The organism is Paenibacillus lautus, from assembly GCF_050482385.1.
In the GTDB taxonomy this organism is placed as follows: Bacteria; Bacillota; Bacilli; order Paenibacillales; family Paenibacillaceae; genus Paenibacillus_AQ; species Paenibacillus_AQ lautus_B.
The window spans coordinates 1-115,343 of record NZ_JBCNHV010000022.1; the positions used below are offsets into that span (position 1 = coordinate 1).

A 115,343-nucleotide genomic window follows, 5' to 3' on the forward strand; every position below is an offset into this window, starting at 1 on the left:
TGACGAAATCAGACTCCCCCATTTCTGAGCTCGCATCCGAATTCGCTTGAATATCAAGAAAGTTCCCCCGATCTTTAATGATCGAATAATGATGGGATCGGATAACTTTCCCCCATGAGAAATCAGGTACGCCAAAATAAACCCGAGGCGCATCCATGACGATATCAGGAAGGATGACCGTACCGATCCGCGATGCCAGCCTTTTTAAGAACTGCCAATTCGTCTCTTCATACTGAACAAGGAGCTGACCAATCGTCGCTTCAGGGGGTGTAGCTTCGTTCTGGGCATCCCCTCCGGGATACAGATTGGCAATCTGTCGAATCAAATCCGTATACGTCAGGGACTTGTTCTGAAAGGAACGACTCTCTAAATGACGATCCATTTCATAAGTCCTTGACAGGCCTTCTATGGTTACATGGGGAATACCATCTTCCATCTGAATATCGATATTGGAGATTCCACCTGCGAACAGGTACTCATTCCCCTGTTCAGTAGATTTACGAATAAGCAAGCTATCTCGGTATGTACCATTTCTTAAGCATATATCGGCTTGTTCCTCTGACATGGTCGTTGAAATATAACAACGGGTATGATCATTAAACTTGCGTACAATTCGAAAGCTACGAACGGCCGAAAGTTCATATGGCAATTCAATTTGAAAACCATCTATGTCACGCCATCTCTTCATCTTAACTGCCTCCTTCCTTTAAGATCGTTATCTTTCTAGAAATTCGGGAGGCGTTGGTTCCATTCCGTTAGTTAAGAGCTGAATCTTTCCCCCATACTTGCAAGTTAAGCATGATTTTGTGGTAAGAGCGGGGACTCCGTCGATCATGACATTTGAACTTCCGTTGTCCCACTCTACTCCATCCGATGGTTTAGCTAAACCCGCCATCATTGCTGCAAAATTAGGAACCCCGCTTATCGAAGTTAAGCTGCTATTATTCATGCCCATGGCATATCCCATTGGCGTTGGCTGTAAGTGAGGCATCAATTTAGGAACGCACGGGAAAATTTTATGTTCTTCGCCGTATGGCAGCACTTTGGTATCGGGATCATAATTGTATATATAACTTGGTCCCGAATCTCCTGTCGCCACATGAGCAATTTTCATAGGATTTAGCGCGCTCCGGCAAAAGCCAAAAGAATAAAAGTTTCCATTCATTTCACCCTTAAGTTCCTCAATCGGAAATCCCAAAAAGGTTTTTTCTTCCGAACTTGATGGCACACAGTCCTTCACGGTCATCATCTTATTGTCGTTAATATACACGCCGTTTGGTTCAAGCTGATTCAATACTTCTTCATGGGTTCCCATCGTACAATACATGTAGGCTCCCCGTGCAACATAGGTTTCCCGCTTGCTTTCCGTCCTCCATGGAGCATTCATTATTTCACTTATGGTGCTTTGTTTTAGAAAACTCGTATAAAGTTTATCCACTTCTCATTCACCTGCCATTAATAAGAATTCGTCTTACATTTAATCCGTACAGGCTAGTCCGCAGCATCCCTTCCGCCACATCAAGTCGTACAACCAAGTAGGATTTGCGGTAAACATTCAGCTTGAACATGCATAAACCCTCAATAAGCTTTTCATCTACCGAGTCTGCCGTTCTGCTTGGTCAAAAAACTGATTTACTGTTGTCATTACCTTTACATCTGTTCGTCCTGATTGTTTCACCTTGTCTGCTTGGTTTCTTAACTCTCTGGCTTGCTGGTAATGCTCAGCAATTTGTGCTCTAATCGCTTCATACTCTACTTGAGCCTGTGCAATTAATCCGGTCTCCTCTGCTGATGACTGTGCTTCTTTTGCCATTCGTTTCGTCCTCCTTTGATTCTGAACATGCAAAAAAGCTCATTCCTCCTCATAAAAAAAGTTGGAAAGAGCTTTTGAAAGTTTATCAAGTGTTTTTTTAGTTTTTTAGTGTTTGGTTTGTTGGTTGTATTGTACGATCTTGTTGGCGGAATTGTAAACCAGTAGTTGCTAGTCATGCTCTACCAATTAAATAGCCTTGAGTTCGATTTTTTCAATTAGACCCCAATCTATGCCTTCTTCAAGTTGGTAGTCTATCTCCTCTAACAGTCTAAATCCTTCTTGCTCAATCCCTTCATCATGTCCGTACACTTCAAAATACCGCTCTTTAAACTGCACAAACCAAAAGTACATACTGTAGTAATATGTGCTTTGCTTATCTAATGTGACTGACCCAGCGTTACTTTTAAAAAACGTATAATATGCTAACAACTCATTTAAACGATTGTCATCGATATTCGCATTGTAGAATTTCCGTAGTTCTTCATTGGTAATAAAATTCATCAACTCGTCTTCTTTTATAATTTTCATTTACAACACCTATCCTTTATTCTGGAAAGTATTTGACATCAATATCAATATTTTTTGATTTGAATAAATTTCCTCAATTGCTCTACAGCCTTCTTATGAGAAACTAGCCATAACACCTTATATCCAGCAGCTATAGCTGAATTGTTGTCTAATGCCTCTTGAATAACTTTGTTTTTAGCGAATTCCGGGAGTTCGTCCACATGATAAAATAATTTTGGCTTTATTATCAACTTGCCGTCTTGGAAAACGTATCTACTAAATTCTCAAACTGAACATATCCTCCCTTTGGATGAGGCAAATAGTAGCTTTCATTATTAGGATTAATTTTTAATTCAAATGCATCAACTCTTGGATTACTTTGAGGTATCCTCTCCCCGAAGAATCCATTACCATGTGGTCATGCATTAATATCATAAATGCCCATTTAATTTTTGGGTTGTAGTTAGGAGCTTTTGGCGTCCCCTAAATAGTAATATTAAACTCTACTAAAGGAAAGGTGATAACTGTTTTACCAATAACCACCATTATATCATCCGGCTTATAGTTCCGTTAGAGGACTCGCCACCCTGCATTCGGTTTTGTTCTTCATCATGCTATAGATGATGTTTACAAGCCTTCTCATGACGCATATCAGGGCTTGCTTCTTGGTCTTGCCTTCTGTAGCTTCCGTTGGTAGAACTCGTAGAAGACGGGATTCCGTTGCTTCTTGTTGTCACCTTTAGCCACTCGCCCTTACTATAGTTGTCGCTCTATCTATCTTGAAAGATGTGATTCATGTCTTTCTCACCCTCACTATCGCTGTAGGGTAATCTACAGTTGCGAATAAACTTTAAAAAACCACAAGAAACGAAGATAACAAAAAACAGGTCAATCATGGTGGTATCTGACCATAATCGACCTGTTATATGTAACGAACTAGCGTAATTTAGGTAATAAAATTAAAGTGTTGATGTGCGTACAACCTTATTGGCAAAATCTTTGTACGGGTACTGCATGGGTTAAATATGTTATTGGTTGAACGATGAGTTCATTCGGCAATGGGGAGGGGCTATTCATCAATCACGTGCTAACATGAACTAGAATAACCTTACTCTTTTAGCATTTCAAAAAATTCTGATATATTTAGGGCGACACTTTGTGTTACAGGAGAAAATTCCTCTGACTCTTCATGAAACCAAATAACTACAGTAGGCTCTTCTGTTTCTCTAAAATCCAAACAAATAAAATCTCCTGAAAAAAGCACCGCAATAGGAACTACATTCATCCCCACTAAATCTTCATTATCTGTTAATCTATCACCTATTTGTGTAATAATAACTTCAACATCATACCATCCATTGATAGGGTCTGACTCACTATCATTCAATATACAAAGAAATTTTTCAATTATATATTCATGCTGATTAAAATTAAACATATTTGTGATTGGTGCAGCTCCATTATTATCCTTAATAAAATTCCTATAAGTTTCAGGAAATGAAACTCTCAACCTTCGCTCAACTACATCTAATAATTCATCGGTTGGCAATGGAAAGACAATCGTATTAACATCCAATCTCATTTCTTTCACTCCCTATTCTTATCTTTTAGCATGAGCCCAACCACCTGGAGCTCTCCCACCCTGATGACTTTTGGAATTATGTATACCAAAAGGTACTAATTCCATTCTACTGTCAATTTCAGAATGATGCCATGTTGTGCCAGGTGGGCGTTTGCCACCTGGAAGTTGTGAATCAAGCCATTGGAACTGTCATCTTCTTTTTGGCAACTGTAAAATAACAGGTTTCCCATCAATCTTTATGATTAAATCAGCTTTCTCAAAATCAGGATGTTTTGTACCAGGCTTCATAGGAACATCTGGTATTTTCTCTAGTTCTTTCGCTCGTTCTCTGATCAACTTAATTTGCTTTTGTGTTAAAGTATCTCCCCCTGGTACATTTCTCCACTTCCAAGTAACTTTCTCTGCATACACTGTAGCATAATCATCTCTTCAAACTTCATTTTACCTAGAACAAAGTCATTAATATTATCTAAGAAGGCTTTCTCAGCATTACCCGTCCCCTATGTTGTAAAGCTAAACTATTGAAAAGTAACGGTGGTTGCTAGATGCTATACCTCCGGTTAGCTTGCTTGTTTTTCCGTTTGTTCTGGGAGACGGAAGGCCGTCTTGTGCTTCATCATGCCATAGATGATGTTGACTAACCGCCGCATCACACAGACCAAAGCTTGTGTTGGTGTTTTGCCTTCTTCTTTCTTGCGGTTGAAGTATTCGTAAAACAGCGGGTTGCGTGGCTTTTTGCTACCTTTTGAAACTTGTACCTGCTACACAGCCAGATTGTAAAATAGCCCATGCAGCATCCGATTCCCCTGTCTGCTTTTCAGGTTGACGTGCTTGCCGCCTGAACCGACTTTCACTGGCGCAATTCCAGCAAACCGAGCCAGCTTATCTGCGCTGACGAAGCGGTGTATGTCGCCTACTGAATCACATCGTACCCGGCATAAGCTTTCAAAACGCTTTTAACGAGTCTTGGTTTTGATTCAATGACAGCAACGTTCGCAATAAAAAAGCTTGTTTCTACCTCCTGAATTTAGGTAGAAACAAGCTTTTAGTAATTATAATTTTCTGGTCGCACTATGATATGAGACAATTTAACACCTAATATTCATTCCGTGTTGTATATACCTCTGTCATCATTAGTGCACCAAGCTGAAATCCATGAATAAAAGAAACTTCAGCATGCATTGAACCTGATTTACTACGTAAATCAAGTAATTCTTCAAGCTGACTGAATTCTGTTGCCGATAACTTTTTCTCCCATATTTTCATGACTTCGGATATTTTCCGGTTTAATGCATGGTATTCGGGGTCTGTCGGTACAATCGTTTCTTCAGGGCGAATGTCTCCACGATATAACACTTCTAAAATACCTCTCATTTTCCTCTTCCCTTCGACTGGATTACAGCCCTTGAAGGAAAGACTGACACATGATAAAGTAATTGTGCAGTCTGTCCATCAGGCAGCTGCGCAGTGGAAGTGGCGATTTCTTTTGCGAGAGTGCGCCACTTCCTTTGTTTATTCATCTTCATTCAGCCTCTCGATGCCTCGTCTTACAGCTTCGTTCTTTGTCACCTTATTTTTCTTAACGTAACGTTCAAGAATTTCATTATGCTTCTTATCTAGTCGTACTGTAAGTCGTATTTCTTTAGGGTTATCTGAGTATGGCCGACCAATCCTTTTGGTGATTCGTTTCACCTCCTAACTTAATTATTGGCTGACAATAATAACATATTAAATGTCTGCCATAAAGTCAAGTTTCTTTCCCAGGCTATGTTTCCCCTTCATTTCATAATCCTCATACACAGACCACTTTATTAATCGTTGTTGAATACTCTCTGACATACAATACGCCCCTTTTTTGAATTGTTTGTTAGCACTAGGAAGGCGGCTAGCACGAAACGTATCCTTACCTGTCATTATGTCAACTGGTCGTCACCAGGTTGTTCGTTCTCGATTACCATCACGGGAAGTAGCCCATTCGTTGCGGACAATTTGCAGATAAGTCCTGACAATATTAATGGTCGGGCTATCTATCTCAAAAGATGCTTTGCCTTTTCATCCTCCCTATCGAGGCGGTGTATTCTACAGTTGCGTATCACATTGAAAATCCTGTGAGAAAGCGAACATAACAAAAAACAGGTCAATCATGGTGGTATCTGACCATAATCAACCTGTTTGATGTAAAGGAATAACGATAAATAGGTTATAAAATTAACGCATTTGATTTGCGTACAACCGAAAACGGAGAAAAATTTATACAGTATTACATGGGTTATTTCTACTTGAAATCAACCACCCGACTCATCGGTACTGGGTGGAGTCTAACAGACTATCAAGCTAAAATGGCTGATTTCGTTATTACTAAGATTAGTATTAAGAGATTTTACTGTAACTCTGTAAATAACTCTCAACATGCTCATAACTATTGTAATCTTTACTTTCCTGCCTCTGTTTGTATCCATCTCCTAGCTTCTTCTTCACGTAGAATAACTGGAGTATCGAGAGTACCAATATTAATACTAGATATAATTGCTTCTTCTACCCCTCTTAATCCTGATAAATCAGCTCCATGTAGGACAACATTTTTAAATGAAGCAACACTGATATCCGCATTTTTTAATATGGCATTCTGAAAATTGGTGTCATAAAACAGACAAGCTACCAAGTTAGCATTTGTTAAATCAGTATCACGGAAAATTGCTTCATAGCAATCTGCCTTAGCTAGCTTTGTACTCTGCATATATGATTTTGAAAAATTAGTGTACGAAAGGTCTGCTTTATAAAAATTTGCCCCCTCTAAGTTGGCAGAGATAAACTTCGAAGAACATAATACTGAATTATGAAAATCACTATTCTGTAAATTCATAGAGTTAAATATACATTCCGTAAAATATGCTTGATCTAATGAATAATTTCTTAAATCAATGTTCCTTAGATCAATTTCATCTAACCCTAACTTCTTCCCTTGTTCTCCGACAGTATCCACCCATAATTTATGTTGCTGGAGTTGGTCAATAATGTTGTTAAAATCACTCTCCAAAATGATCATGCCTCCTCACGTAGGATACCAAATAATACGATCAGCAATTCCATCTTCCTCAATCGCCTTTCTTAATTGTTGAATATGTTCAGGAACTAACTCTCTCGTATCAATTATGACACTATTCCCTTTTTCAAACTCACCATAAATCTTATCCATTGCTCTTTTAACTGTAAACGCTCCTTTTTTAGGACTAGTATGACCATGGGGATACGATTCAAAACTCTTAACGTCCCACTTTATTCCTGTAGTGATATCAATAAGATCACTGCCTTTATCGGCTTGAGGATCACGAACAATGCGTCCTAAAACACCCTGCTCTTCTAAATCGAGTCCCACTTCTCTTTCTTTTATTCCTTGTTCTTCGATCCTACCAGCATGAGATGGGTCACGAGCTATGTCATCCAACTCTTCTTGAGTTCTTCCTCCAGTATATTTTCCGTTCTTATCATAAAGGTCAGATTTATTAACTTTTCCCGTCCCCCCAGGAACCTCCGGCCCCTTCCCTATCTTAACACCCATCTTATCAAGCAAGCCAGGCATGTCGTCAATCTTATTAATTACCTTGCCGTTTGCATTGATCAGCTCGTAGGTGCCGTCGCTCAGCTTCTTGATGATTACCGGATTGCCGGCCGCATCTACGATTCCGCCGATTTTATTGATCCCCTTCACCAAATCATCAAAATTGCTAGCTTGTTGGGCTAGTTCTAATACTTCATCGGAGTACTTCAGGTTTTTGAGTGCTCCAACAAGAGGAATCAGCGAGATGGAGTTCAGAAGCGTTTCCCCTCCATGCCCCCAGCTCCATTCCCAGTGCGTAAAGTTATGGTACAGGTCGCGAAGATCTGCTGGCAGGTCAAGTCCCGTTAATCCTAGAAGCACGTTCGCTCCAATGCCTAGCCCAGTAGCTTCCTCCGCATAGTTCCCTTTAATAACGAAATCTACGCTTTTTTTGTTATATTCCCGGTTCTTCTCCTGCTTGTCCATTCCATAGTTCGCTTGCCGCCATTTCTCATATTGCTTGTTGAGTTCTATGGCTTCTTTAGTGGTTAGGCTAACCGGCAAGTCTTGATCCATCACATACTTCATAAAATAATTCAGCAACAAATCCCTATCATCCGCCGTAATTCGGGTTCCATCCGACTTGAACACGGGTTGCGTACGCAGCCGCGATTCCTCGTATTCGGCAAGAAGGGCTGCCACGGCGTCCTGGGACATAACCTGGATATCCTTTGGATTTTCGGGGCTCTCCAGCGTGATCTTATCGGACACTACATCGATGCTTTGGTCCGCTTCGCTCATCATCAGGGTGCTGCCCTCACACAGGAGCGCCACTGTTTTGCCGGCCGATAAGTTCACATTCACCCCTTCGCTCGAAATCGTCTCCTCTGCCCCAACGAAATCCGGGTTGATTCGGATGTTCTTGGCCGTCAGATCCAAACTCCCCTTACCTGTGACCAAAATTCCGCTACCATCCAATAGCGTAATTTGCGCTGCGCCGCCGGTCGCATGCAGCTTCACCTGATGATCGTCCAGCAATAATGACTTGTTTCCCGGTGAAAACCACTGCTTGCTTCGAGTAATGGTTTCCTCCGTCATCGCCTTTCCAGGATTTCGTGTTTTGGTTGGTGCGGATGTCATATTCGTCATACCCGCATTTGCTTGAGCCTTTTTGCCTGGCTTGGGCGGTTCCGGATTCACCGCAGATAACTGGATGCGGCTGGAAATTGCGTCGTAATCGTTGCCGTCCGAACTGATCACGTAATTCGCTTCCTCATAATTCATCGGGAAATGCAGATAGAGTACTTCTCCTCTTTCGGGCATGGTTCCGTACCCTTTTCCCTCTCCTCCGGTAAAATACGTAGGTTGAGGAAACCACACCGCCGCAGCCGTATCCTGCTCCTTGTCGATATGCAAATGCAGCTTGGTGAAATGGCTTTTGACATCAATCACCGTTCCGGCTATCGAATTCCCCCTCAGTCTCTCATTAACCAGCTTTTCCTGCTGGCTTCCCCGGAGCGTCCTCAAGGTATAATGGTGCCGGAGAATCCCGTCCCGTTTGGATAAGTAACTGTATTTCTCCACTACGTACAATGTACGTTCCCGAAACCGCACCCGGGCGCCAAGCTCATAGTTGGCAAACAAATCCTTTAATTCATACTGCAGACTGTCCTGTTCGTCGATTTGAGCAATCGTGCAATTTCTCATTACTCTTTGCATCCTGGCTAAATCGCGGCTCACTCGATAGGCTGCTTTTGGAATTTCAATTTCCTCCTGCTCTTCGGGCAACCCAATGTAAAATTTGGCTCCCTCCTGCCGGACATCCGCTATCACCCCTTTATTGGCACGGGACACTACCCGTTTGATAAACTCCCAATCCGTCTCATCGTATTGGAGAATAAATCGCTTGATTGGCTCTTTCCTCAGTGTATCTGAACAAATAAAATCCGAATGCGCGTAACCCTGTAAAACCCGTTCAAATAGCTCTTTATAAGTCACATTCTCGTTTTGAAAAGAACGCTGTAGCCGCTCAATATCCAAGTTGTATGTATGTGATGTTCCTTCTATTTTTACAGTATAGACGCCATTAATCTGTTCAACTTCGCTATTTTTAATGATTCCATTAAATAAAACTCGGTGCTCGTGATGCCGATCTCTTAAAACAAACTTTCGATTGCATAAATTGGCGGTCAAGAAGCCTTGAACCTTGTCCTCGTCCATGACAACCGTCAAGTTCACCATTGCGTGATCATTCATTTTCTGATTAATCGTCAATTGTTCGATATATAAAGCTCCGTCGATGCCTTCCAATACCATATTGTCATATCCCCATGTTTCTGCCATGAATCCCTCCCCCCTTTACCTGCCTCTCTCTTCCGACAACCCTTGGCGAACCTTACCAAGAAAGGAAGTTGTCAGTTCGGAAGCATATTCTTCGTCAGTGCCATGCTGTAACCGTCCACTAATCATATCGTTTAATCGAATAAACTTCTTTTCTTCATCAGTAGCCTGCTCGTAAGCGACCAGATTTCCTAAATAAGGATCGTCAAGTAATGGTGTAACGTAGTCAACAAAGTCACGATATCTCTTCTGTGTTTTTCCGCTAGGTGTCCCGCTTAATCCATAGTAACCATCAATAATTTCTACCAATGACTTATCCTTGATGTCATCATAGTGCACTTGATTCAAATTGGCCGCATCAAGATAAGCATTGAGCACGCTCTCATTTTTCGTTATTTCCGGACTGATCGCTTCCAATGGGTCGGTATGATCCTTGTCGAATCCTTTCATCATTCCCATAAAATAAGTCAGGTCCACATCTTTGCCGGTCGCTGTATCTTGAATCGTAATATTTCTCTCAAAGAAGTTAAACAACGCCGGATTATCCTTCCTTAAATATTCTGAGAATCCTGTCGTATGTTCATCGCTTGTTCTTTCCCAGAAGGATTGGTCATAATCGTCCCAAAGCAGAATACTCTCCAGCAGCTTATCTTTATATTTTGATTTTATGCCGTGTTCCTTCATATAGGCTTCTACCGCTTGCTCCAGCTCTTTTAGCTTTTGCATAACCAACTGGTTATTGGTCTCTGCCGATTGCCCTGAGGCTATAACAGAAATGATGCCAAATCCCTTTTGGCAAACGGTCCAGCACCCCTCTATCAAGGCCTGGTAATGTCCTGCAAAAACATCCGGCTTAGGATTTTGCCAAGGAATAACTACTTGAGATATACAACTGCTGTCACCGAGAAACTTCCTTGCCTCTTGTACTGTGTCAATATCAAACAGTTCCATCGTTGGCACATCATAACTAACCAGGTAGGGACTGCTGCATGAACCAAAGCACTCGATACAGGAGGAATCAATGTCTGTAATATTGGATAACTTCTTTTCATCCGCATAAATATGTCTATGATCAGGGGTTTTTAGTTCAATAGGTGTGCTTCCGTACTCACAGGAGATCATCGCGCTTTCAACGACATACTCTTTGGCCAAAATCATCACCTCTTATCGGTTCTTAACTGATATAATTTCGAAGGCATGAATCCCTTCTCTGAACAATCTTTCCAGGACTTCGGTATCCACAATCAAATACTCCCCGCGCAAACAATCAATCTTAAAGATTTTATTGAAGCCGATCTTATTCTTGTTAAGTACAATCTCTTTCAGTGTGCCATCCGGATAAAACTCCGTGCTTTCATCCAAGCAATCCAGTATTCTAGGCTGTAGCAGCCAGTACACTTCGATTCTTTGCTGCTCTATACTTCCTATTGCACAAGGTTTGAACAGCATTTTACTCTGGTACATTTCAATGATGCCCTTTACTGCATCTGAAACCATCAACAACGGCTTCTCTACCAAAGGAAGAAAATCGAGAGGCGACTTTTCGTCTTTGGCCACAGCCCGAAAAAAAGCCGGTTTATCGGACTTCCAGATGCCGACGGGATCGGGAACTTGCGGTATGATTGCGTTATTTGACCGATCATCTTGCTTGATTTGAAAATAATCCACAAACATACCTCCATAGCGCGTCATTCCTGTCGTTTTTGATAAACAGAATATCCGTGGTACCTCTATACTCGCCAATCCTAAACTGGATTTCTTCTCCATATGGCAAACTTTGATATTCTTCCGTGTCCACCAGGGTTTCTATAGCTTCCTTGGCTAAAAATTTGATAACCTCTTCGTACTTTTTTAGTTCAATGAGGAAAATTCTCTCAACCTCGATCGGAGTGACTCTTAAAATATATTTTTTAGCCTCTCTCTGGATCTCCTCATAGAACGCATGGAGCGGCTCAAAAAGCCACGTGGGATTATAGTCAGCTTCGCTGATTACGTTGCCCAAATAATAATCCTCATCGAAGGCCTCTAACCGGTATGGTGCCTTCTTCAACAGTACATGGCTAAATAATAAGGAATATTGGATATAGGACACTTTGATGGCTGGGTTTAGACGTTGATTTTGCTTTATGTCCAAGCATAAATTCTGGAATGCCTCGACATACTCGTCAATAACTTGCTGTTTATTTTGGATTAAATGTTCCATCGCTCGTTTGTATTGTTCATCCGCCTTCTTTAATACCGTTTGCTGGAGAAAAGTATTAAAGTCCTGCGCTTTGCTCATCCTATCCACCTTCTCATTGCTTGCTTTTATAGTGCTCGCTAATCTGTGCCCTGATATTTTTCATATACAATTTATCGGTTATCTTTCTTTGAGTCAGCTTTGCGTTGTGGACGGTCAATCCGTTGACGAGTCCTCCGGAAATGCCGCCAACCGCCAATTTCAACAAAATATTTTGTATCTCATCCGCACGTTTGGCGCCTGTGACAAGCATTAGTTAACACCTTCTCATTTATTTAATTTGATATCCGTGCCTTTGATTTTTACTTCCTCCGGAGTCAACTCCAGTAAACTTTCACCACATTCGAAGGCAATACTTTCCTTGGCTTTCATATATATCATTTCTTCTGCAGAAAAGTTAATGTCGGCTTTGGATTCGAACGTGATATCTGATTCCGTAAAGATTGAAATGTCCCCGGAGTCGGCCAATCTAATATAGGTACTATCGTTACAAACAATAGAGACACTGGAACTGTTGTCATCCAAAATGATCATTTTTCCGCTTGGTGTAACGATCATTTTCACCTTTTCATTCTGGGATAAATTTTCAAAATCAAAGTTTTGCTTCTTCTGCGCCGTAGGTGTTTGGGCGTTTGGTATTGAAAGCCCTGCTTGACTACTTCCACCTCTCGAACTGCCAGCGGCCGTTGTGCTGTTTCCGTCGTTCGATTGTTTGAAGCTGCCGGATGACGCATGTTTAATAGAATTTATGACTATCGCATCGGATTCATCTTTGGTGGGAAAATGAACATTAACACGGTCACCTACCTCGGGCATGCAGTACCATGTGGAGTAAAATGTTGAATATTTCAGCCAATAAGCCTTCTCCGCCGACTGCTCCGGATCAATATCCAAACGCACCTTCAATAAATTTCTGGACACTTTTATGACGGTTCCCTGAATCGTTAACCCGGCTATCGTTTCGTTAAAAATAGGAGGAGTAAAGAACCCGTTTGACGCGGACAAGGTGTAGATATGCGAAAGGATATGGTGTTTAACCATAGCTTTGGCAGATACGATAAAAAAGGTTCTTCCTTTATAGAGAACTGAATCCCCGATCTCTAGGGATTTCGTGTCGTTCCCTTTTGTCGTAACCTCGTAAAACATATAATCCGATTCAGTTGAATGAATTCGGTAATTATGAACATTATTTCTGAAAGTATCCACATTTTTGACAACTTTATAATTTAAGTTTTCCAATTTAGTAACTGTTGACGCGGGCCTCACACCAACGGTAAACTTGGGCGAGTCCGACATATGGTTTGCAATAATGGGTGCATAGAATCTTGAGGCCATTCGTTTAATAAACTGCCAATCCGTCTCTTGATATTGCATGAGAATGCTATTTAAGGTTTCCTTTTCGGTTGCATAATCCAGACAATCCGAACCAGAATATTCCTTTATTACTGTCTTGATTAGATGATAATAGGTCATATTTACATCTTGAAAGGAACGCCTTTTATGCTGAATGTCCATTAAATAGGTGTAGGAGAGGGCTTCTATCTCCAAGTAGTAAATTGCATTTTGCTCAATACCTTCCGATTCGGATTCGATTTTGACGATAACGCCATTAAACAGTAGGATCTTATCTTCCCCAACTTGGTATTCTATGACAAGATTCGTTTCAGCGTTGGTAGTTAGAACGAACTGATCAAAGTTATCCTGTTTAACTCTTCCCTTTAATCTGGCTAAGGTATGTTCATTTAACTTTTTTTCAATTGTTAGTTGGACATTTTCGATGGCCAGCTCCTCGTCCTCATATTTGACAATAAGTTTGGTAACTAGCTGCTTTTCAGATGTCTTCTTCCCCAGTGCTGCTGTCGCATTTCTCATCAATTAATACCTCCTCACTTAATTAGATGCTATAGAAACTCACTGCAACTCTCTTCCCCTAATCCACAATCACCCGCTGGCCGCCGCCCGGGATCATGCCCATCTTACCGCCACCACCCCGGACACCGTCCAGGATACGGCTCAGATACTTGTGGATCTCCACGTTGGTGTACTCCCTGCTGCTTATGCCAAGACGGTTCGCCATATAGTGCAAAATGACGTCCCGAGCGAGGGTTCCCTCGTTCATGCATATCATCGTAAACATGAAATCCTGCGGATCGCCGCTTCCCTTACGCATCATTTCCTCTGCGAAGCAGCGCAGGATAACCGGGGACAAGGTGCTTTTGCCGTAAGCCGCATAGCGGACATGCAGAACATTCACGGTATTAAATTCAGTCGCCAGGTCCCGGAAGCCCTGGTAGTCCTGCCGCAGCCGGGCGCCTTCCTTCAGCTTGAAGCGGCACAGCTCGAGCTCGGAGGCACCCGCCTCCATCTGTTCGTCAATCACGATCTCACTGCGATATGTCCGCCAGTCGCTGTCTTCTTCGCCTGCATGGAAACGAATCTTCAACGCGGCCTCCCGCCCTGTAGCGCGGTACTTGGTGCTCACAGCATCTTTCAACAAATATAAACACCCTTGGTGCTTGACGATGCCGGGATGAACGGTCAAGGAATCCGCTCCGACCTCAACATGGGCACCTGTAATGATGCCGTCCGTATATTCCTGATAGTAGACATCCACATATTCGCGTGGGAAATCCCGCAGATTTTCCAGCATCGCCGTCTTTAGGATCCGGCCCTTCTCAAACTTCGGTGCGATATGGTTAAACATTGCCTTCCCCTCCTTCCGGCTGTGACGTTTACGACTCTTCCGGTTAAGTTCTGTATGATCGATAACCTACGAAGCTTGCTGCCCCTCATATGAACTCCGTGTAGGTGCAGGACAGAATGGAAGTAAAGATCATAGCGAGTGCAGCTAGAGCATAGCGCATAAAGACAGCATCCTGCGGACCTTCACAGGCTGCATTATGGTTAGCCTTGTTAAAAAGTTCACCGCTCTTCCCCTACTTCATCCCGTCAAAAAAGTCCAGGTCCGACCGCTCGTTCTCGAACGGGAACAGCTCCTTGCGGCCGAGCAGCAGCCCTTCGTCCTGGCGGGCGATCGGCAGCACGTGAAAGCCCCAGTGATTGTCATCCGCAAAGACGAAATACTTCGTCTCTCCGTTCACGATAGAGTCGGTATCGTCCTGCGGAATTTTATCCTGATAGACCGCTTGGATATCCTCGTATTTCACAGATTCATAGTCCTTGATCCGGTTATGGTACACATAGCTGTGCCGCAGCACGCCGTCCGATCCCCGCAGGAGGAACTCCACTTCCTGTGTGTGGTAAGGCCGGGAGATGAAACCCAGCACCCGGTTCGTCCGTTCCAGGCTGGAGATTAGCTCCAGCTCGCGGCGGTCATGGGTGTATGCGCTGACCGAATACGGGATGACGGCGGCATGATTCGTAATGCTCGTCTCAATGACGCCGGCCTTCCGGGCGTTCAGATAGCGGATTGCTCCGCGCAGGCAGGCCAGCTTCAGCTCGGGAACACGGCCTTCGACAGGTTTTTGCCGGAATTCGATGCTCCGTCCCGGGACAAACTCCTTCAGCGCCTCGCGAAACACCTCGATCCGGCAGGATTGCCCGGTCAGCTTAATAATCGAATACTCGCCCAGTACGCCGTCCTGGTAGAATCCATCCAGAAATTTGCGCAGCACCTCGTAGATATCCCCTTTGATCAGTTGGGTAATTTCCTTGATATTGAACACGACATTCGGAATTTCATATTCATCCTTCAATTCACCGCCCCGCAGCACCGACAGGAACCATCGCTCCATCGTGGTTATCTGCAAATCGTTATCCCGGCTGTCGTCCTCCTCTGCATCGAAGCGGTTCCTCAGGATTCCGGTCTTGCGGAAAAACTGTTCCTTCATGCCCTCGGCAATCTCCCACAAGAAATAAAAATTGCCGCGAACCCGGTAATACTCGTCCCGCGAGCGATTCTCGTACATTGCAAAGGCGGTCGGAATCATCGCCTCCGCCTCACGATAACGTCGCTCCAGTTCGGTATACACCGCGGCCACGCCGTTCTCATCCACTTCGCGGAACAAATCGTTTGCCGGAATATCGATCAAATCATCGATATCCGTCACTCTGCGCCGCCCGCTTGTGTAATAATCGGCGAATACGATTTTCATAAACTGCATAATGCGATATGTAATGTTGTTGCCGCCAAAATGCGTATCCCCGTTCTCATACGTCGCATCCATCACGATGCGGTAGGACATATGCCCGTCCTCGACGCGGAAGCGGCAGGAGGATAAATCCGTCGTTCCGCCCCCGCAGTCGATCACGAGTGCTTTATACTCCGTCCCCTCCATGAATATATTCCGTTCCAGGCCGTCCGCAATCGTGTTGTACAGTACGGCCATCCCCTCATCCAGCGCCTCCTGCTGCTCAATTCGGTAATCCGGCAAAATCTCGGCGAACATTTTAAGGAACGGGGCCTTCATCTTGACGGGACTCGAGAAATGCAGGTTCTTGAACTTGCATTTGAATTGATGCTCCGCCATCTGGATTACGTATTTCAAATACGCCTGGATGATATCCCGCCGCAATATGGAAGCCGTATTTCCTTCGCTGTCCATAATCTCGACGGGCTGGTTATAGCTGTTCACCCAGCGCTTAAGCCCCTGAAATACCGAGGCCCGGCTGCTGTAGCTGCTGCGGCGGATATTCAACAACGCCTCATGGCCGAACTGGTATTTTACCGCTGCCGGGTCTGAGCAATCGGCTACGCTAACTGCGGTAGGCAGCGCCTCGAGCCATTCCGTTCTTCGGTACGTCGGATCGGGAAACTTCACGAAATTCACTTCATTGGAGCGAATATGACCGTTTAACACATCAAGACTGCTCGGAGACTGCGCGTACCCGTGGTATAAAAAAGCGCCGGCCGTCGTATTGGAAGTACCGAAATCGATCGCCAGCACAGCATCCGTCTTTTGCAGCTCCCGTATGTCCAGCTCAGCCAGCGGAATTTTATAATATTGGATTTGAATGGGCGGCAGCGCCTGCGCCTGGTAATACGCCTTATACACGTACTCCGAATCACGCTTGCGGAGGAACAACAGGCTGTACTGGCGATTGGACGTGCGCTGCCATTCCATGCTGCTGTCCGCCGCCAAATAAAAGCTGCCCGCCTCGCCCTCCTCTTTGCGCAAATGAAGAATGCCGCAGAGCTCCATCCGGTCGTTGACGAGCAGTACATTGGACTCCGCAAATACCGCAGGGGCCTTCACCTTATAGCCGTCGCTTTTATCGATGGCGATGTTCGGATAAATGACGATGCGGGCTGGAACACGAATGCCCCCGTCCCCTTGAAGGGATGCCTGCATGTATTTGTGCATCACCGTCTTTACGCGCTCGAAGCCGCCTTCGCAGAAAGGGCCGATGAACATCTCTTCGTCCGCGCCCAAATACTTCAGGATGACGCGGATCATTTCTTCCCGGTCCAGCCGATGGCTAAGCCCCTCTACGAGCCGTTCCCGGTAGCAAATATTCCGCAGTTGGAAGGTGGTCATCTCCGTAAGCTCATCCTGCGTATATCGAACCTTCCCGCGCACCCGCTGTTGGCTGGTGGAATCCGTGTACAGTTTATAGCCCTTCATGCTTGATCAATTCCTCCTCCAAAATGGTTAGGGGCATCCTTAAAAATACCTGTTCAAAAAAGTCAAATTTTCAGCACCGAGAAGGTTGAGTGAAGTCAGGACTGAGGAACTACCTCTCTAATACATGGCGATGCGATCCTGAATCATTGTATCCGCGGCATCGATAATCCCCACATGGCAATCCCAATACACCTCGGTGCGGTAGCGAACCGGGAGGAACAGCTCCATCAGCAGCTCCAGCTTCCGGCCGGCAAGCTCCGTCTTCTTCTGACCGATGTAGAACAGCATCTCATCCTTCTCCTCGCTGTTTACATAAATCGTCGAGCGGCGAAACATTCGGCTTACCGTGCTTCGAAGCAGGTTCAGCGTCTCTCCGGTGTCATACATGCGGAGGATTGCGCAGGCAATCCACTCCCGTTCATCCCGCTCGAACAGACCGATCCGCTCCTTTACCCGCTCGCCGAACGCCCCGGCTTCCAAATCCCGCAGGACGAATCGTATGTGATATTCCCGCTTATTCATGCCCTGCATGAAGTCCAGCTCCGCCAGGAAATGAATCAGAATATCAAACAGCGTATGGCGGATCTCCTCATCTTCCGTCAAATTGATGTTCAGCAGATCGCGGAACACATCGGAGAATCGATAGAACGGGTTGACCTCAACCTCGACCTGCTCGCCCGCTGCGGCATTTAAATCCTCTAAGCTAAGCTCCATGTATGGCGAGTACACCTTGGCCGGAAGGAAAGTAACATCCCGCTTATGAATTCCAGATTCCTGCGCCTGAACGAGCAAATCCCAAATGTAATTCAAGCCCATTCTCCTTCACAGCGATATTCGGGGAATGACATCTGGACTTGGGACACCAAAAAGCTCATCATATCTTCGGCTAAATAACCCAACTCCTTGCCGGATTCCCGGTAGCTGAATTTCAGGCACATCCTCCACTTTCCGTTATCCACCCGAACTTCATCCGTAATGAACCGGTTCAACTCATAGGTCAGCGCGTTATTGGCGGAAGGGGTCCGAATCTCCACATCCACGAGCTCCAGCCATTCCGATACGGCAAAAGAATGGATAATCCGCACGATCTCGCCCTTGGAGCGAACGACCTGTCCTTGACTGCGACCATAATTGCTGATGAAATCGTCCCGCTGCCGGTTCGACATCAGTGCGTAACTCAGCTTGCCCATGCCTGTACTAACTGGCTCCACCACCATCAATACCTGCCAGGAATCGGATTTATCACGCGTCGATACAACGGTCAGTTCCTCCGGCGAACGCTTGATGTAACGAATGCTGTCGTCATTGGTGTCGACCAGATAGCCATGCTGCAGCCCGCTTTTGCGCAGAGGCAGCACGTGCTCGAAATTCACGCGATCAGCCGCCGGAACCGGGAAGCCTCCCGTCTTCAGTTCCAAGCGCTGAATGTTCCAGAGCGGAACTAGATCCGTTCTTTTATATGCTTCGTATTCCTCGAGATGAACGGTGATCTCCTGAACTTCCTCTTCTACCGCCAGCTGAACGTCCCCCCCAATCAATACAACGTTCACGAATTTGTAAGCGTAAGGATGATTGATCGTTTTCCAAGGCAGGCCATTGCTTAGAAAAACATGATACAGCTTCTCGATTTCTCGTATGTATGCGGTATCTCGCTCCAGCTTGACTTGAATGACATGACGGCCTATATTTGTAACCAGCTCTCCGCGAAATGTCCGGTCACTGTAGAGCAGCTCCTGGATCATTGGATATTTGCATTCCAGAAACAAGGAGAATAACGGCTGCTCCTCTCCTTCGTTTAGACGGGCAACCAAATGATGCAGATCAATCCTGCGCGGCTCCGTATCCTCTGGAATCATCGGGAACAAATACTCGTGCAGGGGATCCCATTCCTCGCGGCGGCACATCCCCACATACACATCGTATTTGCTGTCCTGATTGCCGACCTCCTCGAATACTCGCCGCTCAATCTGGCGATTCAGCTCCTCCTGGTATTCGACCAGGCCGAGGAACACGCCGCTCATCAGATTACGAAGCACCCGCCGCTGCTGCAAATCCTCCATTTTACTAAGCCGATCCATCACGATATCCTTCATGATCCCCCGCCTCCTTCCGGCGTAGCTGACCGCTCCTGCCTGTCGGTCGTAGAACTTGCTGGGCCTTCTCCTGTCTCCTCAGATCCAGCGGTTGTACCCTGATTCACCGAACTTGGCCCTGATGAAGTTGATCCATCAGGCGAAGAAGTGCCTCCTGAAGCTTGATCCTCGCTTCCTTCATGTCTAGTGGCTCCGTCAATGCTCGATCCTGAAGCACCGTTCCACTCGGAAGCCCCGCCGGATCCATTGCTCCCATTCGATCCGTTATTTCCACTTGAACCATTCTGTCCGTTCATTCCAATCGAACCGTTCATCCCGGATATGTCCGAAACGGGCAACCCTCCCGCCGAGAGCGAAGCCGAATCCGATTGTCCCGTCGCAGGCACGATGGGATTGCGCTTCTCGTCGGCTTTGGCAATTTTCCGCTCCATCGCCAGCACTCGCTCCAGCTTGTCGATCTCCTGGTAAATTTCCTGGGCCAGCGCATAAGCCTCGATAGCGGCGTTATAATCCAGTGCGGCTAGCGCGCGGTCACCTTTTTTCTCCAAATTGTCGGCCTTAAGCGTTTTGGTCTCCCGATAAATGGTATTGATTTTCCCCTCGGCCTCTTCCATCTTCGTCTCCAACTGCTTCTGACCGCTCGGATAATTCGCTTCAATCGCTGCCCTGTACGCCTTCTTGTATGTCTCCAGCGCACTGGTGTAATCCTGATTCTGGAAGTGGATATCGCCTTCCTTTATGACTTCCGTCAGCTTGGCGACCGCCTCGCTTCGCTCGATTCGCGCCTGAATATCCTCTACCTTGAACGGCTTGTACTTCTCCGCCTCACCCAGCGCTTTCGTATAGCTGTCCAGTGCCATGTCGAAGCTGCCGTCCTTCACGTATTCGTCGCCGTCCGTCAATGCTTGGGCCACGCGCTGCTTGTTGCGAAGCAGTTGAAAATGCAGCTTGTCTTTCAGCTTGCTGGCGGCGTTCTTCGCTTCACTGTATGCCTTAAGCGCCTTCGGGTAATCGCTGGCGGATGCGTATTCGTCACCCTCTTGCTCAAACTCGGTCATCTGCACAACCGTCTCGGCCAGTTTAGCCGCCTGCCTAGCCTTCGCATACCAGATGCCTCCCCCGGCGATCACCATGGTGAGCAGCAGTATTGCGATGCGTATGATCCATTTCTTCCGGTTTTTAGGTTTCTCGGTAAACGTCTTGTTAGCGTAAACAGCGGCTGCCGTATAATTGTTCACCGTCTGCTGCTGCTTGCTGAGGACAATGTCCTCCAGCGTATCCGTCAAGCTGTCGGGATCACTCGATTCCGCCAGTGCATCGAGCATTTCCGGCAGCTCGACCTCTTCCCAAATTCCCGGTGTGCACAAGAGAAGCACATCTCCATCCGAAAGCGGAGTTTTTTTTGAAATATAGGGTTCAAAACGATCTGGCCGCCCCATATAGCTCAACAAATTCCCTCGCTCCTCATGGCCGGAAAATCCTTCCTCGGACACCCTTCCGTCCTCCAGAAGCAACTGCGCCAGACTCTGATCTTTGGAACGCAAATTCAGCCGTCCGCCGCGAAAATGGTATAATCGCGCATGGCCACAGGTCGCCCACACCATCCGCGTATAATTCGTCACGACAACGAGCACGCTGGCTTTAAGCCGCACTCTGCGGCTTTCAAACTTCAACCACTCATGAGCTGTCTCCAAATCCTGCCGAATCTTTCTCCGTGACAAGGAAGGCTTCTCCATAAAATTCTCCAGGATGACACTGACTGCCATTTTCGCGCTATGTGCCTCTCGATCCGTATCGAGACCATCCGCAATAACGTAGCAAGCCATGTCCTCAAGCTCCACGAAGGCAAAATAATCTCTGTTGTCGATATACGAACCCGCTTCGGAGACAAATGCGGTCTTGAAATCGCTGTTCTCCTTTCTCATGTGTTCCTCCGTTTCCCCCGGCCTGCTGCGAGAATAATGATGTGTTAATCCATTTTCAAAATAATGACCGTAGCATTGTCCTGATGCTTGTAGCTCTTGCGCTCGATCAAGCTGATCATCTCTTCCGCGGCATCCTGCGGCGGCAAGCCCTGCATCAATATCTGCTCCATCTCTACCTCGGTCAGCGCATCATAAACCCCGTCACTGCACAGAATGATTGTGTCATTTGTTTGCAAGGATACCGGGTCGCCAACCTCCATGCTTTTAAAACCGCCATATCCCAAATAGTTAACCAACTGGTTGCGATTCGGATTCTCCTTGGCTTCCTCCTTGCTGATTTCGCCGGATAGATACTTTTCCTCCAGCACCGTCTCCAGGGTATGCTTGGAATTGATCGGAATAAATTCGCCATCCCTAAACAGAATAATCATGCTGTCCCCAACCGCACCCCAATGCAGTAATCCTCCGGACACAATGCTCACGACGAGCGTCGTTCCTCCGGTTGCCCCGCCAAGCTGCTCCAGAATTGCCCGGTTGCTGATCAGCGCCGCTTTGTGAAAATACTCGGGAATATCCGCCGGATCATCCACCTTCAGATACTCTCTCGAGAACACCGTAACGGCCAGCGTACTGGCCATTCGTCCATGCGACAACCCGCTAATGCCGTCGGCTATCACAGCCATCGTACCGATTTTCGTTGTCGAGCTTGAGAAGTAATCATCCTGCTCTTCCCGCTTGCCGATCGTCTGGGCATTCCCAATGTTGTTCGTTTCCATAATGTCTGGAATATACAGAAGTTCGCTATTCTCGGGCGTAGTTTCTACAGCGGGGCTCGTACGCAGCTTTTGCCGCATAACAAGCAATACGGCGACGGCGATCAGTGCAGCCGCAACGATTCCGTACGATTCGAAAAAACTCCAATCCTCCATCGTTACCATCCGTTCTTAACTGTTATCCCACTCAAAATGTGGTCCGCATAAAGGCACAAATACAAATTTACTGCGCCCGAGCTGGATTAAATCATAGGCGTTAAGCTCAGCCGGCGTGTATACTGCTTCGTTGTTGTGATAAGCAAGCCCTGAGGCATCGCCCGGCAGCAAATAAAAATTCCGCTTCTTCGGATCGTAGACAATCACGGCATGATTGCGTCTGGACACCGCGTTATCCCCGATAAGCCGAATCTGCATTTCCTCCGCGCGGCCGATGAAATTTTTCTCAGCCATAATACGGTAATCCTGTCCCATCTGCGGGCCCTCGACACATACCAACCAGCCGGTTACCGGCTGAATTCCCGTCGTCTCCCCCAGATATGGCATCGTCTTCTCTTCCATATCCTCCGCGACCTGGGGTCTGCGTGATTCGTTCCGCGAAGGCTGCTCTAGCGTCGTATTGCAATATGGACAAGTGTTGCCATGCTTTCTCGTACTGAACATGTGTCCATTCAGGCATCTCGTCAAGCTCATCTTCGATTCAATCCCCCATTTGTAGGTAAGTGTGTTCTCCGTTATTTCACTAACAACCGCGTATTAGCAATAAAGATCATATCCCCTGTACCAATCTCTACAGGCTCTTCGACAACAAGCCGATTCGCCTCGCTGCGTCCTGCTTTACGAATGCCTGTCCCGCTGTGGGAATCCGCATCTTCAATGAACCACTGATCGCCAACGCGATTCAGGACAGCATGCTCGGAGCTGACAAGCGACGCATACTCGCAGTCCGACAAATCTATGTCAACCTCGCCGCGCTGCGTGTTTTTTCCGATCAGGACTGAGGTTTCTCCCTTGACGTACCATTCCTTTACGCGCTCTCCGTCATCATCGAGCAGCACGATCTTCGCGACCGCTTCCCTCGCGACCTGTGGCTTATCATTGGAACGACCACTGGTCCAAATCAACACGCTGGCAATCACGGCCGATACCGCGACGATGGACATTTGCAATGTATAATGCAATGGACGGAGCAGGGCATACAGCACCATACCGGCTAATATTCCGTATATCAACAGATCAATTCGTGTAATCCATTTGTGGTTCTCCGGCTTCAAGTGGCTCCCCCCCGTCAATGTATGTAGGCAATATCAGTTATTTTTTATAGCCAAAAAATTGATTGAACATCGCTGAAGTATCCAGCGGATTTTTATCATTTGTTTCCTTATCTTGCGAATCTGACCGCCCCTTGGGCGACGCCATGCCAAAAAACTGCTCAAATTGCTTGTGTATCTTAGCCGGATCCAAGCCTTCCGACTCCACCTTCGCCGACGATGTGCCAGACGATTTCCGTCCGCCCTGTCCTGCCTGCGACCTGCCATTTTGCTGCCCTGAGGATGGATTAGCACTAGCCTGCCTCTCGTCGTAAGCTGCACGAAGCTGCTCATCACTTAAGGTCTCGTAAGCCTCGACAATCAGCTTGAACTTGGCTTCCGCTTCTGCATTCCCGGGATTGACGTCCGGATGATAACGCTTGGCCAGCCTGCGATAGGCTTGCCGAACCTCGGCTGTCGTGGACTGCCTAGAAACTCCGAGCTCTGTGTAGTAATCGGTACCATTCAACGCGTTTCCCCGCTTTCGCTTACAAGGTATAGTAAATCTCAAGGGGCCAGGCCCCTTGAGATTACTTGCTACCCTGGTACTATGAGTGCAATGAATTAATTGCTTGCGTCGTAACCGCCGTTAAGCTTAGCCAACTCGGTTTTGTCTTTCTTCTGCTTCACATACAGCTCGAAAGTACCTACACCTTCGGTGTCGCCGAATGTTTCTTTGTAATCCACCACAAAAGCGTTAGGGAATGTAATTTCCCGAACCACTTGATCCGCTGCAATCACTTCAAGCGTCAGCTTACGGTAGCAATCCGCCTTTTCTGCAGGAACCAAAGACCACAGCGCCAGCTTCAGCGTGTCATCCGCTTTGTCGCCGTCCGTAGCAGTGATGATTTTACCGCTGATTTTCAAAGTGGAACCAACATCAGTTGATCTAGCATTTGAATCATCCGGTGTATCCGTGTCATAAACCACTTTCTGAATGTTGTCCAATCCGAGCTCGATCGTTTCGGCTCCTTCTACCTTCAATCTAAATCCCATACGTAAATCCTCCTTAGCATAAGTAAAATATTTGTTCGGGCAGATGTACTTGCCCAAAATTTATGTAACGAGACGAACCGTTGAAGGATCGTCTCCCACATACAGATTAAGTTGGTGCTTCAGCACCGAGAAGATTGGATGAAGACGGAACTGAGGAGCGGTGTGTAGGCGAAACCTACATGAGTACCGGAAGGCCCGGGTGAATTCAAGATTCGACGCCGAGTATTCCCTCAGTTCCCGCTTCGTGATCAAACTCCCCTTTGAATTTCCTCTAGGCAACTTTTCAGCACCGAGAAGGTTGAATAAAGCTAGGGACTGAGGAGCGGAGCGTAGGCAAACCTACGTGAGCACCGGAAGGCCCGGCTAATTTCAAGATTCGATGCCGAGTATTCCCTCAGTTCCTGCTTCGTGATCAAAAGTTGTTTTTTGAATTTCCCCTCTTAGGCTTTGACTGGACTTGTGCCTTTGGTAATCATGACTTCCAAATTCTTCACATTGCCGTTATAGATCAGATCAATGTGACACAGGTTGTTCTTCTCGTCGATCACATAATTCATGTCATCGCCATCATGAATAATTGAATTTATGAAACCGCGCTTGGCCAGCCACATGCTCTTCTGGCTGCTCGGATTGTTACTGAAAAATTTAATGATGTTCTCATGCTTGAAGTCGGCCGTCTGAAAGCGAAGAATCCGCTCTATGTATGTGCTGACCAGTGTTTTGTAAATGGAGTCGAATCCATCCTCCGACGCAGCCAGGCTTCTCGCCTTGTACACCGTAATCCGGCGGATATCCTTGCCTTGCAGCTGAGCGTTCTCCGAGGAGAAAATAAAGCCGAAGTTCTTCCGGTTAATCGAATCCTTGATCGTATTCGTAAATCCGGTAATTTCCTTCGCCATCGTCGTGACCGCCCGCAAGCTGTTCTCGCCAGCTTCGATGTCAAAACGAACGCCAGGGAACTCTTTGCTCGTGTTCTTAAAGGATTCCTTCAAGTACTCCGGACATTGATAGGCTGAGACGATACCCGCAGCCACATACGAGGCCCCAACATAAACACCCTCGATCCATAGCTTGAGAATGTCTTCCTTTTCCTTGGAGAGCTGGGCTCCGTTCTCGGTCTGAACCATGCGGCTATCGATGATTACGCCCGACTTTTCCTTCGGAATGACCGTAAAGTTCGGAATACATGGAATTGCATATTCACTGTACTCTTTACGGAGGAGCGGCGTGCATTTATCGATGTATTTATCGATTCCTGCAGTAGCCATATTGTTGAACGTCGTCTCTTCTCCCGATTCGAAGCTGAAGAAGATTTGCACCTTGAAGTCTTTGACAACCTGCATGAGCATCGACAAGGATTCCATGGTGTTGCCATCCTGCTTGGCAATTTTCTCGTTGCCCTTGAAGCGCTCGCGGGTTACCTTCACCTTGCCCGCACTCTCCAGCTCTACGGAAGGGACGATGCCGAACCAGATCGTATCCGAGAAATCATTCTTGGAGTTGACCGTGTTCAAATAAGTCTCCAAACGAGGGATATTGGCGCTTTTCACGATCATATCCAGCTTCGTATTCGTCACGAGCAGCGAAGGTGCCATCCCTTTGTTCTTGACGGCATATTGATCAAAAAACATTTTGACGCCGAGAATTTTCTCCACCAGCGGCTTCACGGTTTTGACGAAATCATCCTTGGCCGTTTTGTAGAATTCCAAATACGTGTTGTAGTTCTGTACCTCTGTCTCAAGATTCACTTCCGTGCTTACCGCTGGCAGCGGACTAAAGGTTCGTACAACCAAATCCTTAACATAACCGGATGGAGTTTCCGTGATGGAGTTGTAATCGTCTTCGAAGACAACCGCCAAACCATTGGAGCTGCTCTCGTCCAGCAGCACGAGTTCCGTGCTGTCCCCCTTCGGAGCCTCGATGATTTTTAACTCCCCGCTCTCCCCGATCGTCAGCATACCGATTTGCACCGCTTCGGAATCGCTTTCTTCGTTGGAGCTGCCGAGCAGCAGACGCGTCTTAATATCCTCGATCGCCAGTGGAAGCATAGCCATCACGTTGTTGTAATTGGCACTCGCCTCTTCGAACATTGCGTTCAGTTTGTCGCCCATATCCAGCTTTTTCGGATCCTCGTCATCCAGCTTCTCGTATTGTCCGTACATGTAATGGATTTCCTTACGAACCTGGCGAATGTCATCCATGACCTTCTTCGGCGAAATCATGTCGAGCAAATGCTCAAACTTGAAATCGACGTTCGTCATTCCTTGGCTGCGTTTCGTGTCGATCAGTGTGAACAGCATTTTTAAGAAATCATTGTGTTGATCAATCCGGATTTCGGAAATCGCCTCCTCGGCGATTCCTTCGGGCTTCTTCAGCATGTAGACGACTTTTTGGTTAGCCGCATTGAAAAATGAGTACACCGTTGGCGAGAACTTGTCCAAAAATTCATCGAAGCTTCGCACTAAAAGCTGGCTATTGATCTCCTTGATTTTGTCGTCGCTCAGACTATCAATGCCTTTAACATCGCCCACAATGGTGATCAGGTCCAGCTTCTCGGGATTGATCTCTTCGAACAGCATCGTTCGATTGGTCTGATTGATAATATCCATTGTCGTTATTCCTCCTCCCGTTTCTAAAAAGCGCAGCCGGCCTGATGAAGACCCCGGATTCTTTCCCATGCCGGACGCTTGCACTACTTATTTTTTCGACAGTATCCGACTATTGTACGGGATACCTGGGTCGTATGACCGGGACGAGTTTCACTGTACCCGGGTCTCGAGGGTAATATTAAACATCGCTCATATCAATTGTCAATATCTTCAATTGATGATGAATATAGGGACTTAAGAACCTTTCATTCATTTATACGAGGTAAATATATCCAATCAAAGACCTATTTTCTGGAATAATATACAATAAACAAGGCCCGATTCCGATATTAGTTTAAATATACATATTTGAGCGACTATTTCCGCTCCATTCCAATACTATATAGTACATAAGGCGGGTATCAGTAAATGAGGAAAAAAAGGGAAAAACTGACTCCAGGCATTTTTTTGTTTACTAGGACTTTTATCCTGATTTTTGTTTTCGGGTTTTTTGCGACAAATTTTCACAATCCATTCCCTGTTTCTGCAAATTCCTTAGAAAAAAATCACACCGACGCTTTTGATGCGGTTTTTGTTCTGGATACAAGCTATTCTATGAATCATGCTGATCCCAACAAAATGGCGAACGAAGTGATTCATATGTTCATGGACATGAGCGAAGCGAGTCGTACGAGAATCGGCTTTGTAGCCTACAATCATCAAATTGTGGATTCCAAACCGCTGACCTCCATTTCCGTAGCGGCAAACAAGACAGAGCTCAAACAAAAAATAGCCGGACTCCGCAGAAGCGGATATACCGATTTGGGATTAGGACTAAACACAGGCGGGAACTTGATCTCATCCAAGTCGTCTGAAGGAGAGGGCAGCGGACGTAAGCCGTTCGTCATTCTTCTTTCTGACGGAGAAACAGATTTCGGGCCAGCTTCCCGGTCTCAACGAACGGCTGCCGATTCGGCTAAGGACGTAGACAAAGCTATATCAAAAGCGCAGAAGGATGGATACCCGATCTACACGATCGGACTGAACCACGATGGCACCGTCAATCCTGAGGAATTGGAGCGCATCGCGAATGAAACCGGCGGCGCCTCTTATATGACCAGCAGTGCTGACGATTTGCCAGAAATTTTCAACCGGATCTTCGCGGCGCAAATGAGATCCGTACTGCTTCCGGTAGCTGGCGTTACGGCGACGGGGCAGCTGCAAGAGGTACAAGTCGACATTCCCAATTCAAGTATGGGAGAAGCCAACATTATTTTGCTTTCTGAGCATCCACTCAAGGAGACGCAACTTTTCTACAGCTCGGAGAATATACGTATGTTCAAATCAGGGAGCTACACGCTGATCAAGGTATCTCAGCCCAAGAAAGGCACGGCCAAGCTTAAATTTAGGGGCACATCGGGGGATCTTGTAAAAATAAATCTGCTCGGAAGCTATGAGCTGGAAGCCAAAGCGGCAATCACGAGCAACGCCGCCATCAAGGGGCAGCCTACGGGTATCGAGGCTTATCTCATCCATCCGACTACAAATGAGCAATTAATGGAGCAGGAAGTGTATCAGTCTTTGCAAGGCCAGCTTGTCGTGACGAATCTGGAGACGAAGAAGGAAGTTCTGGTAGATATGAAGAACGAGGGCACACGCTTTTATGCCGAATACATCTTTTCCACCTCAGGTAAATACAAATGGCAGGTGAAGATGGACGGTCCGAACTTCTATCGGCACAGTATCGTCCAAGATCAGAATATTGTGAATATAGCGCCCTCCGTCCATGGCAGTGAACAACTTGAGGTCATCAAAGAAGAGGGTCAAGTCGTTCTGAACATGAACGATTTATTCCATGATGAGAATGGGGATGATTTAACTTACACCATGCACAGCGGCAACACCCCAAACAAAATGCTGACCCCTGAGCTTAAGAACGGGGAACTGTTTTTGTCTCCGCTTCAAACGGGGCAGTCCCAAATTACGGTAACTGCTGCCGATTCGGAAGGCGGCTCGGCTTCGGCGATATTAACCGTTAACATCAAATCGAAATACACCGTGCTTAAATGGTCTATCGCTGGAGGGATTGTTCTTCTTGCCATTGCCGTCGGCTTGTTCATGTGGCTGCGTCCGAAGCCGGGCTTTGCCGGCAAGCTGGAAGGATATTTTCTGGCAACGGCCAGCGGCAGTGAAGTGCCGGTCAAATCATGGCCGCTCACCTCTTTTGGGGGACGTAAGGTAAGTCTGCTGGAGCTGTTCGTGAGCCTTGATGTACATGAGCCGCTTCCTGAAGCGCAACACATTGTCTTCACCCCAGGCAAAGACGGCAAGCTGATCGTAAAGAACACATCACGTTGTTCACTCGTTCGTAACCGTACGCCGCTGCCGATGAATAAAAAAGAAACCCTCGAATATAATGACAAACTGTACATTACATTCGAGGACGGTATAACCGAAATCGAGCTGCGTTATAAGGCCATTAAACCGACTACAAATATTTTTATCCGGAACGACTCCTCCGGGCAGCAGACGGGCTAGTCATATATTCCATCGTGATCGCAGCCTTGAACCATTTAAGAGAAGAACAGCGCTTGTCCGGCGCAACGATCAAGCCGCGCCGGATGGCTCGGGACAGAAATGGCCAACGGCGCTTCAAACCCGTGCCTACCGGCTCCAACTGATCATCGAACAATCGCTTGCGAACATCTATAGGTGCCGTGCCGCGGCAGCAATAATACAACAATGCAGCCAAGCTGTATATATCGCTTACCGGCCCTTGACGAGATTGCTCGGAATAGAGCTCGAGTGGCGAATACCCGGCTGTTGTCAGAATCGGGTGGCCGCCGCTGGCGTCAAAACGTATGGCTGAACCGAAATCGAGCAGCTTCGCGCGCCTCTGATGATCAATGATAATATTGCCCGGCTTTAAATCACGATGAATGATTCCTTGCTTATGCAGATATTCCAGCGTCTCGATCAAGGGAAGCATCGTCTTGTACAGGAAGCCGGGCTCAACTCTATCTGGACGTCCCTCAATCATTTCTGCCAATGTAACCCCTTCTATAAACTCCATAACAATATAGACGGTCTCATTTTGTTCAAATTGACCCACAAAGCGGACAATACCGGGATGCTCACAGTCCTTCAAAAACTTTCCTTCATTAATAAATGCATTCCTTAAAGCTTCATACTTATCATCCGGCACTCCCGATAACCGGCGTACAGAGCTGCCATCTTTCCCTCTACGCACTAACGATTTAGGAAAAAACTCCTTGATCACAAACTTCATATCCATCTCTTCGCATCTGACCGCGTATACGATGGCCAGTTCGCTAGCAGAAATCTTACTGCGAACCCGGTAAGTCAGAGACGATCCTGACTCCCTGCTGTACAATCTCGAATTGCGGCGCAGTCCGTTCCCCTCGTTTTCCATCATTGCTTTACTCACTGTCAACCTCCACGAACGTTTTAAAGAATAACCTTGTTGTTATGTTTTTTGCGATTAAAATCAAAACAACCTATGTATGATATCCTCATCTTACCAATTTCTCAACAAATTGACCATGCATGATCTTGAGATATGTTCTCAAAAAATGCCCCTCACCGGCGAGTAAATATATTGAATTCTTCTTGCGCCCTCAAGGGTTTGAGTCAAAATTCTAGGTGCGAAAGTTGAGTAACCATATACTCATTATTTTTCCTCTTGTAAAACTTATAATTCCAAGTATAATACTTGGTATAAAGATGATTAGGAGTTTGCTAAGGGGGCTTTCAACTTGGATCCATGCGATAAAGAACCGACATCTCTGTCCCTCGATGATTATCTGGATCTTCTCAGTTTGGCTATGCGCTTAGAAGATCGGGAGTGGCAAGCAGACATTACTCGTATACTTCATCACATGCAGGAACCACAGGGCGAGAAACAAGTGAAGTTGGAGGAATGCACGGAACAAGAGCTGTGGCAATGCGTGAACCAAATCAATGACCGCATGTTTGCCCTGTACAATGAACTGAAAGCAACAGATGATAAAGATATGCAGCGGAAGCTGCTGGACCAGATGTGGGAACTTAAAATTGCCCGGGTTGAGGTTTTCCGCAAAATACGCTCGATATATCAATAACAAACAAAGACGATGACTCCTTCTGGAGTATCGTCTTTGTTTGTTATTGATGACCCTTCATTATGATAAATCCAAATAAAAATAAGCAAATTCTTCATCCTGCACATACCCTGCGGATGCATACAATTGCTGAGCAGCCACGTTATGAAGCTGCGTGGACAGGGTCAACCCCTTAGCTCCGGTCTGAAGGGCGTGCGCTTGGGCTTGATGGAGCAATTTCCTTCCGATACCAAGCCCGCGATACTCGGAGTCCACATATAGATCATTCAAGATCCACAACCTTGACATCGATAGCGATGAGAAGGATGGATATAACTGTAGAAAGCCAGCCGTGGCCAGGGTTCCCCCACTATTGTAATCCGCTAAATAGATAACAGAATCGCCTCGAGTCAGCCTCTCCTTGATATATTCCTCGGCTCCGTTTAAATCATCTTCACGCTTATAGAATTGACGATACTGATTAAACAGAGCGGCTGCCTTACCCACATCCTTCAGCTCCGCTTGATATATATGAATCTCGGCATTCAAATCACGCACATCCTTTACATCTGACGTTACCCCGAGTTTACTGGATGCCGGTCAGGGTTTGGAATGCAGAAATTCACATATGGTTTGCACGCAACTTCATTCTCAGGCAGCCAGGATGCTATTGCCCTTGGTAATACAGCGCCCTGTATTCCTCCTCCAGCATGCTCATCACTATGGAGTCATGGTAACGATGCTGGTAGTACAGTGCGTCTCGCTGAACCCCTTCGCGCTTGAAGCCCACCTTCTCATAAGCCTTGATGGCACGCTCGTTATAATCAAACACCTGCAGCTCGATCCGGTGAAGATGAAGGATTCCGTAGGCGTATTCGAGCAAGAGCTTGATGGCTTCCGGTCCGTACCCCTTGCCGAGATGCTCACCCTTATCAATGGCGATGCGAATATTCGCATTCCGGTTAACGTAATCGATATCCTGCAGCGCGATATCGCCAATCATCTGATCGCTATCCGATAAAGCGATCAGCAGCAGGATGGTGTCGTGATTACCGGATTTCTCCTCGATATACCGACGTACCACCTCCAGCGTAAAAGCCTGCTTCGTCCCGGTCAGCCGCCGCATTTCCGGATTAAACAGCATTTGAAAATACTCTGCGGTATCCTCTTCTCCAAAGGGACGCAAGTAGATCCGCTCGCCTTCAAGAAACCGTACCGGCTTCGTATTTGTTATCGATGAGTTCATATTGATTGTAACCTCCTGTTTCCTCTGGAACTAAAAATCCCTTATACTATATCAAGAAATTGACCATATCCAAATATGCAGATTCGAATATTTATAAAGGACAGATGATATGAAACAGGTTCCGGTAAATCAAACAGAAATCACATTATTACTGGATGATTCCAGTCATCCCCTGTATGTACAATTGTATCGATACATGAAACAACAGATATCCGCCGGGCATTGGCTTCATCCAAGCCGTCTCCCATCGGTTCGAAGGCTTGCCGAGCTGCTTGGCATTAGCACCACCCCCATTGAAACGGCTTATCAGCAGCTGCTTGCTGAAGGCTTCATTGCGAGCAAGCCACGGAGCGGATATTTTGTGCAATGGCTAGCCGATGTTCCTTTTGCGCTTCCCTTGGAACCAGCTTCTCCCAAGGGACCTATACTCAAACGACACCATTACTTTAAATATGACTTTCATATGTCCAAAAATGAATACAACTATTTCCCGATGACCGAGTGGAGAAAAGCCTATAACCGCTGCTTGCAGGAAAACAGCACGGCCGACATGCTGTTCTACGGGGATCCGCAGGGCGAAGAAGGGCTGCGCTGCCAGATTGCCAACTATGCCAAACATTTTCGCGGGGTAGCCTGTACGCCTGAACAGGTGATTATCGGCTCTGATCCTTTCCCTCTGCTTGATTTGATCAGCAGACTGCTTCTTCCTTACGGAAAGTCCATTGCTGTTGAGAACCCTTGTTATCCGCAGCAGCCGGAGGTTTTTCGGCAGAAGGGGTATGATGTCATTCCAATTCCCGTGCTGGAGGATGGGATCAGTCTGCTTGCATTGCAGAGCAGCGGGGCATCATTCGTAACCGTCTCGCCCTCCCACCAGTTCCCCACCGGTGTCATTATGCCCATCTCCCGCAGGTTGGCGCTGCTGCAATGGGCACAAGAAACTGGGGGGTTTATTATTGAAGATGATGCTGACGGTGAGTTCCGATACTATGGAAGACCGATTCCGAGCCTCCAAGGGCTAGTGCCCGACAGCCGTGTAATATATCTAGGCGGATTCTCGCAGGTACTGTCCCCGGCCCTTGGAGTCCAATATATGATATTGCCGAAAGTTCTGCTGCCGGATTATCACCGATTAAAGTTCCAGCTCTTTCTCGACTGCACGGCCTCTAAGCTGAATCAGATGACACTGGAGCGCTTTTTGCGGGACGGCTATGTTGAACGACATTTGCGAAAAATGAGGATGATCCTCCGCAGGAAGCATGATCGCCTGATCGGTTCTATTCAACGTCACTTTGGTGATCATGCTCAAATATCGGGTACAGGCTCCGGGTTTCACCTCATGCTTCGTCTTAACCATGCATTATCCGAAGAGGAATTGGAAACGTTAGCCGAAGCAAGGGGGATCCGCGTAATCTCCGCTGCCTATACGCGAATGCTTCCTGCCAATGAGCCCAACGAATCGGATCGTAGAGCATTCATTCTTGGTTTCGGCGGACTGAAGGAAGACGAGATTGAAGCAGGCATAAAACGGCTTGCTGACTGTTGGCTGGGAGCTGTCCCCCTCTAAATATCATAACAACATGAAAAAAGCTGTCCTCTCATTTACCAAAAGGGACAGCTTTTTGATATGTTAGTCTGTAAGCCCTTTATGGCAAACTATAAATCATCCATTAACGTATCGACACTCAAACTGCACGACCGACAATGACCAAATCCCGCTTGATGCCGTCAAGCTCCGCAACCCCGGGGAGAAGCCCCCATTGATCAAAGCCGAACTTCTTCAACAGCTTGAGGCTTGGTTCATTATGGCCGAATACAAATCCGACCAGATTACTAACGCGAAGGCGCGGGCACTCCTCGATTGCCTTCTGAATCAATATGCTGCCGGCACCAATGCCGCGATATTCCTCGTTTACGTAGATGCTGATCTCCGCTGTACCGTTATAAGCCGGACGACCATAAAAGGATTGAAAGCTCATCCATGCAACCATCCCGTCATCGGACCGCATGACCCACAGCGGACGAAAATCGTTGCTGTGCTCTTCAAACCAGCGTATACGGCTTTCCACCGTGACCGGCTCCAGATCGGCGGTTACTTTTCTGCCTGAGATGGTCGAATTGTAAATGTCCACAATAGCCGGCAAATCCTCTTTGACGGCATAATCGATACGGTATTGTTGCGTCACGATGTCCTACCTCCGAATAGATGCGTAATCTTTTTGTACGAGATCTATTGTACAAGAGGCAGCGGAAAAACGCTTCTTTTTTTTCATAGGAAGACCAGGCCCATAATAAGGAAAACTTTACTTACGCGATTGAACGCGATACCCTAGCATTAATGATATGACAACCGTCTTCGGATAAGAAAGGAATGAACAGGATGAACGAACGATTGCAAAGTTTGCAACAATCCATGAATACACAAGGCTGGGATCATGTCCTTGTGACAGATCCCAAGCATGTTTACTATTTGACCGGATTTGCGAGTGATCCCCATGAGCGTTTTCTGGGCCTGCTCCTCTCCTCAGCGAATGATCCGGTGCTGATTGTGCCCGCATTGGATGCAGACGCAGCCGCGGCCGCTTCAACGGTTAAGCATATTGTCACGCATCAGGATACCGATAATCCGTATCTCTTGCTGAAGCAGCAGTTTCTAGGCGCAGTCGGTACGCTGGCCGTTGAGAAGGATCAGCTCACCGTATCCCGTTATGAACAGCTGCAGCAGCATGTGAACGCGAACCGGATCGAGGATGTTGGCGCTGTGCTCCGGGAGCTCCGAATTCGAAAATCGGCCGATGAAGTGAAGATCATCAAGCATGCAGTAAAACTGGTTGAAGATGTGCTGACGCAAGGCCTGGCCCATGTAAAAATCGGCGTCACCGAGATTGAGGTTGTCGCAGAGCTGGAGTACTTAATGAAAAAACTAGGTGCGGATGCTCCGTCTTTCGCCACAATGGTATTATCCGGCCCCAATACCGCCTTGCCTCACGGTGTTCCCGGCACGCGCCGGATTGAAGCAGGAGATCTGCTCATGTTCGATTTGGGCGTGTATGCGGGTGGTTATGCGTCGGATATTACCCGTACCTTTGCCGTAGGGGAGCTGAAGCCTGAAGCCGTCAACATCTATGATACGGTTCTCGCAGCGAATCTGGCCGGTATTCAGGCCGTAAAACCCGGCACAACCTATGGCTCGATTGACCAAGCGGCTCGCCAAGTGATTGATGACGCAGGATACGGACATGCTTTTGTACATCGCTTGGGTCACGGGCTTGGCATGGATGTCCACGAATATCCATCCATCCACGGTTTGAACCAGGATATTTTGCAGCCTGGGGCGGTATTCACGATCGAGCCCGGCATTTATCTGCAAGGCGTAGGCGGCGTACGAATCGAGGACGATGTGATCGTAACCGAGGATGGCGTCGAGGTGCTCACCTCCTTCCCGAAAGAACTGACCATCATCGGATAAGCAATTTTCAGCATGAGAAAAAAGCCCGGATTACCGCTTCACTTACGGTATTCGGGCTTTCTCTATGTACCAGAAGAGCCATCCTCCGGCAGAAACAATGCCTTCAAGATGGCTCCCACAGATATGTTATGCTTGAACCATATCCAGTTCAATATTGTCGTCGTTGTACACGTCTTTGTCCACTTCATTCATGACTTTCCCTGTAATCACACCGGCTGTCATGGAGTCATTCACGTTCAGTGCCGTCCGTCCCATATCGATCAGCGGCTCAACGGAAATTAACAGACCCGCCAAGGCAACCGGGAGGTTCATCGTGGAGAGCACGATGAGCGATGCGAAGGTAGCTCCGCCTCCGACACCCGCCACGCCGAAGGAACTGATCATAACGACCACGATCAGGGTAAGGATGAACGACCATGAGGTCGGGTCCACGCCAGCTGTCGGGGCAATCATGACAGCCAGCATGGCAGGATAAATGCCCGCGCAGCCGTTCTGACCAATCGTGGCACCAAATGATGCCGAGAGGTTCGCGATGCCTTCCGAAACGCCCAGCTTTTTGTTCTGGGTCTGCACGTTAAGCGGGATCGTGGCCGCGCTGGAACGCGAGGTGAAGGCAAAGGTCAATGTCGGGAACACCTTTTTCACATATTTGAGTGGGTTAAACCCGAATATCGCCAGCAGCACCAGATGGATAATAAACATGACGATCAAAGCCACGTACGAAGCCAGGACGAAATCGATCAGATTCATGATCACCGCAAGATCGGTCGTGGCGATCGTTTTGGCCATGAGTGCCAGAATCCCGTAAGGGGTCAGACGAAGCACCAGCGTCACGATACGCATCACCACGCCATAAACCGCAGAGATCATGTTGCGGAACGTTTCCGCCTGCTCTTTGTTTTTTCGGTCCAACCCGAGAACGGCGATCCCGATGAATGCCGAGAAAATGACGACCGCAATCGTCGAAGTTCTTCGTGCCCCCGTCATGTCGGCAAACGGATTGCTCGGAATGAAATCCAGGATCTGCTGCGGCAGCGTACGGCCCTCAACATCGCCGAGCCGTTCTTGCAGCAGTGCACCCTGCTGCTCCTCCGCAGCACCGCCTTGGATATTGACGGCGGACAAATCGAACGCCAGCGCGGTCGTAATCCCGACGGCAGCGGCTACGGCTGTCGTCAGAAGCAGCACCGTAATGATAAGCCCGCTCATTTTGCCCAGATTCTTGCCGCCCTTCAGCTTCATGATGGCCGATATGATCGACACCATGATCAGCGGAATGACCATCATTTGCAGCAGCCTAACGTAGCCGTAGCCTATCAGATTAAACCAATCGGTGGATTTCACCACCACATCGGAGGTCGAAGTATAGATGAGCTGCAGTGCCACTCCGAACAACACACCCAGTCCAAGTCCAGCAAACACGCGTTTAGTAAACGAGATATGCTTTTTCTGCATCCAATATAAAATACCGACCAGCAGAATCAGAACAAGGATATTGATGATAACCCAAAGCGTTTCCATCCTAATGATTCCTCCCATTCTTTAGATAAGGATATAGGTGCTCCATCCTCATGTCATAAGTGCGCTAGTATGTATTCATATCCATTACTGCCCACTCTAAACATATCATTACCCGATTGAGAAAATTCCTGCCGAACAATCGTTGTGTTCTCATCGATGCGGATTATGTCGACTATGCTGATCGGATTACCACCGATATTGCTCTACTATCATATCATGTAAACTTCAAAAGGAGAACCACAAATATTAACACAACCGTTTCAATCAGTTCATTGAGCGCTCCGTAAGTATCCCCCGTCAGTCCTCCAAGTCTTCGGCTCATCCGTTCTGCCGTTAAACTGCCAGCCGCCCAGGCTATGAATGGGATGACAAGGATTCCTCCGACTCCAATCATCCCAAGATTAGTCTCGCCTGCCGTGATCCATAGCAAACCTACAATAACTAGCGTTAACAGGGCAGCCATTACGCCTGCCAGCGATCTCCTGCCGGCAGTCAATCCATGAAATAGAGCGGCAAGGCCCTCACTTCCCCGTGCCATCGGCCAACGATACATCGCATGGACCATAAACCAGCGGCTCCAAACCGGAGCAAGTACCAGCAGCCATGCCTCTTGTTTCCATACCCCAGCTGACAGATCCCATATAGACATGATCAAGGAAGCTTTCAGAAGGAGCAGCAGCATACACGCCGTGACCCCCATGGCACCTACACGGCTATCCTTCATGATTTCCAGCATCTTCTCACGCGACCGATGGCTAAGCAGCGCATCAGCACTATCCATCCAGCCATCGAGGTGCAGCCCTCCCGTCAGCGCAACCCATACAACCAGCAGGATGACGGCAGCAGGAAAGGAAGGCAGCACAAAGCTTACGCCCAGTCCCAATCCGGCAACGATTATACCAATAACCGCCCCCACCAATGGATAAAAAACGACGCTCCGTTGTTGCACTTCCGGCGTAAAAGGAATTTCCCTCCGCACCGGCAGCCTCGATAGAAATTGAAAAGCGGCCGCAGCCGCTTCGATCATCTTGCTCATATAAGATACTCCTTGCTCTTGATTTCCATCGGTATTCCCGCAGTCACCAAAAATACTTCATCACATATCTGAGCCAGTCTCTGATTCATGATCCCGGCCCAGTCCCGATATATTCGGCCTAACGGATATTCCGGAACGATCCCAGAACCCACTTCATTTGTTACCAGAATGACCATTCCCGGATAACCCTGTACCGCTCTTGCGAGCCTGCCGATTTGAAGTCCCAGCCGTTCTTCCATTGCAGCACTTCCTTCAGGCTCAGCTTGCAGCAGCACATTCGTAAGCCACAGCGTCAGGCAGTCCACTACCACCGCAGGTGCATTGGGTTGCGATTGGCCCAGCGTATCCAGCAGTTCCGGCAGGGCGACAGGCTCCTCGACCGTCTCCCAACCGTAGGCTGAATCATGCCGACGGTCTTGATGAATTCGGATCCGTTCCCTCATCTCATCGTCATAGGCTTGCGCAGTCGCCACATACGTTCCGGACTCCGAGCGCTTCATGCACAGCTTCTCCGCGAATGAGCTCTTTCCGCTTCTGGCCCCACCCGTGACCAACACGCTTCCACGATGACTCATACGGCCCCTCCGCTGATTCCGGCGCTCTCAAACGTCGCCATCTCATGCATGATCCGGCACGCCGCCTCGACCAGATGCAGGCACAGTACTCCGCCTGTACCCTCGCCAAGACGCATGTCCATTTGCAGCATCGGATGCAGCCCCAGCTCTTTCAACAGAAGAACATGAGCTTGTTCATGCGAAACATGAGAGGCAATCATATAGGAGAGAGCGTCCGGGCAGATGCATTTGGCAACCAGGGCAGCCGCACTGGATATGAAGCCGTCAATGATAACGGGACAACCGTGGGCAGCCGCACCCAAAATCAATCCAGCCAACCCACCGATTTCATATCCTCCGACTTTGGCGAGTACGTCAATGGGATCATCGGCATAAGGTCTATTCACTTGTATAGCCTGTTCCACAACTCGAATCTTATGTAGCAGCCGTTCATCGGTTACGCCCGTTCCCCTTCCCACGACTTCAGATGGCTGATTGCCGGACAGAACGGAGAAAATCGCCGCACTCGGTGTCGTGTTCCCAATGCCCATCTCCCCGGTCACGAACATTTGCGTTCCTTGCGATACCAACTCGGCAGCTACCTCTGCACCGGTTACAATGGACTGCAGTGCCGCTTCTTTTGTCATCGCTGGCCCTTTGGCCATATTGGCGGTTCCTCTGCCAACGTTTCGCGACATCAGCATCTCATGCTTCAGCTCGATGGCAACACCGATGTCCACACAATGAACGTCAGCCCCCGCCTGACGGGCCAGCACATTCACAGCCGCCCCTCCATTCAAGAAGTTCATGACCATCTGGGGCGTTACCTCAGCCGGAAAGGCGCTAACTCCTTCTTCACAGACTCCATGATCACCAGCCATGACAACGACGGATTTTTTGGTGAACGACGGCTTCATATTCCCTGTGATGCCCGCTAATTGGATCGCTAGCGCCTCCAGCTTACCCAGGCTGCCCGGAGGCTTCGTCAGCGTATCCAAATAAACAGCGGTTTCGTTCTGCACCTCGACATGCAGTGGTTTAATGTTAGCAATGATGTGATTTAAACGATTCACGATTGTATCCGTCAATGAAACACCCTCCCTTGTATCTTGTTCCTAAATCTTACATCCCAGCAGAACATGCGGCAACATCCGTCAGGACCACGTGCGATTTGCCGTTAACAGCACCTGCGGGGCACCATTCTCGGGATGGGCCACAATCGAGGGCTCCACCCGGAAAATTTGGCGTATATACGCCGCAGTCAAAACGTCCTCCGGTTTGCCAACCCCGGCGATCTTTCCCTGATCAAGCACCAGCAGCTTATCGCAAAATTGAGCCGCCAGATTCAGATCATGCAATACGCTGATCACCGTAATCCCGGAGGAGTTCCGCCACTCCGCCACCATATCCATGAACTGAAGCTGATAATGGATATCCAGATAGGTCGTCGGTTCATCCAGCATCAGCAGCGAAGGCTCCTGAACCATCACCTTGCCAAGCGCGACACGCTGGCGTTGACCGCCGCTTAATTCGGTAAGCCGCCGTTCTTCCAGACCATTCAAATCCAGCTTTCGGATAATGGCCTCGATGAGCGGGGCTGCATCCTTATCTTCACGGCCAAGCCAGTTCAGGAAAGGGAATCTTCCCATCTCCAACACTTCCCGGACGGTAAAATCAGTAGGATCAAGCCCTTCCTGCTGAAGCACCGCCACGATCCGGGCCAGCGCCTTGCGAGTATAGTGTCCAAGCGCCTTGCCCCGAAGCGTTACGCTTCCTTGCGTAGGACTCTCCACACCGGATAACAACTGCATAAGGGTGGATTTACCGCTTCCGTTCGGACCGATGATCCCCCACCATTCCCCTTCCGCAATGTGAAGGTCCACGCCTTCAAGAATCAGCACGTTGCCATATGCTTTGCCAAGTCCTTGAGCTGTAATCATGATAGACCCTCCCTGCGCCGTTTTTTGTTCCGGTATAACAAATACGCAAAGAATGGAGCGCCTATGAATGCCGTAACTACACCGAGCGGTATTTCCGTTGGTGCCAGCACGGACCGTGCCGCCGTATCGCACCAGACCATGAATATCGCGCCGCCCAGAGCCGACAGTGGAACAATGACGCGGTAATCGGAGCCGGTGATCATCCGGATCATATGCGGTACTACAAGTCCCACGAATCCAATCACGCCGGAGACCGACACGGCTGCGGCGGCGAGCAGGGTTGCAACGATGAGCACGCTGGTCTTCAGCCGATCCACATTCAAGCCCATATGGGCGGCCTGCCGTTCCCCCAGCGACAAAATATTAAGCGCCCGCGACCTGCTCCATAAGTATATAAAACCTGCGATAAAATACGGGAAAAGGATGGCCGTATACGACCATCCACGCATGCTCAGGCTCCCCATCGTCCAGTACAGGATCTGGTTTACCGTATCTTTGGACATAACCGTCAGAAAGGAAACGACGGCGCCCAGAAACGACTGCATCACCACGCCGGACAGAATGAGCCCGTGGATCGGCAGTTTTCCTTGATCCCTTGCCAGCAGCAGAACGACCCATAGAGTGCCTGCTCCGGTTAGAAACGCTACAAGCGGCAGCGTGTAACCTCCGGCAAAGGAATATTCCATCCCGAAAAAAATCAGGGATGCTGCGCCAAGCGCAGCACCCGAGGATACACCGAGCGTAAACGGATCCGCAAGCGGATTGCGCAACACGCCTTGAAAGGCGGCTCCGGCGACGGCCAGGGAGGCTCCTACGAGCATCCCCAGCAATATGCGCGGCAATCTCACCTTCATTAAAATTTGCTCGGATGAGGCTTCCCAGCCTGGAACGATGGAATCGCCGATTCCCGGCAGCCGGTGCAGCAGCATCGCCCCAATCTCTCTCACAGGCAGGTGCACGGAGCCGATTCCGAGACTGACAACCAAGGTTAACAGTAATAGGATGATGCCGACCACACCGAATCCTGCAAGCTTTTTACTCATCGGTTCATCAGTTCCGGATAAACGGCCTTCGCCACTTCAATTAACCCTTGCGTCACACGGGGACCGGGACGGCTCAACAGATTCGCATCCACGGATATGACCTGATCGTTCTTGATGGCTTCGATCTGATCCCAGCCGCCGCGCTCCTTAATTAGCTGATCCAATGTTTTCTTGGTTGCTTCATCAACGACATCGTCCGTGTACAGAATGACGTCAGGGTTCGCAGCGATAATATTTTCCTCACTGATTTCGAACCAGCCTTCCGCATCGCCAGCTGCGTTGATACCGCCAGCTAAGGCGATGATCTCATCCATAAACTCGCCCTTGCCGACGGTCCATCCCGGAGAGAATTCCACATACACTTTCTTCTTGTCTTCATCCTTCACGGCTTTCACGGCTTCCGTAACGGTAGCCAATTCCTGCTTCATCTGATCCACGACCGCTTTCGCCTCCGATTGACGGTCCGTAATTTGTCCGATCAGTTCGATGTTCTCCATCACGGCATCAATGGTTTTCGGATCATTAACGAACAGGGTAACGCCAAGCTCACGCAATTTCTCGGCATTCTGGGCATTCATCGAAGCGGTAAATACCACATCGGCATCGGCTGCAATAATAGCCTCTTCATTCACTTGGAACCCGCCCAATTTAGGCTTGGATTTGGCCGCTTCCGGATAATCGTCATTATCGGACACGCCAACGATTTCTTCATCCAGGCCTAAAGCGAACAATTTTTCCGTCTCGGACGGTGACAGGGATGCAATTTTGGCCGGAGCTTTCTCAAACGTCATTTCAACCCCGGTTGAATCCTTAATGGTCAGCGGATACGTCGTTTTAAGCTCTTCGCCGGAATCCGCAGGTGCTTCGTTATTCTGCTCTTCCTGCTGTACCGGCGGCGTTGCATCCTTCGGCGCCGCTTCTTTGTCTCCACAGCCAATCAAGGCCAGAGCCATCAGTATAGCTACGAGAAGTACGGACCATGTTTTGTTTAATGCTTTCATCTCTTGAAATCCCCCTATACATAATTGAGAACCTGGCGCTGCGAGTTTACATTCCTTCGACCGATCCTTACCGGGAGAAAAACATCCATCGTCATACTCCAAAGAAAGCAAAAATCCCTGACTCCTCGTAAACAAGGACTCAGGGATTACGTTTTAACATAAGGACATCTGGCTAACCGTTCACAGATAGCACCTTAAACTTCCGCCCACACATGCTGCATGGGTCCGGCAAACGTAATCCTCTCCTCGAAGGACCGTCATTCATTCGCCGAGGGCAGGTCTCCTGACTTGCAGGCTGTAACGACTTCTCCGCCTTCCCAAGCGCTATGGCTCAGTGGCATATGGAGAAGTCCCTGCTTCACAGTGGCGGGACCGTGCCGGACTTGCACCGGCTTCCCTATTAACCCGGCAGAAAACAATAACGCCTTCTGTCCGAGACCCTCGCAAATAATATGAATTTATGTATGATAGGCCAAGCATGGTTTCTCTGCCCAAAATTATAGGCGATAATCCTTCCTCTTACAACCGAAGGTTTCGGTCATTTCACATGCGTTATGATATGGATTTATCCCGTTATCGCCCGTTCCTCACCGATATCATACGATTTCATTATTCGCTTAACCGCACGCCTTGCCAGCGTTCTCCATCCCATGTCAATTGCAGCTTGATCTCCTCGCCTGGTGACACCTGCGTCTCCCAGAATTCCGTATCCGGAAGGGTTGCAGCTGCGATCTGCCGGATGACGCCCCCATGGGTGACCACAAGCACATCCAACTCGGCCCTCTGTGTCCCACAACCAAAGCCAACTTGCTTTGCTTCTGCGTGGTCCTCTGCCTCTGCCTGCACAAGGGTATCCGGATCTTCCTCCACATGCAACAGTTCCTCCAAATCCGAATACAATCCGGTCAAGAATGCCTGAATCCGGAAACGAAACGCTTCCCAGCTCTCCCCATTCGGCGGCGTAACTTCTGCGGGATTATCAATCCAGCACCGATAGGAGATATCCGACTTCAAGTCCTCGTAGGTGTTCCCTTCCCAATCCCCGAAATCGAGCTCGCGCAGCCGCGGATCATACTCGACACCTGGAATAAACCTGCCCGAATCTTCATCATCAGGAATAGCAGCCATTTTTGAATCCGGTAGGATAACATTCAGCGTCTGCCTGCATCGAAGGAGATCACTGCAATAGATCCGGATAAACTGCTGGGTACAAAACCTTTCCCGCAGCGGGAAGAGCTGCTGTCTTCCTTCCATCAGAATCCCCTGATCCTCGTGACCGAGATAACGACGCTCCTCGTTCCACAACGTGCGGCCATGACGGACCAGATGCAGGGCAATCCTCATATCCATAACCTTCCCCCTGCTGCGGCAACAACTCCAAGCACCACGGTACCCAGAATCGTAAATAAAAGTGATACGCCCAGCAGCAGACGGTTTGTCACCCGAATATCCTCCGCTTCAAGCGGGCGTTCCGGATCCCCCATGTAAGCCCGGAACGAGATCACGCCTTGATAGGAATTCTCGCCTCCCAGACGAATGCCAAGGGCACCGGCAACGGCCGATTCCGGGAAGCCGCTGTTCGGGCTGGGGTGCTTTCGCGCATCTCTTCTAACCATCTTGATCGCTTTTTTCCATTGCAGCGAAAACATGGCAGCCACCATGGTCAACAGTCCTGCCGTCAGGCGTGCCGGTATCCAATTGGCGATATCGTCCAGCCTTGCGGATGCCCAGCCAATATGCTGGTATTTGTCATTTTTATAGCCGACCATGGAGTCGAGCGTGTTCACGGCCCGGTAGGCCATCGCCAGCGGCGCTCCCCCGATCAGGGCAAAAAACAGCGGAGCGATGACCGCATCCACGATATTCTCTGCAACCGTCTCCACCGTTCCCCGCACGATCTCCGGCTCATTCAGATGGCCGGTGTCTCGCCCGACAACCATGCTGAGCGCGCGCCTGGCCTCCGCGATATGGCCGGAACGAAGATGGCCGTAGACTTCCAATCCTGCCTCACGCAGCCCCTTGATGGCAATTGTAGTCGCAATAAGCACGATCTCCACTCCCCACGCAAGCCAAGGATGAATCGCTGCGCACAACAACAGCAGCAGCCATGCGAGTACGAAGGAGCCGCCCGCCACGATCACCGGCAGCAGAATGCCGGCCCGCTTCAGGCTCTGAGCGGAAGTCGCCCGATGGCGTATCCAGCCTTCAACCCGGCGGATGGCTTTTCCCATGCCAATGACGGGATGGGGGAGCCATCTCGGATCTCCGATCAGCAGGTCCAGTATGACCGCTGCCCAAATGACCCACACGGCGGTCATATCCGGCCCTCCCTTTCGGAGACGATGCTTTCCGTAACACTCTCGTAGACAAGACGGCCGATCATGCCGCCCAGATCGGTTGCGGTTCCGGCATAATGGTGGTTCACACCATAGGCTGTATTGCCGCTGACCCCAAGGACCATCGCGTCCGTCGTCGTACCGGTCGCGACAGCTCCGGTTTCATGATCCTTCACGCCCAGATCATGCAGCGCCGCGGCTTTCGCTTCCGTCGCCGTCAGCATGGCGTTCACCATGCATGCCGGCGTCATCATCCCGTCGATCAGTAACATGATATTAATCGTGCCCGGCTGGTAAGCCGCAAAGGTCGTACGACTCGACCCAGCGCAGGCTGCATTGCCCACGCCGGCGGTAGTGCAGCACAGGATGGAGGCCTGTTCACTCCGCTCTTCCCGGATGGAAGCATATTTCAGTTTTACCGCCGTCATCAAACCAGCTGTGGATTCAGCCGGGTAATCGTGAACAGCCATAAAGTTAGACATATCGTTCACGGGGTCGCTGCAATCGTAATGCTTGTCCACATAACGGTTCACGATATGATCCAAGCTTACGAATCCGCCGCCGGATATAGCGCTGCTAATGGACGCAGCCTGCTCCGGAAGCGATATCCGGATATGCGGCTGTTTCAGCTCCGATTCGAGGGACACCACTACTCCCGGCCATGTATTCGAACGATATAGGTGATTGTTGCCTTTCAGAAAAGGTACTGCCATGTTTCTCTCTCCCTGCTCTCTATGATCTAAATCCGCCTGATCCCGAACATCATTGGTATGTGCCGTTTAATACCCTTAAGTTGGGTCTTCAGAAGAAATGCCAAGAACCTCCGCCATAATGGCAAGCAGCTTGTCGTTATCTGCGGCATGTTTAACGGCTAGCCGGATATGACGCTCACCAAGGCCCGGGTACATGGCGCAGCTGCGGACAAGCACGCCGCGTCTGCCCATCTCCGACTGAAACATATCGGCACGCCATGGCCGCGGAAGCTCCATGAGTAGAAAATTGGCCTCGCCCGGCGTAACGTCCAGCCCCAGCGCTCGTAAACCATGTATAAGCTTCCCGCGCTCTGCGCGAATCAATTGCAGCGTATTCTGCTCGTAGTCTCTGCCGCTGCCAAGACAAGCCTCGCCCGCAAGCAGCGCCAGTCCATTGACACTCCATGTGACCTGCTTGCCTGCCATCTTGCATATCACATCGGGGTGCGCGGCTGTATACCCGAGCCGCAGACCCGGAATCGCATAAAACTTGGTCATCGATCTGACAATCACGGTTCGAGGATAGTCATGAAGCTCTGGCATCAGGGTCTGTCTGTCTTCCAGCGGAATAAAGTCGATAAAGGCTTCATCCAGCACCAGCCAGGTCCCTTCTTGCTCTGCGCATGCCGCTATTTCGCGGATATCCTCAAGGCTGTACTGAACTCCGTTCGGATTGTTGGGCTGTCCCAAAAACACGAGATCCGTGCAAGCTATCAGCTCCATCACATCCGCCTTATCTGCACGCCAGTCCCTCTCCGGATGTCCGCACACGGATCGGATGTCCGAACCGAATTTTAAGGACAATTCCCGGTATTCAGAAAAACATGGGTCAACCACACCCACAGTCCCTGGCGATAGCCCCATTAACAACAGTGCCATGCACTCTGCCGCCCCATTGCCGACAAGGATTCCCCGCGGATCGGTGCCTAACTCCGCTGCGAGCAGCTCCTTGAACTTGCGGTGTCCCGGATCCGGATAACGAATGACCGCACTCATTCCCTCTTGTAAGGCCGTAATAACCCCTTGCGGCGGCCCGAGCGGGTTAATATTGGCGCTGTAATCCAGGAAAGCCGAGGCTTTCCTTCCGTATGCGGCAGCGGCCGTCTCCACGTCTCCTCCATGGCCGTACACTTCGATCAAGGGTTGTTTTTTGTCGTTCATAAGGGCTCCTCCTGTTCCATGCCCTGGACTCTTGCAAGTCCTGCCGTTATGTAATGCCATCATTATGTCGCTACCATCCCTGACTCGTCAACATGGAATGCTTTGTCTCTGTCTTAAAATTGGTTTACAATAGTCTGGAAGCACCACATTTTGAATTGTGACAACGGAGGATACTATGCTATTTATCGATAATCAGGGGATCCACGATCCATCCATTAATCTAGCGATTGAAGAATATGCCTTGAAGCACTTGTCCATGGACGAGAGCTACCTTCTCTTTTATATCAACAAGCCTTCCATTATTATCGGAAAGCATCAGAATACGATCGAAGAGATCAACCAGGAATACGTTCGTGACAACAACATTCAGGTTGTACGCCGGTTGTCCGGGGGCGGAGCCGTATACCATGATCTCGGGAACCTGAATTTCAGCTTCATTACGAAGGATGACGGCCAGTCCTTCCACAACTTCCTGAAGTTCACGCAGCCAGTCATCGACTTCCTGCAAAAGATGGGCGTACCCGCCGAGCTGAGCGGCCGGAATGACCTGCAGGTCGGCGAGAAGAAAATTTCGGGGAACGCACAGTTCTCGACGCGGGGACGCATGTTCAGCCACGGCACGCTCATGTTTGACCTAAACCTGGATGATGTACAAGCCTCGCTTAATGCCAATCCGGAAAAATTCAAATCCAAGAGCACCAAATCCGTCCGCAGCCGCGTGGCGAACATTAAGGAGCTGCTTGGTACGGATATGACGATTGAACAGTTCCGCGCCGAACTGCTTCGCTCGATTTTCGGTATGGAGCCGGATCAAGTACCGCAATATGTTCTTCAAGAGAAGGACTGGGAGATCATCAACCAGATTTCAAAGGAACGCTACCAGAATTGGGATTGGAACTATGGACTCTCCCCTGAAAGCAATGTAAAGCATGCCAAGAAATTCCCGGTGGGCATTATTGATATCCGTATGGACATCCGTGAAGGACATATCGGAGAGATCAAGATTTATGGCGACTTCTTCGGCGTCGGCGATGTCGCTGATATTGAGAACCTGCTTCGCGGCAAACGGTATGAAGAAACTGCGGTGCGCACGGCGCTATCCGGCATCAACGTCAAGCATTACTTCGGCAACCTTGAGCTCGACGATCTGATCGGCTTGATTTTTCTTGAGGAATAGAGCCGACTCGTATTAAATAAGCCTCCCGCCCGTATGCTGCATGCATAAGGGTGAGAGGCTTTTTCATTTCAAACAGGGTATACCTCGGATCAAGATGAGGCCATAAACACATACCAAACAAGGACCAGTGTTAACACAATGCATGCGTTCTCTACCGTGCGTCCCCATTTGCTTCCGGTACTCATGATTTTCAGTTTAATTCTCCATTTGAACGGAGGAAGCGGACGGATTCCGCGATTGGTCAATGCATCTGCAAGCAAATGGATGGAGTAGGATAAACCGCCGGCAAACCATAAGCTTTCCCCACCGATCTTGCCCTGCGATGCAAAATACAGCAGGCCCGTCCATCCGGCAGCGGCATAGACGGTATGGGTTAACCCCCGGTGGGTCACCAAGGAGCCTGCAATGAGCACGCTGCCTGCGATTGTGTTCCATGGGCTGAAGCCCTGCCCGAAGGAGATCAGTCCGAGACCGATCAGGAACATGACGATATGGCGCAGGGTCCGGCTTGGCAGGTACGAAACAACCCCGATCAGCCCGGCCAGGGCGATGTTCCATGGGGCATACTCCTTGCCGTAGAAGACAACGAAGATGGCTGCGCCGATCATCGCTAGCTGGAGGATTCGCAGCAGCCCGGAAGGAATGGCTTTGCGGACCAGCAAGGAGTTGGGCTCGTCGATGTCGGGAAGCAGTGCGCTAACCAAAGCCACTGCGGCAGCCGGCAATGTGACAGGCACTTCGCTCATACCCATGACGGATAACGTGACCCCTGTGCTAATAATCAAATGAGCTCTGCCCATCATGATGACAATCTTCCTTTCTAAGCTCAATGCTGACTATGGGATCGATGGAGTTGCCCGTCTTCACGTCCGATAGCCCAGGGTCATGAGAATATACGTTCGGTTCATTAGTATAGCAAAATCATCCTCTTTTTGTCTACCCCTTCCACTTTAGTTAGGCTTAAAAATGGTTGTCCGATTCTCTGATATGGGATACAATTTGATCACTTGCCTCAAGGTTACGACCGGGGACGAATGCACGGGAATCTCATCAGGATTTTCACATCTTCAAGAAAGGATGACTACCGAGTGAATCGCTCACGAATTGCCGATCTCAGCCTGCTTCTGGTGGCCATGATGTGGGGATCTACGTTCCTCATCGTTCAGCATGCGGTCCGCGTGCTCCCGCCGATGGCTTTCAATTCGGTCCGCTTTCTGGGAGCGGCCCTGCTCCTTGCATTGATCATTACCCTTTTTTACCGGAGCCAGTGGGAGCTAATATCCGGCAAAATGCTGCTGCATGCTTGCCTGCTAGGTCTTTTTTTATTTATAGGGTATGCCTTTCAAACCGCGGGTCTTCTGTACACAACCACATCCAATACAGGCTTCATTACCGGCTTATCCGTCGTGCTGGTCCCTTTCATATCCTATGCCCTGTTAAAGCACTCCATCTCCAGATTCACCTGGATCAGTGCCTTGCTTGCGGTGGCGGGTCTGTATCTGCTTACCTTTACCGGGTCCGGCATGAGCCTGAATCAAGGGGATTTGCTTGTGCTCGTGTGCGCCATCGGTTTTGCGCTCCATATCGGTTATACGGGCGTTTATGCCGGTCGATACCCTGCTTTGCTGCTAGCGGCGCTCCAGATGGCTGTCGTGGGGATATTGAGCTTAGCGGCATCTGCACTGACCGAGCATGTCGGCAATGTGTCCGACCTGATGGAGAAGCTGACCCAGCCGAACGTGCTGTGGGCGCTGGCTATATCCATCGGACCTACCAGTGCATTCGCCTTCTGGATCCAAACCGTCTGTCAAAAATATACGACGCCATCCAGGGTGGCCATCATCTATGCAACGGAGCCGGTATTCGCCGCGCTGACCGGAATCCTGTTTGCGGGAGAGCGGCTTACGCTCATCGGAGGCTTTGGTTGTTTATGTATTTTGGCAGGAATGGTGATTGCGGAATTGAAGTCTGCGCCACAGAAGGTACAATAGAGTTAAAGACAGAGACAGAAACAAAAGGAGAGATACCCATGACAACTTACAAATTGATGGCGATCGACATTGACGACACCCTGATCAATGACGATAAAGAAGTAACCCCCGGCGTCCAGCAGGCGCTTGAGCAAGCCGTAGCGCACGGTGTCGTTGTGACCCTGGCAACCGGACGTGCCTATGCGTCCGCTCAGGCTATTGCGCGTCAAACCGGACTCAATGTTCCCATTATTACCTACCAAGGTGCTTTGATTAAAAATCTGCTCGACGAGAAGGTTCTCTACGAACGCTTTGTACCGGTTGACGCAGCCGTGAAGCTGTTTGAATACTGCGTAGAGCACAATCTCCATCTGCAAACCTACATCGATGACAAGCTGTATGCCCGTGAAGAGAATCAGAAGCTGATCGATTACTGCGCTCTGAACCGGACGCCCTATTATATCGAGCCTGATTTTATGAAGATGGTTAAGAAACTAACCCCGAAAATGCTCATTATTGACGATCCCGACTATCTGGATGAGCTGATCCCTGTATTCCGTGAGCTGCTGGGCGATGACATGCATATTACCAAATCCAAACCGCATTTTCTGGAGTTCATGCATAAGGAAGGCACGAAGGGACATGCCCTCACCTTCCTTGCCGATCATTTCGGCTGCGATCTCAAGGAAACCATCGCTGTCGGGGATTCCTGGAACGATCACGAGATGCTGGAAGCCGCCGGTCTTGGCGTCGCCATGGGCAATGCGATCGAGCCGCTTAAAGCGATTGCCGATTACGTTACGCTCGGGAATAACGAGGACGGCGTGAAACATGTCATTGATAAATTCGTGCTCAACCAAGATTAATATACGTGAAAAATAGATCTGCACAAACAAGCCTCCATGATATCCATGGGGGCTTGTTCATGTCCATAAATTGGGCACATGCTGCTCCTTAACAGGTAATTGCGCAGATTAAAGCCGTCTTGTTCTATGCCATCATTCCCGGTCCGGGTTAAATGTTAGAATCGGCTTCAGAAGTGCTGCATCGTTGAATTCCAGCAGGCCAACCTCCATGCACAGCTCCATCAATTTATGAATGCCGTTGAATTGCTGCAGATTCCGCTGATGAATGACGGATAACGCTTCGCGAACCATTTTTTGGGCCTGCTCAATGCTCTGATGCTCCACGGCCTGAATAATCTCCTTGATGCTCTCCAAGTAATATACAGTCCGCCTTAGCGAGCGAATCAGCAAAATCTGCCTGACTTGCGACGGGGTGTACAGCCGATATCCATTCTCGGGGTTTCGGTCTGGAGTGATCAAACCTTCCTTCTCCCAGTGACGGATGGCGGACGACTCCACGTTGGTCAGCTCGGCGACCTCGCCGATCGTCATATGGGCTTTGAGCTTTTTGTCCTTGATGATATTAAGTTCGGGATTCTCAAGCAAGGCAAGCGTTTCATCCGCAATGTTTTTTTCCTGCAACAGTTTGACCTGCTCCCCATTCACGACCCAGAGGGCTTCATCCATCTCCCTCTTCTGAATGTGGCGAATCACATCATAAGTCACCGCGTAACCAAAGCCCGGAAACATGGCGCGCAGACAACGGAAGTAGGCCATATGCATTTGCGTGTATAAACGGTAGCCTTTCTCGCTCCGGGCAGGAGGGGGTACCACTCCCCAAGATTCATAATGCCTTAAAGCACTTGTGCTGATGTGCAGCTCTTTGGCGATATCTTTCGGCTTGTAGTAATGCATGCCGTTCCCTCCCCAATCACGATTGAGAACCTACTTTACCAGAATCGCAAGCCATTGGCAAACCTTAAATTAAAACATTAAAGTGCTATGAGAAGGTCTGTGGGATAACAACCTTGACTTGGTTAGATTCGCTACAAGAGATCTTCTCACTTGCATCAATGTTGTATATTGAGTGGTGTAGAGGCAAGTTGAACTTATCTTAACAGCGGAAGGGTGATTATGATGAACGTGCACATAACCGAGGATGTTCCACAGAATCAAGAATACATGGATCTAAGATTAGATGCAGGACTGCCTGAGGTTGAGATTTCGGCCATAGAAACGGCGCTAAACCACAGCTTGCTGTCCCTTCTGGCCAGAGATGGCAATGACCGGCTAATCGGGATGGGAAGGGTCGTTGGTGACGGCGCTTTCTATTTTCAACTGGTAGATATTATGGTTGCGGCCTCTCACCTTGATCAGGGGTTTGAAGAGACAATCGTGTCCGAGCTGCTCTCCCGCCTGGAAAAAATAGCGCCAAGCGGAGCCGAGGTCACCGTCATCACGGACGTGCCCGGAATCAAGTTGTACCAACATGCCGGCTTCAAGCTGCTGTATCCTGATCGATACGGCATGGCCAGGTCTGTGTAAGAGAGCGGGGCCTTCAAACCTGTGTATGGCATCTCACTGTGCTGCGAATTCGTTTCCGCAACATTTTCACGCTCCTAGTCACAAGAACTCATAATTTTCTTCACTTGCTCAGCTTTACTGTCATCCCCGCCATCGCCACACGGACTCCCTCTGGAAGAGGCAGCTCATTCCGAACGTCGACGTCGTGCGACATATGGGTATACACCGTTTGGCGAGGCTTCACCTCGGCGAGCAGCTCTGCCGCTTCTTTCATGTCATAAACGGAGCGCGTCTCGAATTTGGCGGTTTCATGAACAAAGCTCGTTCCCAGCACCAGGAGATCCACGTCCTTCAGCGGTTCCTTTTCCGCAGAACTCAGATTAATCGAGTCTGAATTGTACACCCATGTGTACCCTTCCTTCAGGAACCGGTATGCGTAGGAGTACCCGTTCTGTCCATGGTTTACTTTCCAGCAGGAAATCTCCCAGCCGCCAAGCGTCATCCCATCGTCCACGGCCGTCATCTCCATCTGACGTGGAAGCCATGGATACTGGCGTACAATCTGCTCCAGCACCTCGGCAGGGGCGTATAACCGACCTTTTTCCCTCTGCCATCTGCAGGCATCGCTCCATTCCGGAAGGCCGCCGATATGATCAAAATGGGCATGCGTGATCAACATCTCCCTCATCATCCGCTTCCCCAGCCCCTCCATCATAGAGCGCCAATCCGGGCCGCAGTCGATCATGAAGGACGTTTCTTCGCTTTCCACCATTACGGAAGAGCGCAAACGCCGATTGATTCCCGTATTCCGGGCTTCCGTGCATACCTCGCAATCGCAATATACCCGCGGAACGCCCATGGCATCTCCCGTTCCCAAAAAAGTCAATGTATCCCCGCTCACATGACATCCCCCATTTGTGTTTATCGATTCGTTCTTGGTTACGCAAACCTTGTCCCTATATTGTATAAGCGCACGAAGAAAAAACAAAGACCGCCCGGATCATCCCGAACGGTCTTTTGTCATTCCTGCCTAAAGATACGGTATCATAGCCATTCACTAAGCAAAAGAGGGCTTATTATCGTCAACAGCTCCGCTGATGACCTTGACGTATTTCTTATCTACACCTTCCACGGAAGGACCAACATATACACTATTCTTGCTTGGGCGTCTAACCGAGCGCTTCCGGGATTTCAGCGTACTCATCATCGGTACGGGTCCCCGAACCACCCAGCTGCTATTGGCGGACCCCTGCGGATGACCTGACGTTCTCTTCTTCTCATTCCTGCTCACGACGAATCCCCTCCAACTAAATGCCTGATGGTACGAAGCAGCTCACGATTCTGTTCTACAACCTCCGCGAGATCTTCATCCGTAAGAATCTCATGTCCCGTAAAATGCACGGACAATACATGATTTACTCCTAAAGGATAGCAGAACACATACACCTGCGCAACTTCCTCTTCGTGATAAAATGCCCATTTTCCACTATTATAGACATCTATCACGTAAATCGACTGGTTACTTGGCGAATGTTCCGTATTCCCATCGAACGGGAAATACCGTCCTCTACCTACATTACCCCCAATTTGGGCAATGCCTTCATCTCTTCGGCCCCAGAAGGCGGCGCCGGTCACCCTGAAATCCCCTGCAGCCGGTGGGAGCAAGGAGTTTCGGACAGCTTCACTCAGTGCATGATATTTTTCCTCTTCATCACTCACATGCACGTTACGGTTATATTCCCAGAAAAAATGCAGCACACTTTGCTTACGCCTCAGCTCCGCATCCTTCTGCTCAATCACGGTGCTCGGGTTGTTGTAGAACCCTTCGGTTTCGATCGCACTCAGAATATGCCCGCAAGCGACATCGACCGCTGATTTGTAATCATCATCGCTTCGCAGTTCGTATTCGAGCAGCGTTAAGCCCTGCAGGTCGGAGAGTAGATGGTAATCCTTAACGATAACGTCTTGAACGGAACTGCTGTCTGCCTCCACTTGATCCGGGATGATGCAGTACACCCTTCGCCGCCCGAGTTTTCCCCAATACAGCCCCATCTCGAACAACGTGTTATCGCGGGTAACAAATACATGTTTGCCTCGAATGAGTGCAACATCATCCGGAGAAAAGACGAACACACCAAAATCACTGGACGCCAGCTGCTTCTCCAAAGCTTCCATCGTATACATGTTCGCCCCGAACGTTCCGCCGTACCAAGGTGTCACTTGAGCGGATCGTTTGATCTGTTCGTGGATCGCCCTTGCATACTTGATGGCCTCTCTGGAAGAACCTATGAATAAATTCGGCTTCGGTATGGTCATAGGCACATCCTATTCTCCCTTTGTTATACATTTTAGTCTTATTCGACTATTATAACAAAGTTGCCTATTTTTGGGTGAAAATTATGGCAGGCGCATGTTGGTACAGTATATGCTAAGGTTGCAAAACAGACCCCATAAATAACCATGTACCCGTGTCCCGATCTTCAATGGCAAAGAAAAAAGGGCGGTCAACATTCATGACGATCGGCTCGGTAAGCTGAACGGCTCCTGTCTCAACCATAACCGCTGTAATCGCGGCGGCCTCCGTGCCCTTCTCACTGACATCCACCACCGTTTTGTGTCTTACCTTGTCAATCCAAAATTTCTCTCCACCCACTGCCAATTCACTAAAATCAGCTGCATTCCTATCGAATGCCTGGACCATGCCCAGATCTTTAAGTGCATCCGGAAGCTCGAAGCTCTGCTCCGCCTTGAACTTGGGCAGACCGAGCTTAACCGTCTCGAACGAGTAATCGTCTTTCCAGACGGACGTATCCTTCCACAACTGCTGCTGCAGCTTATCCATCGACGAGGATTCCTTCGGCAAAATGACCAGCATGTGCATGCGGCCGTCTCCATATGGAATGCGAATGGCCTGCCAGGACTCCCCTTCTTTGTAACTGTATCGTCCTTCCCGCTTCATCATTGGAATGGACTTACGGGTTCCGTCTGTCAGCGTGAACGGTTCCTCTACGGTATTCGCCGGATCAAATTCATCCATCCACCCGCCATTAAAATAAATGGCATTGATCAGGACTGCAACGCCGCCTGGCGGCTCATCATAAATCGCAGGGATCATGCCGCTCGTCTTGTCGTTTACCCACTGGTTTATCGCATTCATTGCTTCATCCTGCTTAAGATCCGTCTCCCTGACCTCCGCGCCATAACCGTCCTTTACGACCTCCACGTAGGCCTTCTTCATCTCAAGGCCTCTCTGGTGCCACACGGAATTCGCCACATTCAGCACGACGCCTCCCCCGTTCTCCAGCAAGGAACGCAGCTGGCGGTTGCCTTCGTTGATATCCGCATCATTCATGCCCTTCCAGCCAAGCATATCGGATATCTCAGCCGCCGTATCGCCGGCTGTCCCGTTATAAGCAAGTGCCAAAGCTTGCGTTATGCTGTATGGAGAAATAATCAGATTACCGCTCTTGTACTCAGGGCTATTCGATAACGCTTGATGCAAGCGTAAGCCAAAATCATTCTGCGCTTCCACCATGCCCGTATCAACCTTGGTCAACACCTCTTTACGTTCCTGAGCCGACAACTCCTTCACTTTGGGCTGCTTATGCACAATCGCTGGCGGTTCCCCTGACTGGATCTCGCTGCCCTGAGCGCAAGCGGTAAGCCCAATAAGCAAGCATAGGCCTGTGAGTACCTTTCTTTTTCGCATAACCTTGTCCCCCTTCAATGTCAGATTCTTTGTCTATCTGCTATTGACGGAATGCTCCCACCTAATGTTTCATATAAAGGATCAATTATCCAAATTTAGTTGGCAATCAACTTCATCACCGTTACAATGTAGAGAACCCGCACCGTACTTAAGGCATATACAGAATACAGAGCGAAAGGAATTTCTACATATGCAAAAAATTCATCTTGAAGGCAGCAAAGTCACGCTAAGATCCAGGAAACCCGAGGATACCCCTGGTTTATATAATTTGATCTATGGCACCGAGAATCCGGAATGGAAAAAATACGACGCTCCTTATTTCCCGCTTAAGCAGATTTCCTATGAAATTTTTGAAACGCAGTGGAACGCCGACTTCGAAACCGACCAATTTCCGAATGACCTGCTCATTGAAGCCGAGGGAAAGACGATTGGCATCGTCACGTTTTATTGGGAGCATGAAGCCTCACGCTGGCTGGAAGCCGGAATCCTGATTTACGATCCGAGCCATTGGAGCGGGGGCTACGGTACGGAAGCACTATCGCTGTGGATTGAATGCCTATTCCAAAATCTCACCATTGCCCGTGTCGGCATTACCACCTGGTCCGGCAATCCGAGGATGATGCGGTGCGCGGAGAAGGTTGGCATGCAGCTTGAAGGCCGCATGCGGAAGTGCCGATATTACGAGGGCGTCTACTACGATTCCATTCGTATGGGCGTTCTGCGAGAAGAATGGGAAGCGCGGAAAGCGCGCGTGTAGGGCAAGATTGTACGGTATAATCCATATACGTGGAATATTTGGAGCGCATGAGGCGTTATTCGGACGATTGCTAATGTTCTATAAATACCAATAAAGCGAGCCGGCCAGGAGATCCTGAACGGCTCGCTTTCTCTCTTTTTTTGATCGACGGGTCATTTACGAAACGCAGCTCACACACAACTCTCTCTCATGAACCCATCAATCGCTCCGGTTGCCATCAAGCATCATAGCCCGGCCAGCACCTGATACCAGACTCCACGCTTGGAATACAGCGTCTCGCGCACCTGATCCCATCCACCCAGATACTCGATATCGAATAGCCCCGGCGGGTTGAAAAACCGATCCTTCGTCTGTTCAAACACCGATTCTTCAACCGGACGGAACCCATACTTCACGAAGATGCTCTGCGCCTCCGGCGTACGCAAGTACTCCACAAAAGCGGCCGATACATCCTGAGTGCCGTGCTTTTCGGCGAAACGTTCGACGACTGCAGCCGGATTCTCGATCAGCATCGTATGCTTCGGCACAACGATATCATACTGGACCCCTTGGGCAATTCGAGCAAGCAGCTCATTCTCATACGTTACGATGACATCTCCGACCCCGTATTCAAAAGCCGCCATGGAAGCCCGCCCGCTTTTATCGAGCGACTCCACATTGCGGTGAACCGCTTCAAGGAAAGCTTTCGCTTCGGCAGGATCACGCTTTCCGTTCTCTTCCGATTGTTTCAGCCCCGCGCCGTAGATCGCGTTAATATCCCACTGGGCGCCGCCCGAGGTCTTCGGATTCGGATACAGCACCTTGACGTCCGATCGGGTCAGATCGTCGAAATCCCGTATCCCTTTCGGATTTCCCTCGCGCGTGCCGAGAACGACAATCGATCGTGTCACCATGCCGTTATACGGCTGAGATTTCCATTCCGGGTCCACAAGCCCTTCCCTGACCAGCTTGTCGACATCCCCTTCCATGGCAAGCAGCGTTACGTCGGCCTCAAATCCGCCCGTGATGGCACGAGCTTGTGTTCCGGAAGCCTCGTAGGATTCCTGAAACCGAATCGTTTCCCCCGTCTGTTTCTTCCACTGCGCTTGAAAAGCAGGAATGATCTCGGACAGGGCATCTCTGGCCACGCTGTACGCGCCCAGAACGATCGTTCTCTCTCCGGTTGGGGTTATCACTTCTTCGCTATCGGGCGGGTCACTCGCGCATCCTGCCATAAAAAAACTGAAGAGAAGGGCCATGCCAACCAGCAGGAATGAGATACGTTTCATATTCAAGATCCGCATGAATGAATCCACTTCCCTTCGGATATTTAGAACCATCAGATCATAATTGGCATCGGGTCGACCTTCAGTCGATTCTCCTCGATCCAGCTGTGCTCCTCATTAAAGAGATAAGCCCGGTGAACGAGGACGCGGACCTCTTGACCCGGATACAGCGTTTCCTTCTCCAATGAACGGTAGGTGATCAGCTTATGTCCCTTAACCTCTACCTCCACCAGCCATTCGCTGCCGCGAAAATGCAGATGACGGACGATCCCCGTCTCCGTTGCGGACAGCACGCTGAAATCATGCTTGCTTCCAATCTCGATATATTCCGGGCGAATCAGCGCACGCGTCGCATTCTTGTTAGACGCTGCCTCAAATCCCTTCAGCTCGGCTGCGCTCGAAATCACGGTGGATTCTCCTATGAACGAAGCAACGAATGGCGTCTTCGGCTCCTTGTAAATATCCCAAGGCGTTCCCTTCTGCTCAACGCGCCCCTGATTAATAATCATAATTTCGTCCGCGACTTCAATCGCCTCATCCTGGTCATGCGTAACAAAAATCGACGTAATGCCAACCCGCTCGATCAGCTCGCGAAGCCAGGAGCGCAGCTCTTGACGGATCTTCGCATCGATAGCAGCAAACGGCTCATCCAATAAGAGCAGCTGCGGCTCAGGAGCGAGGGCTCTGGCAAAGGCTACACGCTGACGCTGCCCACCCGATAATTGGTGCGGGTAGCGGCTCTCGAAACCTGTTAAACCGGTCAGCTCCACCAATTCCATCACCCGGTCCTTAATTATGGCCTTGGGAGTCTTCTTCACCTTCAAGCCGAAAGCGATGTTATCAAACACGGTCATATGCTTAAACAAGGCATAGTTCTGGAACACAAAGCCGATTCCGCGCTCCTGTGGCGGCAGATCATTGACCACTTGACCATGAAAGGAGATTTGCCCGGAGTCCGGATTCTCGAGCCCCGCCAGCATGCGTAGGATAGAGGTTTTACCGCCTCCGCTTGGCCCCAGAAGTCCAATCAGATGTCCCTTCTCAATCTCGAAGCTGACATCCTTGACGGCATGAAACGTACCGAAATGCTTGTTCAGATCGCGAACTTCCACATGCATATCAATGCACATCCTTTCTTTTTTTGGCCCATTCCATCAACAGCAAGAGTCCTACCGAGAAGGCAGCCAATACCAATGCGACGCCATTTGCCGCAGCCACGTTAAAATTCTCCACATCCTGATATACAAGCGTCGTCGCCGTCTGAGTTTTATTCATGATATTACCGGACACCACCAGCACTGCACCAAACTCGCCCAATGAACGGGCTACCGTGAGCACCAGGCCATATACGACAGCCCATCGGATGGAAGGCCATGTTACCTTTCGGAACGTTGTCCATCCGTAAGCCCCTAGCGTCGCTGCCGCTTGCTCCTGATCATTCCCAATTTCCTGCAGGACAGGCATGACCTCGCGAACCATGAGCGGAAACGTGACGAAGAGTGTCGCGATCACCATGCCCGGGAAAGCATACACCACCTTAAAGCCGATCCCTTCAAAAAAACCGCCCATAATGCTGTCGGGTCCGAGCAGCAGTACAATCATCAAACCGCCAATGACCGGCGATACCGCATAAGGCAGATCAACAACGCTGTTCAGAATGCCTTTGATCTTGCGGCTCAGCCAATTCGCCCGTACCAGGTACAACGCCATCATGATGCCAAATAACGTATTAAAGAACGTAACGAATACCACAATAAGACCCGTCATCATCAGGGCATGCAAGGCTTCCGGCCTAAACAGACCTCCGGTAAACCCATTCAGCCCTTTATCAAACGCACCGATTGCAATTTGGGACAAGGGGATGATTAGCAGAATGATAAATACGGCGTACGTAAGCCCGATCCACAGACGTCTCAAACTCGTCTCCCCCTCTGCTGTACAACATTGATCACCCAGAGGATGATGAAAGAGAGGGTAAGGAGCAGAATAGATACGGCAGCTGCCCCCGCAGGATTATCGCTCTCGACTTCACCAAAAATAAAAACCGATGCAATCAGCGTTCTTCCCGGGATGTTGCCGGCCACCAAGACAACGGCCCCGAATTCGGCCAATGCTCTTGAGAATGCCAGCATGCCTCCGCTTATAATCCCTGGGAGCATCGACGGCAGGATAACTTTAAAAAAGGTTCTCGTCCTGGAAGCTCCCATCGTATATGACGCTTCTTCCTCCAGCGGGTCGAGCTCCTCCAACAGCGGCTGAACAGCCCGGATGACAAACGGAAACGTGACAAACATCATCGCTATCACAATCGCGGGCTGGTGGAACACAATTTCAAAACCCAATTTCTCTGCCATGCCACCAAGGAAGCTCCCGGGGCCCAGCAGCAGCAATATCATCAGACCGCCTACGGCTGTCGGCAGCGCAAAGGGCAGGTCGACCAGACTGTTCAGCAGCGTCCTTCCCGGAAACTTATAACGTATGAGCACCCATGCAATCATCGTTCCGATAAGTACGTTGATGAAAGTAGAGATGACGCCCAGCTTGATGGTAAGCAGCACAGCCTTCCACGCTATCGGATCCATAATGCTCTCCGTAAAATGACTCCATCCTGCAGAGAATGATTGCACATATACCCCAAAGATCGGCAGTACGATCAAGGCAAGAAAATAAAGCAGCACGGTACTTCGAAAACCCCAAGTCCAACCTTTATGACGAATCCATGTTGTCATATCGTATCCCTCCCGCCTCCGGATGGCATCCCGGTCGACACTTTCACAAACCATCTTTATATTTCCTATTTGTATACTTGGTTTTCTTTACACATACTTTACCAAAAGCTGAATCCCATCGTCAATCCATCTTTTGCATTTTATCGGGTAAAATAATAGAAATGGTAAGAAAAACGTCTATCGACGTTTTTTCTCAGTAGACAGACCGTATTTAGCTGAAGTTTTTCTTGCGAGATAAGGAGGCTAAGCCTCGGATGTTTATACTTTCTTATCTCTAAAAAAATGAGGAGGTATTGTACATGCTGTATACCGGTGAATTAGATACGCAAGGCCGCGATGAGATGAGGGATATTACAAGGGAGATCCACTCCTACGTGAAACAAAGCGGGGTCCAGCAGGGAACGGTCCTGATCTATTGTCCGCATACGACGGCGGGAATTGCCATCAATGAGAATGCGGATCCTGATGTGAAACGGGACGTCCTGATGTCCCTGGATGAAGTCTATCCATGGAATCATCCCAAGTATCGCCATGCGGAGGGCAACACCGCTTCCCACCTCAAATCGATCACCTGCGGCCCTTCCCAGACCGTGATCATTCAGAACGGGCACCTGCTTCTCGGACGTTGGCAGGGCATTTATTTCTGTGAATTTGATGGTCCGAGGCAGCGCCAATATCATGTGAAGATCATGGAAGGATGATCCCTTAAATAAGATTTATGTTGACGCCAGCACATGTATAACAACACAAAAAGCAGACAGGCACATGCTAGGGGGCGTGGGCCTGTCTGTATTTTTATTCATTAGGCGATTGACGTTTCAACGCTAGATCGTTGTAACGGATTGAAGTATCAAACTACACGTCTTGGCAACATTTCAAAATCAGACCCTGCTGTACAAACTCCGGCATAACACTTTGACATGGGTAAGAGCGGCTGGTTTGATCTCATCAAAGCCAATTCGGTCCTGAATATAATAGGATATAAATCCATGCAGCGACAAAAACAAGGTCAGCGGAACGGTACGCCGCTCTTCCTCACTGTAATTCTCCTCAAGCAAATACTGACGGACCAGCATAGCAAACATTTCAAAACAGCGTCCCTGCTCAGAGCGACAGTAGGACAGCAGCTCTTCGTCCCGAATCATGAACATGATCTCGTACTGGTACGGATTATCCAGTCCGAAACGAACAAATTCCAGCATCAGCTGCTCCAGCTTCGATACCCCGTCACAGGGAGGCTTTCCCGATACTTCCAACAGCAAATCATTTAGATCATTAAAGTCCTTCATGACAATGGCGTAGAAAAGCTCCGCCTTTTCCTTAAAATGATAATACAAGGAGCCGTGGCTATAACCCAGATGCTGCCCGATGCTTCGCATCGAAATGGCTCGGTATCCTTTGGTTATAAACAAATGCCTCGCTGCTTCCAGTATCCGCTCTCTCGACAACTCGCGTTCTACTGCTCTTCTTGCCATATTATTTTATTCCCCTTCAATAAAATAAAGCCGCTCTCCCTCTGTGATCAAGGACTGCCCCTGTGTCAAATCCACCATCCAAGTCATAAAGCTCTCCGCATCACCATCGAGCGGCAAGCAGGTCAAGGTCACCGTATCGGCAAAGTTTGTCTCTCCCATACGAACGCCCCGGTTTCGAAGCTCGTTCTCCACCTTACCCAGCCAGGTATAATCCAGCTCCACGAAAATCTCCCGGTGCAGAACCCTTGTAATCGGTTCGCCTGACTCAATTGCAGCCACGGCTCCGTCGGTGTACGCCCGGATCAATCCGCCCGCACCCAGCATAATGCCGCCAAAATAACGCGTGACCACAATGGCTACATTCTTCCGCCCCTGATTGCGGATCACCTCGAGAATCGGCTTACCAGCCGTTCCGCTCGGTTCCCCGTCATCCGATTGCTTCTGAATCTCATCCCGCTCTCCGATCATATAAGCGGAACAATTATGGGTAGCATTCCAATGTTTTTTCTTGATCTCTTCAATAAAAGCGACAGCTTCCTCTTCGGTTTCAACCGGCATTACATGCCCGATGAAACGCGATTTCTTGATGACGATCTCTTTGGAGCCCGTCTGACGTACCGTTTTGTAACGATCCAGCATGAAACTACAACCACCTCTATATTGCCAAGAAAGCAGTCCACGGCATGATATGCCAGCGGACTGCTTCCTTCAGCGTCTTACGTCTAATCTAATGAAAGTGTCAGGTTATTCGGAAAGTCTAGCTTCCAATTCGGCCTTCTCTTTCTCATACCCAGGTTTGCCGAGCAATGCGAACATATTTTTCTTGTACGCCTCTACGCCCGGTTGGTCAAACGGGTTGACACCCAACAGATAGCCGCTGATACCGCAGGCCTTTTCGAAAAAGTATACCAGATATCCGAACGAATAGGGAGTGAAATCTGGAATTGTCACAATCAAATTCGGAACTTGTCCGTCTGTATGGGCCAGCATGGTGCCTTGGAAGGCCTTTTTGTTGACAAAATCCAATGTTTTCCCGGTCAGGAAGTTCAATCCGTCCAGATCATCCGGATCCGATTCAATCGTAATATGCTCGGATACATTCTCAACCTGAATGACCGTTTCGAAGATGTTGCGACTGCCTTCCTGAATAAATTGACCCATGGAGTGCAGATCAGTTGAGAAGTCTACGGAAGCAGGATAGATGCCTTTGTAATCCTTGCCTTCGCTCTCGCCGTACAACTGCTTCCACCATTCCGATACAAAATGCAGGGAAGGCTCGTAGTTTACGAGGATCTCGATGCCTTTGCCTTTACGGTAAAGCGCGTTACGAACCGCCGCATATTGGTAAGCTTCGTTCTCGGCTACGTTCGGGCTGCTGTATTCCTTGGATGCGTCAGCCGCGCCTTGCATCATTTCTTCAATGTTGATGCCTGCCGTTGCAATCGGAAGCAGACCCACCGCTGTCAGCACGGAATAACGTCCGCCTACATCATCAGGGATGACAAAGGACTCGTAGCCTTCCTCGGAAGCCAGCTTCTTAAGGGCGCCCTTCGCTTGATCTGTCGTAGCGTAAATACGTTTGCGAGCTTCTTCCTTGCCGTATTTCTTCTCCAGTTCCGCACGGAAAATACGGAATGCGATAGCCGGCTCCGTGGTTGTACCGGATTTGGAAATGACATTCACCGAGAAGTCCTTGCCTTCCACCAGTTGAAGCAGGTGGGTCACATACGTGGAGCTGATGTTGTTACCCGCAAAATAGATTTCCGGCGTCTTGCGCTGGTCCTTCGACAGCTCATTATAGAACGAATGCGACAGCATTTCGATGGCCGCGCGTGCCCCGAGGTAGGAGCCACCGATTCCGATAACGATCAGAACGTCCGAATCGCTTTGGATTTTGGCAGCCGCTTTCTGGATGCGCGAGAATTCTTCTTTATCATACTGCGTCGGCAGGTCGATCCAGCCCAGATAATCGGAGCCGGCTCCCGTACCGTTATGTAACTGTTCATGAGCTGTGCGGATCGGCTCAGCGAAATAATCAACTTCGTGCTGATTAACAAAAGTCAGTGCTTTACTGTAATCAAACTTGATTTTTTTAGACATGACTTAAAACCTCCTGTGAATTTAGAAATAGGATACTTTAATTTAATAACGACCGCAAGTTTCACGGGCCAACTGTCATCTATTCTTCATGCGCGGATCTCCTTGCGCTTCCATTCCTCACAAACGCTGGCTTCGTTTCGGGAACCCATGCTAAGATAGAGTGGATCAGGAATCCATAATCGAAGGTGATATAGCTATGAAAAAAATCGGGTTTATCGGACTGGGCACCATGGGCGCTCCCATGGCCTCCAATCTGCTGAAGCAGGATTACGATGTGACCGTGTATAACCGCACCCACGAAAAATGCCGTCCGCTCGCCGAACAGGGAGCCTCCATTGCGGAGACGCCTCGCGAAGCGGCTGAAGGACAAGATCTTGTTATTACGATGGTAAGCAACGACCAATCCATCCGCGATGTATTCTATGGAGAGAACGGTCTGCTTGGCTCTCTGACAAGCGGGATGACCGTCATTGACTGCAGCACGATCTCCGAGAGCCTTGTCAAGGAAATTGCTTCCGCCGTATCCGGTCTCGGCGCTTCCTTCCTGGATGCCCCGGTAACCGGCAGCAAGCCTGCAGCGATTGATGGAACCTTGGTCTTCATGGTTGGCGGCGATGCCGCGGTCATCGAAGCCCATGCGGACGTATTTGACACCCTGGGCAAAAAAGTCATCCACATGGGACCTAACGGAAGCGGCGCTGTCGCGAAGCTTGCGCATAATACCATTGTGGGCATTAACAATCTGGCGCTTGCCGAAGGCTTCGCCATCGCCGCGAAGTCAGGCATTCCCGCTGACAACTTCCTGGAGCTCGTGCAGCTGGGATCAGCTGGCAGCAAAGCGGCAGAGCTGAAAGGACGCAAGATCATCGATGGCGATTTCAGCAACCAGTTCTCGCTTGCGCTCATGCTCAAGGACCTCAAGCTGGCCTCTTCGCTCACCGATGGCATCGGAATGCCTTCCCCTATGCTGAATCTGGCCAAGAGCCTGTTCCAAGCCGGTGCCAGCGAAGGCTATGGTGAAGAGGATCTTTCCGCTGTCGTGAAATGCTACGAAGCCTGGATCGGCCAGAAAATCGGCGAACAGCAGAAATAATACCAGCGAAGCCATGCTTTACCTTACACTGGCTCCTTTATACTGGTTCCGGATCATCCGGACCAGGAGAAGGAGCCATTTTTTTGGTCTTTTCATGATTTTTCCTTCCAGAAGAAACTTTTTGCATTTCATTTCGTCTACTATTCGAAGGGAGGAAATACAACATGAAATGGACCAAAGGTTTAAAAGCAATGACAGCCGCCGCCCTATTAACCACCGTTCTATCTTCGGTAACAGCTGTATCACCGGCTTCTGCGGCAGCCAAACCAACCGCTTCGATTAACAATGTGACCGCGAGCGGTGAAGTACTGATTAAGCAGGGCTCCACCTTTGTTACCCTAACCGATCTCAAGCCTCTGGGTAACTACGTCATGAAGTACGACAACAGCAAGAAACAGGTGACGATTCAGGGTGACCACCGAACGGTGATTCTCACGGCGGGTAGCACCCGCATGGAAGTGAACGGCGTTCAGAAGACGCTGCCTGCAGCCCCGCTGCTCCATAAAGGCAAGACCATGATTCCCTTGAGGGCCGTAGCCCAAGCTTTTGATGCCGACATCGACTGGAATGGTTCTCTAAAGACGGCTTATATCAATAAAGCAGATGCCGTTATGCTTGCTGACTTAAAGAGCTCCGATCTGGCCACCGCCCGGAATGCTGCAGCCAAGCTGCCTTATTCATCCCAACTGCAGAAACCTGAGCTGGACATGCTCCCTGTGGAGATGCAGGGCGTGGATTATTATTTTCCAAAAGGCAAATCGAATCGCTTCTTCCTGGTCGATAATGACATCGCCGAATATTACGAGATCCAGGGTGGCGTCAAATATTTGAAATGGCAAGGCAAGCTGGACTACTCCGCCAAAGCGGCTGCAAACCAGAACCTGTTCTTCCTGCCCCCGATTCAAGCCGAGGTCGGTAAACAGCCGGATGTCAAGAACTGGACTGTAGCCAAATTCGTATTCCGTTATCCTTCCGGCGTCACCAGCTACCGACTGCTCGACCGCGGCAAGGAATGGGGCGAAGGGTACGTAGAGCTTGATAACCACTCACCAGGCTACAAAGGCGAGATCGTGACGATTCCGGAGGAATAAGTCCATTATAACAACCGCCGTTAACCGCATGCGTTGACATCCAGCATTGACAGTAAGGGTTCAAAGCCAACGGCTTTGAGCCTTTTTGTTGTGTATTTACGGACACGAAATCATGTGCAGCACTTAATCTATTACATGGTCGGATAAGAACAGCAATAATCCGTAACGGTGCGGATTTCCAGCTTAAAGCTTGAATTGCCCGGAACGTTAAAGGTCGCGGATCCTTGAATCTCTAACCACTCCTGCTCGCCGGGCAGCAGGACACGCAAATCGCCCGACAAAATCTCCATAATCTCAGGGCCATCCGTTCCGAATTCATAGCTTCCCGGAAGCATGATACCGAGCGTTACCTTCTCGCCATTCTCCAGCAGCACCGTACGGCTGGTTACCTTCCCCTCATAGTAAACGTTGGCTGCCTTTGTAACGGTAGCATTCTTAAATTGTGACATCGACAAACTCTCCTCCTCCAACATCGTTATGGCTTGATATATGGACGGCACCCGCATGATGCGGGTGCCGGAAAATCAATATGGAGTTACATCCGCCTGGATTACAGCAAGCCTTTTACGCGGCTAACCACATTCTCAACGGTAAATCCGTACTCGGCAATGACACGGTCGCCAGGAGCCGAAGCGCCAAATGTGTTGATGCCCAGGATGTCGCCTTTGTCTCCGACATAACGCTCCCATCCGAACGGATGAGCCATTTCAATAGCCAGACGGGGTTTTACGTCAGGAAGCAGCACGGAATCTTTGTATGCCTGATCCTGGCTGTCGAACAGATCCCAGCTCGGCATGCTGATGACGCGTACGGCGATGCCTTCTTCAGCCAATGCTGCTTGCGCTTTAACGGCAAGCTGAACCTCGGAACCCGTTGCAATGATTTGAGCTTGCACGTTGCCATCCTTCGCATCGGCAACAACATAAGCGCCGCGTTTGATGCCTTCACGTGCATGATCCACAGTGCCTGGAAGGATCGGCAGATTCTGACGAGTCAGCACCAAAGCTACCGGACGGTCGGTGTTCTCAACCGCATAAGCCCATGCCGCGGAAGTTTCGTTGGCATCCGCAGGACGGATCACCGTCAGGCCTGGAATAATGCGCAGGGAAGCCAATTGTTCAATTGGTTCATGCGTAGGACCGTCTTCACCGACAGCGATGCTGTCATGAGTCAGCACATACGTAACCGGCAGCTTCATAATCGCAGCCAGGCGAACAGCCGGACGCAGATAATCCGTAAATACGAAGAACGTACCGCCGAAAATCTTCAGCCCGCCATGGAGAGCGATACCGTTCATGGCACCGGCCATTGCGAATTCACGAACACCATAGTACACGTTACGGCCTTCGTAGCTGTTCGCTGTGAAAGAGGCCAGGTCGTTCAAGTGAGTCATCGTGGAGCTTTCCAGGTCAGCCGATCCGCCGAGCAGCTGCGGTACGCCTGCAGTCAACCCGTTCAGCGCTTTACCGGAAGCTACGCGAGTGGAAACTGCTTTGTCATCCGCGCTGTATTTCGGAAGGTCTTTATCCCATCCTGAAGCCAGTTCACCGGATTCGCCGCGCTCGAATTGCGCTGCCAGTTCCGGGTAAACCTCTTTGTATTTCGCAAACTGATCAACCCAAGCTTGATAAGCCGCAATACCGCGCTCTTTCACTTTGCCAAAATGCTCGCGCACTTCCTCAGGCACATAGAAGTCCTCTTCATATACCCAATTATAGAAATCCTTGGTCAGCTTCGCTTCATCAGCTCCAAGCGGAGAACCGTGTGTACCGCCATGGCCGCCTTTACCTTGTTTGTTCGGGCTGCCGTAACCGATGACGGTCTTCACTTCGATCAGCGTCGGACGGTTCGTATCGGCTTTCGCCTCCTCGATCGCTTTCTCGATCGCAGGCAAATCGTTACCGTCTTCTACGCGCAGCACTTGCCAGCCATAAGCATCAAAGCGCTTCGCTACGTTCTCGGAGAATGCCAGGCTGAGTTCGCCGTCAAGGGAGATATCGTTGGAATCGTACAGCATGATCAATTTGCCAAGCTTCAAATGACCTGCCAGGGAAGCTGCCTCGGAAGCCACGCCCTCCATCATGTCACCGTCGCCGCAAATCGCATACGTATAGTGATCAACCACATTGAAGCTGTCTTTATTGTAAGTCGCGCCCAAATGAGCTTCAGCCATGGCCATACCTACAGCCATAGCCACGCCTTGTCCAAGCGGACCTGTCGTTGCATCAACGCCGGCCGTATGGCCGAATTCCGGGTGACCCGGGGTTTTGCTTCCCCATTGACGGAACTGCTTCAGATCCTCAATGGACAAGTCATAACCGCTCAGGTGAAGCAGACTGTAGAGCAGCATGGAGCCATGGCCTGCAGACAAGACAAAACGGTCGCGGTTAATCCACGCCGGCTGGTCCGGGTTATGGTTCATCGTCTTCGCGAACAGTTGGTAGCCCATAGGTGCAGACCCCATCGGCATGCCCGGATGACCGGAGTTAGCTTTTTCGATCGCGTCGATCGCCAATGTCCGGATCGTTGCGATGGACAGGTTGTCGATCGTTTGGTTATGTTCAGTTGTCATGATTCGTCCTCCTCAAATCTTTTCCATAGTAAGCTTCGAAAATGAAGGCTTCTTACGTCCCTCCAGCCCCAATCCACATGGTATCAGAGCAGTTAGGAATGTTGAGAATATCATTTTGACTCTTATTGTATCACCACACGTCTTTCATTTCCATAACGTAATTGTCAAAGTTGTGTAAAGGCCGTCAGGGTTCACGACATCCCCCTTGCATTATTTCCCTTAATAGTCCGGTTATAACCGGATTCGACATCCGCTAAACGATTTTATGGACATCGGCGGAATGGAAAAAATTAATTCATTCAATTATTAAAAAAACTTCGGCCTAAGCTGTACATTAGACAGCTTAGGCCGAAGCGTGAGGCGGCACATCAGCGCGTGCCGCGTTTTTTGGCTTTGAGGAGGCGATCCATGGAGGAGCCTCCTTCCGGAGCCGGCCCGTTCTCCCCGGGCCGGCCGTTGCCATCCCCCTGCGCCTGCGGCGACGGGGGCGGCGGCGGCGCGCTTCCTTGGCGCGCGCCCTGGCTTGCGGCCGGCTTCGCCCGGGCCGGCCGCTCTTCCCGCAGCGGGGCATCCGCCCGCTGCGAATCGCGCGCCTCCGGCGGGGCCTTGCGGCCCCCTGCCGGAGCTGCGCCGGGTGCCGGGGCGGGGTTCCCGCCCTCGGCGCCATGGCCCGCGCCGCTGCGCTCTCGCGCGGGCGGAGCCTGCGGCGGCTTCGCGGAGCTGCCGCCGTAGAAATCGGCGGCGCGGGCTTTGCGCGCCGCCAGCCGCTCGAGGCCGGCGTCACGCGTGGCCTCGCCGGCAGGTGCCAGCCGCCTGCGGAGCAGGGCGGCCAGCCTTGCGCCGATGGCGCCCCATGGCAGAGCCAGGCGCCGCACGGCGATGTCGGCGACCCACAGCAGCAGGGCCGCCGCCAGCAGCGGATAGCTCCAATCATGGAGATTCATCCGCGAGGTCGCCTGCCGGTCGAACACTTCCGCCGGGCTATCCCAGGATAACACGCGGCCCCCGGTCACCTCGGCCAACCTCTTCATGGCTTCCTCGCCGCTCCCGGAAGATAGCCGGTACTCCGGCGAATACGGCACAACAAAACCGGTGCCCGGCGCTGCTTGCAGCGCCTCTTCCCCGCTGGCATCCTCAAGAGACATGAGGAATGCCCCGGGCTTCGTGACGTTGACGAGTCCGGTATAACGGCCGGGCGCCTCCTGGATAAGCTCTACCGTCTGCTCGCCGGCTTCATCATCCCCGATCACCGCATTCAGCTTCTCCGGCGGATTCTCGCCCTGTGCAATTACTTGGAGCTTGACTTGGTTGCCAGCCGTCTCGGTAGTCACTTCATAAGGCGACGACGTAAACTGCGGGAATGTCCACTTCACGATTTCGGTCAACGTGTTGGCAAAGCCGGACCACGATACCCATTCCTTGGACCACTTTCCGTTTAAATCGCTCGTCCATGCCACCGTTCGCCCGGATCCATATTGCCAGCGTGACAGGATCGGGTCCGGCTCCGGACTGGATAGAAACGTCTGGGCGGAAGACTTCGGCGTTGTCGCTACATAACCATACAGCCCCGGTACCCCCTGCTGGAATAGACTCGCCCAATCGCCCGCATTCTGAACGGCCGGGATAAAAGGTTTATCCACGATATAGGATTTGGCCAGCATCACGGCCTCCCGGCTGAATACCGCCGGCAGCGTCGTTTCATCCTCAACGAAGTAATAACGGCCTTTGGCCGCATCCGCCAAGGATTGAAGAAGGTTGGTATCGGCATCCATCCCGACCGCCACCGAAGACATCGTGATTTTGTTCTCCACCATCGTATCGGTCAGGTCCTGATACCCCGAATTCATGGCGGATTGTCCATCGGTCATTAGAATGATATGTCTGCGCTGGGCGTTAATCTTCAGCATTTCCTCAAGCGCCGAGGAAACGGCAGGATAGATGTTGGTTCCTCCGGCGCTCGGAATCGACTGGATGCTGCTAAGCACCTCTTCCTTGTCCCCGAGCTTCTGCGGCGGAACGACCCACCACGGCTGATCGTCAAAGGCGACGACGCCGACCGTATCCTTGGCCCTCAGCAGTTCCACCGTGCGCATCGCCGATTCTTTGGCCAATTCGATCTTGTTGCCGTCCATGCTCCCCGAACGGTCGATGACGAGGATGAGACCAAGGGATGGAATTTCCCGCTTGCCTTCCAGCTCCATCGAAACCGGCAGTGCCTTTTCGATCGGGGTTTTAAAATATCCGCCCATCCCGAAGCTGTCCTCGCCGCCCGCCATCATAAACCCGATGCCGAAGCTTCGGACCGCCTGCTCGATCAGCTCCATCTGCTTGCCGCCGACGTCACTGCCCGAGACGTTATTAAAGATGATGCTGTCGTACACGGCATACTTGGCCGCTTCCAGCGGCAGCAGCTCCGGCGGAATCACTTCGGTGCCGATCATTCCGGATTCGAGGGCTGCCGTGATATTCCCCGACGTTCCCGGGGTTCCTTCCACAATCAGTACATTCGGCGGACCTTCCACCCGGGTGAAATCGAACGCTGCATTATTGGCGGATGCCTCATCCCCGTCCATGAAGATTTCGGCACGGTAACGGTGAAGTCCTGGACTCTTGGCCAGGCCCTTCACGGCATACCGGTTCTCGCCCGGGGTGACGTCCACGCGTTCCCGGCCAATCTCGCGGTTGTCCTCGTAAATGCGCAATTCACCGGAGGTCTTAAACGTGCTCCGGATCATGACCTCCACGTAGAAAGACTCCGCTTGATACAGCTTATCCGGTACCTTCAGCTCCTCCACCGCAACATCACGGATGGCCTGCTTCGGAGTCGGAAGCACATCAACCGCAATGCCCCGATCCTTCAGCAGCCTTCCGGCCGCTGCCATGCTGCCCACATTCTCTTCCCCGTCCGAGATCAACACGATTCTGGAATCGCTGTTGCCCTCGAACAGGCTCCCCGCGAGCTGAAGACCGGACTCCAGCCCCGTAAACTGCTGCTCCAGCAGCGCATTGAGAGAGGCTCCTGCATTCTCCGCAGAGGATAAACGCCGTTCCACGGCGCCCTCAAGACCTGTAGAAACAATAGCGGTGCCATCCTTCTCGCCTTTTGCCCCAAGGGAATCGTTAATCCAGTTCGTGATCCGGGCCGAATCCCCCATGCTGTCGGAACGGTCCGCCAAGTACACCACCTGTTTATCCCGTAAGACGGTATACCCGTGCAGACCCGAAATCATAAGAATCAATAACAAAATGACGCAGGTTCTAAAGAATAAGGCCAATTTCTTGCGAAAGCCGCTGAGCCGAAAATCCGATTTGTATGCGTAATAGAGAAAGACTCCTGCCGGGATCAACAGCAGCAACAACCATGGTTGGCTAAATTGAACGCCCACGCTGGTACACCCCCCATTCCGCTGCGATCACAGCAAGTGCCAAGGCTGCCAGCCATGGCATTAACGAACCGGCACGGCTTGCCGTCTCGCTATGCCCGGACGTCCCGGCACGTTCACCAGCTGCCGGATCATCCGAGTTCGGTGACGTTTGACTCACAACCGGGCCCTGATCGTTGCTCCAATCCGCCTCGTACGGGTCTGCCGTTACGGCCAGCCAAAACTTTAGCTTCTCGCCCGCTTCATTCTGCTGTTCAAAAGCGTACAGCCCCGGATATTCCGGCACGAGCTGTACCGGCGATATCCCTTGCTCGTTCCGGAGGACCTCCACAGCAGGAAGGCCGTCAGCAAGAGCAAGACCGCTCTTAGGCACCCATTTTGCCGCTACCGTATCCGCCGCAATCGGTATATCCGCTTGCGCGCCGGCCATATATCGGCCAAGACCGCTTCCCTTGCCTGAGGTCATCCACTCCAGTGCATTGCTGACCATGACCGGGAATTCCGGCGATAACGGAAGATCGCTATCCTGAAGCAGGAAATTAAACGACAATCGAGGTCGCCCGTTTTCGCTTCCGGCATAGACGATGGGTTGATCTCCCAGCTTGATTACAGGTTCCCCCCAGGCAGGGGCCTGATCCACCAGCGTGCCGAAATAGACGCCCGATAAGGTTACATAGGCGGTCACCGGATGCTTGGCAAGCACGGCGCGTCCTCCTTGGCTTCCGACTTTGGTGCCTTCTCCGCCGATCGTCCAGAGCGGCGTTTTGGCGGTTAGTTCCGCCCACTTCCCTTGCTTGAACCCTTCCGGCATGCTCCCGTCTATGACGAGCAGATCAAATTCGCCATCAGGTAAGGGTGGTACATCCGATGCTGTACTGCCCTTGTCCGTATTTTGATCTGTGCCTGGATCCTCATCCTTCCTGTCTTGGGATCCATCCCAGACAACCCGGGTGACTTCGGCTCCGCTTAGCTGCAGGGCCTTCTCCAGAAACAAATTGCCCGAAGTCAGCAGAAGTACGCGCGAGGAGCCGTGACCCAAACCGAATGCGAAGGAATAATTGTCTGCCGCATACCCGTCATCCTGGGATAACTCAAGCCGATACACCTCCGCAAACGGGAGATTGGCAAAGGATTCGGTTAATTTTTTCCCCGGCGTAAGATTCAACACCTTGCTGGCCAGCAGCTGTTCATCCCCGTAAAGATTCACTTCGGCCGACATCGCTTCCTTGGCATTCGTGCTGAGGACAGCGACCGCCCCATAGGATGAACCTGTCTCACCCTTAGGTGAAATGCCGAATTGGTCGATGGAAACGTTAAGAGGGAGCTCCCCCTGTACCTTCTCTATGGATACCGGAACCTGAAACGTTATAGGAGCCGTATCCTGCTTCCAGTAGCTGTCCGTAAAAATAACGACCTCTGCATCACGCTCTTCCCGTGTCAGAGCAGAAGCGAGCGATAAGGTTTCCCTGTAAGATGCCTGGCCGTAATAGGGCCGCAACCCATCCACAGCCTTATCGATGGCGGCACGATCGCTTTCATGGGAGACCAGCGTCGTGGGACTTGCTCCCACGGACAGGAGGGTGATCTCGCTCCGTCTCCCTTGGCCCTTCACGTACTCCTTAATTCGTTCCTGCATCATTTGCAGCCTGGATGCGGCTTCGCCTTCTGCCGAAGGCTGAATCTGCGCGCTCATGCTGCCCGAGGTATCGGCAACGATGACCACATGGGCGCTGCCTCCGCCAGACACCTGCATAAAGGGCTGCATCAGTGCGAAGACCATCAGCGCAGCAGCAAGCAGCTGGAGCCACAGCAGAAGCCGGTTCTGCAGCTTCTGCCACGGCCTGTTGGCCTCCAGGTTCCGAAGCACCCGCTCCCACAGCAAGTGGCTGGGAACGGTTGTATCCACATATTTTCGTTTGAACATATACATAAGCACGATAGCCGGCAGCGTTAAACCGAACCATAGACTCAGCCAAGATTGAATCCCCAACGTGTCCCCTCCTTACTCCCGTGGCCCCTGACTAACACGACTTGGATTTTTTCTCAAAGCATCGGATGAAGGTCGTCCATCTTTTCGTATTTGAATGAGTTCTCTTCTTATTTGTTCTAAAGATCACAGACAGGTGCTCGTGAAGCCTGCATTTCATAGTGTATATATTTACCGGTGTTACCCTGTCTACAAGCTTCCCATAGCGTATGAAGTCCGGCAGATGCTTGGAACACTGCGTCCTGCATGAGGCTTGCCTTACCCAGTAACCAGATCTTATCCAGTAACCAGACGACCTTACCCAGTAACCAGTCCTGCTCCTGCCAGTACCCCGAACATCGCGTCCGTAAGCGGCATGTCCGCCGGAATGAGCACGTAAGACATTCCCCGCTCCGCGCACACGCGGGACAGCATCGTCCGGTACCGCTCCAGCTCCTCTTTGTAAGCATCGAGCACTTTACCCGTCAACGCCACTTCCTTGCCGCTCATCGTTTCGCTGTCGACCAATCGCAAATCGCCGGTCAATTTAGGCTCCAGTTCTTCCCTCGACAAAACATGCACCAGCACCACTTCCTGTCCGGTACCGGACAAAAGGGAAAGCGCCCTGAACAATTCCTCCTCGCCGCCCTCCAGCCAAAAATCCGAGAACACCCAAGTCATCCCCGGCTGCCGGGGGAGTGCGCCAGGAACCGCAAGCGCTGCGCCCAAACTACCCTCACCTCCCGTTTCTGCCCCTTGCAGGAACGAAAACAGGCGATGGGCCGAGCCCTTTCCTCTCATGATCGGAAGACGAGCATGAATCGAACGGCTGTAACAGGCGACCTGCAGCCTGTCGTAGGAGGACAGTGCCATGTAGCCGATGCTTGCGGCGAGTTGGCGTGCGAGCAGCCATTTCGGGCTTCCCTTCGTTCCTGCCGGATCCGCAGCGGATGATTCGGATGATGATGACATGACAGCCCCCATCGATGCGGAGCAATCCACGAATAGGCTGACTGTCAGCTCCTGCTCGTCCATAAATTGACGCACGAACGCTTTTCCCGTACGAGAATAGACGCCCCAGTCAAACCTGCGGACATCATCCCCGGGCGAATACACTCGGTAATCGGCAAACTCAAGGGATGAGCCGAGCCGGCGGGATCTCCTCTTTCCCTGCAGCGTTCCGGCAACCCGTCGTTTGGCATCCAGGCTCAAGCGCTCCAGACGAGGGAGCCATTCCGGAGGAAGCAGGTGCGCGCCCCCGCTCACGCGGATGCCTCCAGCGCTTGCAGAACCTCCCGAATGACATGGTCTGTTGTAATGCCAAGCGCTTGACCTTCGAAATTCAGGAACAAACGGTGGCGCAGCGCAGATAGAGCCACGGCTCGAATATCCCCTGTCGATACATGCATCCGCCCGCTGCACAATGCACGGACCTTACTCACGGATATGATGGACTGAATGCCCCGCGGTCCGGAACCGAACTGGACGTATTTTCGTACTGCCTCCGGGGCTGCTGCCTCTTCCGGATGCGTCATCATGAGCAGACGAACCGCATAGTCCAAAATCTCCTCGGCAACCAGCACTTCCCGGGCTCCGCGCTGAATTTCCAGCAGCTCGTCTCCGGTCATTTGTCGTTCCACCTGGAATTCGTGGGAGGACGTCGTCCGCTTCACGATTTCCTTCAGTTCATCCGCACTCGGATACGACACTTCGATCTTCAGCAGAAAGCGGTCAAGCTGGGCCTCCGGCAATGGATACGTACCCTCGTTTTCTAGCGGATTTTGCGTCGCCAGAACAAAGAAGGGTTTTGGCAGCTGATGGGTTACCCCACCCACCGTGACGGTCTTCTCCTGCATGGCCTCCAGCAAGGCACTCTGGGTTTTGGGCGTGGCCCGGTTAATTTCGTCGGCAAGCACGATGCTGCTGAACAGCGGACCCTTTTGAAAGGTCATCCCGGTGTCCCCATGCTGCCCGAACGACAAGATGTTGGTGCCCGTTATATCACTCGGCATTAAATCCGGCGTGAACTGAATGCGGGAAAAGGACAATTCCAACGCTTCCGACACCGTGCGGACGAGCATCGTTTTACCGAGACCCGGAATCCCCTCCAGGAGGGCGTGCCCTCCTGCAAAGATACACCAGAGCATCTGCTCCACAACATCCTGCTGCCCGACAATCACCTTGCCGATATTTTCCCGCAGGCCCGATATTTTCTCCATCCATTCCTGTGGTCTCACTGCAATATCCGACATGGACGAAACCTCCATCTTCTTGGTAAAGTTCAAGTACTCATTCTATATAAGTTGAACTAAAGATTCTTAGCCTGAGCATCACTACGCATGCGGATTATTCTTCCGATCGCTGTTGCCCCCAGATTTCTTCTATACATCCATATCATGGTTAAAATCCGGGGGCAGTATATGCTTCCGATGCGAGCTTTCCTTTGGAAAGCTTTCGGGTGACCACTTCGTTTCTCCAGAATAATTCCGCCTTCTCCGTTGAAGTTCATCTTTTCTTTAGTTCAATCTATATAGCTTCCGTTATTGGCTCTTCGATCCCCTACGGATTCGGATTGATTTGTATGAAATACTCTTCAACCAACCCTTGCATCTGGTCAGGCAGTTGATTGCGATCTAATGTTTTACGCGCTTCGGTCTCATAATCGCGGTACACTTCCTCATAAGGCCTGGACATGCCCGGAACGGTCGGAGAAACGCCGCCCTTCTGAATATCTCCGCCGCTGCCCTTGATCTCGCCGGAATCGTTCTGCACATTGCCGCTGCCCTTGTAATCCCGAGGGATCGTTACAAGCTCGCGACCGCCTGAGCCAAATCCGGCTCCGCTGCCGGTTCCGTTTCCCGATCCTCCGCTGCCACCTGAGCCGGAGCCTGCTCCTGAACCGGAGCCACTCCCCGAGCCGGACCCACTGCCGGCGCCTTGACCTTCACCGGCCCCGGAGCCGCCTTCCCCGGAGCTTCCCTCCGAGCCTTCGCCTTCTTCTCCCGAGCCTCCCCCGGATCCAGCCTGCGCCAACGCCTCGGCACTGCCGCCGTTACTCCAGGCATCGGATACCGACATCCCAGCAGCCGTCATCTGATCGGCCAAGCTCAGTCCTTGCGAAGCAAGGGAGGACGCCAGCGAAGCGGCGGATTGCGACTGACTGTCCGACGCGGCTTTGGCTTGGGCCGCTTTAGCCAGCTCCTCGGCCAGCTGCTGGAGCGCTTCTTCCAGCTCCTTCGGCAGTTTGCCTTCCTTCAGCGAGTCAGCTGCTTTCTTGAGCTCTTGCTCCAGCTTCCCGTCCTCCAGCTGCTTGGCAGCTTCCTCAGCCAACTTTTTCAACGCATCGGACAGCTCGTTCTTCTCTTCCTGGGACATCTTTTTCACCTGCTCAGTGAGTTTCTTCATTTCCTGCTTAAGCTCATCGGCCATGCCTTCGGCAAGCTTTTTCCCCACCTGGGACAACGCCTTCTGCTGCTGCATTTTTTGGGCCAGGTCAGACAATGCCTTCGCTTTTTCCTCCTGCTGTTTCGCCATTTTCTCCAGCTCTTTCATGGCTTCTTCCAGCTTCTCCAGCGCTTGCTCGGGATGCTTCTCACGATCCAGCGCTTTTTTCAGGGCATCCAGCTTCTCCTGCAGCTTCTTCCTGTCGGCAGGATCGAGCGATTCTTTCTGGAGCTCCTCCGCAAGCTTTTCGGTTTTGGCTGCCTGCTCCTTCATCCAGCTCTGCGCCTCTTTTGCCGCTTCCACCTTCTTATCCATCGGGTTCGGAACAAAAACAAGGATGAGCACGGCAGCCAGCGAAGCGCCACAGATCAAAAGATGTCTTTTACGATTAGGGTAAGGAAGACGCTCCGGCAATTGCTCCGCAAAACGTGCACCATAGCGTTCCGCCTGCTCACGCTGCCATTTAGCGGCCTGCGATTCCTGTTCTTTGAACGATAGTGCCGTGACCATCATGTCGCTTCGCTCCGCTCCGTCCGGAACATGATCCATCGCTGAAGCGGCCTCTTCGATCGGAACCCGGTGCAGCCATCCCCATAACAAGCCTACGAAGCCTGCTCCGACAGGAACGGCCACGGATGCGACGGGAAGCCAGGCAATGGGTACGAATCTCCCCAGCACCAGGAGCAGCAGCAGCGCGGCAAACCCTGCCATCAGCCCGTATAAAACATACGTTATGACGCGAAATCGCTGCAGCCGCCGTCTCGCAGCTTCGATAAAACGCATGATGTTGTCCATTGCTCTTCCTCCTTACCGTACTCTTATGCTTTTACGCTTCGTCCCGCGTCATTTCCGGTTCTCGCGAGAGCCGCGCTTCGTTCTTATCCTTGCGTTTCCGCCTTGCGATAGGACGTATTTTCCGTATGGCAACCCACAGGGCAAGAACAATCACAACCGAATAGACAATGAAAAATTCCAGCCACAATTCAATGGGAGCCTTGCTATTCAAACTCCCGCCGTGCAGCAGGAATACGTCTTTTGAGAAGGACGGGTTAAACAAACTCATCATCGCCCCAGCCGGATTCAAACCCAGCAAGTATCCGACCCAGGAATAGCTGCCCGGCGCAGGCGCTTGCCCGCTTTGATACATATTCCGCTGCTCAATCCCCATGAAAAACAAATACAGCAGTCCTGTTATAAGGAAGATCATAAGTCCCGCACCGTAGGTGACAATTATCGCGACGATGGTTCTTTTGAATAAAGTCGAGAACATCACGCCAAGCGAACCGAGCAGCAGCATCACGAATAAATAAAAAACAAAAACGGATATGAGCTGTTTCGGCGAAATCCCCCCATACAGGAAAACAATGCTGTATACCGGCAGAGTGGCCAGCACGATCAGTGTCATGAAGCTGAGTGCCGACACCAGCTTGCTCAGCACAATCGTGGCCGAGCTCTGCTGCGTCGTCAGCAGCATGCTCAGCGTTTGCTTCTCCCGCTCGCTGCTGATGACGCCGGCGGTTAGAGCAGGTGCCATAAACGCGATGAGGACAAGCTGAGCAAAACTCAGTACATAAAACATCATTTGGCTCATCTGCGGATCGAATCGCTGAGGTCCCCGCTGTCCCAAATATAAGAAGAGATAAATGAAGCCCATCGCAACAGCTCCGAGCGCCAACACATAAAATAACACCGACAGCATAGAACGCGTAGAACGCATCCGCAGCCGAAATTCCTTGTCAATGACCGGATTAATTAGCTTTCTGCTCCAATTCATTCGCGGGGTCCTCCTTTGGTAATTTCGAGGAATACATCCTCCAGATTGCTCTGCGCTTCCTGAAACGAGACAATCGGAATTTCCCAGGAGACCACCTGCCGCAGCAGAGCGCTTTGCTGCGCATCATCCCCGCCGTAATGAACATGGACGCCCGTATTATCCGTTAATACCGACGAGACAAAGGGTTCGTCCCGCAGCTTCTCGGCCAGTTCCTCTTCACGCTCGAGCGTGCGGATATGGATGACTTTTTTCACGCGGAGACGGCTCTGAATATCAGCCACCCTGCCTTGAGCAACCATCTCGCCGTGCTCGATAACGCCGATTTCATCCACCATCTCCGCCAGCTCAGGCAAAATATGCGACGAAATGATAATCGTCTTGCCCATAAGCTTCAATTCCTTCAAAATTTCACGCATCTCGATCCGCGCCCGCGGATCCAGCCCCGAAGCCGGCTCATCCAGAATCAATACATCCGGATCATGCACCAGACACCGGGCAAGGCATAGACGCTGCTTCATGCCGCGCGAGAGACTGTCGACGTAGGTATCCGCTTTGTCGCTAAGGTTGACGAGCTCCAGGAGCTGTGGAATGAGCTGCTCCCGCTCGGCGCGCGGAATGCCGTAACTTGCCCCGTAAAAATGCAAATATTCGGTAGATTTCAGCTGGTCATACACACCAAAGAAATCGGGCATGTAGCCGATCCGCTTGCGGACCTCTTTGGGATGCTGGGTCACGTCAAAACCGCCGACTTTGGCAACGCCCGAGGTTGGCAGCATCAGGGTGGCCAATATAGACATCGTCGTGGATTTGCCTGCACCGTTCGGGCCGACAAATCCAAATACCGTCCCTTTTTCGATATGAAGACTGATGTCCTTCAACGCGTGGAACGTTCCGTATTTTTTACTCAGGTTTCTAATCTCGATCATGGAGTGGCCTCCCCCTTCACAGACAGCTCTGGCATCATAAAGTTGGTCTGATCCTTGGCGGTGATCATGAAGCGGATCCGATTCCCCACGATATACTGCTCCGGATTTTTGGAAATGGTAAACACATTGTTCGCGTCTGTAACAGACTCCCATTCGCTCTTCTTCGAATTCCAGATTTCCATCGTAACGTTGTTGTTGAATTTGGTGCCTTTCAAGGACAATTCCGAATACTTCACATTGCCTTCCGATATTAACGGGAATTCGGCGATCAAGCTGCCCTGTCCCATTTCAACCCCATGAGGGTAAACCCCAAACATCGGCGCATTCACCTGCGAAATCTCGGGAGACAGGAAGCCGTAAGGAATGTTGATTTCCCCGTTCAATCCCCAATCCATCTCCACGGGCTGTATCCAGAAATTGAGCTGATCACTGTCCACCTCAGCCCCTTTCAGCGTATAATTCGTCAAATGGTCCTTGCTCCATCCCAAAATGTAAGCATCCCTGTTGACCATTCTGTTGGAATATCCGTATTGGGACAAAATATCGCGCTCACGCTGTTTTGGATCATTCTGCGAATACGGGTACAGCATCCCAGACAAGTCACCGCCCGTAAACTTGATGATTTGTTTCGGGTCCTGAGGAACGGCAGCAGCCTCCCCCTTCTTGATATCTCCCAGCTTATAGGCTTTGCCTCCAATAACCAGTGTTACCTCGGTCAAATCGTTAATCGTGTCATTGGTAACCTTACCGTTTAATTCTCCTTTGGCATCCAGCTTCAAATCCATGCCCAGGCGCCCCATCTCCTCGGTTCCTTGACGGTCCACCCATACCTTGGCTAATGACCATTGGGACATGTCGCGAAGCTCCAGCGTCGTGGACGCCTGCTCCACTCGGACAAAATTCTTATTCTCGCCCATTCCCCCAAACGTGTTTCGGGACTGCCCCGTTCTCAAATACGTATTCTCCGGAAATTCCAAGGCATAGTTCCCGCTTCGAGGCGTGAAGAATGCGGAAGCCGTTGATTTAACCGCATCCCCCTGACCGTTTAGTTCAACCAAGTTGATGGTGTGTGCGAGTTCCCGCGTCTTGTCCGATGAACCGACCACGTAAACGGAACCGCTCGCGATGACGGCAATGATCGGGATCAAGAACCAAGCCCATTCCCGCTTGTCCGCCTTTTTCAAAATATAGTAGAGCAGCGGCGCAACGACGACCGCATAAATAATGAGCATCCACAACAGCAGTGTGAAGGAAGGCATCTTCAGCGATGGGAAATACTCCAGAACGTAATTCAAATTGTCCATAAGCGAGTTGTAATACATGCCATTCTGCGCACCCATCATGGGAAGATTATTGCGCAGTATCGATGCCCAAGCATCCGGATGGCCTGCCCATGAGCTCACCGGTTCCATAGCTAGATCATAGGCCGCATATTGAACACTTCCTTGGCCATAGGTCTTCGAGGCAAACAAAGGTTGTCCCTCCGCTTCAATCCCGATTTGGGCGCCTTCCACCGCTTTCGCTGTAGAAATGGTAAATGCCCCATCCAGTTTCAGCGGTTTCCCGCCAAGCTTCTCCAGCTCGGCCAGCGAGTTAACGGTGGTGGTGCCATTCGCAACGACCGGCGTTATGTCGGCAAACGGCGCCGCTGTTTTGGTATATCCCGCGCCTCCAGCCAGAATCAGGGTGCCGCCGCCATTTACCCAATCTGTAATCGCTTTGCGCTTCGGCTCTGACAGCGTGTCGGAAGCAAAATTGTTGATAACGATGACGTCCAATCCGTTCAGCAGCATTCCATCTGATGGAACGCTGGCATTCTTTAGCGGGAACACGTTCACGCTGTTGCCCTTGCCGTTAAGGACATTCATGAAATTCATCGTATCCGGATCATCCGATAACACGGCAATAAGTGCGCCTTGATAAGGAGAAGCCTGCACGTAGTTTTTACCTGTGGCAAACGGAATCTGCTTCCCTTTGGTATAAGATCCTTCATAGAAGAGGATCTGGTTATTATCTTTATTCAGCATGGCTCCTGGAATGCCGATCACGACTTCCTTCGGCGTATCCTTCGGCAGGTCCACCTGCTGGACGTAGGAAGTTTGATATCCGAAGCCATTGTAGTTCTGAATCTGCACGACCACGTCACCGGATATATCCCGGTCACTGGTTAAGGTCAGTTTGAGCGGATTCCATTTATCATGTTTAATCTTGCCTTGATAACCCATCTCGGATTGAATGCCAATCTTCGCTCCGTCGGCGTAGACGTTCCCGGCCGGAATCGACAAGGATAACGTGGCCACAATCAGCAGCGCCACCATCGGCAGCAACATCCACGTTTTTTTTGTATAAAACGACAACTGATGATTCCCCTCTCCACATATAAATTGCTTTCACATGAAAAATGACACATATGTTCTGAAGACGTATGTAAAGGTTCTCTTCACAAGTTCAACTATATTGACGAGTCGAATTCATGAAAAGTTTGACGTTTCCTTCCATAAAGAGATATATTGGCCTGTATTTTCAGCATCCCAGAGTTTTTTGGTGTTTTTTACCAAGTCGGCTATAAATAAAAATCCCACTCCAATAAGAGGAGCGGGATCAAGGGGTAATCCATTGCAGCGTTAAAGTGTCGGGCTGCTCCATTGTACTATCTATGATGAATCGTCCGAATACAGCCTCATAATCCTTACTTGAATCTCAGGCATAGGCCCGGTTACTCTGGCATCGCTCGCCATCGTGTTTGTTCCGTTTCCGAACCTGCTGGCTGTCTTCCTGTCTGATCATACGTACGCTTGCAAATCTTTTGCAGACCGTTAGTTGAATACAACCGTTTTGTTGTTATGCACCAGAATCCGGTCCTCGACATGCCATTTGACGGCTCTTGCCAGCACCACGCGTTCGATGGTACGGCCAATACGCTTCAACTCGTTAACATCATCCCGATGGCTAACGCGCTGCACATCCTGCTCAATAATCGGTCCGCCATCCAGCTCTTCGGTTACATAATGGGCGGTTGCTCCGATAATTTTCACCCCGCGGTTATAAGCTTGCGCATAAGGCTTGCCGCCGACAAAGGCCGGAAGGAAGGAATGGTGAATATTGATAATCCGGTTCCGGTAATGTTCGATAAAGGTTGGCGAAATAATCTGCATGTAACGCGCAAGGATAATCACGTCGATGTCATCGCCGATCACATCCAGCTGACGTTGCTCCGCTTGAGGTTTGGTATCTGCCGTAACCGGAATGTGGTGATACGGAATACCGAACGATTCTACGTACTCCTTCATATCCAGATGGTTGCTTACCACCAGCGCGATATCCGCATCCAGATCGCCAGCCTGCCATTGCCACAACAGCTCTACAAGGCAGTGATCTTCTTTTGAAACAAAAATCGCCAGTCGTTTCTTACGGGCTGCATGGTAAATATTCCATTCCATACGGAATTGATCGGCAACTTCCCGGAAGGACTCTTCCAGCTTGGGAAGCTTCGCATTCAATCCTTCCAGATCAAATTCAACCCGCATAAAAAACATGCCGCCGGCCGGATCCATTGTATATTGGTCAGACTGGACAATGTTGGCGCCATGCTGGTACAGAAATTGGGAGACCGCCGCCACAATTCCCGGTCCATCCGGACAGGAGATCAGCATGCGGGCACGATTAGGGTACTGACCTGCCGCAGACGGCAGATCCTTCTTGATGTGAATTTCCATGAGACTCGGTGATCCTCCTTTTAAATCTGCAATTAACATAAATCGGCCTCTCAGGAAAACATGCCGCGACATGCGGACTTTTCCCTGAGAATGCCTTAGTATTCTTAATATAAAGCCAGTTAATGAAGCTTATGATGTCAGGGAAACACCGGACAGCCAAGCGATCAGACGCTGATTGATCTGCTCCTCCGAAAGGTCGGACAGCAGGCCCGCTGCCATGACCATATCGTACAGACGCTCCATCGGTTCGCGAGGATCCGCCTTTTTGGCTTTGGCATCATTCTTCAGAAGTGTCCAGGTATCCAGCACAAACGAACGGGAATCAATGCCTTCCTTCGCAAAGAAAGCACCCAATTCTTCTACTTGCTGAGCAAAAGCTGGCCCAAAGCGGCCTTCCACATCCCCGCGCAGAAGCGCAATCTCGATCTCATACATCGGACGCTGCGTCTTCGGATCCTTACCGATCCACGGCGTCTCCAGAATGAACGGTCTGCCCTGGAGCTTCTCATGATGAACCACTCTTTGAATGGCTTCATAACCGATCCATCCGGTTCCAATCGGCGTATGACGGTCTTTACCCGCTCCACGCGGATTCTTGCTGTCATTCACGTGCACGACCGTTAACCGGTCGAGTCCGATCAGCTTGTCGAACTGCTCCAGCACGCCGTCCAGATCATTTACGATATCATACCCCGCATCATGAATATGGCAGGTGTCGAGGCAGATGGCCAAACGGTCATTGTACTTCACCTTATCAATAATAGAAGCAATTTCTTCAAAACTGCGTCCCATCTCAGTGCCTTTGCCGGCCATCGTCTCCAGCGCAATCTTCACTTCGGTCTCATCCGTACCGCCGAGCACTTCATTGAGGCCTTCGGCAATTCGGTCGATGCCGTATTCCGCGTCCTTATCGGTATATGCACCCGGATGGAGAACGATATTCTTCACGCCAACCGCATGTGTGCGGCGAATCTCCTCTTGCAGAAAGCTCACCGCCAGCTCAAACGTATTGGGCTTGTACGATCCAAGGTTGATAATGTACGGCGCATGGACCACAATCTCCTCAATGCCGCTTTCCTGCATAGCGGCTCTGCCTTCTTCGATAAACATGGAATCGATCGGCTTGCGGCGCGTGTTTTGCGGCGCACCGGTATATATCATGAACGAGCTTGAGCCATATGACGTGGCCTCAGCCGTCGCAGTCAGCAATCCCTTGTCCGAAAACGACACGTGGGAACCAATTTTCAACATGCTGCATCCCCCTTTTTTAACTCACAATTACACCTATTTTAGCTTGTATATCGAAATAAATCTAGAAATGCGTTATAATTCTCATGAAAGTGTCATGTGACAATAATCATTGAGGTGATTTACAAATGAAGAGCACAGGGGCCGTCATGGGCTATTTGTCGTCCAGTGCGCCGCCGTCATGGTTCATGAACTCCATTGCCTTCTGGGGATGGGTCATGCTTGGGCTGATGGGCATCGGCGGATTTTTCATGTTCCGCAAGTTTCTGAAAGTGCTTCCCAAAGCCGACGGCAAATCAAAGCTCGATTGGCAAAATTACTGGGTGGAGCGAAGCCGCCCGCTCTGGAACGAAGACTCCAAGGCCTTTCTGGGTGAGCTTGTAATGCCGGTTCCTGGCCCGTTCCGGGATATCGCCAAACACTCCATTGCAGCCGAAATCGGCAAAATCGCCGTCGAATCCGGCGCAACCGAAGTAACCCGGGATCACTGCATCAAAGGTTACATCGTGGCTACGCCGAAGCGGGATTACAAATTTTTAATGAACTTTCTGCACAAGAAAGGCATTGATTATACGCCTTACGAACACCTGATTAATAAGTAGAAGTCTGTTGAGTTTAATGGATCGGCCAGGCTTACAAAAAAAGAGAAACAAAGCCCAGCCAGCCCGCGGTGCATGGCGGTTGAATTCCGCACATGCCCCACGGGCTGGTTTGTTTTCCACATCAGGATATAATCCGAACCGCAGGTATCATGCCATTCTTGTACTAATTTTAAGACGGAAAGATGCGGCGTTCCGCCTGCCCCATCCTTATCCCTCCAAACAGAGCCGGATTAGATCGTCCACATGAGCGGTAGCCAAGCATTCCACCGTGTCGGCGGCCCCGTAATAGATTTTCACTTCTCCATCCTCCTCCAGCACCATGCCGCCGGGGAAAATGACATCATTGCGGAAGCCCCCATCCGTCTCGTACAGTGCCTCGGGCGCAAGCAGGGGCGATGCGCTCATGCCAAGGATCTTCTTCGGATTGTCAAGATCGAGCAGCATAATGCCGGCAGTATACCGCTTCTTCCAGGTCGGCTCCCAGCCGTTCTTCCCTCTAGCGGAATCAATATCCACCGCATGGAACGTAGTGAGCCAGCCCTTCTCTGTCTTCACCGGCGGTGCGGCCGGACCGATCTTGTCATTGGCGAACGGCACCTGCTCCACCGCCAGCAGGAGCTCGGAACGGCCCCAATAGATCAGATCCGGCGACTCCGAGATCCAGGTGTCGAACCTGTCCACTCCGCCGCGGCTATACACCGTGAACGGCCGTTCCAGCCGGACGTAGTTGCCGTTGATCCGTTCCGGGAGTAGCACCATATTTCGCAAGTCTGGCGTTGACATGCTCAATACCTCAAAGGATTCAAAATCGTCCGTTACTGCGATACCTCCCCGGATGCCGTGCCGCGTATCTACCGCGAAGCACATGTAGCAGCGGCCGTCAATGACCGTCAGACGCGGATCATAGGCGCGAAGAATCTCTTCGTCGCGCAGCTTGAAGATCGGCTTTGGCCCCGCTGTCCAGTGAATACCATCGTCGCTGAAGGCGATGCCGAGATCTGTCGTATGATGCGGATCAATGATCTGCTTCTCCAGCGAGCCATAGTCATTGCGGAATACCATGATGTAGCGGCCGTTAAACTTAACGACGCCTGCATTGAAGACAAGTGCGGTGGGATACGGCACACGTGCTGCGTCCAACACGGGGTTGGCGGGATGGCGGCGAATGAACGGGCTGGACGCCAGCGTTCCAATGTTGGGCATATTCAAGGTTTTCATCTATTAATATCCTCCTTGTAAGCTGAAAAGTACAATTTCCGGGTTATCAACGTCCTTCGCGAGTGCGAATTCCCCCATGAGCTTCTAAACAAGAAGCCCATGCTTTGCGAAAGGATAGTCGATCGTAATGCGTCCTACCTGACAATCACTAAGACCACTGTAAAGATCAGCCTTGCCGTCCGGGCGCATGACAATGCCTGAAGAAAAAACACAGTCCACCAAATACGGTGCTTTGGCAGGTCCTGCCGGGTAGCAGGAACGACTACCGATCACATGAAGGTCCGATGACTCACAGGTGGTTGGATCGAAGACGAAGGCCATGTTCAGGTACACCTTCAATTCCCCTCCGTTCTCATCCTTATCCAGGTAACAAATGTGGCCAATGATTCCGATTTTGTCACTGTCGAGGAGATACGCCTGATTGACGCCTCCCCATTCGCCTTCCCCGAAGATGCCATGAATGTAAGGTGCGTTCTCGATGACGTCCGCAGTCAAATCTTCCAGTCTGTCAACGACCGTATAGCCGATCATGGATTCGCTCCCGTATTTGCCTCTCATCTCGGCGCTGCGCGGACGCGAGAAGACGCCGATCCTTCCGTCCGACAACGACACAAGGCGAATATCCTTCATTTTGTTAGGTCCGGTCGTGAAGTAGTACAAATTATGGAGGTCGGTGCCCCGAAAGAAATAGCCGAAAAATGTGCTGTATCTTCCACTTTGGTATTGCACATGAGTCCCGCCCATTACGAGCTCATCACCGATCTCGCTGATGTAAGGGTCCTCCAGAGTATAGATCATGCTATCTTCCACCACGCTCCATTCATCCTGTCCCGTTTCCTCGAACAGGCGGACCCAAGAGCGGGCCCATTCCTCGCGACGTTCTACCCGCCCGAACAAATAGCGCTTCCCATCCCGTTTGAATGGAATCGAAATATTGTAGACATCAAAACCATCCACGCCATGAAATTTCAAGGTTGCACTTTCATAGATCGTTTTTGTCGCTTCAAATTCAATTCGTTGCTTCTGCAAGGTCAAAATTCCTCCACACCTTCCTTTTGTTTTTCAACTCGTTTATTTAAGTGAAGCTTGATACTCCTGGAATTGCTTCTGGTATTCAGCAACCACTTTATCCAGACCGGCTTTCCTCATTTTTTCTAGTGCAGCCGGGAAGGCCTTATCGTATTCTTGAACCCCCATATAAATCGGAGTGATGCTTGCCGAAGCTTCCGACAAAATATTGGTGTATTCAGCCCTTACATTCGTCGGGTCAAAAATAAAGTTCGCCGCGATACTATTGATTGCATTCGGATTTGGCTCAAACAAGACTTTGTTGTTATCTGGAATGCTGTTCTCCAAGTCAAATCGCATGAAGTTTACGTTGCCGTTTTGCGAATCAGAACCTCTAAACCCCGGATTATTATTGTTATTCGGATCTTTGATCGGCTTAAAGCCCGTCTCACCGTCCTTTGTGTAGTGCTTGCCTTCAATGCCATATTGTACAAGATCATAATTTTCTTGACTTGCCAGCATCCAATCCATGAATTTGACGGCCGCTTCCGGATTTTTGCTATTTACCGGTACGGCATTTCCGTTCTTGAAGGTGAGCGGACGCATATATTCTTTCTCCGGGTTAAACCATACAACGCCGATATCGTTTACAGTGGCTTCTGGATTGTACTTCTTGAGCCCGTTCAAGCTTCCGCCAGTTCCCAAACGGACGAACCATTCACCGCTGTCGAGTTGTGCATCTACCTGCTCCTGCTTCATGACCAGGATATCGGGATTGGTAATACCCTTTGTGTACAGCTCGCGCATGAAAGACGCATCTTTCTTGAACTCTTCGGTCTCAATCCAAGACTTAACCTCACCGCTTTGATTCACATAGAAGAACTTATCCTTCACGGTAAACGGGAACGTGTCATAAGTCCGGTGCAGGATGGACGTATGCAGGTAGATCGGGTCAAAGTCAGCGCGAGTGCCAAGATAGGGCTTATTGCTTCCCTTCCAGTTCTTCATGACAATCTCCCAAGCGCTGATCAATTCAGCTGGAGTCGTCGGCTCTTCGAGATTATTCTCAGCGAGAATGTCACGACGAATATTGAATTGACCTTCACTCGCCATTTCAACCCAATAAGAGGGAACGGCATAATACTTGCCATCTATTTTAGCTCCGTCGAAGATATCATCAGGAATATATTTCTTCAGATTTTCTCCATGCTTTTCGATCGCATCCGTGATATCCGCCAGTGCACCGCGGTTATAGTAGCTCGAGAACGGCGTGCGGTCCTGCATGACGTGGAACAGGTCGAAATCTTCCCCAGTGGACAGCATTAAGTTCAGCTTCTGATCCCACGCATCCCACGGTATATATATTTTTTCCACCTCAACGCCGACACCGTCCGCAGCCAGCTTCTCATTGACCTTTTGGAACACTTCCTTGTAGTCTTTCGGCTCTGTGCCTGGAACTAAATATTTGATTTTGACCGTATTGGCAGGCTTGTCATTATTCTCTGAATTGGAGACTGAAGAATTGTCTCCCTTACCGCATCCAATTAAAGTCGAAAGGACAAGCACCGCAGCCAATAGAAACACACCATACTTTTTCATATAAAATATTGACCTCCTTCTATAAAATGCTTAATTTATGTTAACCCCGAAGGGAATATATCAGCCTTTGACAGAACCAATAACCAGGCCTTTCACGAAGTACTTTTGCAAATACGGATAGAGTAAGACGATCGGCCCGATCGTCACGATCGCTGTTGCCATCTTGACTGATTCTGAAGGAAGCGTGATGTCGCTTGTTCCGGCCAGCATCGTCATCTCGTTCAGCATGCTGATCTCCGATTGCATTTGCAGTAGCATAAATTGCAGCGGGTACAAATCCTTGCTGTCAATCAACATGATTGCATTCCACCAATTGTTCCAGTAATCAAGTCCGTAGAATAGCGCAATCGTCGCCAATACCGGTTTGCATAAAGGAAGATAGATCCGGAAGGCAATCGTAATATCGCTGGCCCCGTCAATGTTTGCCGACTCTCGCAGCGAGTCGGGAATCCCGCTCATAAAATTCCGCACAAGGAAGAGGTTGAACGGGCTGAACAGCAGCGACGGAATGATCAAAGCAAAGATGTTATTGGTCAATCCGAGCGAACGATTCATCAGATACCAGGGCACAATCCCCGCGGAAAAAATCATGGTAATAAAGAAATAGAGCGCCAGTAGATTGCGGTTTTTCACATTTTTGTTCGCCAACGTGTAGCCGGCCATAGAAGTAATCAGAATAGCCAGCACCGTGCCGACAATCGTGACGAAGATGGAAATACCGTAGCTCTGCATGACTTGGGAACCGCCCGTAAAGATTAACTTATAGGCATACAGAGAGAACTCCTCCGGGAAAAGGCTGTAGCCGTTCTTTAATATGGCATCCTCATCCGTGACCGAGATCATCAGAACCAGAAGCATCGGAAGCAAACAAAGCGCCGAATAAACCGTAATGAGAGCATACATGATCGTTTTGCTGAGTGAAAACGCCTTCATTTCTATTCCTCCTAAAGCCTTCCTTCGGGAAGCTATTGCCGAAACCGGATTTTAATACAACGCCCCATCTTTAAAAAATTTGCGGGTAATGGCATTTGTGCCGAAGACAAGGATAAACCCGATGACGGACTGGAACAGTCCGACAGCCATTGCTTCGGAAGGGTCGCCAATCTGACGCAAAGAGCGGAATACATACGTATCAATGATATCCGTGGTCGAATACAAGGTGCCATTGTCGCCAATCAAGGCGTAGATCATCCCGAAATCACCGTACATGATTTTGCCGACCGAGAGCAGCATCAGTATAACCACCGTAGGCATCATCAACGGAATCGTAATGCGCATGCACATCTGCCACCGGTTAGCCCCATCAATCTCGGCAGCTTCATACAAAGTCTCATCAATCCCGGTGATGGTAGCCAGATAAATGATGGCGCTCATCCCTGCTCCTTTCCACACATGCATGACGGTAAGAACAGCCGGCCATACCTTCGGCTCGGTGTACCAGTTGACCGAGGCGAGGCCAAGCTGGTTCAGCAATTTGTTCACGATCCCCATATCCATAGAAAAAAACGCATACAGCACATAGCTGATGACGATCCAGGAAATGAAGTTCGGAAACAACATCATTGATTGGCTGATTTTGACGAACAGCTTCTTGCGCAGCTCGTTCAGGATCAGTGAAATGGCCAGTGCCGTCAGCGTTCCAAAGACAATAAAGAGCAAATTTAGAAAGATTGTGTTAAAGGTGATCGTAAACGCCTTGCTCGACCCAAAAAAGAACTCGAAGTTCTTTAATCCTACCCACTCGCTATGAAATATGCCCTTTGTATAATTGAATCGTTGGAAAGCAATCAGTATATACGGATACGTCATATACCCGAAAATAAACGTGTAAACCATCGCCGGAAGGACCAGCAAGTAAGATGTTCCATTCCTACGGATATCAGAAAACATGCCGAATGCCGGTCGCTGTCTCTTTTCCAATTTCTTATCCTCCTTCTTTGCAGTGTACATTTTTGGACTGCGTTGACGCTTGCTCTAACTCTATAGCAGCGGGTCAGCGTTTCCAATTTCAAATACCGGATATCGCTTTCACGATTCGATTAAAGGGCTTTCAAATTTCGAATTGATTTTCATTTTGACCGAAAAATTCAAAGAGATCGATCACAAGAAGAAATTCGTCAGACGAGAAGGGATCATCATTAAGCGGAGCCCACACCTACCTCGATCGCGCTTAAGCCGCTGAATCGAATGGCTGGAACACGCCCACTCCCATTTTGTCACCTGACAATGTGACACATTTTCGTCCAATTTTTCCGCAAAGGTCTTAAGAAACACTTGAACACGAGCACAGGCACAGCATAAGGAACTTATCTGTTCCTACGCTGTGCCTGCTGATAGCTCTGTTTTAATGTTCTGTACCAAGCTCCAATATCCGCACCAATATGGTCACTGCTTCCGCCCTGGTCGCAGTACCGTTCGGAACGAACTTATTGTCGCCGCGGCCGCTCATGACGCCCAGCTTGCGAACCGCTTCAATCGCGCCTTTCGCCCATTTCGGGATGTCCTTATCGTCCGCGAAGCCGGTCGTTGCGCCTGCTTCATCAGACAGTTTAAGCGCTCTAGCGATCATCGACGCCATTTCCGCGCGGGTAATACGCGCATTCGGCCGGATGCTGCCGTCCGCGTACCCGCTCACAATACCTGCTTCAACAGCATTCGCGATCGCTTGCTTCGCCCATCCGCCGATTTTGGCCTCGTCCGTAAACGCAGTCGCTGAACCTGCTCCTTCCAGCTTAAGCGCATGGGCCAGCATGACCGTAAATTCGGCGCGGGTAATGGCGGCATTCGGCTTGAACGTTCCGTCGGGATAGCCGCTGACAAGCTTCATGCCCGCCGCGCTCAGGATGGCGCTCTTCGCCCAATGTTCCTCAATGTCTTTGAACGATGGCACCGGCTCATTCGGTTCGCCGCTGTCGTCGTTCTTCTCGCCTACAGCCATGACCGCAAACTTGGTGAAGTGATCCACCTCGGCCGTAATTCGATCGCCGGTCACGACGCCGCCTATTTCAATCCATACTTTCTTTGCTTCGTCATAGTAGAAGATAGCGACTCTTTGATTGTCTTCTATGAGAGACGGGTCGAACTTCATCGAGATGATGATCGGCTTCTTGAAGTTTCCTGCCATATTTTTCGTCAATTCAAACACGTTGCTGACAAGCGTTTCCTTATCGAATACGAGGTTTGCCGTACTGAGCAGCTTCTTGATCTCGATGCGCAGCTCTTGCTCCGCCGCCCCTGCGCCGATCGTAAGGATAACTTCGTTATCGATACTAACCTCGCCGGTCCTGCCGCTCGGAATAAGGATGGTGCCGTTGGCCGATTTGATAATGGAAGTATTATTGCCATTGTCATGATCATTGTTATTGTTATTGTCATTGTCATTGTCATTGCCTGTGCCGCTGCCCGGTGTCTCCGGTTGCGGAGCCTTCGGGGTCGCCGTTACGGCATTGGAGAACTTGCTCTCGCCCCCTGCTCCCACGGCTTTCACCGAGAACGCGTATCGCGTGCCGTTCGTCAGGCCGGTTACGGTGTATGCGGTGTCCGTGATGTTCGCCTGCACTTGCTCCCAATCGGCCGGATCAACCGGAGCCGCAGACCCTGCATACTTGTAAACGACATAGCGATCCGCTCCAGCCACGGCATCCCAACTCAGCGAAACTTTCCGGTCGTCCGCCAAAGCGGCAAGATGAGCCGGCGCGGCCGGAACCTGCGACAATGTCGAATTCGGGGTCGCCGTCACGGCCATGGAGAAATCACTCTCGCCTCTCGCATCTACGGCTTTCACCGTGAACGCATAGCTCGTTCCGTTCGTCAACCCGGTTACCGTATACGTGGCTTCCGTTACGCTGGCTTGAGCCAGCTGCCAGTTGCCCGGATCGGCCGGCGCCGCCATGCCTTCATATTGGTACACGGAATAGGTGACGCTTTCCGCCGAAGCGTCCCATCTTAAGGTTACGGATCGATCGCCGGGCGCCGCCGTCAAATTCGCAGGCGAAGCCGGAACAGAAACTTCATCCGGCGATGGGATCACTTCGTTCGACGGCGCGGACGAGGCCGATTCCCATGTGGCGTTCCTTGCGATCACCGTAAAGGTATACGCCGTACCGTTCGTCAGACCGGTGACGGTGATTGGGCTGTCCGAACCTTCCGCCGTCGCAACAGCTTCTCCGTTTGCCCACGCGGTCACCTGATAGCCTGTAATTTCGCTTCCGCCGGTATGAATCGGCGCGGCAAAGCTTACCTCAGCGGACCCGTCATGACCAACGGCATGCACATCGGCAGGTGCGTCCGGTGCGGTAGCAAGAGCCGAATATACTTTAAATTCCCAGAGCGAGTAGCCATATGTGGTCCCTCTTTTCGTGCCATTCATCTGAACGTATCTTGCATTCACGGGTTCGAAGGAAATTCTGTCGATTCCGCCGTCTCCGGTTGTGGTGCTGTAAACGGTGGTCCAATTCGTCGCGTCATCGGAAACCTGAATTTCGTACGCCTTGCCATACGCGTCTTCCCAATGTAGAGCGACCTCCTGAATGGACCTGCTAGAGCCAAGATCGACATAGATCCACTGCGGATCGGAATAGTTAGATCCCCAACGGGTACTAAGTGAGCCATCGACTGCATAACCGGGCCCCACATTCGCGGCTTTGGACGAGCTTGCCACTACCGGCTTGCCTTCTGCAAGATTGGGCGGTACTGCTTCATACACGTTAAATTCACGAAGTGAGTAGCCATTTCCGGTACCCTGCTGAACTCCTTGCATACGAACGTACCTGGCACTGACCGGACTGAAAGAAATGTCTTCGATTCCGCCTTCACCCGTCGTCGTTGAGTAAACATCCGTCCAGGTGACAGCATCGTTCGATACTTGAATTTTATAACTTTTCCCGTATGCTTTCTCCCAATTTAGCCTAACTTTATGGATCAAAAATTGATTTTGCAAATCAACATAAATCCATTCATGATCCGCATCGTTTGAACTCCAATACGAAGTTCTGTAAAGATCCGAAGCCTTCGAGGCATATCGGTTGTCTTTGCTGGATGAAGCGGTCGCACCTTTATCATAAGCGAGATCGAATCCGCTGTCGTCGATGGAGGCTCCCTCATTCAAAGTAATGCTTCGGCCTGTGAACGTATCCTTGCCGAGCGTATAGCTTGTCGTGGATGTTTCTCCGTTTCGATCCAGCGTCACGTTCACTGTAATCCCCGGTGTTTCGGGATTGGCGACTGAAATACGGACAGGTGCTGCGGATTCGTCAACGATAACCATGGCGGGTTGATCTACGGTGACAATCAAACCGTCTCTCACCGTCACCGTTCCGGGTTGATAAAACAGCAACTCCGCAATTCCCAGAGACTTATGCCGGACAGCCTGGACGGACGATGTATTCGCAAGAATACTTATCGGGTTGTCGCTCGCGTAGCTGCTGACCTCTTCGGAGGTTTTGTTCGGCAATACAATGTATTGATAGGAAGCGTTTGTGGGTTTCACGCCATGATCGAGCCAAATCGAAAAAATCGGCTTGGTCATCGCCTCCGTTGAACTTCCCGAGATGACGTCGCTCCAGCTTCCGGTTTTCGTCTCCCGTTTTACTTGAAAGGTCGTCGGATTCGGGAATATATAGCCGATATGATCGTTATAGGCCCAGCGTCCGCTGGTTTGCATCGTTCCGTCTGCTATCGGATTGCCATCTACGAGAACTTCGCCTATCGCCTGACTTTGGTTCAATGTCGTGTGGATCGGCGCGGTATTCGTCGAAGCGATTCCTGCACCAAGCGCCACCATTTCATCATCGAAAAAGAAGTAGCCTTTCTTTCCGCTTGTATTCAGCTTGTTAAAATCAAATGCGGTGGCTCCATAACGCTCGTTTGTCACTCCGCCTACAAATGTTTTGGGATTGTTGAAATTCCCATCTTTCGTGAGTGCGTACGGGGCCGTCGTACCGGGAACATGGGCCCAGTCCATCAACGGGTAAACGGGTCTGTATTCGTCGCCGGTTCTCTGAATGGCAGTGGCTCCTTGCGGCGTCCAGTACAACAGGTTATATCCGCTGGGATGAATCGTTCTCCATTCGCCGCCTTTAACCGTGCTGGAGGCCATCTTGACCGTAATTCCGTAGTCAGATCGCATATGGGAGGAGACAAGCGTCTGCCATTGCGTCATATTGTTAGCGTTCAGTCCGTTGCTCGTGTTCGTGCCGATCATGCGAATATTGTCAAGGAAACTGGCAAACTCCGCAGCCCGCTTCGGATTGGCCGTCTGCATCCATTGCATCGGATCTTCATAGAAGGTCAGAGCCGCGCTCGCATAATCCGGCCAATCGGGTCCATTCATCCCCATACCGAGATCGGCAACATCGCCTTTCACGAGATACCTGGTGCCGTCCAACAAGTATGACGATAACGAATCAATCGCCGCCTCGCTGTACGAGAACGCGGTGCCCGAGGTAATGTAGGCCCAGAAAGACATATCTCTGGCAAAGCTTCTTCCATAGCCCGTCGTATAATTCGTTTTGCCATGCATGAAAAAAGACATGTCCGACTGGATTCCCGTCACCGTCGTCGTCACATTCGACAGTTCGTTAAACGCATTCACGGCGTTCCGGACGATCTGGGCATCCTCCAGCAATAAGCCCCGGTACATATAATTTTGATTGTACCAGGACGAATTGGCTCCATCGACAGTGTGAGGGCTGCTGTCTAACGTGCCGATAATATTGGAGACTTGCGTTGCCGTTAAATAGCCTTCACATAGAAGCGCAATTTTTTCCAGCCTTAGTTGTTTGCCGATTCCGGTCTCCCACCAGTTGGTTGAAGTCGGCTTTACCGTGAACCAATAATCCAGCCCCTTTTGAATACCACCTAACAGCGTTGCACTATGATAGTTCGGATCATTCGGGTCAGCAAACGCCTGCGCCATCGACTGCATCCGGTCTAAGGCAAGGTAGGGCGACCAACCTCTCCCATTGGCGGCGGAAGTTGTACTCTTGTAATCGACATCGCCCCAGCTTCCATCCGGGTTTTGATTGGATAAATAAGTACCTGCTTGTGATTTGAAGGTCCATTCGACCCGACCGTTCGTTCCGTCATTTATGATATCTTTGGAGATGTAAAAATCAACCATACGCTTTTTCATCATTTTCATATCAGCGAGCTCTTGAGAAGCATTCGTCTCCTCGGAAGTGCTCGCCGATACGGGCGAGTATAAAAATATCGATGACATCATAAAACAAACCATAGCAAGACATATCCACTTCTTTACAAACCTTTGCCTTTGGTTAGCCATTCTCATGCTCCTCCTTTGTTAAGCTCAAAAAGTTATTGATAACGCTTTCAAATCAATGGATTGAAGAAGGCAGCAAACACTGCCTTCAACCCTTCAAAAAAACGTATTATATATATCCTCCAAGGGGATGTCCACTACAGCCATCACTTCGTCCGCGGCACCGTAATACATGCGGATCGTTTGATCTAGTAAAATGGCTCCGCACGAAAACACGACCCCGCCGAAAAATCCATTCACCTCATAGGCGGTTTCCGGCTCCAAAACGGGTACACGAGATCTTGCTATCACCTTGGCCGGATCTTTCAAGTCGAGCAGCACTGCGCCCATACAATAGCGATGCTTGCTGTCCGCGCCGTGGTACAACGCAAGCCAGCCGCGTTCGGTTCGAATCGGAACCGCGCCGCCGCCCATACGAGCTGAATCCCAACCTTGTTCGCTAAGCCCCATCAAGAAGCGATGGTTCCCCCAATGTATGAGATCGGGCGATTCGGCAATCCACATCTCGGGGGAACCGAACGACTTCGGCACCGGACGGTGCAAAGCGTAGTATTTGCCGTTAATTTTCTCCGGGAATATCATGACGTCCTTATTTTCGGGAGCGAGCATAAGCCCGTAACGCTTGAATGTTCGAAAATCCCGGGTCTCCGCCAGGCCAACGCCAACGCCGCGAGCGGAGGCGGAACTGTAAGTGATATAATACATGTCCCCGATTTGGGTCACGCGCGGATCTTCAATCCCCCACGCTTCCGGAGCGTGTTCCGGAAACAAGGCCGGCTGCGGCTCGATGTCGAAATGAACGCCATCCTTACTTCGCGCCACCCGCAGATGGGATAAGGATGTGAGCATGACCGTTCGTCCGTCCCTTGCTACGAAGCGCGAGTCGGAGAAATCATAGCTCGGATCGGCCTTGTCGTAACGTTCTATAAGTACATCGGTACCCGCTTCGTTAAGCCGGGGGACGAGCACTTCGTCCCCCCGGTCCGATACCGGCGCTTCCGAAACGCGCAGCAACAGAATAATTTCATCTCGTACTTGCGCAACGCCTGCATTAAACGCTCCAAGCACTCGAAAGTTGGGGCGGGAGGGTGCAACGTCCCGGGTCCGTATAACAGGATTTTGCGCGCAGCGTTTTACGTTCATGTGAGATACCTCTTTCCGTCTTTCAATGATTGTTATTTACCGGATGTAACGGCGTCGATTTGTGCTTGAATTTCATCGATCACTTTTTGTCCGCCGAGGCTCGCCATTTTTTCCTCCAGCGTCACCTTGCCTTCATCCGCAGACAGCACACCTTGACTAAGCGGCAGGAAGATCGAATCGTGAAGTGGCGTAATTTTGGCATATTCCGTCTTCACCTTTTCAGCGTTAAAGCTGAAGCCTGCCGTCGGACTAAGCATGAAATTAGCCGGGTCGGCGGAGAAGTCGAACCACTTCTTGTCATCCGGCATCATCGTATCCGGCGTGCGGTTTAGCGTTGGCCGCCAGGTCAACACAAAGCCCGGGAACGAATAGTTGGACAGCACCTTATAGCTCGTGTCGCCGACAGGCTCCCAATCCTTCCCTTGAATGCCGTATTCCATCAAATCGTGGTTTTCCTTAATGGACAACCAATTGACTACGTCCAGAGCCAAATCGCTGTGCTTGGATGAAGTCGGAATGCAAAGGAAATTCCATTGCTGGAAAGCGGTATACGGCTTGGCCTTATCACCGTTCGGAACGAAAACCTCAAGCTTGTCGCTGCCATCCTTCAGCATATCCGAATATTTCAATCCCTCCACACCGTCAGCCGCATAATAGGTGGCCGCATATTTGCCTTGTTTGAACAGCGTTTCCGCATTTTGCTCCTGCGCAATATTTTTAGAAATGATGCCGTCCTTGTAGTATTTGGTGACGCGTTCATAACCATCGGCAATCATCGGGCTTGCCCATTGACCGACAACTTTCTTGTCCTTGGTTGAATAGGAGAACATGCTGACGCCGATTTCCAGCACTTCATCAAGCGCCAGATTAGCGGATTCGCTCAGGATAAACGGAAGTTTATCGGCTTTGATGCCGTTAATGACGAAGGGCCTGACATCCTTCTCGTTTTCCTTGACCATATACAAAAATTTCTCCAGATCTTCGAGCGTTTTCAACTCGGGAAGTCCGTATTTCTCGCGCAAATCTTTGCGGATAAGCAGGCCGTATACCGGGCCTTGGGTGGTGCCGAGCGGAATGCCCATAATTTTGCCGTCGAATTTGTTATATTCCCACATTTCATCAGGAATGGACGCTTTAAGCTCCGGACGCTCGGCGACCATGGCATCCAGTTCCAGCAAAGAATTGCTGGCGATCATCTGATTCATCGACAACCATGGGGCATCCAAATACATATCGAAGTCTTCCCCGGCAGACATCTTCACAGATACCGCATTCCCGTAATCGGACCACGGCAAGAAATTGATATTCAAGGCCGCTCCGACGTTGTCCGCTTTCAATTTGTCGTTGACCGCCTGCAGCACATCGTCAAAGCCCGCCGGCTTATCCCCCGGGAAATAAGCTTTCAGGGTCACCGTTTCCTTCGGTGCGGATGTAGTGCTTTCCGTATTCGTTGGAGCATTCCCTTCATTGCCGCCAGTCCCCGTTTTGCCTCCGCAGCCCGCCAGCATCAATGACGAAGCCAATACTATGGCCGTCACCGCGCCAAACCATTTTTTCAATCTCATTTCGTTAACCTCCCTTTATATAATGAAAGATTTAATCCACGATTACCCTTTGACAGCTCCTACCGTTAGACCTTTGACAAAATATTTCTGAAGCAAGGGATACAGCAAGACAATCGGGCCGATCGTCAGCACGGTTGTCGCCATCCGCACGCCATAGGTTGGTGGCGTCACAGCAATGGCTGCGGCGGCGGGAATGAGATTTCTGGCGGCCTCCATATTGGATACCATCCGGCGCAGAATCAATTGCAGCGGGAACAGCTTCTCATTATCCACGAACATCAATCCCATAAACCAGTCATTCCAGTAGTTCAGGGCATAAAAGAGACCGACGGAAGCCAGAATCGGCTTCGAGATCGGTATCATAATTTGAAAGAAAATTCTCATCTCATTCGCTCCGTCAATTCTTGCGGCTTCCTCCAATTCCTCGGGAATTGTACGGAAGAAACTGACAAGCAAAAAGACGAGGAACGGCTGGCATAATAATGTTAAAATTAGCACCCAAACGGTATTCTGCAAATGCAGCCACTGACTGACCACAATATAAAACGGAATGATGCCTCCGGAAAAAAGCATAGGCAAATAGCAAAAAATCAGAAAAGGCGTTTGCAGGACATTCCGCTTGTTGGCCAGAGAATAGCCAAGCATTGCGGAAATGCACAGCGCGCTTAATGCGCCTACGGCAGTGATAAAAATCGTGACCGCATAGCCATTTAGCAGCACATCCGATTTCAAAACGGCTTTATAAGCGTCCAGCGATAATTTTTGCGGAAATAAAGTATACCCGTGCGCAATCAGTTCCCCCTCGTCCGTAAACGATCCGATAATCATCAGCAGAAAAGGAAACAGACAAAATAAGGTGAACAATAAAATGAACGTATAGGCAAATACCGTAAAAGTCCGATCCGCAGCACTCTCTTTCTGTCTCATCGTTACCTCCTAGAATAAAGCGGATTCTTTAGACACCCTTCGGGTTACCCAGTTGGCGGCAATGACAAAGATCAGACCCATAACCGACTGGAACAGGCCAACCGCCGAAGACATGCCGAAGTCATGCAGCTGTCTCATGGAGCGGAATACGAAGGTGTCGATGACGTCGGTAGTCGGATACAGCAAGGAATTGTCTCCAATGATGGCATAGATCATGGCAAAGTCCCCGTTGAAAATCTTGCCTACGGCCAGCAAAGTCATGATCATAACAGTAGGAACGAGCAGCGGCAGCGTAATGCGCAACACAATCTGCAGCTTAGATGCCCCGTCAATCCGGGCAGCCTCGTACAAATCCTCCGATATGCCGGTAATCGCGGCCAGAAAAATAATCGAAAGATAACCGGCTCCTTGCCACACGCGGATAACCGTCAGAATGAACGGCCACAGCTTCGACTCAAACATCCAGTTGACCGGTTCCAAGCCGAAATTTTGCAGCCAAGTATTGATCATCGGCTCTTCCCCGCCGAATAATGATTGGACAATCATTCCTACCACAATCCAGGACATAAAATAAGGAAGAAAAATGAGAGACTGCGAAATTCGTTTGAAATACTTATTGCGAATTTCATTGAACATTAGTGCGATTAATACAGCAGCCGCCGTAGTAAACAAAATGAACAGCATGTTCAGCATCAGTGTGTTGCGCAGGATGACCCAGAAGTCATCCGAAGTAAAAAAATAGTTGAAGTTTTTTAAACCGACCCATTCGCTTCCCGTAATTCCCTTGGCAAAATTATAGTCTTTGAAGGCAATCATAATCCCGTATATGGGAAAATAACTGAACACGAGAAAGAACAGCAGCCCCGGTACGGCCATAGCATAAAGAAAAGGATTACGAACTATATGCTTCACCTTGGACCGTTTTCTTGCATTAAGTTGATATTGCAAAGTTTTACTTCCCCCTTTCATCGAAACAGGCAATCGCATCTGCGTCCCGTTATTTAAAGTGCGAGTTCAAAAAGTCGGGTTTTCAGGATGACTTTTTGAACAACCTCTTATACCGTTACCTTACCGAGCCCTCACCGCAACGGCAATTCCGGCAAGCTCCAATTTTTCCTGCAAGCGCAGATTTACGAACTTCCCAAAAACAACACTACCCTCGAAAATAACCGATTCTGCAGACAGGAATGCTCGTTATGCTATAATTAATAATCTAAAAATGATAAGAATCGGGAGTTATAATAACGGGGGATTTAGAGCAATGAAGTTCAGACTTCCACTTTTCACATCGCTGAAGCGGCATCCTACTTATATGAAACTTATTTTTTATTTTGTCAGTGCAAACGTTCTGGTTCTGGCTTTATCTTTTGCGCTGCTCTATGGGCAGTCTTCCCAGACGCTTCTGGAAGAGATCGGCGATCATTCCGAATCCTTGCTAGTGAACAGTGCCCGGAATACAGCGCGACTGATGGAATGGTCTTTAGAATTCAGCTTCTCCTCCAGCGATGACAGTACCCTCAAGGTGAATGCCCTTTCGGATCAATACAGCGATTTTGAAACTTATGAGGTATGGAGACGGCTTATCGAAATTAAGAACGCCAATCCGTCTATCGATTCGGTATACCTAATCAACGATTACACAAATACTGTAGTAGATTCCAGACTTGGATTGAGTGATGCGGAAACTTTTTACGACCAGGACATTATTAAGCGCTTACAGGATCCGGCTACAACGGATCACAGCGTTCTCATTCCGAGAACCTTGTCCATTCCGCTTGTCGGGATTAAGGCCAAAGAGGTGATTAGCATCGTAAGATTTTACGAAAAAGGCAGTTCCATCTCGGCTTTCGTTCTGAATATAGATACTGATAATTTAATGACCTTGCTTCAGAACAATTCGAATTATGCGAACAGGTCGGTCACCGTTCTGAATGATCGGGATGAGACGGTTTTTAGCAGCATTCCTTTGAATCAGGAACAAATTGCGGAGCTCAGGAGCCAAGGGAATAAGAACGAAAGCGGATGGAAGCTGTTTCGGCCCCGCAATCAGGAAGAGCAACTGATGGTTTACGCAGGTTCCTCCATCAAAGGCATTCAGGATTGGACCTTTATCGAAACTATACCGAAGTCTGTCATTTTGGGAAAAATCACTGTTCTTCGCAACACAAGCCTGATCTTGTTCCTCATTCTGTTCATAGCATCATTGACCGTTATCGTTCTGATTTCCAAGCGGGTGTACTCGCCTATTCAAGAACTGATTAGCAGAGTGATGCGGCAGCATCAAGCGGAAAAGCCCAGCGAAGGAAATAGCGCAAATGAACTTGACTACTTATCCAATGTGTTTACAGCCCAACACAATCGGATTTATGAACTGACCGAGCACTGGCGGCATACTAAAATTCTGGGTAGGGAGCGGTTTTTACGGGATTTTCTGGGGGGTATCTACCATACGGCAGAGGAAATATGTTCTCAATTTCAAGAATGGGGAATTGCTCTGCCGGAAGATCAGCTGTCGGTGGCCATCTTCCGGATCGACCACTTCTCGGAATTTACGGAGGCCTACCCGGAGAAGGACCGGCGTCTACTCCGATTTGCAATGTCCAATATTATCCAAGAGTCGCTGCAATTTTCCAAGCACAAGCTGCAAACGGTGGACATGGGGAACGATCACGTGGCGGTTGTCTTATCGGCTCCATTATCCGAAGAATTTGCGAAGAAGCTGCAAGTATCTAAGCAGTTAATGGAGCAGTATTTGTCAATCGGCACGACCGTCGCTTGGGGTAGGACGTTGCCCAGCCTGACCGACATGCATGAGGTATATATGGAGACGTATGAACTAACGCACGAACGGTTCCGATTCGGGCACGGAGCGCTCGTCATGAAAGCATGGCTGGCCGACGCGCCAGGAGAATTGTATCATTTGCCTGTGGACAAAGAGCGGCAGATCGCTCAGGCCCTTCCTAAGGGTAACGCGGATACGGTGCTGGAAATCATCCGCTCAGCCGTGGTCAAGCTGCGGGAACTGCCCTATTTTGAATGTAAAATGTCGTTGATTACCTTGTTTATGGACATACGCCGGCTCATGCAGGAGCACTCCAGTCAGCCGCTGCCCCATTCATGGGGGCTGACTTCCATCGAGAATCAGATCATACAGCAGGAGACGATGGAAAACGTAGTGCTATGGATGGAAGCGCTTATAACCAAGACGCTTGAAGACATTGAGGCTGCCCGCAGTCTGTCCAAAAACGCGGCCCTGATCAAGCAGGCGGACCAGTTCATTGAAGAACAATTAACCGATTCGAACTTGTCCGCAAAAATGCTGGCCGACCAGTTGGGTCTGTCCGTGAACTATTTCCGCAGTTTGTATAAAGCGGAGACAAACCTGTCGATTACGGAAAAGATATCGGAGAAGCGCCTAAATTACATTTGTCAGGAGTTGCTTGCCTCCGACTCGCCGATTGAGCCGATCATCCAGAAATACGGATTTTCGTCGCTTAACACGTTTTATTCCATCTTCAAAAAGGTGTATGGAATGACGCCGGCCCAGTATCGGAGGATGCATAAGAATGGACAGTATTGACATGCGGCTCAAACCTTTCAAATAAACGGACTGACTTTCATTTTTGCGTGAAGGAGTACCTTTTTAGCCATATATGTCCTATAGTGAAGTGGTTATATTAACGGCATTGGGAGGAATTCTTCATGCGGACCACCATGAATCGGCTTGTTCGGTACAAGGCGTTTCAAAAACTTACAATTTCATATTTCCTGCTCGTTCTACTAACCGTCAGCCTGCTGTCCGGTGTCCTCTTCCTTCTCTTCTCCAGAAGCGCCGTCAAGGAGATAGACCGCAATTCCAGAGCCATGTTGTCTCAAATCACTTACGCCTCGGAGGTCGTCTATAACCAAGTCATGACAATTGGTAATGCGCTGCTCATCCAGCCGGAGATCACCTCATTCCTGAATGACACGTTGGAGGACAAGACAAACAATTATCAGATTTTCCAACAAATGAACCAGATTATAAGTGTGTATCCTTATATTTACAGTGCCGGGATCTACCGGCCTTCTACGGGAACAACCGTCGATACAGCCGGGCTTCCATTTGACTCCTCGCTCACCACCCTTAGCGCGGAGCGGTACATGGAATTCTATCCACGTAGCTTGACCGTTGCCGACCGCAACAACGATGCGCCACTGCAGCTCCTGACCTTTCTGTTGTACCCGGATTTTTCATTTAAGACCTCCGACAACCAGCTTATCTATATCAATGTGGAAGAAAAGTCGATTCTGACGACGATCCGCAAAATCAGCAAAGCGGATTCCGCCAACAACGTTTTCGTCATCAACAAAGAGGGCAAAGTGCTCTCCCATACCGATTCAAGTTTATTTCTGAAGGATTGGTCCGAGGAACAGTATGTGCAACAAATTCTAAATCAGGACAAGGAAGAGAACAGCTTCACAACAAATATTCTGAATAAAAAGCATCTTGTCACTTATGTGAAGTCGGAGAAAATGGACTGGTATTTTGTAAGCGTTTCCCCTTACTCCGGACTCATCTCCAACATTGACCGTCTCCGCAACGTTACGCTGCTTGTGACAGCCGGGATTGTACTGACAGGTCTGCTGATCTCTATTTTTCTGACCAAGAGCATTTATAGACCGTTATCGACGCTGTTTGAGAAGATCATGCCGGACACGGATTCTCCGGTCTCCGGTTCGCCGTTCATAGATGAATATAAGATGATGGCCGAGGTTTTCCATTCATTGGAGGAACGTGAAAAATCGATGCAATTCGTGATCAACCGCTCTTCCCGAACGATTCGTGAGCATTATCTGCATTCATTGCTCCGGGGTCATCCGCTGGAATATTCAGTTCCGAGCGAATTAATTCGGGATATCGACAAGAAAGTGTCCGGGCCTTATTTTTGCGTGCTTGTATTCAAAATCAATGAGCTGGAACTAACAAGAGGGAGGATGGAGGTGGAACAGCAGCCGCTGATGCTCTTGCTCTTCGCTCTAGGCAATATTGCAAAAGAGATGCTGGAGCATATCGGGGAATGCGATTACCTGATTAGGGGGGAGAATGAAGCTGTCGCAATCCTTCAGTGCACGAATAACCAACCGCCAGAGGAGCTCAAGGCTGCCTTGCGCAATATTCAGAGCTTTCTGAACCGTTACTTCAAGGTGACGGTATCCATAGGCATAGGGGATATAAGCCATGGCAGGAAGAATGTACCTTCCTCCTATACTTCGGCGCAGCAGTATGTTAAATACCGGCTGATCTACGGGAAGGAATCGATTCTGGATGCCATAGCGACACGCCCCCATATGATGGCGGCCTTGAGTTATCCGAGCGCCTTCGAGAAGAAGCTAGTCGATGCTGTGCAGTGCGGCAAGCCGGAGCCGATCCAGGATGCAATCGAACAATTCGTAGAACAGATCTCTAACGGTTCAATCAATCAGGTGATTACATACAGCATCCAGCTCATGCTATCCTTACTCAAGCACTTTGACTATTTGCAGCATGTGCCGGATTCCAATTTCAACAAGTATCTGGATGCGGTGACCGATATTGAATCCGCCGAACATTTGACGGAAATCAAGGAAACTTTCAATCGCTATTGTTTAAATATCTGCACATTAATCGAAGAGAAGAATCTCTGGATGAATGCCCAGAAGCACAATGTTATCATTGAAAAAGTACAGAATTACATCCAGGAGCATTATGCCGAGCCAAACTTATCCCTGGAGCTGATGTCCAACATCGCCGGCCTGTCGCCAAGCTATTTGGGAAAGCTGTTCAAAAAAGCAACCCGCCAATCGTTCAGTGAATACCTGAATCACACCAGGCTGGAGAAAGCAAAAGATTTGCTTGCTTCCACCCATGAGACTGCAGCCAAAATCAGTGAATCGGTCGGAATGTACAATATCACTTACTTCTCCACTCTATTCAAGAAAAAATACGGCCTGACTCCTTCCGTCTTCCGCGAGCAGGAGGCGATAAGAGGCAATGAAAGGGCTGGAGAGTAAACAAAATAGAGTTTTCGGTTTGCGAGAAAAAACTGGTGTTGCAGCTAAATTTCCAGCTCCAGCTATAACAGTGACCTCAATGAGAGAGTGCTGTTCTCAAGGTACAATACAAAAAGAATTCATTTTTACCTATAGATGATTCTACACAAAAAAGCATCGACTACACGCCATACCAGCATCGCTGGACGAGTTACTCTTGTTGGAGCTTATAAAGCCCCATCCGGGATTGTCCATCTGGGCTTCTGGCAGGGGCTATTTACCTTACCCAGTTAAATTAAATAGATACACCATTATCCCTATAAGCAAAGGTCCTATCACTAAAAAACCGAATATCAGAGCAATAACTTTTAGAGTTCCTGATATTCCTTTTGACGAGTTCAAGGTGTCTAGTTTATTATTGATTTCTTTTAGCTCTTTCAATATTTCTCTATTAAGATCTTCAGACACATCAAAATCCTCCCTAAACATATGAATCAAAAAACACAAGATATTTTTTGAAATTAATCGTTAAAAAATACAAACTTAGTTATATATAGTTAGTTAGTTAGTTGGTACATTTCACCATAATCATCATACCAGATGTTTTTATAGATCTAGTAAAAAACAAAAAAACCAAAAGTCCCTCTAAAAATTAGGGTGCACCTTTGGTTTTCTGCAATAATCCGAATTTTCTCTAAACTTCATAGAATAATAGCTTCGCAAATCTTACTTCTACTATAATAATCCCGATTAATAATTAACCCCTGCGCAGGGTAAACGACCAGCCTGCAATAATAAAGACATCCCCCTCCATCAAAGGGTATTCTTTATAAGGCACCATGGGCTCCCCCTTCAACACCGTACCATTCCTGGATCCTAGATCCTTCAGGACGTAGCCTCCACCTTCACGCGAAAGTTCGACATGCGCCCTTGAAGTCCCCACACCCTGTGCTACGAATTGAGCTACGTCAGGGGACCGGCCGATGATGAAATGGGGCTGATGCAGTTCAATCCGCTGCGGGGCTGATGCATTCGGTTCGTTTAGCTCGAGGTAAGCACCTGCTGAATGTTGCACGGCTGGACGGGCTGCAGCATCCGGATTAAGCAGCACCGTAGCTCCCCCGCCTCCAGGGAACGAAAGCACCTCCGTCCGTTGGGGTAACTGGGCATAATAATCCCCCTCTTCCCCATATGGATCCGCAGCCGCAGCTGCTGCCTCAGATGAACGCGAATAAACATGGCCCTGCGGAGATTGTGCGGGATATCCCGCTGAATGGTAATTTCTCTCGGAGTTAACTGGAGATTTAGGGACCCGCCATCTCCAGTTCTCTTTCCCCTCTTCAAGCTCTGCTTCTACTTTTCCAGCGTCTGTTTCCGAGTTATCCCCAAGAAGACCCGATAAGGGATCCGCCTGAAAACGTGGGACAGACTTCCACTTGGAATCCTGCGGACTAAGCTCTGTTGACTCGAACATGGGCAAGGAACCGGACCAATCGCCGGATCTTCGTGAGAGCAGCTTGAGTTTACCTGTCCAGCCAAGCCAGGTTACTGCAGCAAGCAGAATCGTAATCCCTACCGACAACCCCAGCATCAGTGAAGTAGGCTGATTCATGTACAGCAATCTCCACGCTCCCGCTGCGGCGAGCAAACATCCTAACAAAATATAGGTACGAACCGGCGAAGTCTTGTCGTTGTCCGAAGCTTCTGAATTTGGATCATCCGTATCAGGCAACCACGAAGGAGTAGAACCCAGGGGGCTTCGATCCGCATGAGAATTCATTTCCTCGCTCTTGCCCCTCTTCCCAAACATCTCATTCGTACGTTCCGTCAGACCTCGGATTAAACTCTGTTTATCCGTGTGGATGTCACTCTCCGTCTGCGGCCCTGCTGTCCGCCCGCGAGCCGGTTCTGTAAATGCGAATACAGGCTTGGAACCCATGCTGCTTGATTGACTACCGGTATAGGGCGATCCTTGATTTAGACCTGAAGGCACTGCTGCATTTGCTGGAGTTACAGCACGATGGTCTTCGCCCTCTCCAGCTAACAGATCGACCACAAGCTTCTTAAGTCCCGGCAGATTGAAGCTCTGTTCACTGCAGAACGACATCAGGGCCTGTATCCCTCCCCCTTTTAGCTCCGTCACGGATGCGAGCAACCTTGTCATTAGCTCTTTGAGCATAATCGGAAGACATGTGCCGCCTGCTTCGGTAGCTGCAACGGGAACATAAGTTAAATATAAAGTGCCAAGATCCAGGGAACCTTCAATAAACAGATAATCCTCATGAAGTATGTAATTCTCCGGCTGAAGCATGTACAGCTTGCTGTCCTCCAGAGCGGTGACGATTTGCAGCAGCAATCCAAAATATTCGGTCAGCGTCATTCGCTCGCTCTTTAACGCTTGAGAGAGCATTTTTTTGCCGGTGATATCATATTCCAGCGTTACCTTATAATCGACTTCTTTCATATGCAGCTTCAAGAAATGAGGGATTCTCGAAGAACGGATCATTCCCAGCTGTACATGATTAAGTTCTGATGATTGGATTCCTTCAGCACGGTCCAGCACCATAATGGTTCCACCGTTCTGCATAAAATCCGCCTTTAATCCGAGCATAGGCTCCCCCTCCTACAAATGAAGTACTACATACGTGCTGATTATGCCAGGAAGGACAGCAATCATAAAGGGGAATCGCAAGTGATCCTCCTGGCTGTTGCGCCATGGCAACCAGCTCTTCATAACAAAAACGCCGGCGATACTGCCAATAACATTGCGTATTCGCTTCATCGTTTCCCGGCGCCAGAGCAGGATGAGCAAACCGATGACACCGGCAAAAAGGACAGAATACATAATGCCCTGTAAGGTAAACCATAAGCCGGTCCAGGCACCAATACCTCCAAACAGCTTAACGTCACCCGCTCCTACAGCCCCTATAAAATACATGATCAACAAGATGAGAAACCCGGCTCCAAGCCCCTGCAAAGAAAAGAACAGCCCCTCCCATCCATCCTGAACGCCATGATAGACAGGACCGGACAGCATAGCGGAAACCGTTAAAACATTCGGTATTTTCATGGAACGAAGGTCTGTAATGAATGCTGCGATCAGATAAACGGCACAAACACCAAAAGCAACGGCCATACGCATCAACCTCTCCTGCGCGACTATTCAAAGGAACAGCCTTAATAGAACATTAAATGGATGCACAATGAATTGCTTCTTTGGAAGGACTTTTCTTGGATATTTCTTTGGAACCCTTCTCTTAGAACGATTCTTAGATTGCTTCTCTTGGACACTTCTTTAGATTGCAAATCCTGGACACCTCGATATGCGATTCTTCTTTGGAACCTTTTATATCATAACCTTACTTTCGAACCCCTCAAGAACCTGACCGCGCCACCACCGTGAACGGAACCTCAATCCGCTGTCCGTCTGCTGTCTCAACGACAAACAGCCACGTTCCCGGCGTTGTATTAAAGCCTACGTTCCATTCCCACTCGATATAGCCATTCTCGTCCGCGGTCTCCCAGCCTAAATACTTAGCCGTGCTCTGACCGCTTTTGTAATAGACTGACAATTGGGCACTGCTTCCCGGCTTCACTTTCACTTTTACCTTAGCCTGCTTGCTAGCAACGGCCGGATTCGGCTTCTCCAGCAGCTCTATAGCCCCGTTTGTCTCCGAGCCATCCCCTGAACCCGTTCCGCCTTCGCCGGTGTCGCCAATCCATAATCTCTCCTGAGCCTTTGCCTGCAGCACGATGCGTTTGTTCAAGAACGGAACCCGGATCGGAAGCGCGTAATTCACCTCAATGCCGAAATAGGGACTCGCTCCGCTCTTCAAATTCGGAATGTGAACATTGGACACATGGATTCGATCATAGTCTAGAAGACGTTCCGGCATAAATGGCTTCAGCAGCGGCTTGACCACAGGGTCGAGTACAGCTTCCACGGTTTGGTTCTTAAGCTGCTGCAGCGGCTCTTCGCCTGACGCTACGGCTTGCGTGATCCACTCATTAACAGGAGAAGGAAGAGAGTCGCTGTAATTTGAAACCCAATCAGAAAGTGACAATTTGGGAATCTCCCAATGGGATGTGCTTGGTGAGCCTTCTCCTGTTCCACTACCATCAGCATTTGCCTGCACGGCCACAGAGACAGGATACATATGAGCCGCTACGGTTTTGACCGTATCCGAAACGGTACTCTGAAGCGCTGTCGATATCAACGTCATTTGCACGATATAAATGAGAAAGATGACAAAAAACATAAACATCGGCAGCACAAGTGCAGCTTCCACGACCATGCTTCCTTGTTCAGATGACGCTTTACCTTTATGGAGAGGTTTCCGTATTACCGATAATCGTTTCATTCAAGTACCCCTAATCCTAATAGGAAAAATCCGCCTTACGCTTTACCATGTAACGACTTCCCTGAACTTCATCCCCATCGTTTCCAAATACAACGCCGATCGCTTTCGCCACCCCTGGAAGAAACCATAAACGCATGGCCGTCCTGACCTCTCCTGAAGCGTAGGTAAATCGCTCCGCAGGATTGGTGCCGGTGTTCAATCGAATCAACGCCAACATGCGCGATAGCTTCTTCTCGTTATTGCTGTGAATAAACAGAAATATTCGCAAATGATCCCTGTAAGTCAGCTCTATTGGGACATACTTGGATAGCTGAATGCTCCCCTTCTGACACAACTGGATCATATCCTCAATGGCCTTCTCAATCCCATACAGAATGGCTGCCGCCAAAATCGCCAACGGATTTCCCAATTTACTATTCACAATAAATCCTTCCATCGTCCGGATCGCGAGTCTGGAACCAAAAATCTCTGCATAGGCCGCTGATATATTCCCGGCGGGGTTATGAAATCCGTATAGAATGTACTCCACTTCCTGGTTCCCAATGGCGAATTCTTGGATGATATCCCCGCCCGTATTGGAACCATCAACCATTCCGGTTAATTTCCCAATATCAAAATGCTGATAATAATGAACGGCGTACTCATTTTGAAACAGTTCATCCCTGACACCGCCCAGCACGTTCCCCATAAATCCAAACATACCGTCCATATTATCCATTGCTTGTTTACCGGCATCATACGGATCATCGTCCATAGGCTTTCCCTTATTCATGCTGTCCGCTTCGGCATTAAATTGAAGGCTTTCATCATAGTACTGCTGGAGTTCACGGAACTCATCCATAATCGCCTGATGTTGTCCATTCAACCCGTTAATCGCCTCAATGACTTTGGATGCCTGCTTCAGCTTCTGACTGGCCTGCTTCTCCATCGCCTTCCGTTCCTTATCGGATGTGCGGAACTGTTCCAATGACGCCTGTTGCCGATCTATAATATTCCCACTGCCTGATACTCCATAATTAGACACATAACTTTGTAATGTGCGACTGGCTTCAAGCACCGTTCCCTTCATCCCCTCTCCCCCCAGAGAAGACTGAAGGTTGCTGACCGCTCGGGCAACCTGTTGGTATCGACTCTCCTGGCTACCAATCTCTTGCCGGAAGCCGTTCAAGAATTCATCGCTATGAATTAATTTGTCAGCTTGCTTCCGTATAGATTGAATCATCTCCGCTTCTGCCCCGGAAGAATCGTTAGATCCTGGTGTTTCGTCATTCGTGACCTGATCATATCCCCTATTAGATGAACGGTTCTCGGAATCCTTGATGACCTGCTTCATCTCTTCATTCAGATTCCTTGCTTCCTCCCATAATTGATGCGCATCCGAGAGCAGCTTGTCATTCTCCTTCTGAACTCGGCTGGCCTCCCTCGAAATCTGTGAGCCAATGGAAGAAATTCCGCTCCGGTAGGCCATGAGCAGCAGCGTATACTGTTGTTCCTTGGCAGGCCTGCCCGCATCTTCCTGTTGTTTAGCCTTATAATCCTCGTATTGTGATGCCACATCAGCGGCGGTATACATACTACCCCCCAGCGAAGTGTCGGAGATCGATTGTCCCGGCGGATCCATAACCAGCTTCGAAAGCCGGATTGCATGCTCCCCTGCTTTTCGCTGCTTTGCCAGCATTTCATCCAGCGCCGCTTCCCGCTTGTCATACAATTTGCGAAGCTTCTTAAGGACATCAACTGTATTGGAAGCCTCCTTCATGGACTGCGATAACGGTTTGAACTTGCCCACTAATTCCAATGTGAAATCAATCGGCGCTTTATACTTCATATCCTCGATAATCTGCCGGTTAAATATGTCATAAGTCCCCAGCGGACGCTGCAGCTCAAGACCCGAACTATCGAGCTCCATTGCCATTAACCGGAATGCATCGCTACGTTCTCCCAGATTCATGCTGTCATTCAGCACATTGCCCATAATGAGATCGCCGCTGGTGTTCCCAAGGCCATATAATCCATATTCCTTCTGCAGTTGCGGATCATAGGAGGACATCACGGAGCGTACGGCTGCTCTAGTCAGCCTTTCGCTTTGCACCTTCATCGCCGCTATGCGGGAATAATCAATAAAGATAGCTACAAACATGAATACAGCAGCCAGGGCGATAATCAAAAAAACAGATACAGATCCATCGGACGATCGGCCCCCCTCTCTCCTTCTCCGACTCGATCGTGCTTCCCTATGCTTCGTCATGACTATCGCGAACCTCCGAACTTTTGTAGAACTTCTCCAGCGGCAGCTTTATCCGTTCCATTTCTCCCGCCTTGAAACTTCGATCCGTAATATCGCATTAAATCCACCGTACGAATAAACTCAACAGGATCCACTACGATCGATTGTGCGCTGACCTTAATCTGGCCTCCATCGTACAATATTCGGTTCAATGGCGTCAGAGATACCTGTTCATTTAACGAAGTCGTTACCTTTCGAATGAGCAGCTGATTGGTATAACTCATTTCTCCCGCCATGCTAGCGGGCACAGCCGTACCGCCCTTGGACATTTTGAGTTCGGGCAGCTTCCCTACGCCTTCTTCACTATGCGGCAATTGTATCGACTTCGTGCCGTCTCCACCAGCCATGCCGAATAGAGTTCCTAGAACATGATCATCCGTCAACCGCCAATATAGCGAATCATATTGGCCCTGCTCTACGGATCCCGTGGCTGCAATCTTATGACTGTTATCCCAGCTATACGCAGTCCTTTCGGAAGCCGCGGCCGATGCCTGAACCAGCATGGACTGCTGGTAGATATACAAGCATAGGAACAGCAGCAATACCGTCACCATCAACACGATGGGAAGCACCAGGGAAGCTTCCACCGTGAAGCTCCCTGACTCGTCCTTCCATCTTCTCTGAAACCCTTTACTCAAGAAAACCTTTGCTTTTATTGTCAATATTACGAAACAAATTATTAACCAACGCCGTAATCTTATCTTTAAATATCAGCGCGATAATCAAAATAACGACTAGGATTAGGATCATCTCAAGCGTTCCTATCCCTTTCTCATCCTTCCAAAAAGCTTTCAACCCGCTCTTTACCATGGACAACATCATCATTCGTACACCGGTCCCTTCTACATGTTCATCATCATAAATGCAGGCGCTCCGAGCAAAACAATCACGATCATGAAAATGACCACCATTGGCAGCACCAGCTTCGAGGAGGCCTGCTCCCCCCTTGTTCTTCCGATGGCCTTACGCTTCTCCCAGAGCACTCGGGACAAATCGCGCAGTGCCAAAACAAAATCATTCCCGCCGCGTCGAAAATTAAGCAAAACAGTTGTTGTAAATATCGATACTTCCTGAACACCACATCGTTTATTGAACTGTTCGAAGGCTTGCTGAAATGAATGGCCGCCTTCCCA

The 115,343-nt window shown here is 49.8% G+C and carries 99 protein-coding genes, 4 pseudogenes and 1 riboswitch (1 of these 104 running past the window's edge); of the genes and pseudogenes, 16 read left to right on the top strand and 87 right to left on the bottom strand.

What is annotated here, in order from left to right; genetic code table 11:
* The 29 genes and pseudogenes from ABEW73_RS25305 to ABEW73_RS25445 form a co-directional block, all read right to left on the bottom strand.
* Positions 1 to 688, bottom strand: a pseudogene (locus ABEW73_RS25305) (hypothetical protein); the annotation flags it as partial.
* A 27-nt stretch (positions 689 to 715) separates the two neighbouring features.
* Positions 716 to 1,438: a DUF4280 domain-containing protein gene (locus ABEW73_RS25310; protein WP_430170149.1), complete on the bottom strand. Its 723-nt coding sequence runs from the start codon at positions 1,436 to 1,438 to the stop codon at positions 716 to 718.
* A 7-nt stretch (positions 1,439 to 1,445) separates the two neighbouring features.
* A complete protein-coding gene (locus tag ABEW73_RS25315) occupies positions 1,446 to 1,568 on the bottom strand; it encodes a hypothetical protein (RefSeq protein WP_430170151.1) in 123 nt (40 codons plus the stop codon).
* A 26-nt stretch (positions 1,569 to 1,594) separates the two neighbouring features.
* Positions 1,595 to 1,813 carry a hypothetical protein gene (locus ABEW73_RS25320; protein WP_430170153.1) on the bottom strand — a complete coding sequence of 73 codons (219 nt, stop codon included), beginning with the start codon at positions 1,811 to 1,813 and terminating at the stop codon, positions 1,595 to 1,597.
* A gap of 186 nt (positions 1,814 to 1,999) precedes the next feature.
* A complete protein-coding gene (locus ABEW73_RS25325) occupies positions 2,000 to 2,341 on the bottom strand; it encodes a hypothetical protein (RefSeq protein WP_430170155.1) in 342 nt (113 codons plus the stop codon).
* A gap of 538 nt (positions 2,342 to 2,879) precedes the next feature.
* A pseudogene (locus tag ABEW73_RS25330) lies at positions 2,880 to 3,070 on the bottom strand (hypothetical protein); the annotation flags it as partial.
* A gap of 358 nt (positions 3,071 to 3,428) precedes the next feature.
* Positions 3,429 to 3,902, bottom strand: coding sequence for an SMI1/KNR4 family protein (locus ABEW73_RS25335; RefSeq protein WP_430170157.1), 474 nt, complete (start codon positions 3,900 to 3,902; stop codon positions 3,429 to 3,431).
* A gap of 18 nt (positions 3,903 to 3,920) precedes the next feature.
* Positions 3,921 to 4,052, bottom strand: a pseudogene (locus tag ABEW73_RS25340) (HNH endonuclease); the annotation flags it as partial.
* Between the two features lie 39 nt (positions 4,053 to 4,091).
* A complete protein-coding gene (locus ABEW73_RS25345; RefSeq protein WP_430170159.1) occupies positions 4,092 to 4,313 on the bottom strand; it encodes a hypothetical protein in 222 nt (73 codons plus the stop codon).
* A 149-nt stretch (positions 4,314 to 4,462) separates the two neighbouring features.
* Positions 4,463 to 4,819, bottom strand: a pseudogene (locus ABEW73_RS25350) (transposase); the annotation flags it as partial.
* A gap of 178 nt (positions 4,820 to 4,997) precedes the next feature.
* Positions 4,998 to 5,276, bottom strand: coding sequence for a DUF6809 family protein (locus ABEW73_RS25355; protein ID WP_430170161.1), 279 nt, complete (start codon positions 5,274 to 5,276; stop codon positions 4,998 to 5,000).
* A 1,057-nt stretch (positions 5,277 to 6,333) separates the two neighbouring features.
* On the bottom strand, positions 6,334 to 6,948 hold the full coding sequence (locus tag ABEW73_RS25360; RefSeq protein ID WP_430170163.1) for a pentapeptide repeat-containing protein: 615 nt from the start codon (positions 6,946 to 6,948) through the stop codon (positions 6,334 to 6,336).
* Positions 6,949 to 6,954: 6 nt separating this feature from the next.
* Complete coding sequence (locus tag ABEW73_RS25365; protein ID WP_430170165.1) at positions 6,955 to 9,783, bottom strand: hypothetical protein; 2,829 nt, start codon at positions 9,781 to 9,783, stop codon at positions 6,955 to 6,957.
* Positions 9,784 to 9,798: 15 nt separating this feature from the next.
* Complete coding sequence (locus ABEW73_RS25370) at positions 9,799 to 10,932, bottom strand: PAAR-like protein (protein WP_430170166.1); 1,134 nt, start codon at positions 10,930 to 10,932, stop codon at positions 9,799 to 9,801.
* 12 nt (positions 10,933 to 10,944) lie between these two features.
* Positions 10,945 to 11,448, bottom strand: coding sequence for an imm11 family protein (locus ABEW73_RS25375; RefSeq protein WP_430170168.1), 504 nt, complete (start codon positions 11,446 to 11,448; stop codon positions 10,945 to 10,947).
* Complete coding sequence (locus tag ABEW73_RS25380; protein WP_430170169.1) at positions 11,420 to 12,061, bottom strand: hypothetical protein; 642 nt, start codon at positions 12,059 to 12,061, stop codon at positions 11,420 to 11,422. Before ABEW73_RS25380 ends, ABEW73_RS25375 begins: the two co-directional genes overlap by 29 nt.
* A gap of 13 nt (positions 12,062 to 12,074) precedes the next feature.
* Entirely contained in the window at positions 12,075 to 12,272 is a 198-nt protein-coding gene (locus ABEW73_RS25385; RefSeq protein ID WP_430170171.1) for a hypothetical protein, read from the bottom strand.
* 14 nt (positions 12,273 to 12,286) lie between these two features.
* Entirely contained in the window at positions 12,287 to 13,891 is a 1,605-nt protein-coding gene (locus ABEW73_RS25390; protein ID WP_430170172.1) for a hypothetical protein, read from the bottom strand.
* A 58-nt stretch (positions 13,892 to 13,949) separates the two neighbouring features.
* A complete protein-coding gene (locus ABEW73_RS25395; protein WP_430170174.1) occupies positions 13,950 to 14,723 on the bottom strand; it encodes a DNA and RNA helicase in 774 nt (257 codons plus the stop codon).
* A 232-nt stretch (positions 14,724 to 14,955) separates the two neighbouring features.
* Positions 14,956 to 17,604, bottom strand: coding sequence for a molecular chaperone (locus ABEW73_RS25400; protein WP_430170175.1), 2,649 nt, complete (start codon positions 17,602 to 17,604; stop codon positions 14,956 to 14,958).
* Positions 17,605 to 17,721: 117 nt separating this feature from the next.
* On the bottom strand, positions 17,722 to 18,420 hold the full coding sequence (locus tag ABEW73_RS25405; protein WP_098748618.1) for an iron-dependent peroxidase: 699 nt from the start codon (positions 18,418 to 18,420) through the stop codon (positions 17,722 to 17,724).
* Positions 18,411 to 19,697, bottom strand: a complete 1,287-nt coding sequence (locus tag ABEW73_RS25410; RefSeq protein WP_430170177.1) for a normocyte-binding protein — start codon at positions 19,695 to 19,697, stop codon at positions 18,411 to 18,413. The genes ABEW73_RS25405 and ABEW73_RS25410 overlap by 10 nt, the downstream gene beginning before the upstream one ends.
* Positions 19,694 to 21,622, bottom strand: a complete 1,929-nt coding sequence (locus ABEW73_RS25415) for a serine/threonine protein phosphatase (protein WP_430170179.1) — start codon at positions 21,620 to 21,622, stop codon at positions 19,694 to 19,696. Before ABEW73_RS25415 ends, ABEW73_RS25410 begins: the two co-directional genes overlap by 4 nt.
* Positions 21,623 to 21,666: 44 nt before the next feature.
* On the bottom strand, positions 21,667 to 22,551 hold the full coding sequence (locus ABEW73_RS25420; protein ID WP_430170181.1) for a PP2C family protein-serine/threonine phosphatase: 885 nt from the start codon (positions 22,549 to 22,551) through the stop codon (positions 21,667 to 21,669).
* A 15-nt stretch (positions 22,552 to 22,566) separates the two neighbouring features.
* Entirely contained in the window at positions 22,567 to 23,085 is a 519-nt protein-coding gene (locus ABEW73_RS25425) for an FHA domain-containing protein (protein ID WP_076324588.1), read from the bottom strand.
* Between the two features lie 41 nt (positions 23,086 to 23,126).
* Complete coding sequence (locus ABEW73_RS25430) at positions 23,127 to 23,666, bottom strand: FHA domain-containing protein (protein WP_430170183.1); 540 nt, start codon at positions 23,664 to 23,666, stop codon at positions 23,127 to 23,129.
* A 37-nt stretch (positions 23,667 to 23,703) separates the two neighbouring features.
* Positions 23,704 to 24,213 (bottom strand): J domain-containing protein, encoded by a 510-nt coding sequence (locus tag ABEW73_RS25435; protein WP_430170185.1) that lies wholly within the window; start codon positions 24,211 to 24,213, stop codon positions 23,704 to 23,706.
* Between the two features lie 53 nt (positions 24,214 to 24,266).
* The gene (locus ABEW73_RS25440) at positions 24,267 to 24,698 is read right to left on the bottom strand and encodes a membrane-associated protease 1 (RefSeq protein WP_339267612.1); all 432 of its coding nucleotides are present in this window, start codon (positions 24,696 to 24,698) and stop codon (positions 24,267 to 24,269) included.
* A gap of 440 nt (positions 24,699 to 25,138) precedes the next feature.
* On the bottom strand, positions 25,139 to 27,307 hold the full coding sequence (locus ABEW73_RS25445; RefSeq protein ID WP_430170187.1) for a transcriptional regulator: 2,169 nt from the start codon (positions 27,305 to 27,307) through the stop codon (positions 25,139 to 25,141).
* A gap of 408 nt (positions 27,308 to 27,715) precedes the next feature.
* On the opposite strand from ABEW73_RS25445, the gene ABEW73_RS25450 reads away from it, so the two are divergent.
* On the top strand, positions 27,716 to 29,824 hold the full coding sequence (locus ABEW73_RS25450) for a vWA domain-containing protein (protein ID WP_430170188.1): 2,109 nt from the start codon (positions 27,716 to 27,718) through the stop codon (positions 29,822 to 29,824).
* On the opposite strand, the gene ABEW73_RS25455 is transcribed toward ABEW73_RS25450, so the two are convergent.
* Entirely contained in the window at positions 29,787 to 30,734 is a 948-nt protein-coding gene (locus ABEW73_RS25455) for a serine/threonine protein kinase (RefSeq protein WP_430170190.1), read from the bottom strand. The two genes, ABEW73_RS25450 and ABEW73_RS25455, sit on opposite strands and share 38 nt — an antisense overlap.
* A 328-nt stretch (positions 30,735 to 31,062) precedes the next feature.
* Between ABEW73_RS25455 and ABEW73_RS25460 the strand changes: the two genes are divergently transcribed.
* Positions 31,063 to 31,407 (top strand): hypothetical protein, encoded by a 345-nt coding sequence (locus ABEW73_RS25460; RefSeq protein WP_430170191.1) that lies wholly within the window; start codon positions 31,063 to 31,065, stop codon positions 31,405 to 31,407.
* 60 nt (positions 31,408 to 31,467) lie between these two features.
* Here the strand turns inward: ABEW73_RS25460 and ABEW73_RS25465 are convergent, their stop codons facing one another.
* Positions 31,468 to 31,935, bottom strand: coding sequence for a GNAT family N-acetyltransferase (locus ABEW73_RS25465; protein ID WP_430170193.1), 468 nt, complete (start codon positions 31,933 to 31,935; stop codon positions 31,468 to 31,470).
* Between the two features lie 118 nt (positions 31,936 to 32,053).
* Positions 32,054 to 32,632, bottom strand: coding sequence for a GNAT family N-acetyltransferase (locus ABEW73_RS25470; protein ID WP_430170195.1), 579 nt, complete (start codon positions 32,630 to 32,632; stop codon positions 32,054 to 32,056).
* Positions 32,633 to 32,741: 109 nt separating this feature from the next.
* Here ABEW73_RS25470 and ABEW73_RS25475 point away from each other — a divergent pair, with 109 nt between their 5' ends.
* Complete coding sequence (locus ABEW73_RS25475) at positions 32,742 to 34,199, top strand: PLP-dependent aminotransferase family protein (protein WP_430170197.1); 1,458 nt, start codon at positions 32,742 to 32,744, stop codon at positions 34,197 to 34,199.
* Between the two features lie 118 nt (positions 34,200 to 34,317).
* Here the strand turns inward: ABEW73_RS25475 and ABEW73_RS25480 are convergent, their stop codons facing one another.
* Positions 34,318 to 34,818: an N-acetyltransferase family protein gene (locus ABEW73_RS25480; RefSeq protein ID WP_430170199.1), complete on the bottom strand. Its 501-nt coding sequence runs from the start codon at positions 34,816 to 34,818 to the stop codon at positions 34,318 to 34,320.
* Between the two features lie 194 nt (positions 34,819 to 35,012).
* Here ABEW73_RS25480 and ABEW73_RS25485 point away from each other — a divergent pair, with 194 nt between their 5' ends.
* The gene (locus tag ABEW73_RS25485) at positions 35,013 to 36,101 is read left to right on the top strand and encodes a M24 family metallopeptidase (protein WP_430170200.1); all 1,089 of its coding nucleotides are present in this window, start codon (positions 35,013 to 35,015) and stop codon (positions 36,099 to 36,101) included.
* Between the two features lie 126 nt (positions 36,102 to 36,227).
* Here ABEW73_RS25485 and ABEW73_RS25490 read toward each other — a convergent pair whose 3' ends face one another.
* The 11 genes from ABEW73_RS25490 to ABEW73_RS25540 all read right to left on the bottom strand — a co-directional run bounded on the left by ABEW73_RS25490 (position 36,228) and on the right by ABEW73_RS25540 (position 47,445).
* Positions 36,228 to 37,622: an L-cystine transporter gene (locus ABEW73_RS25490; protein ID WP_430170202.1), complete on the bottom strand. Its 1,395-nt coding sequence runs from the start codon at positions 37,620 to 37,622 to the stop codon at positions 36,228 to 36,230.
* A gap of 214 nt (positions 37,623 to 37,836) precedes the next feature.
* Positions 37,837 to 38,658, bottom strand: a complete 822-nt coding sequence (gene cobS, locus ABEW73_RS25495) for an adenosylcobinamide-GDP ribazoletransferase (protein ID WP_430170204.1) — start codon at positions 38,656 to 38,658, stop codon at positions 37,837 to 37,839.
* Complete coding sequence (gene cobU, locus ABEW73_RS25500) at positions 38,655 to 39,233, bottom strand: bifunctional adenosylcobinamide kinase/adenosylcobinamide-phosphate guanylyltransferase (protein ID WP_215163383.1); 579 nt, start codon at positions 39,231 to 39,233, stop codon at positions 38,655 to 38,657. The genes cobS and cobU overlap by 4 nt, the downstream gene beginning before the upstream one ends.
* Entirely contained in the window at positions 39,230 to 40,300 is a 1,071-nt protein-coding gene (cobT, locus tag ABEW73_RS25505) for a nicotinate-nucleotide--dimethylbenzimidazole phosphoribosyltransferase (RefSeq protein ID WP_430170206.1), read from the bottom strand. The genes cobU and cobT overlap by 4 nt, the downstream gene beginning before the upstream one ends.
* A gap of 66 nt (positions 40,301 to 40,366) precedes the next feature.
* Positions 40,367 to 41,152: an ABC transporter ATP-binding protein gene (locus ABEW73_RS25510; RefSeq protein WP_430170208.1), complete on the bottom strand. Its 786-nt coding sequence runs from the start codon at positions 41,150 to 41,152 to the stop codon at positions 40,367 to 40,369.
* Entirely contained in the window at positions 41,149 to 42,195 is a 1,047-nt protein-coding gene (locus tag ABEW73_RS25515) for a FecCD family ABC transporter permease (RefSeq protein ID WP_430170210.1), read from the bottom strand. The genes ABEW73_RS25510 and ABEW73_RS25515 overlap by 4 nt, the downstream gene beginning before the upstream one ends.
* Positions 42,192 to 43,196, bottom strand: coding sequence for an ABC transporter substrate-binding protein (locus ABEW73_RS25520; protein WP_430170212.1), 1,005 nt, complete (start codon positions 43,194 to 43,196; stop codon positions 42,192 to 42,194). Before ABEW73_RS25520 ends, ABEW73_RS25515 begins: the two co-directional genes overlap by 4 nt.
* A 256-nt stretch (positions 43,197 to 43,452) precedes the next feature.
* Positions 43,453 to 43,654, bottom strand: a riboswitch (cobalamin riboswitch).
* A gap of 151 nt (positions 43,655 to 43,805) precedes the next feature.
* The gene (locus ABEW73_RS25525; protein WP_430170214.1) at positions 43,806 to 44,546 is read right to left on the bottom strand and encodes a histidine phosphatase family protein; all 741 of its coding nucleotides are present in this window, start codon (positions 44,544 to 44,546) and stop codon (positions 43,806 to 43,808) included.
* Complete coding sequence (gene cbiB, locus ABEW73_RS25530; protein WP_430170216.1) at positions 44,537 to 45,514, bottom strand: adenosylcobinamide-phosphate synthase CbiB; 978 nt, start codon at positions 45,512 to 45,514, stop codon at positions 44,537 to 44,539. The genes ABEW73_RS25525 and cbiB overlap by 10 nt, the downstream gene beginning before the upstream one ends.
* Complete coding sequence (locus ABEW73_RS25535) at positions 45,511 to 46,245, bottom strand: adenosylcobinamide amidohydrolase (RefSeq protein WP_430170218.1); 735 nt, start codon at positions 46,243 to 46,245, stop codon at positions 45,511 to 45,513. The genes cbiB and ABEW73_RS25535 overlap by 4 nt, the downstream gene beginning before the upstream one ends.
* A gap of 75 nt (positions 46,246 to 46,320) precedes the next feature.
* Entirely contained in the window at positions 46,321 to 47,445 is a 1,125-nt protein-coding gene (locus ABEW73_RS25540; protein ID WP_430170220.1) for a pyridoxal phosphate-dependent aminotransferase, read from the bottom strand.
* A gap of 175 nt (positions 47,446 to 47,620) precedes the next feature.
* Between ABEW73_RS25540 and ABEW73_RS25545 the strand changes: the two genes are divergently transcribed.
* Positions 47,621 to 48,622 carry a lipoate--protein ligase gene (locus tag ABEW73_RS25545; protein ID WP_215163392.1) on the top strand — a complete coding sequence of 334 codons (1,002 nt, stop codon included), beginning with the start codon at positions 47,621 to 47,623 and terminating at the stop codon, positions 48,620 to 48,622.
* An 89-nt stretch (positions 48,623 to 48,711) separates the two neighbouring features.
* Here ABEW73_RS25545 and ABEW73_RS25550 read toward each other — a convergent pair whose 3' ends face one another.
* Positions 48,712 to 49,425, bottom strand: a complete 714-nt coding sequence (locus tag ABEW73_RS25550; protein WP_098748644.1) for a metal-dependent hydrolase — start codon at positions 49,423 to 49,425, stop codon at positions 48,712 to 48,714.
* A 285-nt stretch (positions 49,426 to 49,710) separates the two neighbouring features.
* Here ABEW73_RS25550 and ABEW73_RS25555 point away from each other — a divergent pair, with 285 nt between their 5' ends.
* Entirely contained in the window at positions 49,711 to 50,613 is a 903-nt protein-coding gene (locus ABEW73_RS25555) for a DMT family transporter (protein WP_430170222.1), read from the top strand.
* A 38-nt stretch (positions 50,614 to 50,651) separates the two neighbouring features.
* The gene (locus ABEW73_RS25560; RefSeq protein WP_430170224.1) at positions 50,652 to 51,458 is read left to right on the top strand and encodes a Cof-type HAD-IIB family hydrolase; all 807 of its coding nucleotides are present in this window, start codon (positions 50,652 to 50,654) and stop codon (positions 51,456 to 51,458) included.
* Positions 51,459 to 51,590: 132 nt separating this feature from the next.
* On the opposite strand, the gene ABEW73_RS25565 is transcribed toward ABEW73_RS25560, so the two are convergent.
* Positions 51,591 to 52,352 (bottom strand): TioE family transcriptional regulator, encoded by a 762-nt coding sequence (locus tag ABEW73_RS25565; RefSeq protein WP_430170226.1) that lies wholly within the window; start codon positions 52,350 to 52,352, stop codon positions 51,591 to 51,593.
* Positions 52,353 to 52,571: 219 nt separating this feature from the next.
* Between ABEW73_RS25565 and ABEW73_RS25570 the strand changes: the two genes are divergently transcribed.
* Positions 52,572 to 52,982: a GNAT family N-acetyltransferase gene (locus ABEW73_RS25570; protein ID WP_430206404.1), complete on the top strand. Its 411-nt coding sequence runs from the start codon at positions 52,572 to 52,574 to the stop codon at positions 52,980 to 52,982.
* A gap of 100 nt (positions 52,983 to 53,082) precedes the next feature.
* Here ABEW73_RS25570 and ABEW73_RS25575 read toward each other — a convergent pair whose 3' ends face one another.
* The 4 genes from ABEW73_RS25575 to ABEW73_RS25590 all read right to left on the bottom strand — a co-directional run bounded on the left by ABEW73_RS25575 (position 53,083) and on the right by ABEW73_RS25590 (position 56,670).
* A complete protein-coding gene (locus ABEW73_RS25575) occupies positions 53,083 to 53,862 on the bottom strand; it encodes an MBL fold metallo-hydrolase (protein WP_430170229.1) in 780 nt (259 codons plus the stop codon).
* Between the two features lie 156 nt (positions 53,863 to 54,018).
* On the bottom strand, positions 54,019 to 54,252 hold the full coding sequence (locus ABEW73_RS25580; protein WP_430170231.1) for a hypothetical protein: 234 nt from the start codon (positions 54,250 to 54,252) through the stop codon (positions 54,019 to 54,021).
* Positions 54,249 to 55,277 (bottom strand): TIR domain-containing protein, encoded by a 1,029-nt coding sequence (locus ABEW73_RS25585; RefSeq protein WP_430170253.1) that lies wholly within the window; start codon positions 55,275 to 55,277, stop codon positions 54,249 to 54,251. Before ABEW73_RS25585 ends, ABEW73_RS25580 begins: the two co-directional genes overlap by 4 nt.
* A gap of 112 nt (positions 55,278 to 55,389) precedes the next feature.
* The gene (locus ABEW73_RS25590) at positions 55,390 to 56,670 is read right to left on the bottom strand and encodes a serpin family protein (RefSeq protein WP_430170233.1); all 1,281 of its coding nucleotides are present in this window, start codon (positions 56,668 to 56,670) and stop codon (positions 55,390 to 55,392) included.
* 190 nt (positions 56,671 to 56,860) lie between these two features.
* Here ABEW73_RS25590 and ABEW73_RS25595 point away from each other — a divergent pair, with 190 nt between their 5' ends.
* On the top strand, positions 56,861 to 57,427 hold the full coding sequence (locus ABEW73_RS25595) for a GNAT family N-acetyltransferase (protein WP_430170234.1): 567 nt from the start codon (positions 56,861 to 56,863) through the stop codon (positions 57,425 to 57,427).
* Between the two features lie 224 nt (positions 57,428 to 57,651).
* Here ABEW73_RS25595 and ABEW73_RS25600 read toward each other — a convergent pair whose 3' ends face one another.
* Genes ABEW73_RS25600 through cysT form a run of 4 tightly spaced genes read right to left on the bottom strand, consistent with a single transcriptional unit; the run spans position 57,652 to position 61,421 of the window.
* Complete coding sequence (locus ABEW73_RS25600) at positions 57,652 to 58,710, bottom strand: sulfate ABC transporter substrate-binding protein (RefSeq protein WP_430170236.1); 1,059 nt, start codon at positions 58,708 to 58,710, stop codon at positions 57,652 to 57,654.
* A gap of 35 nt (positions 58,711 to 58,745) precedes the next feature.
* Positions 58,746 to 59,810: a sulfate/molybdate ABC transporter ATP-binding protein gene (locus ABEW73_RS25605; RefSeq protein ID WP_430170238.1), complete on the bottom strand. Its 1,065-nt coding sequence runs from the start codon at positions 59,808 to 59,810 to the stop codon at positions 58,746 to 58,748.
* Between the two features lies 1 nt (position 59,811).
* Positions 59,812 to 60,609 carry a sulfate ABC transporter permease subunit gene (locus ABEW73_RS25610; protein ID WP_430170240.1) on the bottom strand — a complete coding sequence of 266 codons (798 nt, stop codon included), beginning with the start codon at positions 60,607 to 60,609 and terminating at the stop codon, positions 59,812 to 59,814.
* Positions 60,606 to 61,421: a sulfate ABC transporter permease subunit CysT gene (cysT, locus tag ABEW73_RS25615; RefSeq protein ID WP_430170242.1), complete on the bottom strand. Its 816-nt coding sequence runs from the start codon at positions 61,419 to 61,421 to the stop codon at positions 60,606 to 60,608. Before cysT ends, ABEW73_RS25610 begins: the two co-directional genes overlap by 4 nt.
* A gap of 299 nt (positions 61,422 to 61,720) precedes the next feature.
* Here cysT and ABEW73_RS25620 point away from each other — a divergent pair, with 299 nt between their 5' ends.
* On the top strand, positions 61,721 to 62,122 hold the full coding sequence (locus ABEW73_RS25620) for a secondary thiamine-phosphate synthase enzyme YjbQ (protein ID WP_071222616.1): 402 nt from the start codon (positions 61,721 to 61,723) through the stop codon (positions 62,120 to 62,122).
* Positions 62,123 to 62,302: 180 nt separating this feature from the next.
* Here ABEW73_RS25620 and ABEW73_RS25625 read toward each other — a convergent pair whose 3' ends face one another.
* From ABEW73_RS25625 to ABEW73_RS25635, 3 genes are all read right to left on the bottom strand, one after another.
* Positions 62,303 to 62,896, bottom strand: a complete 594-nt coding sequence (locus ABEW73_RS25625; RefSeq protein WP_430170244.1) for a TetR/AcrR family transcriptional regulator — start codon at positions 62,894 to 62,896, stop codon at positions 62,303 to 62,305.
* A 6-nt stretch (positions 62,897 to 62,902) separates the two neighbouring features.
* On the bottom strand, positions 62,903 to 63,535 hold the full coding sequence (locus tag ABEW73_RS25630; RefSeq protein WP_076324628.1) for a YigZ family protein: 633 nt from the start codon (positions 63,533 to 63,535) through the stop codon (positions 62,903 to 62,905).
* A gap of 105 nt (positions 63,536 to 63,640) precedes the next feature.
* Positions 63,641 to 64,996, bottom strand: coding sequence for a glucose-6-phosphate isomerase (locus tag ABEW73_RS25635; protein ID WP_430170245.1), 1,356 nt, complete (start codon positions 64,994 to 64,996; stop codon positions 63,641 to 63,643).
* Between the two features lie 196 nt (positions 64,997 to 65,192).
* Between ABEW73_RS25635 and ABEW73_RS25640 the strand changes: the two genes are divergently transcribed.
* Positions 65,193 to 66,089 carry an NAD(P)-dependent oxidoreductase gene (locus ABEW73_RS25640; RefSeq protein ID WP_430170247.1) on the top strand — a complete coding sequence of 299 codons (897 nt, stop codon included), beginning with the start codon at positions 65,193 to 65,195 and terminating at the stop codon, positions 66,087 to 66,089.
* Between the two features lie 164 nt (positions 66,090 to 66,253).
* Positions 66,254 to 67,180, top strand: coding sequence for a copper amine oxidase N-terminal domain-containing protein (locus ABEW73_RS25645; protein WP_430170249.1), 927 nt, complete (start codon positions 66,254 to 66,256; stop codon positions 67,178 to 67,180).
* Between the two features lie 131 nt (positions 67,181 to 67,311).
* Here ABEW73_RS25645 and ABEW73_RS25650 read toward each other — a convergent pair whose 3' ends face one another.
* The 12 genes from ABEW73_RS25650 to ABEW73_RS25705 form a co-directional block, all read right to left on the bottom strand.
* Positions 67,312 to 67,629: a pyrimidine/purine nucleoside phosphorylase gene (locus ABEW73_RS25650; RefSeq protein ID WP_006212330.1), complete on the bottom strand. Its 318-nt coding sequence runs from the start codon at positions 67,627 to 67,629 to the stop codon at positions 67,312 to 67,314.
* Positions 67,630 to 67,730: 101 nt separating this feature from the next.
* Positions 67,731 to 69,752: a transketolase gene (gene tkt / locus ABEW73_RS25655; RefSeq protein ID WP_430170251.1), complete on the bottom strand. Its 2,022-nt coding sequence runs from the start codon at positions 69,750 to 69,752 to the stop codon at positions 67,731 to 67,733.
* 368 nt (positions 69,753 to 70,120) lie between these two features.
* Entirely contained in the window at positions 70,121 to 73,138 is a 3,018-nt protein-coding gene (locus ABEW73_RS25660; RefSeq protein ID WP_430206405.1) for a VWA domain-containing protein, read from the bottom strand.
* A complete protein-coding gene (locus tag ABEW73_RS25665; protein ID WP_430163061.1) occupies positions 73,122 to 75,125 on the bottom strand; it encodes a vWA domain-containing protein in 2,004 nt (667 codons plus the stop codon). The genes ABEW73_RS25660 and ABEW73_RS25665 overlap by 17 nt, the downstream gene beginning before the upstream one ends.
* Before the next feature lie 294 nt (positions 75,126 to 75,419).
* Positions 75,420 to 76,367, bottom strand: a complete 948-nt coding sequence (locus tag ABEW73_RS25670) for a DUF58 domain-containing protein (RefSeq protein WP_430163063.1) — start codon at positions 76,365 to 76,367, stop codon at positions 75,420 to 75,422.
* Complete coding sequence (locus ABEW73_RS25675) at positions 76,364 to 77,353, bottom strand: AAA family ATPase (RefSeq protein ID WP_430163065.1); 990 nt, start codon at positions 77,351 to 77,353, stop codon at positions 76,364 to 76,366. The genes ABEW73_RS25670 and ABEW73_RS25675 overlap by 4 nt, the downstream gene beginning before the upstream one ends.
* Before the next feature lie 307 nt (positions 77,354 to 77,660).
* Positions 77,661 to 79,340 (bottom strand): phage tail tape measure protein, encoded by a 1,680-nt coding sequence (locus ABEW73_RS25680; protein ID WP_430163068.1) that lies wholly within the window; start codon positions 79,338 to 79,340, stop codon positions 77,661 to 77,663.
* Positions 79,341 to 79,371: 31 nt separating this feature from the next.
* Positions 79,372 to 80,319, bottom strand: coding sequence for an ABC transporter permease (locus ABEW73_RS25685; RefSeq protein WP_430163071.1), 948 nt, complete (start codon positions 80,317 to 80,319; stop codon positions 79,372 to 79,374).
* Positions 80,316 to 81,245, bottom strand: a complete 930-nt coding sequence (locus ABEW73_RS25690) for an ATP-binding cassette domain-containing protein (protein ID WP_430163073.1) — start codon at positions 81,243 to 81,245, stop codon at positions 80,316 to 80,318. Before ABEW73_RS25690 ends, ABEW73_RS25685 begins: the two co-directional genes overlap by 4 nt.
* Positions 81,242 to 83,602, bottom strand: coding sequence for a DUF7408 domain-containing protein (locus ABEW73_RS25695; protein WP_430163077.1), 2,361 nt, complete (start codon positions 83,600 to 83,602; stop codon positions 81,242 to 81,244). Before ABEW73_RS25695 ends, ABEW73_RS25690 begins: the two co-directional genes overlap by 4 nt.
* 459 nt (positions 83,603 to 84,061) lie before the next feature.
* Positions 84,062 to 84,961, bottom strand: coding sequence for a formyltetrahydrofolate deformylase (gene purU, locus ABEW73_RS25700; RefSeq protein ID WP_430163081.1), 900 nt, complete (start codon positions 84,959 to 84,961; stop codon positions 84,062 to 84,064).
* 129 nt (positions 84,962 to 85,090) lie between these two features.
* The gene (locus ABEW73_RS25705) at positions 85,091 to 86,212 is read right to left on the bottom strand and encodes a deoxyribonuclease IV (protein ID WP_430163084.1); all 1,122 of its coding nucleotides are present in this window, start codon (positions 86,210 to 86,212) and stop codon (positions 85,091 to 85,093) included.
* A 125-nt stretch (positions 86,213 to 86,337) separates the two neighbouring features.
* Between ABEW73_RS25705 and ABEW73_RS25710 the strand changes: the two genes are divergently transcribed.
* On the top strand, positions 86,338 to 86,811 hold the full coding sequence (locus ABEW73_RS25710) for a DUF2621 domain-containing protein (protein ID WP_430163086.1): 474 nt from the start codon (positions 86,338 to 86,340) through the stop codon (positions 86,809 to 86,811).
* A gap of 207 nt (positions 86,812 to 87,018) precedes the next feature.
* On the opposite strand, the gene ABEW73_RS25715 is transcribed toward ABEW73_RS25710, so the two are convergent.
* The 10 genes from ABEW73_RS25715 to ABEW73_RS25760 form a co-directional block, all read right to left on the bottom strand.
* On the bottom strand, positions 87,019 to 88,029 hold the full coding sequence (locus ABEW73_RS25715; RefSeq protein ID WP_430163089.1) for a glycoside hydrolase family 130 protein: 1,011 nt from the start codon (positions 88,027 to 88,029) through the stop codon (positions 87,019 to 87,021).
* A gap of 84 nt (positions 88,030 to 88,113) precedes the next feature.
* On the bottom strand, positions 88,114 to 89,058 hold the full coding sequence (locus ABEW73_RS25720; protein ID WP_430163092.1) for a DUF1861 family protein: 945 nt from the start codon (positions 89,056 to 89,058) through the stop codon (positions 88,114 to 88,116).
* A 42-nt stretch (positions 89,059 to 89,100) separates the two neighbouring features.
* Complete coding sequence (locus tag ABEW73_RS25725) at positions 89,101 to 90,636, bottom strand: extracellular solute-binding protein (RefSeq protein WP_430163095.1); 1,536 nt, start codon at positions 90,634 to 90,636, stop codon at positions 89,101 to 89,103.
* A 60-nt stretch (positions 90,637 to 90,696) separates the two neighbouring features.
* Complete coding sequence (locus tag ABEW73_RS25730; protein ID WP_430163098.1) at positions 90,697 to 91,569, bottom strand: carbohydrate ABC transporter permease; 873 nt, start codon at positions 91,567 to 91,569, stop codon at positions 90,697 to 90,699.
* A 51-nt stretch (positions 91,570 to 91,620) separates the two neighbouring features.
* Positions 91,621 to 92,556 carry an ABC transporter permease gene (locus tag ABEW73_RS25735; RefSeq protein ID WP_430163101.1) on the bottom strand — a complete coding sequence of 312 codons (936 nt, stop codon included), beginning with the start codon at positions 92,554 to 92,556 and terminating at the stop codon, positions 91,621 to 91,623.
* A 424-nt stretch (positions 92,557 to 92,980) separates the two neighbouring features.
* Positions 92,981 to 97,918, bottom strand: coding sequence for a polysaccharide lyase family 8 super-sandwich domain-containing protein (locus ABEW73_RS25740; RefSeq protein ID WP_430163104.1), 4,938 nt, complete (start codon positions 97,916 to 97,918; stop codon positions 92,981 to 92,983).
* A 93-nt stretch (positions 97,919 to 98,011) separates the two neighbouring features.
* Positions 98,012 to 99,058, bottom strand: coding sequence for a glycoside hydrolase family 130 protein (locus ABEW73_RS25745; RefSeq protein WP_430163107.1), 1,047 nt, complete (start codon positions 99,056 to 99,058; stop codon positions 98,012 to 98,014).
* A gap of 32 nt (positions 99,059 to 99,090) precedes the next feature.
* The gene (locus ABEW73_RS25750) at positions 99,091 to 100,623 is read right to left on the bottom strand and encodes an extracellular solute-binding protein (RefSeq protein ID WP_430163110.1); all 1,533 of its coding nucleotides are present in this window, start codon (positions 100,621 to 100,623) and stop codon (positions 99,091 to 99,093) included.
* 42 nt (positions 100,624 to 100,665) lie between these two features.
* Complete coding sequence (locus ABEW73_RS25755) at positions 100,666 to 101,550, bottom strand: carbohydrate ABC transporter permease (RefSeq protein WP_430163112.1); 885 nt, start codon at positions 101,548 to 101,550, stop codon at positions 100,666 to 100,668.
* A 9-nt stretch (positions 101,551 to 101,559) separates the two neighbouring features.
* Complete coding sequence (locus tag ABEW73_RS25760) at positions 101,560 to 102,498, bottom strand: ABC transporter permease (RefSeq protein ID WP_430163115.1); 939 nt, start codon at positions 102,496 to 102,498, stop codon at positions 101,560 to 101,562.
* A gap of 313 nt (positions 102,499 to 102,811) precedes the next feature.
* Here ABEW73_RS25760 and ABEW73_RS25765 point away from each other — a divergent pair, with 313 nt between their 5' ends.
* The 3 genes from ABEW73_RS25765 to ABEW73_RS25775 all read left to right on the top strand — a co-directional run bounded on the left by ABEW73_RS25765 (position 102,812) and on the right by ABEW73_RS25775 (position 107,722).
* Positions 102,812 to 105,130: an AraC family transcriptional regulator gene (locus ABEW73_RS25765; protein ID WP_430163118.1), complete on the top strand. Its 2,319-nt coding sequence runs from the start codon at positions 102,812 to 102,814 to the stop codon at positions 105,128 to 105,130.
* Between the two features lie 122 nt (positions 105,131 to 105,252).
* Positions 105,253 to 107,583, top strand: a complete 2,331-nt coding sequence (locus ABEW73_RS25770) for a helix-turn-helix domain-containing protein (RefSeq protein WP_430163120.1) — start codon at positions 105,253 to 105,255, stop codon at positions 107,581 to 107,583.
* Positions 107,564 to 107,722, top strand: coding sequence for a hypothetical protein (locus ABEW73_RS25775; protein WP_430163123.1), 159 nt, complete (start codon positions 107,564 to 107,566; stop codon positions 107,720 to 107,722). Before ABEW73_RS25770 ends, ABEW73_RS25775 begins: the two co-directional genes overlap by 20 nt.
* 122 nt (positions 107,723 to 107,844) lie before the next feature.
* Here the strand turns inward: ABEW73_RS25775 and ABEW73_RS25780 are convergent, their stop codons facing one another.
* The 8 genes from ABEW73_RS25780 to ABEW73_RS25815 all read right to left on the bottom strand — a co-directional run.
* Positions 107,845 to 108,030 carry a hypothetical protein gene (locus ABEW73_RS25780; RefSeq protein ID WP_430163126.1) on the bottom strand — a complete coding sequence of 62 codons (186 nt, stop codon included), beginning with the start codon at positions 108,028 to 108,030 and terminating at the stop codon, positions 107,845 to 107,847.
* 289 nt (positions 108,031 to 108,319) lie between these two features.
* Positions 108,320 to 110,173 carry a DUF6382 domain-containing protein gene (locus tag ABEW73_RS25785; RefSeq protein WP_430163129.1) on the bottom strand — a complete coding sequence of 618 codons (1,854 nt, stop codon included), beginning with the start codon at positions 110,171 to 110,173 and terminating at the stop codon, positions 108,320 to 108,322.
* Between the two features lie 12 nt (positions 110,174 to 110,185).
* The gene (locus ABEW73_RS25790) at positions 110,186 to 110,698 is read right to left on the bottom strand and encodes an A24 family peptidase (protein WP_430163720.1); all 513 of its coding nucleotides are present in this window, start codon (positions 110,696 to 110,698) and stop codon (positions 110,186 to 110,188) included.
* A gap of 238 nt (positions 110,699 to 110,936) precedes the next feature.
* Complete coding sequence (locus tag ABEW73_RS25795) at positions 110,937 to 111,857, bottom strand: TadE/TadG family type IV pilus assembly protein (protein ID WP_430163722.1); 921 nt, start codon at positions 111,855 to 111,857, stop codon at positions 110,937 to 110,939.
* Positions 111,858 to 111,939: 82 nt separating this feature from the next.
* On the bottom strand, positions 111,940 to 114,171 hold the full coding sequence (locus tag ABEW73_RS25800; RefSeq protein ID WP_430163132.1) for a hypothetical protein: 2,232 nt from the start codon (positions 114,169 to 114,171) through the stop codon (positions 111,940 to 111,942).
* 2 nt (positions 114,172 to 114,173) lie between these two features.
* Positions 114,174 to 114,848: a TadE family protein gene (locus tag ABEW73_RS25805; RefSeq protein ID WP_430163135.1), complete on the bottom strand. Its 675-nt coding sequence runs from the start codon at positions 114,846 to 114,848 to the stop codon at positions 114,174 to 114,176.
* The gene (locus ABEW73_RS25810; RefSeq protein WP_397329698.1) at positions 114,841 to 115,035 is read right to left on the bottom strand and encodes a Flp1 family type IVb pilin; all 195 of its coding nucleotides are present in this window, start codon (positions 115,033 to 115,035) and stop codon (positions 114,841 to 114,843) included. The genes ABEW73_RS25805 and ABEW73_RS25810 overlap by 8 nt, the downstream gene beginning before the upstream one ends.
* 17 nt (positions 115,036 to 115,052) lie before the next feature.
* A protein-coding gene (locus tag ABEW73_RS25815) for a type II secretion system F family protein (RefSeq protein WP_430163138.1) crosses the window boundary here: on the bottom strand, positions 115,053 to 115,343 show its end. It continues 582 nt past the right edge of the window; only the last 291 of its 873 coding nucleotides appear in the window; the start codon falls outside the window, past its right edge; its stop codon occupies positions 115,053 to 115,055.

What these genes read in the sequence shown, in the direction of transcription:
- ABEW73_RS25315 (WP_430170151.1), bottom strand. Translation starts at nt 1,568, where the DNA reads ATGTTCAAGCTGAATGTTTACCGCAAATCCTACTTGGTTGTACGACTT.
- ABEW73_RS25320 (WP_430170153.1), bottom strand. Translation starts at nt 1,813, where the DNA reads ATGGCAAAAGAAGCACAGTCATCAGCAGAGGAGACCGGATTAATTGCA.
- ABEW73_RS25325 (WP_430170155.1), bottom strand. Translation starts at nt 2,341, where the DNA reads ATGAAAATTATAAAAGAAGACGAGTTGATGAATTTTATTACCAATGAA.
- ABEW73_RS25335 (WP_430170157.1), bottom strand. Translation starts at nt 3,902, where the DNA reads ATGAGATTGGATGTTAATACGATTGTCTTTCCATTGCCAACCGATGAA.
- ABEW73_RS25355 (WP_430170161.1), bottom strand. Translation starts at nt 5,276, where the DNA reads ATGAGAGGTATTTTAGAAGTGTTATATCGTGGAGACATTCGCCCTGAA.
- ABEW73_RS25360 (WP_430170163.1), bottom strand. Translation starts at nt 6,948, where the DNA reads ATGATCATTTTGGAGAGTGATTTTAACAACATTATTGACCAACTCCAG.
- ABEW73_RS25365 (WP_430170165.1), bottom strand. Translation starts at nt 9,783, where the DNA reads ATGGCAGAAACATGGGGATATGACAATATGGTATTGGAAGGCATCGAC.
- ABEW73_RS25380 (WP_430170169.1), bottom strand. Translation starts at nt 12,061, where the DNA reads ATGAGCAAAGCGCAGGACTTTAATACTTTTCTCCAGCAAACGGTATTA.
- ABEW73_RS25385 (WP_430170171.1), bottom strand. Translation starts at nt 12,272, where the DNA reads ATGCTTGTCACAGGCGCCAAACGTGCGGATGAGATACAAAATATTTTG.
- ABEW73_RS25390 (WP_430170172.1), bottom strand. Translation starts at nt 13,891, where the DNA reads ATGAGAAATGCGACAGCAGCACTGGGGAAGAAGACATCTGAAAAGCAG.
- ABEW73_RS25395 (WP_430170174.1), bottom strand. Translation starts at nt 14,723, where the DNA reads ATGTTTAACCATATCGCACCGAAGTTTGAGAAGGGCCGGATCCTAAAG.
- ABEW73_RS25400 (WP_430170175.1), bottom strand. Translation starts at nt 17,604, where the DNA reads ATGAAGGGCTATAAACTGTACACGGATTCCACCAGCCAACAGCGGGTG.
- ABEW73_RS25405 (WP_098748618.1), bottom strand. Translation starts at nt 18,420, where the DNA reads ATGGGCTTGAATTACATTTGGGATTTGCTCGTTCAGGCGCAGGAATCT.
- ABEW73_RS25410 (WP_430170177.1), bottom strand. Translation starts at nt 19,697, where the DNA reads ATGAAGGATATCGTGATGGATCGGCTTAGTAAAATGGAGGATTTGCAG.
- ABEW73_RS25415 (WP_430170179.1), bottom strand. Translation starts at nt 21,622, where the DNA reads ATGAGAAAGGAGAACAGCGATTTCAAGACCGCATTTGTCTCCGAAGCG.
- ABEW73_RS25420 (WP_430170181.1), bottom strand. Translation starts at nt 22,551, where the DNA reads ATGGAGGATTGGAGTTTTTTCGAATCGTACGGAATCGTTGCGGCTGCA.
- ABEW73_RS25425 (WP_076324588.1), bottom strand. Translation starts at nt 23,085, where the DNA reads ATGAGCTTGACGAGATGCCTGAATGGACACATGTTCAGTACGAGAAAG.
- ABEW73_RS25440 (WP_339267612.1), bottom strand. Translation starts at nt 24,698, where the DNA reads ATGGGATTTAGATTGAAGGTAGAAGGAGCCGAAACGATCGAGCTCGGA.
- ABEW73_RS25445 (WP_430170187.1), bottom strand. Translation starts at nt 27,307, where the DNA reads ATGGATATTATCAATCAGACCAATCGAACGATGCTGTTCGAAGAGATC.
- ABEW73_RS25450 (WP_430170188.1), top strand. Translation starts at nt 27,716, where the DNA reads ATGAGGAAAAAAAGGGAAAAACTGACTCCAGGCATTTTTTTGTTTACT.
- ABEW73_RS25470 (WP_430170195.1), bottom strand. Translation starts at nt 32,632, where the DNA reads ATGAACTCATCGATAACAAATACGAAGCCGGTACGGTTTCTTGAAGGC.
- ABEW73_RS25475 (WP_430170197.1), top strand. Translation starts at nt 32,742, where the DNA reads ATGAAACAGGTTCCGGTAAATCAAACAGAAATCACATTATTACTGGAT.
- ABEW73_RS25485 (WP_430170200.1), top strand. Translation starts at nt 35,013, where the DNA reads ATGAACGAACGATTGCAAAGTTTGCAACAATCCATGAATACACAAGGC.
- ABEW73_RS25490 (WP_430170202.1), bottom strand. Translation starts at nt 37,622, where the DNA reads ATGGAAACGCTTTGGGTTATCATCAATATCCTTGTTCTGATTCTGCTG.
- cobS (WP_430170204.1), bottom strand. Translation starts at nt 38,658, where the DNA reads ATGAGCAAGATGATCGAAGCGGCTGCGGCCGCTTTTCAATTTCTATCG.
- cobU (WP_215163383.1), bottom strand. Translation starts at nt 39,233, where the DNA reads ATGAGTCATCGTGGAAGCGTGTTGGTCACGGGTGGGGCCAGAAGCGGA.
- ABEW73_RS25510 (WP_430170208.1), bottom strand. Translation starts at nt 41,152, where the DNA reads ATGATTACAGCTCAAGGACTTGGCAAAGCATATGGCAACGTGCTGATT.
- ABEW73_RS25515 (WP_430170210.1), bottom strand. Translation starts at nt 42,195, where the DNA reads ATGAGTAAAAAGCTTGCAGGATTCGGTGTGGTCGGCATCATCCTATTA.
- ABEW73_RS25520 (WP_430170212.1), bottom strand. Translation starts at nt 43,196, where the DNA reads ATGAAAGCATTAAACAAAACATGGTCCGTACTTCTCGTAGCTATACTG.
- ABEW73_RS25525 (WP_430170214.1), bottom strand. Translation starts at nt 44,546, where the DNA reads ATGGATATGAGGATTGCCCTGCATCTGGTCCGTCATGGCCGCACGTTG.
- cbiB (WP_430170216.1), bottom strand. Translation starts at nt 45,514, where the DNA reads ATGACCGCCGTGTGGGTCATTTGGGCAGCGGTCATACTGGACCTGCTG.
- ABEW73_RS25535 (WP_430170218.1), bottom strand. Translation starts at nt 46,245, where the DNA reads ATGGCAGTACCTTTTCTGAAAGGCAACAATCACCTATATCGTTCGAAT.
- ABEW73_RS25540 (WP_430170220.1), bottom strand. Translation starts at nt 47,445, where the DNA reads ATGAACGACAAAAAACAACCCTTGATCGAAGTGTACGGCCATGGAGGA.
- ABEW73_RS25545 (WP_215163392.1), top strand. Translation starts at nt 47,621, where the DNA reads ATGCTATTTATCGATAATCAGGGGATCCACGATCCATCCATTAATCTA.
- ABEW73_RS25550 (WP_098748644.1), bottom strand. Translation starts at nt 49,425, where the DNA reads ATGATGGGCAGAGCTCATTTGATTATTAGCACAGGGGTCACGTTATCC.
- ABEW73_RS25560 (WP_430170224.1), top strand. Translation starts at nt 50,652, where the DNA reads ATGACAACTTACAAATTGATGGCGATCGACATTGACGACACCCTGATC.
- ABEW73_RS25565 (WP_430170226.1), bottom strand. Translation starts at nt 52,352, where the DNA reads ATGCATTACTACAAGCCGAAAGATATCGCCAAAGAGCTGCACATCAGC.
- ABEW73_RS25570 (WP_430206404.1), top strand. Translation starts at nt 52,572, where the DNA reads ATGATGAACGTGCACATAACCGAGGATGTTCCACAGAATCAAGAATAC.
- ABEW73_RS25585 (WP_430170253.1), bottom strand. Translation starts at nt 55,277, where the DNA reads ATGACCATACCGAAGCCGAATTTATTCATAGGTTCTTCCAGAGAGGCC.
- ABEW73_RS25590 (WP_430170233.1), bottom strand. Translation starts at nt 56,670, where the DNA reads ATGCGAAAAAGAAAGGTACTCACAGGCCTATGCTTGCTTATTGGGCTT.
- ABEW73_RS25595 (WP_430170234.1), top strand. Translation starts at nt 56,861, where the DNA reads ATGCAAAAAATTCATCTTGAAGGCAGCAAAGTCACGCTAAGATCCAGG.
- ABEW73_RS25600 (WP_430170236.1), bottom strand. Translation starts at nt 58,710, where the DNA reads ATGCGGATCTTGAATATGAAACGTATCTCATTCCTGCTGGTTGGCATG.
- ABEW73_RS25605 (WP_430170238.1), bottom strand. Translation starts at nt 59,810, where the DNA reads ATGCATGTGGAAGTTCGCGATCTGAACAAGCATTTCGGTACGTTTCAT.
- cysT (WP_430170242.1), bottom strand. Translation starts at nt 61,421, where the DNA reads ATGACAACATGGATTCGTCATAAAGGTTGGACTTGGGGTTTTCGAAGT.
- ABEW73_RS25620 (WP_071222616.1), top strand. Translation starts at nt 61,721, where the DNA reads ATGCTGTATACCGGTGAATTAGATACGCAAGGCCGCGATGAGATGAGG.
- ABEW73_RS25625 (WP_430170244.1), bottom strand. Translation starts at nt 62,896, where the DNA reads ATGGCAAGAAGAGCAGTAGAACGCGAGTTGTCGAGAGAGCGGATACTG.
- ABEW73_RS25630 (WP_076324628.1), bottom strand. Translation starts at nt 63,535, where the DNA reads ATGCTGGATCGTTACAAAACGGTACGTCAGACGGGCTCCAAAGAGATC.
- ABEW73_RS25635 (WP_430170245.1), bottom strand. Translation starts at nt 64,996, where the DNA reads ATGTCTAAAAAAATCAAGTTTGATTACAGTAAAGCACTGACTTTTGTT.
- ABEW73_RS25640 (WP_430170247.1), top strand. Translation starts at nt 65,193, where the DNA reads ATGAAAAAAATCGGGTTTATCGGACTGGGCACCATGGGCGCTCCCATG.
- ABEW73_RS25645 (WP_430170249.1), top strand. Translation starts at nt 66,254, where the DNA reads ATGAAATGGACCAAAGGTTTAAAAGCAATGACAGCCGCCGCCCTATTA.
- ABEW73_RS25650 (WP_006212330.1), bottom strand. Translation starts at nt 67,629, where the DNA reads ATGTCACAATTTAAGAATGCTACCGTTACAAAGGCAGCCAACGTTTAC.
- tkt (WP_430170251.1), bottom strand. Translation starts at nt 69,752, where the DNA reads ATGACAACTGAACATAACCAAACGATCGACAACCTGTCCATCGCAACG.
- ABEW73_RS25675 (WP_430163065.1), bottom strand. Translation starts at nt 77,353, where the DNA reads ATGTCGGATATTGCAGTGAGACCACAGGAATGGATGGAGAAAATATCG.
- ABEW73_RS25680 (WP_430163068.1), bottom strand. Translation starts at nt 79,340, where the DNA reads ATGGACAACATCATGCGTTTTATCGAAGCTGCGAGACGGCGGCTGCAG.
- ABEW73_RS25685 (WP_430163071.1), bottom strand. Translation starts at nt 80,319, where the DNA reads ATGAATTGGAGCAGAAAGCTAATTAATCCGGTCATTGACAAGGAATTT.
- ABEW73_RS25690 (WP_430163073.1), bottom strand. Translation starts at nt 81,245, where the DNA reads ATGATCGAGATTAGAAACCTGAGTAAAAAATACGGAACGTTCCACGCG.
- purU (WP_430163081.1), bottom strand. Translation starts at nt 84,961, where the DNA reads ATGGAAATTCACATCAAGAAGGATCTGCCGTCTGCGGCAGGTCAGTAC.
- ABEW73_RS25705 (WP_430163084.1), bottom strand. Translation starts at nt 86,212, where the DNA reads ATGTTGAAAATTGGTTCCCACGTGTCGTTTTCGGACAAGGGATTGCTG.
- ABEW73_RS25710 (WP_430163086.1), top strand. Translation starts at nt 86,338, where the DNA reads ATGAAGAGCACAGGGGCCGTCATGGGCTATTTGTCGTCCAGTGCGCCG.
- ABEW73_RS25715 (WP_430163089.1), bottom strand. Translation starts at nt 88,029, where the DNA reads ATGAAAACCTTGAATATGCCCAACATTGGAACGCTGGCGTCCAGCCCG.
- ABEW73_RS25725 (WP_430163095.1), bottom strand. Translation starts at nt 90,636, where the DNA reads ATGAAAAAGTATGGTGTGTTTCTATTGGCTGCGGTGCTTGTCCTTTCG.
- ABEW73_RS25730 (WP_430163098.1), bottom strand. Translation starts at nt 91,569, where the DNA reads ATGAAGGCGTTTTCACTCAGCAAAACGATCATGTATGCTCTCATTACG.
- ABEW73_RS25740 (WP_430163104.1), bottom strand. Translation starts at nt 97,918, where the DNA reads ATGGCTAACCAAAGGCAAAGGTTTGTAAAGAAGTGGATATGTCTTGCT.
- ABEW73_RS25745 (WP_430163107.1), bottom strand. Translation starts at nt 99,058, where the DNA reads ATGAACGTAAAACGCTGCGCGCAAAATCCTGTTATACGGACCCGGGAC.
- ABEW73_RS25750 (WP_430163110.1), bottom strand. Translation starts at nt 100,623, where the DNA reads ATGAGATTGAAAAAATGGTTTGGCGCGGTGACGGCCATAGTATTGGCT.
- ABEW73_RS25755 (WP_430163112.1), bottom strand. Translation starts at nt 101,550, where the DNA reads ATGAGACAGAAAGAGAGTGCTGCGGATCGGACTTTTACGGTATTTGCC.
- ABEW73_RS25765 (WP_430163118.1), top strand. Translation starts at nt 102,812, where the DNA reads ATGAAGTTCAGACTTCCACTTTTCACATCGCTGAAGCGGCATCCTACT.
- ABEW73_RS25770 (WP_430163120.1), top strand. Translation starts at nt 105,253, where the DNA reads ATGCGGACCACCATGAATCGGCTTGTTCGGTACAAGGCGTTTCAAAAA.
- ABEW73_RS25775 (WP_430163123.1), top strand. Translation starts at nt 107,564, where the DNA reads ATGAAAGGGCTGGAGAGTAAACAAAATAGAGTTTTCGGTTTGCGAGAA.
- ABEW73_RS25785 (WP_430163129.1), bottom strand. Translation starts at nt 110,173, where the DNA reads ATGCTCGGATTAAAGGCGGATTTTATGCAGAACGGTGGAACCATTATG.
- ABEW73_RS25790 (WP_430163720.1), bottom strand. Translation starts at nt 110,698, where the DNA reads ATGGCCGTTGCTTTTGGTGTTTGTGCCGTTTATCTGATCGCAGCATTC.
- ABEW73_RS25795 (WP_430163722.1), bottom strand. Translation starts at nt 111,857, where the DNA reads ATGGTCGTGGAAGCTGCACTTGTGCTGCCGATGTTTATGTTTTTTGTC.
- ABEW73_RS25800 (WP_430163132.1), bottom strand. Translation starts at nt 114,171, where the DNA reads ATGACGAAGCATAGGGAAGCACGATCGAGTCGGAGAAGGAGAGAGGGG.
- ABEW73_RS25810 (WP_397329698.1), bottom strand. Translation starts at nt 115,035, where the DNA reads ATGATGATGTTGTCCATGGTAAAGAGCGGGTTGAAAGCTTTTTGGAAG.